Origin of the sequence: Aureimonas flava, assembly GCF_003583935.1 — a bacterium.
GTDB lineage: Bacteria > Pseudomonadota > Alphaproteobacteria > Rhizobiales > Rhizobiaceae > Aureimonas > Aureimonas flava.
In genome coordinates this window covers 1-110,582 of sequence record NZ_QYRN01000004.1, presented here as the reverse complement: position 1 = coordinate 110,582, position 110,582 = coordinate 1, and the positions used below count along the sequence as shown (strand labels likewise).

General features: G+C 69.7%; 110 protein-coding genes and 1 tRNA gene (1 of these 111 running past the window's edge). 41 read left to right on the top strand and 70 right to left on the bottom strand.

Features of this window, described 5'->3' with window-relative positions; all coding sequences use genetic code 11:
- From rnc to rpoZ, 7 genes are all read right to left on the bottom strand, one after another.
- Positions 1-463 carry the 5' portion of a ribonuclease III gene (rnc, locus tag D3218_RS08220; RefSeq protein WP_119539520.1) on the bottom strand. Its footprint begins 251 nt before the window's first position, so only the first 463 of its 714 coding nucleotides appear in the window; the start codon lies at positions 461-463; its stop codon lies off the left edge, out of view.
- Positions 451-1,185 carry a signal peptidase I gene (gene lepB, locus D3218_RS08215; RefSeq protein ID WP_119539519.1) on the bottom strand — a complete coding sequence of 245 codons (735 nt, stop codon included), beginning with the start codon at positions 1,183-1,185 and terminating at the stop codon, positions 451-453. The genes rnc and lepB overlap by 13 nt, the downstream gene beginning before the upstream one ends.
- An 89-nt stretch (positions 1,186-1,274) precedes the next feature.
- A complete protein-coding gene (acpS, locus tag D3218_RS08210) occupies positions 1,275-1,679 on the bottom strand; it encodes a holo-ACP synthase (RefSeq protein ID WP_119539518.1) in 405 nt (134 codons plus the stop codon).
- Entirely contained in the window at positions 1,676-2,239 is a 564-nt protein-coding gene (locus D3218_RS08205) for a DUF2062 domain-containing protein (protein ID WP_119539517.1), read from the bottom strand. The genes acpS and D3218_RS08205 overlap by 4 nt, the downstream gene beginning before the upstream one ends.
- A gap of 80 nt (positions 2,240-2,319) precedes the next feature.
- Entirely contained in the window at positions 2,320-2,898 is a 579-nt protein-coding gene (gene pyrE / locus D3218_RS08200) for an orotate phosphoribosyltransferase (protein ID WP_119539516.1), read from the bottom strand.
- Positions 2,899-2,935: 37 nt separating this feature from the next.
- A complete protein-coding gene (locus tag D3218_RS08195; RefSeq protein ID WP_119539515.1) occupies positions 2,936-5,131 on the bottom strand; it encodes a RelA/SpoT family protein in 2,196 nt (731 codons plus the stop codon).
- 115 nt (positions 5,132-5,246) lie between these two features.
- Positions 5,247-5,660, bottom strand: a complete 414-nt coding sequence (rpoZ, locus tag D3218_RS08190; protein ID WP_119539513.1) for a DNA-directed RNA polymerase subunit omega — start codon at positions 5,658-5,660, stop codon at positions 5,247-5,249.
- A gap of 207 nt (positions 5,661-5,867) precedes the next feature.
- On the opposite strand from rpoZ, the gene D3218_RS08185 reads away from it, so the two are divergent.
- From D3218_RS08185 to D3218_RS08175, 3 genes are read left to right on the top strand one after another with little or no spacing between them, the layout of a single operon-like run.
- Positions 5,868-6,464 (top strand): LabA-like NYN domain-containing protein, encoded by a 597-nt coding sequence (locus tag D3218_RS08185; RefSeq protein ID WP_119539511.1) that lies wholly within the window; start codon positions 5,868-5,870, stop codon positions 6,462-6,464.
- Positions 6,461-7,135, top strand: coding sequence for a uracil-DNA glycosylase (locus D3218_RS08180; RefSeq protein WP_425359300.1), 675 nt, complete (start codon positions 6,461-6,463; stop codon positions 7,133-7,135). Before D3218_RS08185 ends, D3218_RS08180 begins: the two co-directional genes overlap by 4 nt.
- A gap of 43 nt (positions 7,136-7,178) precedes the next feature.
- On the top strand, positions 7,179-8,081 hold the full coding sequence (locus D3218_RS08175) for a DMT family transporter (protein WP_119539509.1): 903 nt from the start codon (positions 7,179-7,181) through the stop codon (positions 8,079-8,081).
- A 27-nt stretch (positions 8,082-8,108) separates the two neighbouring features.
- Here D3218_RS08175 and D3218_RS08170 read toward each other — a convergent pair whose 3' ends face one another.
- The gene (locus tag D3218_RS08170) at positions 8,109-8,513 is read right to left on the bottom strand and encodes a MarR family winged helix-turn-helix transcriptional regulator (protein WP_245414974.1); all 405 of its coding nucleotides are present in this window, start codon (positions 8,511-8,513) and stop codon (positions 8,109-8,111) included.
- Positions 8,514-8,648: 135 nt separating this feature from the next.
- Here D3218_RS08170 and D3218_RS08165 point away from each other — a divergent pair, with 135 nt between their 5' ends.
- Genes D3218_RS08165 through D3218_RS08150 form a run of 4 tightly spaced genes read left to right on the top strand, consistent with a single transcriptional unit; the run spans position 8,649 to position 11,293 of the window.
- Positions 8,649-9,056, top strand: a complete 408-nt coding sequence (locus D3218_RS08165; RefSeq protein ID WP_119539507.1) for a VOC family protein — start codon at positions 8,649-8,651, stop codon at positions 9,054-9,056.
- Positions 9,053-9,745 (top strand): glutathione S-transferase family protein, encoded by a 693-nt coding sequence (locus tag D3218_RS08160; protein WP_210209657.1) that lies wholly within the window; start codon positions 9,053-9,055, stop codon positions 9,743-9,745. The genes D3218_RS08165 and D3218_RS08160 overlap by 4 nt, the downstream gene beginning before the upstream one ends.
- Before the next feature lie 43 nt (positions 9,746-9,788).
- Positions 9,789-10,505, top strand: coding sequence for a DUF1428 domain-containing protein (locus tag D3218_RS08155; RefSeq protein WP_119539505.1), 717 nt, complete (start codon positions 9,789-9,791; stop codon positions 10,503-10,505).
- Positions 10,506-10,507: 2 nt separating this feature from the next.
- Complete coding sequence (locus D3218_RS08150; RefSeq protein ID WP_119539504.1) at positions 10,508-11,293, top strand: VOC family protein; 786 nt, start codon at positions 10,508-10,510, stop codon at positions 11,291-11,293.
- 117 nt (positions 11,294-11,410) lie between these two features.
- Here the strand turns inward: D3218_RS08150 and D3218_RS08145 are convergent, their stop codons facing one another.
- The 3 genes from D3218_RS08145 to dapA form a co-directional block, all read right to left on the bottom strand.
- On the bottom strand, positions 11,411-11,995 hold the full coding sequence (locus D3218_RS08145; protein ID WP_119539502.1) for a peroxiredoxin: 585 nt from the start codon (positions 11,993-11,995) through the stop codon (positions 11,411-11,413).
- A 68-nt stretch (positions 11,996-12,063) separates the two neighbouring features.
- Positions 12,064-12,543 carry an SsrA-binding protein SmpB gene (smpB, locus tag D3218_RS08140; RefSeq protein ID WP_119539500.1) on the bottom strand — a complete coding sequence of 160 codons (480 nt, stop codon included), beginning with the start codon at positions 12,541-12,543 and terminating at the stop codon, positions 12,064-12,066.
- An 83-nt stretch (positions 12,544-12,626) separates the two neighbouring features.
- Complete coding sequence (dapA, locus tag D3218_RS08135) at positions 12,627-13,511, bottom strand: 4-hydroxy-tetrahydrodipicolinate synthase (RefSeq protein WP_119539498.1); 885 nt, start codon at positions 13,509-13,511, stop codon at positions 12,627-12,629.
- A gap of 377 nt (positions 13,512-13,888) precedes the next feature.
- On the opposite strand from dapA, the gene D3218_RS08130 reads away from it, so the two are divergent.
- The gene (locus tag D3218_RS08130) at positions 13,889-16,003 is read left to right on the top strand and encodes a lytic transglycosylase domain-containing protein (RefSeq protein WP_425359299.1); all 2,115 of its coding nucleotides are present in this window, start codon (positions 13,889-13,891) and stop codon (positions 16,001-16,003) included.
- Positions 16,004-16,594: 591 nt separating this feature from the next.
- On the opposite strand, the gene D3218_RS08125 is transcribed toward D3218_RS08130, so the two are convergent.
- The 3 genes from D3218_RS08125 to D3218_RS08115 form a co-directional block, all read right to left on the bottom strand.
- Entirely contained in the window at positions 16,595-17,839 is a 1,245-nt protein-coding gene (locus D3218_RS08125) for a porin (protein WP_119539495.1), read from the bottom strand.
- Between the two features lie 391 nt (positions 17,840-18,230).
- Positions 18,231-20,858 carry an AAA family ATPase gene (locus tag D3218_RS08120; protein ID WP_119539493.1) on the bottom strand — a complete coding sequence of 876 codons (2,628 nt, stop codon included), beginning with the start codon at positions 20,856-20,858 and terminating at the stop codon, positions 18,231-18,233.
- A gap of 4 nt (positions 20,859-20,862) precedes the next feature.
- Entirely contained in the window at positions 20,863-21,987 is a 1,125-nt protein-coding gene (locus D3218_RS08115; RefSeq protein ID WP_119539492.1) for a metallophosphoesterase family protein, read from the bottom strand.
- A gap of 179 nt (positions 21,988-22,166) precedes the next feature.
- Between D3218_RS08115 and D3218_RS08110 the strand changes: the two genes are divergently transcribed.
- A complete protein-coding gene (locus D3218_RS08110) occupies positions 22,167-23,264 on the top strand; it encodes a pyridoxal phosphate-dependent aminotransferase (protein WP_119539490.1) in 1,098 nt (365 codons plus the stop codon).
- A 9-nt stretch (positions 23,265-23,273) separates the two neighbouring features.
- Here the strand turns inward: D3218_RS08110 and D3218_RS08105 are convergent, their stop codons facing one another.
- The gene (locus D3218_RS08105) at positions 23,274-23,546 is read right to left on the bottom strand and encodes a sel1 repeat family protein (protein WP_119539488.1); all 273 of its coding nucleotides are present in this window, start codon (positions 23,544-23,546) and stop codon (positions 23,274-23,276) included.
- 332 nt (positions 23,547-23,878) lie between these two features.
- Here D3218_RS08105 and D3218_RS08100 point away from each other — a divergent pair, with 332 nt between their 5' ends.
- The 3 genes from D3218_RS08100 (at position 23,879) to D3218_RS08090 (ending at position 25,783) form a co-directional block, all read left to right on the top strand.
- The gene (locus D3218_RS08100; protein ID WP_119539486.1) at positions 23,879-24,223 is read left to right on the top strand and encodes a DUF2147 domain-containing protein; all 345 of its coding nucleotides are present in this window, start codon (positions 23,879-23,881) and stop codon (positions 24,221-24,223) included.
- Between the two features lie 76 nt (positions 24,224-24,299).
- The gene (locus tag D3218_RS08095; protein ID WP_119539485.1) at positions 24,300-24,650 is read left to right on the top strand and encodes a DUF2147 domain-containing protein; all 351 of its coding nucleotides are present in this window, start codon (positions 24,300-24,302) and stop codon (positions 24,648-24,650) included.
- Positions 24,650-25,783: an acyltransferase family protein gene (locus D3218_RS08090; RefSeq protein WP_119539483.1), complete on the top strand. Its 1,134-nt coding sequence runs from the start codon at positions 24,650-24,652 to the stop codon at positions 25,781-25,783. Before D3218_RS08095 ends, D3218_RS08090 begins: the two co-directional genes overlap by 1 nt.
- 2 nt (positions 25,784-25,785) lie before the next feature.
- Here the strand turns inward: D3218_RS08090 and D3218_RS08085 are convergent, their stop codons facing one another.
- Entirely contained in the window at positions 25,786-26,493 is a 708-nt protein-coding gene (locus D3218_RS08085; RefSeq protein WP_119539481.1) for a glutathione S-transferase family protein, read from the bottom strand.
- Between the two features lie 184 nt (positions 26,494-26,677).
- Between D3218_RS08085 and D3218_RS19685 the strand changes: the two genes are divergently transcribed.
- The 3 genes from D3218_RS19685 to D3218_RS08075 are packed head-to-tail and all read left to right on the top strand — an operon-like array spanning position 26,678 to position 29,363.
- The gene (locus tag D3218_RS19685) at positions 26,678-26,827 is read left to right on the top strand and encodes a hypothetical protein (protein WP_168990457.1); all 150 of its coding nucleotides are present in this window, start codon (positions 26,678-26,680) and stop codon (positions 26,825-26,827) included.
- A gap of 39 nt (positions 26,828-26,866) precedes the next feature.
- Complete coding sequence (locus tag D3218_RS08080) at positions 26,867-28,366, top strand: AMP nucleosidase (RefSeq protein WP_119539479.1); 1,500 nt, start codon at positions 26,867-26,869, stop codon at positions 28,364-28,366.
- A gap of 43 nt (positions 28,367-28,409) precedes the next feature.
- Positions 28,410-29,363 carry an endonuclease/exonuclease/phosphatase family protein gene (locus D3218_RS08075; RefSeq protein ID WP_168990456.1) on the top strand — a complete coding sequence of 318 codons (954 nt, stop codon included), beginning with the start codon at positions 28,410-28,412 and terminating at the stop codon, positions 29,361-29,363.
- A 13-nt stretch (positions 29,364-29,376) separates the two neighbouring features.
- Here D3218_RS08075 and D3218_RS08070 read toward each other — a convergent pair whose 3' ends face one another.
- Positions 29,377-31,005 carry an electron transfer flavoprotein-ubiquinone oxidoreductase gene (locus D3218_RS08070; protein ID WP_425359298.1) on the bottom strand — a complete coding sequence of 543 codons (1,629 nt, stop codon included), beginning with the start codon at positions 31,003-31,005 and terminating at the stop codon, positions 29,377-29,379.
- A gap of 190 nt (positions 31,006-31,195) precedes the next feature.
- On the opposite strand from D3218_RS08070, the gene D3218_RS08065 reads away from it, so the two are divergent.
- Positions 31,196-32,056, top strand: a complete 861-nt coding sequence (locus D3218_RS08065; RefSeq protein ID WP_119539474.1) for a uracil-DNA glycosylase — start codon at positions 31,196-31,198, stop codon at positions 32,054-32,056.
- Positions 32,057-32,182: 126 nt separating this feature from the next.
- On the top strand, positions 32,183-32,521 hold the full coding sequence (locus D3218_RS08060; protein WP_119539472.1) for a hypothetical protein: 339 nt from the start codon (positions 32,183-32,185) through the stop codon (positions 32,519-32,521).
- Between the two features lie 71 nt (positions 32,522-32,592).
- Here the strand turns inward: D3218_RS08060 and D3218_RS08055 are convergent, their stop codons facing one another.
- Positions 32,593-33,543, bottom strand: a complete 951-nt coding sequence (locus D3218_RS08055; protein ID WP_245414973.1) for a DMT family transporter — start codon at positions 33,541-33,543, stop codon at positions 32,593-32,595.
- A 231-nt stretch (positions 33,544-33,774) separates the two neighbouring features.
- Between D3218_RS08055 and pepN the strand changes: the two genes are divergently transcribed.
- Together pepN and D3218_RS08045 are read left to right on the top strand one after the other, a co-directional pair.
- The gene (pepN, locus tag D3218_RS08050; RefSeq protein WP_245414972.1) at positions 33,775-36,432 is read left to right on the top strand and encodes an aminopeptidase N; all 2,658 of its coding nucleotides are present in this window, start codon (positions 33,775-33,777) and stop codon (positions 36,430-36,432) included.
- Between the two features lie 302 nt (positions 36,433-36,734).
- Positions 36,735-39,005 carry a PAS domain-containing sensor histidine kinase gene (locus tag D3218_RS08045; protein ID WP_245414971.1) on the top strand — a complete coding sequence of 757 codons (2,271 nt, stop codon included), beginning with the start codon at positions 36,735-36,737 and terminating at the stop codon, positions 39,003-39,005.
- A gap of 5 nt (positions 39,006-39,010) precedes the next feature.
- Here D3218_RS08045 and D3218_RS08040 read toward each other — a convergent pair whose 3' ends face one another.
- The 32 genes from D3218_RS08040 to D3218_RS07885 form a co-directional block, all read right to left on the bottom strand.
- Entirely contained in the window at positions 39,011-41,962 is a 2,952-nt protein-coding gene (locus D3218_RS08040) for a bifunctional [glutamine synthetase] adenylyltransferase/[glutamine synthetase]-adenylyl-L-tyrosine phosphorylase (protein WP_245414970.1), read from the bottom strand.
- The gene (locus D3218_RS08035) at positions 41,940-43,361 is read right to left on the bottom strand and encodes a sensor histidine kinase (RefSeq protein ID WP_168990473.1); all 1,422 of its coding nucleotides are present in this window, start codon (positions 43,359-43,361) and stop codon (positions 41,940-41,942) included. Before D3218_RS08035 ends, D3218_RS08040 begins: the two co-directional genes overlap by 23 nt.
- A gap of 21 nt (positions 43,362-43,382) precedes the next feature.
- A complete protein-coding gene (locus D3218_RS08030; protein WP_483458052.1) occupies positions 43,383-44,093 on the bottom strand; it encodes a winged helix-turn-helix domain-containing protein in 711 nt (236 codons plus the stop codon).
- Between the two features lie 77 nt (positions 44,094-44,170).
- Positions 44,171-45,685, bottom strand: coding sequence for a Do family serine endopeptidase (locus tag D3218_RS08025; protein WP_119539467.1), 1,515 nt, complete (start codon positions 45,683-45,685; stop codon positions 44,171-44,173).
- A gap of 128 nt (positions 45,686-45,813) precedes the next feature.
- On the bottom strand, positions 45,814-46,305 hold the full coding sequence (locus D3218_RS08020) for a cytochrome c-type biogenesis protein (RefSeq protein WP_119539465.1): 492 nt from the start codon (positions 46,303-46,305) through the stop codon (positions 45,814-45,816).
- Position 46,306: 1 nt separating this feature from the next.
- Positions 46,307-48,280 carry a heme lyase CcmF/NrfE family subunit gene (locus tag D3218_RS08015; protein ID WP_119539463.1) on the bottom strand — a complete coding sequence of 658 codons (1,974 nt, stop codon included), beginning with the start codon at positions 48,278-48,280 and terminating at the stop codon, positions 46,307-46,309.
- Positions 48,277-48,756, bottom strand: a complete 480-nt coding sequence (gene ccmE, locus D3218_RS08010) for a cytochrome c maturation protein CcmE (protein WP_119539461.1) — start codon at positions 48,754-48,756, stop codon at positions 48,277-48,279. Before ccmE ends, D3218_RS08015 begins: the two co-directional genes overlap by 4 nt.
- A complete protein-coding gene (gene ccmI, locus D3218_RS08005; protein ID WP_168990455.1) occupies positions 48,753-49,901 on the bottom strand; it encodes a c-type cytochrome biogenesis protein CcmI in 1,149 nt (382 codons plus the stop codon). Before ccmI ends, ccmE begins: the two co-directional genes overlap by 4 nt.
- 182 nt (positions 49,902-50,083) lie before the next feature.
- A complete protein-coding gene (locus D3218_RS08000; RefSeq protein ID WP_119539458.1) occupies positions 50,084-50,482 on the bottom strand; it encodes a hypothetical protein in 399 nt (132 codons plus the stop codon).
- 50 nt (positions 50,483-50,532) lie between these two features.
- Positions 50,533-51,975 (bottom strand): ATP-binding protein, encoded by a 1,443-nt coding sequence (locus tag D3218_RS07995; protein ID WP_119539456.1) that lies wholly within the window; start codon positions 51,973-51,975, stop codon positions 50,533-50,535.
- Positions 51,975-52,637, bottom strand: a complete 663-nt coding sequence (locus D3218_RS07990) for a response regulator (RefSeq protein WP_119539454.1) — start codon at positions 52,635-52,637, stop codon at positions 51,975-51,977. Before D3218_RS07990 ends, D3218_RS07995 begins: the two co-directional genes overlap by 1 nt.
- Positions 52,638-52,679: 42 nt before the next feature.
- Positions 52,680-53,000 carry a hypothetical protein gene (locus tag D3218_RS19480; protein WP_136625067.1) on the bottom strand — a complete coding sequence of 107 codons (321 nt, stop codon included), beginning with the start codon at positions 52,998-53,000 and terminating at the stop codon, positions 52,680-52,682.
- A 90-nt stretch (positions 53,001-53,090) separates the two neighbouring features.
- Positions 53,091-53,306, bottom strand: coding sequence for a hypothetical protein (locus tag D3218_RS07980; RefSeq protein ID WP_119539450.1), 216 nt, complete (start codon positions 53,304-53,306; stop codon positions 53,091-53,093).
- A gap of 25 nt (positions 53,307-53,331) precedes the next feature.
- Positions 53,332-57,216: a baseplate multidomain protein megatron gene (locus D3218_RS07975; RefSeq protein WP_119539449.1), complete on the bottom strand. Its 3,885-nt coding sequence runs from the start codon at positions 57,214-57,216 to the stop codon at positions 53,332-53,334.
- A 3-nt stretch (positions 57,217-57,219) separates the two neighbouring features.
- On the bottom strand, positions 57,220-57,663 hold the full coding sequence (locus D3218_RS07970; protein ID WP_119539447.1) for an NlpC/P60 family protein: 444 nt from the start codon (positions 57,661-57,663) through the stop codon (positions 57,220-57,222).
- Complete coding sequence (locus tag D3218_RS07965; RefSeq protein ID WP_119539445.1) at positions 57,660-58,532, bottom strand: DUF2163 domain-containing protein; 873 nt, start codon at positions 58,530-58,532, stop codon at positions 57,660-57,662. Before D3218_RS07965 ends, D3218_RS07970 begins: the two co-directional genes overlap by 4 nt.
- Entirely contained in the window at positions 58,529-59,161 is a 633-nt protein-coding gene (locus D3218_RS07960) for a DUF2460 domain-containing protein (protein ID WP_119539443.1), read from the bottom strand. Before D3218_RS07960 ends, D3218_RS07965 begins: the two co-directional genes overlap by 4 nt.
- A 2-nt stretch (positions 59,162-59,163) precedes the next feature.
- Positions 59,164-59,760: a phage tail tape measure protein gene (locus D3218_RS07955; protein WP_119539442.1), complete on the bottom strand. Its 597-nt coding sequence runs from the start codon at positions 59,758-59,760 to the stop codon at positions 59,164-59,166.
- A 3-nt stretch (positions 59,761-59,763) separates the two neighbouring features.
- Positions 59,764-59,985: a rcc01693 family protein gene (locus D3218_RS07950; RefSeq protein WP_280959963.1), complete on the bottom strand. Its 222-nt coding sequence runs from the start codon at positions 59,983-59,985 to the stop codon at positions 59,764-59,766.
- Positions 59,982-60,317 (bottom strand): gene transfer agent family protein, encoded by a 336-nt coding sequence (locus D3218_RS07945; protein ID WP_119539440.1) that lies wholly within the window; start codon positions 60,315-60,317, stop codon positions 59,982-59,984. Before D3218_RS07945 ends, D3218_RS07950 begins: the two co-directional genes overlap by 4 nt.
- A 1-nt stretch (position 60,318) precedes the next feature.
- Positions 60,319-60,732: a phage major tail protein, TP901-1 family gene (locus tag D3218_RS07940; RefSeq protein WP_119539438.1), complete on the bottom strand. Its 414-nt coding sequence runs from the start codon at positions 60,730-60,732 to the stop codon at positions 60,319-60,321.
- 90 nt (positions 60,733-60,822) lie between these two features.
- On the bottom strand, positions 60,823-61,233 hold the full coding sequence (locus D3218_RS07935; RefSeq protein WP_119539436.1) for a DUF3168 domain-containing protein: 411 nt from the start codon (positions 61,231-61,233) through the stop codon (positions 60,823-60,825).
- 45 nt (positions 61,234-61,278) lie between these two features.
- Positions 61,279-61,464 (bottom strand): hypothetical protein, encoded by a 186-nt coding sequence (locus D3218_RS07930; protein WP_168990454.1) that lies wholly within the window; start codon positions 61,462-61,464, stop codon positions 61,279-61,281.
- Positions 61,461-61,793 (bottom strand): phage head closure protein, encoded by a 333-nt coding sequence (locus tag D3218_RS07925; protein ID WP_119539432.1) that lies wholly within the window; start codon positions 61,791-61,793, stop codon positions 61,461-61,463. The genes D3218_RS07930 and D3218_RS07925 overlap by 4 nt, the downstream gene beginning before the upstream one ends.
- Positions 61,793-62,344 (bottom strand): head-tail connector protein, encoded by a 552-nt coding sequence (locus tag D3218_RS07920; protein WP_168990453.1) that lies wholly within the window; start codon positions 62,342-62,344, stop codon positions 61,793-61,795. Before D3218_RS07920 ends, D3218_RS07925 begins: the two co-directional genes overlap by 1 nt.
- 58 nt (positions 62,345-62,402) lie before the next feature.
- Positions 62,403-63,653 (bottom strand): phage major capsid protein, encoded by a 1,251-nt coding sequence (locus tag D3218_RS07915; protein ID WP_119539428.1) that lies wholly within the window; start codon positions 63,651-63,653, stop codon positions 62,403-62,405.
- 92 nt (positions 63,654-63,745) lie between these two features.
- Positions 63,746-64,297 (bottom strand): HK97 family phage prohead protease, encoded by a 552-nt coding sequence (locus D3218_RS07910; protein WP_210209656.1) that lies wholly within the window; start codon positions 64,295-64,297, stop codon positions 63,746-63,748.
- On the bottom strand, positions 64,294-64,644 hold the full coding sequence (locus D3218_RS07905) for a DUF6107 family protein (protein WP_119539425.1): 351 nt from the start codon (positions 64,642-64,644) through the stop codon (positions 64,294-64,296). Before D3218_RS07905 ends, D3218_RS07910 begins: the two co-directional genes overlap by 4 nt.
- A gap of 16 nt (positions 64,645-64,660) precedes the next feature.
- Positions 64,661-65,872 carry a phage portal protein gene (locus tag D3218_RS07900; RefSeq protein WP_119539423.1) on the bottom strand — a complete coding sequence of 404 codons (1,212 nt, stop codon included), beginning with the start codon at positions 65,870-65,872 and terminating at the stop codon, positions 64,661-64,663.
- A gap of 40 nt (positions 65,873-65,912) precedes the next feature.
- Positions 65,913-67,205, bottom strand: coding sequence for a DNA-packaging protein (locus D3218_RS07895; RefSeq protein WP_119539421.1), 1,293 nt, complete (start codon positions 67,203-67,205; stop codon positions 65,913-65,915).
- Positions 67,205-67,585, bottom strand: a complete 381-nt coding sequence (locus D3218_RS07890; protein WP_119539419.1) for a hypothetical protein — start codon at positions 67,583-67,585, stop codon at positions 67,205-67,207. Before D3218_RS07890 ends, D3218_RS07895 begins: the two co-directional genes overlap by 1 nt.
- Positions 67,586-67,703: 118 nt before the next feature.
- Positions 67,704-68,204 carry a YcgN family cysteine cluster protein gene (locus D3218_RS07885; protein WP_119539417.1) on the bottom strand — a complete coding sequence of 167 codons (501 nt, stop codon included), beginning with the start codon at positions 68,202-68,204 and terminating at the stop codon, positions 67,704-67,706.
- A gap of 223 nt (positions 68,205-68,427) precedes the next feature.
- On the opposite strand from D3218_RS07885, the gene D3218_RS07880 reads away from it, so the two are divergent.
- From D3218_RS07880 to D3218_RS07870, 3 genes are read left to right on the top strand one after another with little or no spacing between them, the layout of a single operon-like run.
- The gene (locus tag D3218_RS07880) at positions 68,428-70,530 is read left to right on the top strand and encodes a transglycosylase domain-containing protein (protein WP_119539415.1); all 2,103 of its coding nucleotides are present in this window, start codon (positions 68,428-68,430) and stop codon (positions 70,528-70,530) included.
- Positions 70,531-70,575: 45 nt separating this feature from the next.
- A complete protein-coding gene (locus D3218_RS07875) occupies positions 70,576-71,163 on the top strand; it encodes a DUF1214 domain-containing protein (RefSeq protein WP_119539414.1) in 588 nt (195 codons plus the stop codon).
- Positions 71,156-71,749 carry a DUF1254 domain-containing protein gene (locus tag D3218_RS07870; RefSeq protein ID WP_119539413.1) on the top strand — a complete coding sequence of 198 codons (594 nt, stop codon included), beginning with the start codon at positions 71,156-71,158 and terminating at the stop codon, positions 71,747-71,749. Before D3218_RS07875 ends, D3218_RS07870 begins: the two co-directional genes overlap by 8 nt.
- Positions 71,750-71,803: 54 nt before the next feature.
- On the opposite strand, the gene D3218_RS07865 is transcribed toward D3218_RS07870, so the two are convergent.
- Complete coding sequence (locus tag D3218_RS07865) at positions 71,804-72,007, bottom strand: hypothetical protein (RefSeq protein ID WP_119539412.1); 204 nt, start codon at positions 72,005-72,007, stop codon at positions 71,804-71,806.
- Positions 72,008-72,292: 285 nt separating this feature from the next.
- Here D3218_RS07865 and D3218_RS07860 point away from each other — a divergent pair, with 285 nt between their 5' ends.
- Positions 72,293-73,330, top strand: coding sequence for a hypothetical protein (locus D3218_RS07860; protein WP_119539410.1), 1,038 nt, complete (start codon positions 72,293-72,295; stop codon positions 73,328-73,330).
- A 10-nt stretch (positions 73,331-73,340) separates the two neighbouring features.
- Here the strand turns inward: D3218_RS07860 and D3218_RS07855 are convergent, their stop codons facing one another.
- From D3218_RS07855 to D3218_RS07845, 3 genes are all read right to left on the bottom strand, one after another.
- Positions 73,341-73,676 carry a DUF1491 family protein gene (locus tag D3218_RS07855; protein WP_119539408.1) on the bottom strand — a complete coding sequence of 112 codons (336 nt, stop codon included), beginning with the start codon at positions 73,674-73,676 and terminating at the stop codon, positions 73,341-73,343.
- 8 nt (positions 73,677-73,684) lie between these two features.
- Positions 73,685-74,353: a peptidoglycan-binding domain-containing protein gene (locus tag D3218_RS07850; protein WP_168990452.1), complete on the bottom strand. Its 669-nt coding sequence runs from the start codon at positions 74,351-74,353 to the stop codon at positions 73,685-73,687.
- An 82-nt stretch (positions 74,354-74,435) separates the two neighbouring features.
- Positions 74,436-76,094, bottom strand: coding sequence for a sensor histidine kinase (locus tag D3218_RS07845; protein WP_119539404.1), 1,659 nt, complete (start codon positions 76,092-76,094; stop codon positions 74,436-74,438).
- A 473-nt stretch (positions 76,095-76,567) separates the two neighbouring features.
- Here D3218_RS07845 and D3218_RS19680 point away from each other — a divergent pair, with 473 nt between their 5' ends.
- Entirely contained in the window at positions 76,568-76,933 is a 366-nt protein-coding gene (locus D3218_RS19680; RefSeq protein ID WP_168990451.1) for a DUF5330 domain-containing protein, read from the top strand.
- Positions 76,934-77,007: 74 nt separating this feature from the next.
- The gene (locus tag D3218_RS07840) at positions 77,008-77,430 is read left to right on the top strand and encodes a SufE family protein (RefSeq protein WP_210209655.1); all 423 of its coding nucleotides are present in this window, start codon (positions 77,008-77,010) and stop codon (positions 77,428-77,430) included.
- A gap of 3 nt (positions 77,431-77,433) precedes the next feature.
- On the opposite strand, the gene D3218_RS07835 is transcribed toward D3218_RS07840, so the two are convergent.
- Both D3218_RS07835 and D3218_RS07830 read right to left on the bottom strand, forming a co-directional pair.
- A complete protein-coding gene (locus D3218_RS07835; RefSeq protein WP_119539402.1) occupies positions 77,434-77,889 on the bottom strand; it encodes a DUF6456 domain-containing protein in 456 nt (151 codons plus the stop codon).
- 4 nt (positions 77,890-77,893) lie between these two features.
- The gene (locus D3218_RS07830; protein ID WP_119539400.1) at positions 77,894-78,298 is read right to left on the bottom strand and encodes a helix-turn-helix domain-containing protein; all 405 of its coding nucleotides are present in this window, start codon (positions 78,296-78,298) and stop codon (positions 77,894-77,896) included.
- Positions 78,299-78,504: 206 nt separating this feature from the next.
- Here D3218_RS07830 and D3218_RS07825 point away from each other — a divergent pair, with 206 nt between their 5' ends.
- Entirely contained in the window at positions 78,505-78,786 is a 282-nt protein-coding gene (locus D3218_RS07825; RefSeq protein ID WP_136625066.1) for a hypothetical protein, read from the top strand.
- A gap of 2 nt (positions 78,787-78,788) precedes the next feature.
- Here D3218_RS07825 and D3218_RS19675 read toward each other — a convergent pair whose 3' ends face one another.
- Complete coding sequence (locus tag D3218_RS19675) at positions 78,789-79,421, bottom strand: TetR family transcriptional regulator (protein WP_168990450.1); 633 nt, start codon at positions 79,419-79,421, stop codon at positions 78,789-78,791.
- 87 nt (positions 79,422-79,508) lie between these two features.
- Between D3218_RS19675 and D3218_RS07815 the strand changes: the two genes are divergently transcribed.
- Both D3218_RS07815 and D3218_RS07810 read left to right on the top strand, forming a co-directional pair.
- The gene (locus tag D3218_RS07815) at positions 79,509-80,738 is read left to right on the top strand and encodes an efflux RND transporter periplasmic adaptor subunit (protein WP_119539398.1); all 1,230 of its coding nucleotides are present in this window, start codon (positions 79,509-79,511) and stop codon (positions 80,736-80,738) included.
- Positions 80,735-83,872, top strand: a complete 3,138-nt coding sequence (locus D3218_RS07810) for an efflux RND transporter permease subunit (RefSeq protein ID WP_119539397.1) — start codon at positions 80,735-80,737, stop codon at positions 83,870-83,872. The genes D3218_RS07815 and D3218_RS07810 overlap by 4 nt, the downstream gene beginning before the upstream one ends.
- 64 nt (positions 83,873-83,936) lie before the next feature.
- On the opposite strand, the gene D3218_RS07805 is transcribed toward D3218_RS07810, so the two are convergent.
- From D3218_RS07805 to D3218_RS07785, 5 genes are all read right to left on the bottom strand, one after another.
- Positions 83,937-84,143 (bottom strand): TOBE domain-containing protein, encoded by a 207-nt coding sequence (locus D3218_RS07805; protein WP_119539395.1) that lies wholly within the window; start codon positions 84,141-84,143, stop codon positions 83,937-83,939.
- The gene (gene modC / locus D3218_RS07800) at positions 84,116-85,276 is read right to left on the bottom strand and encodes a molybdenum ABC transporter ATP-binding protein (protein ID WP_119539393.1); all 1,161 of its coding nucleotides are present in this window, start codon (positions 85,274-85,276) and stop codon (positions 84,116-84,118) included. Before modC ends, D3218_RS07805 begins: the two co-directional genes overlap by 28 nt.
- On the bottom strand, positions 85,273-85,956 hold the full coding sequence (gene modB, locus D3218_RS07795; RefSeq protein ID WP_119539391.1) for a molybdate ABC transporter permease subunit: 684 nt from the start codon (positions 85,954-85,956) through the stop codon (positions 85,273-85,275). Before modB ends, modC begins: the two co-directional genes overlap by 4 nt.
- Before the next feature lie 3 nt (positions 85,957-85,959).
- On the bottom strand, positions 85,960-86,715 hold the full coding sequence (modA, locus tag D3218_RS07790) for a molybdate ABC transporter substrate-binding protein (protein ID WP_119539389.1): 756 nt from the start codon (positions 86,713-86,715) through the stop codon (positions 85,960-85,962).
- A 69-nt stretch (positions 86,716-86,784) separates the two neighbouring features.
- Complete coding sequence (locus D3218_RS07785) at positions 86,785-87,186, bottom strand: winged helix-turn-helix domain-containing protein (RefSeq protein WP_119539387.1); 402 nt, start codon at positions 87,184-87,186, stop codon at positions 86,785-86,787.
- A gap of 116 nt (positions 87,187-87,302) precedes the next feature.
- Between D3218_RS07785 and D3218_RS07780 the strand changes: the two genes are divergently transcribed.
- Positions 87,303-88,226, top strand: a complete 924-nt coding sequence (locus D3218_RS07780) for a PfkB family carbohydrate kinase (RefSeq protein ID WP_119539385.1) — start codon at positions 87,303-87,305, stop codon at positions 88,224-88,226.
- Positions 88,226-89,191 (top strand): sugar kinase, encoded by a 966-nt coding sequence (locus D3218_RS07775; protein ID WP_119539383.1) that lies wholly within the window; start codon positions 88,226-88,228, stop codon positions 89,189-89,191. Before D3218_RS07780 ends, D3218_RS07775 begins: the two co-directional genes overlap by 1 nt.
- Positions 89,192-89,258: 67 nt before the next feature.
- On the opposite strand, the gene D3218_RS07770 is transcribed toward D3218_RS07775, so the two are convergent.
- The 5 genes from D3218_RS07770 to D3218_RS07750 form a co-directional block, all read right to left on the bottom strand.
- On the bottom strand, positions 89,259-91,505 hold the full coding sequence (locus tag D3218_RS07770) for a xanthine dehydrogenase family protein molybdopterin-binding subunit (RefSeq protein ID WP_245414968.1): 2,247 nt from the start codon (positions 91,503-91,505) through the stop codon (positions 89,259-89,261).
- Complete coding sequence (locus D3218_RS07765; protein WP_119539379.1) at positions 91,502-92,485, bottom strand: FAD binding domain-containing protein; 984 nt, start codon at positions 92,483-92,485, stop codon at positions 91,502-91,504. The genes D3218_RS07770 and D3218_RS07765 overlap by 4 nt, the downstream gene beginning before the upstream one ends.
- Positions 92,482-92,985, bottom strand: a complete 504-nt coding sequence (locus tag D3218_RS07760; protein ID WP_119539378.1) for a 2Fe-2S iron-sulfur cluster-binding protein — start codon at positions 92,983-92,985, stop codon at positions 92,482-92,484. The genes D3218_RS07765 and D3218_RS07760 overlap by 4 nt, the downstream gene beginning before the upstream one ends.
- Before the next feature lie 93 nt (positions 92,986-93,078).
- Positions 93,079-94,212, bottom strand: coding sequence for an anhydro-N-acetylmuramic acid kinase (locus tag D3218_RS07755; protein WP_119539377.1), 1,134 nt, complete (start codon positions 94,210-94,212; stop codon positions 93,079-93,081).
- A 107-nt stretch (positions 94,213-94,319) separates the two neighbouring features.
- Positions 94,320-95,171: a DUF2793 domain-containing protein gene (locus D3218_RS07750; RefSeq protein WP_119539376.1), complete on the bottom strand. Its 852-nt coding sequence runs from the start codon at positions 95,169-95,171 to the stop codon at positions 94,320-94,322.
- Positions 95,172-95,484: 313 nt separating this feature from the next.
- On the opposite strand from D3218_RS07750, the gene D3218_RS19670 reads away from it, so the two are divergent.
- The 4 genes from D3218_RS19670 to D3218_RS07735 all read left to right on the top strand — a co-directional run bounded on the left by D3218_RS19670 (position 95,485) and on the right by D3218_RS07735 (position 99,484).
- On the top strand, positions 95,485-95,931 hold the full coding sequence (locus D3218_RS19670; RefSeq protein WP_168990449.1) for a hypothetical protein: 447 nt from the start codon (positions 95,485-95,487) through the stop codon (positions 95,929-95,931).
- Positions 95,928-97,007: a CsgG/HfaB family protein gene (locus D3218_RS07745; RefSeq protein ID WP_168990448.1), complete on the top strand. Its 1,080-nt coding sequence runs from the start codon at positions 95,928-95,930 to the stop codon at positions 97,005-97,007. The genes D3218_RS19670 and D3218_RS07745 overlap by 4 nt, the downstream gene beginning before the upstream one ends.
- A 122-nt stretch (positions 97,008-97,129) precedes the next feature.
- Positions 97,130-98,044, top strand: a complete 915-nt coding sequence (locus tag D3218_RS07740; protein WP_119539372.1) for a hypothetical protein — start codon at positions 97,130-97,132, stop codon at positions 98,042-98,044.
- 225 nt (positions 98,045-98,269) lie between these two features.
- Entirely contained in the window at positions 98,270-99,484 is a 1,215-nt protein-coding gene (locus D3218_RS07735; protein ID WP_119539370.1) for an outer membrane protein, read from the top strand.
- Positions 99,485-99,626: 142 nt separating this feature from the next.
- Here the strand turns inward: D3218_RS07735 and D3218_RS07730 are convergent, their stop codons facing one another.
- Positions 99,627-100,583, bottom strand: coding sequence for a DMT family transporter (locus tag D3218_RS07730; RefSeq protein WP_119539368.1), 957 nt, complete (start codon positions 100,581-100,583; stop codon positions 99,627-99,629).
- A 90-nt stretch (positions 100,584-100,673) separates the two neighbouring features.
- Positions 100,674-101,249: a DNA-3-methyladenine glycosylase gene (locus D3218_RS07725; protein WP_119539367.1), complete on the bottom strand. Its 576-nt coding sequence runs from the start codon at positions 101,247-101,249 to the stop codon at positions 100,674-100,676.
- A 137-nt stretch (positions 101,250-101,386) separates the two neighbouring features.
- On the opposite strand from D3218_RS07725, the gene D3218_RS07720 reads away from it, so the two are divergent.
- The 5 genes from D3218_RS07720 (at position 101,387) to D3218_RS19475 (ending at position 108,532) form a co-directional block, all read left to right on the top strand.
- Positions 101,387-101,463 (top strand) — tRNA-Met (locus tag D3218_RS07720).
- A gap of 1,139 nt (positions 101,464-102,602) precedes the next feature.
- Positions 102,603-103,334 (top strand): hypothetical protein, encoded by a 732-nt coding sequence (locus D3218_RS07715; protein WP_119539365.1) that lies wholly within the window; start codon positions 102,603-102,605, stop codon positions 103,332-103,334.
- 2 nt (positions 103,335-103,336) lie between these two features.
- A complete protein-coding gene (locus tag D3218_RS07710) occupies positions 103,337-105,517 on the top strand; it encodes a DDE-type integrase/transposase/recombinase (protein ID WP_136625065.1) in 2,181 nt (726 codons plus the stop codon).
- 44 nt (positions 105,518-105,561) lie between these two features.
- A complete protein-coding gene (locus D3218_RS07705) occupies positions 105,562-106,551 on the top strand; it encodes a TniB family NTP-binding protein (protein ID WP_119539361.1) in 990 nt (329 codons plus the stop codon).
- A 1-nt stretch (position 106,552) separates the two neighbouring features.
- Entirely contained in the window at positions 106,553-108,532 is a 1,980-nt protein-coding gene (locus D3218_RS19475) for a hypothetical protein (RefSeq protein ID WP_136625064.1), read from the top strand.
- Positions 108,533-108,617: 85 nt separating this feature from the next.
- Here the strand turns inward: D3218_RS19475 and D3218_RS07695 are convergent, their stop codons facing one another.
- A complete protein-coding gene (locus tag D3218_RS07695; protein ID WP_245414967.1) occupies positions 108,618-109,034 on the bottom strand; it encodes a helix-turn-helix domain-containing protein in 417 nt (138 codons plus the stop codon).
- A 360-nt stretch (positions 109,035-109,394) separates the two neighbouring features.
- On the opposite strand from D3218_RS07695, the gene D3218_RS07690 reads away from it, so the two are divergent.
- Positions 109,395-109,694: a hypothetical protein gene (locus D3218_RS07690; RefSeq protein WP_119539357.1), complete on the top strand. Its 300-nt coding sequence runs from the start codon at positions 109,395-109,397 to the stop codon at positions 109,692-109,694.
- A gap of 321 nt (positions 109,695-110,015) precedes the next feature.
- Positions 110,016-110,531 carry a hypothetical protein gene (locus D3218_RS07680; protein ID WP_119539355.1) on the top strand — a complete coding sequence of 172 codons (516 nt, stop codon included), beginning with the start codon at positions 110,016-110,018 and terminating at the stop codon, positions 110,529-110,531.
- Positions 110,532-110,582: the final 51 nt, after the last annotated feature.

Sequence of the window (110,582 nt, the reverse complement as noted above, 5' to 3'; positions counted from 1 at the left end):
CTTCGAGATGGGGCGCCCAACGCTCCAGCACGAAGGCGCGAGCCGCCTCCAGCCCGTGCTCCAGGTAGATCGCGGCGATCAGCGCCTCCACCACGTCGGCCCGGATCGAGCGGTTCTTGCCCGCCGCCGCGCGCTTGAGGTCCGATCCGTGGCGGATGAACTCGGCGAGGCCGATCTCGTCGGCGACCAGGGCGCAGGTCTGGGCGCTGACCGCGGAGTTGAGGCGCAGCGACAGGTCGCCCTCGTCGGACTTCGGATGGGTCTCGAACAGCCGCTGCGCGATCACCAGGCCGAGCACTCGGTCGCCGAGAAACTCCAGCCGCTCGTAACTCGCGTCCGTCGCCGACCGCTTGAGGCTGGAATGGGTGAGCGCGCGCTCCAGGCGCGCCCGGTCGGAGAAGCGGACGCCGAGCCGCCCCTCGAGCCGGATCAGGGCCTCGGCGCCGCCCTTTACCCGAGCCATGTCAGAATGCGGCTGGGCCGCAGGCTGGACGGCCATTCCCAGACCTCCAGCGGCGAGGCGTCGTTCTCCATGGAGAAGAAGATCACCTGCGCCTTGCCAACGAGGTTCTCGAACGGGACGTAGCCGACGTCGAAACGGCTATCGAGCGAGTTGTCGCGGTTGTCGCCCATCATGAAGTAGTGGTCGGCCGGCACCACGAACTCGCGCGTGTTGTCGCCCACCGAATCTGGCTCGGCATCCAGCGTGTCGTAGGTCACGCCGTTGGGCAGGGTCTCGCGGTATTGCGGGATCTGTGCGCCGGCTTCGGTGGTGAAGAAGCCGTCCGGCACCTTGGGCACGGCCTGGCCGTTGATGAAGAGCACGCCGTCGCGCATCTGGACGCGGTCGCCCGGCAGGCCGATCAGGCGCTTGATGTAGTCGGTCTGCACCTCGTTCGGCTTGCGGAACACGATGATGTCGCCGCGCTCGGGGCTCGAGCCGAGGATCCGGCCGTCGAACAGGTCGGGCGACAGCGGGAAGGAATACTTGGAGAAGCCGTAGGACCACTTCGAGACGAAGAGATAGTCTCCGATCAGCAGCGTCGGCATCATCGAGCCCGACGGGATGGAGAACGGCTGGAACAGGAAGGTGCGGATGACCAGCGCAAGCAGCAGCGCCTGGACGACGACCTTGACCGTCTCCCAGAATCCACCCTTGTCCTTGCTGACGGCACGATCGACCATGCGCATTCTTTCCCGATTGCCGTGGGCGCGTCCCGCCGCACCCGGCTCTAGTAATGTCTTGCAACGGTTTGGGCAACGGCCACGCGGCCTCAGGCTTCGCCGGGCAGCGCCTCGATGACGACGAAGGCCTGGGCGAGCGGAAAGTCGTCGGTGATGGTGAGGTGGATCGCCGCCCGATGCCCCTCGGGCATCAGGGCACGCAGCCGCTCGGCCGCCCCGCCGGTGAGCGCCAGGGTCGGCTTGCCGCCGGGCAGGTTGACGACGCCCATGTCGCGCCAGAACACGCCGCGCGACAGGCCGGTGCCCAGCGCCTTGGCGCACGCCTCCTTGGCGGCGAAACGCTTGGCGTAGGAGGCGGCGCGCTGGGCACGGCGGTCGGATTTCGCCCGCTCCACCGGCGTGTAGACGCGATCCAGGAACCGATCGCCATGCCGCTCCAGCGTCTTCTCGATGCGCCGGATGTCGATGAGGTCGCTGCCGATGCCGACGATCACGGCACCGGCTCCGCGGCCGGGGCGGCCGCCGTCTTATGCCCACGCGCCGCCTGGAAGCTGCGCACGCCCACCAGCACCAGGGCATAGGAAACCAGGGCGAACGCGAGGCCGAGCGGGATCGAGCCGATCAGCATGGGCTTGAGATAGGGGGCCCAGATCGCGGCGAGGTCGCCGTGCGACAGCGCGGCCCCCAGGCTCTCGGGCGCCCGCCCGTCGGGGATCTCGGCGGCCAGCAGGAAGCGACCGATCTCGAAGGTCGCGCCCCAGATCAGCGGATAGGTCAGCGGGTTGCCGATCAGGCAGCCGAGCGCCGCCGCCGGCAGGCTGCCCCGGATCAGGTAGGCGATCACGAAGGCCATTACGAAGTGGAAGCCGAGAAGCGGGGTGCAGGTCGCGAACACGCCGGCCGCCACGCCGGCCGCGATCGCGTGCGGCGTGGCGCGCAGGCGCAGGACCCGCTTCTTCATGTAGGTCAGCGAGCGGCGCCAGGAACGGCGCGGCCAGAGGGCCGCGCGCAGCCTCTGCGAAAGGGTCTCGGGCTGGCGGCGCCTGAACAGCATGGACGTCGGGTTCCTGGATGCGGCTGACCCGGGGCGAGCGACGCGACGGCCGCCCCATGCCCCGTCCTGCCGAGACGAAGCTAGAGCGAGCGGCTACCCGGCTTGATGGGCGCAATTGCGGCAAGCTCGGGCGGCAGTTCGTCCGGCGCGTAGCTCGGCACCTCGTAGGCGGCCAGCGAGACGAGGGGCACGCCCACGTCGACCTTGCCGGCCGACCGGTCCACCACGCAGCCGGCCGCCAGCACGTCGGCGCCGAGCGCGCGCAGGCACTCGATCGTCTCGCGGATGGAGAGGCCCGTGGTGACGATGTCCTCCACGATCACGACGCGCGCGCCGCGCGGGATCTCGAAGCGGCGCAGGCGGAAGACGCCGTTCTCGCGCTCGACGTAGATCGCCGGCGCGCCGAGGTGGCGCGAGGTCTCGTAGGACGGGATCAACCCGCCGACGGCCGGGCCGACGATGTAGTCGATCGGCCCGTCGATGGTGGCACGCAGCTTCTCGGCGAGGGCCCGGCACAGCACTTCCGTGTAGGCGGGATGCATGAAGACGCGGGCCTTCTGCAGGAACACCGGGCTGCGGCGGCCGGAGGTGAGGATGAAGTGTCCCTCGAGATAGGCGCCGGCCTTGCGAAAGATCTCGATGACGTCTTCGGTCTGCATGTCCGACGCTTCCTGCCCTGAGGGATGCCTTCGGAGATCAGCCGTTCACACGAATGGCGTCCGTGACGCAAGACTTGGCCCGCAACTGATTGAGCGTGCGGGTGAGATGCTGGAGATCCCAGACCTCCAGATCCACCGCCATCGTGGTGACGTCCGGCGCCGTGGAGGCCATGGAAAGGTTGTGGATATTGGCGTCGTTGAGCGCGATCGTCTCGGCGATCTCGGCGAGCGTGCCCGGCTCGTTCAGCGCCGACACGCGGATCTTGGCGGGAAAGCGTGCCGTGGTCTCGGCGTCGAGGTCCCAGCGCACGTCGATCCAACGGTTGGGCGAATCGTCGAAATCGGTGAGCGCCGGCGACTGGATCGGGTAGATGGTGATCCCCTGCCCCGCCTCGAAGATGCCGACGATCCGGTCGCCCGGCACCGCCCCGTCGGGCCCGAAGCGCACCGGCAGGTCGCCCACCGCGCCCCGGATCGGAAGCTGCACGAGGCTCGCGTCGCCGTCCATCTCCTCGGGCACGCGGAACACGAGGCCGATGGCCGAGCGGATGTTGAACCAGCCGTCCTTCTGGGCGTGCAGGACGCTCTTGGCGGCGCGGCTGTCCTGGAAGTCGGGATGAACGGCGCGGAACACGTCGGCCGAGGACAGCTCCCCCCGCCCCACGGCGGCCAGCGCGTCCTCGAGCTCGCGATGGCCGACCTTGCCGAGATAGGGCTTCAGACCGTCGCGCGTGAAGGTCTTGCCGGCGCGGTGGAAGGTGCGCTCGAGGATCTGCTGGCCGAGCCCGCAATACTGCTTGCGGATGGCGTTGCGCGCCGCGCGGCGGATGGCCGAGCGCGCCTTGCCGGTGACCGCGACGCTCTCCCAGGCCGGCGGGGGCGTCGCCGCCTTGGAGCGGACGATCTCCACCTCGTCGCCGTTGGTCAGCTCCGTCACCACGGGCATCACGCGCCCGTCGATCTTGCAGCCGACGCAGGTGTCGCCGACATCGGTGTGGACGGCATAGGCGAAGTCGATGGGCGTCGCGCCGCGCGGCAGGGCGATCAAGCGGCCCTTGGGCGTGAAGCAGAAGACCTGGTCCTGGAACAGCTCCAGCTTGGTGTTCTCGAGGAAATCCTCGGGCGTGTCGCCCTCCGCAAGCATCTCGATGGTGCGCCGCAGCCAGGAATAGGCCTCGGACTCGGTGGACAGGGAGACCTGCCCGTCCTTGTAGAGCTCGTGTGCGGCGATGCCGTATTCGTTGACGTGGTGCATCGCGCGCGTGCGGATCTGGAGTTCGACGCGCTGGCGCGAGGGCCCGACGATCGTGGTGTGGATCGATCGGTAGCCGTTCTGCTTGGGGATGGAGATGTAGTCCTTGAAGCGACCCGGCACCAAGGGCCACGTCCGGTGGACGATGCCCAGCGTGCGATAGCAGTCCTCCTCGTCGGCCACGATCACGCGGAAGCCGAAGATGTCGGAGAGCTGCTCCAGCGACAGCGCCTTGCGCTGCATCTTGCTGAACACCGAATAGGGCTTCTTCTGCCGGCCGGAGACGCTGGCGACGATCCCCTTCTCCTTGAGACGCGCGGTCAGCGTCTCCTCGATCTGCGCGATGGTGTCGGCATGGCGCTCGCGCAGCTCGGCGAGCCGCGCCGTCACGGTCGCGTAGGCCTCGGCGTTCAGATACTGGAACGACAACGTCTCCAGCTCCTCGCGCATGTCGTGCATGCCCATGCGCCCGGCGAGCGGCGCATAGATCTCCATCGTCTCCTCGGCGATGCGGGCGCGCTTCTCCGGCTTCATGTGATGGAGCGTGCGCATGTTGTGCAGCCGGTCGGCCAGCTTCACCAGAAGCACGCGGATGTCGTCGGCGATGGCCAGCAGGAGCTTGCGCAGGTTCTCGGCCTGCGCCGTCTTGCGCGACACGAGGTCGAGCCGGCGGATCTTGGTCAGCCCCTCCACCAGCATGCCGATCTTGTGGCCGAAGAGCTGGTCGAGCTCCTTGCGGGTGGCGTCGGTGTCCTCGATCGTGTCGTGCAGCAGCGCCGTGGCGATGGTCGCCTCGTCGAGATGCAGGCCGGTGAGGATCGCGGCGACCTCCAGCGGATGGGAGAAGTACGGATCGCCGTTCACGCGCTTCTGCGCGCCGTGCTTCTGCATCGCGTAGACATAGGCGCGGTTCAGAAGGCCCTCGTCGAGGTTCGGCTTGTAGGCCGCCACGCGCTCGACGAGTTCGTACTGCCGCATCATGCCGGAATGCCTGCTCCGCTCGCCCAAGGAAAAGGGGCGCCCGACGGATGGCCGGGCGCCCCTTCAATATAGGTTGCAATGCGGTAGGACCGAAAGGCCCCAGGCGCCCCGCCGATCAGAAATCGTCGTTCTTCTCCGGCGGGATGAGGCCCTCGATACCGGCCAGGAGGTCGTCCTCCGACATGCGGTCGAAGGCGACGTTGTCGTCGTCGTCCGCCGGGGCGGCGGCGGTGGCGACGCCTTCCTCGGCGGTCTCGGTGATCGCGCCGGCGACCGGGGCCTGCGGCTCGGGCTCGTCCACCTCGACATGCTTCTGCAGCGAGTGGATCAGGTCTTCCTTCAGGTCGTCGGGCGACAGGGTCTCGTCGGCGATCTCGCGCAGCGCCACGACGGGGTTCTTGTCGTTGTCGCGGTCCACCGTGATCGGCTGCCCCTGCGCGATCTGCCGGGCCCGGTGGCTGGCGAGCAGGACGAGCTCGAACCGGTTCTCGACCTTATCGACGCAATCTTCTACGGTGACGCGGGCCATGCCTGTCTCCTTGGGAACGGACGCAGTAAGCTGAAGCGCCCGTGTAACCCCTTGACAACTGGAGCACAAGGGGGCAGCCGCGTTTGAGGCCGCGATCCACCGCCCGCCTCGCGCCGCGGCTGGCCTTGGCGCGTGCGGCGCCCTATGCTCGCGGGGCGGCGCGCGGCTACCGACCGTTCGCCCGCCTCATGCCGCCGAAGGTTTTCCATGTTCGACACCCGCGAGACGATCGCCCTCTTCATCGACGGCGCCAATCTCTACGCAGCCTCCCGATCCCTCGCCTTCGACATCGACTACAAGAAGCTGCTCGCCGCCTTTGGTAAGCGCGGCTACCTCCTGCGCGCCTACTACTACACCGCGCTGATCGAGGATCAGGAGTATTCGTCCATCCGCCCGCTGGTGGACTGGCTCGACTACAACGGCTACCGCGTCGTGACCAAGCCCGCCAAGGAGTTCACCGACCAGCTCGGGCGGCGCCGGATCAAGGGCAACATGGACATCGAACTCGCGGTGGACGCGATGAGCCTTGCCGACACCGTGCATCATTTCGTGCTGTTCTCCGGCGACGGCGACTTCCGTTCGCTGGTGGAGGCGCTGCAGCGCAAGGGCCGCAAGGTCTCGGTGGTCTCGACGCTCGCGACCCAGCCGCCGATGATCGCCGACGAGCTGCGCCGGCAGGCGGACCACTTCATCGACCTGCGCACGCTCCAGCCCGAGATCGGCCGCAGCCAGGCCGAGCGCGAGGCCCGTCTCGCCCGCCGCGCCGAGGCCGAGGCGGACGCGCAGGACGAGGACGACGCCTGACCTTGCTGCCCGCGCACTCCCCTGCCCTGCCCGGCGCCGCCCCGCCGCGGGACTGCCCGCTGTGCCCGCGCCTCGCCGCCTTTCGCGAGGAGTGGCGGGCGCGCGAACCCGGCTGGCACAACGCGCCGGTGGAGACGTTCCTGCCGCGCGCCGGCGCGGACGAGGTCGAGCTTCTGGTGGTGGGCCTCGCGCCCGGAGTGCGCGGCGCCAACCGGACGGGGCGGCCCTTCACCGGCGACTATGCGGGCGACCTCCTCTACGCCACCCTGAAGCGGTTCGGCTTCGCCACCGGCGAGTTCGAGGCCCGGCTGGACGACAGCCTCCAGCTCGTCGGCGCGGCGATCACCAACGCGGTGCGCTGCGTGCCGCCCGAGAACAAGCCGACCGGCCCCGAGATCAACACGTGCCGCCGGTTCCTGACCCCGACGCTGGAGGCGCTGCCGCGACTTCGCGCGCTGGTCACGCTCGGCCGCATCGCCCACGATTCGACGCTGCGCGCGCTCGGCGTCCGGCTCAAGGACGCGCCGTTCAGCCATGGCGGACGCCACGACATCGGCGGCCTGCAACTCGTCTCCAGCTACCATTGCTCGCGCTACAACACGAACACCGGCGTCCTCACGCCCGCGATGTTCGAGGACGTGTTCAGGGCGGTGCGCGAGCATCTGGGATAGACGGCGGCGAAGCGGGCGCCGTCGCGGGGCGGGAGAGGACGGGATGGCGGAAGCGCATGTCGGGCGGGTCGGCTCCGCGATCGCCCTGATCCTCCTTTCGGTGCTCCTGCTTTCGGGCGCCGACGCCGCCGTCAAAGCCGTCTCGGCCGACTTTCCGCTCTGGCAGATCTACGTCGTCAGGTCGCTGTTCGCCGTCCCGATCCTCGCGGCGCTCGCGGCCTTCGCCGCGCCGGGGCGCATGGTGCGCATCGTCCGGCCGCCGGTGGTGCTGCGCTCGCTTCTCCTGACCGGCATGTGGATCGCCTACTATGCCGCGCTTCCGCACATGGACCTGTCGATCGCGGCCACGGCGCTCTACACGACGCCGCTGTTCATCGCGGCCCTGTCGTCATGGCAGGGCCGCGAGGCCATCGCCCGCCGGACCCTCGCCGGCATCGTCCTCGGCTTCCTCGGCGTCGTGGTGATCCTGCGCCCGGCCGGCACGGACTTCTCCCCCTGGGCGCTGCTGCCGATCCTCGGCGCGGTGCTCTATGCCGGGGCGGCGGTGCTGACGCGCACGCGGTGCGCGCAGGAAAGCCCGATCGTCCTCGCCCTGTCGCTCCACGCCTGCCTGCTGGCCGCAGGCCTTCTCGGCTGGCTCGTCGCCGCCGCACAGCCGCCCGGCACCGCCAACCCCTTCCTGTTGGGCTGGTGGACGCCGATGCGCGGCGCGGACTGGGGGCTGATGGTCGCGCTTGGCTGCGTCATGGTCGTGGTCGCGCTCGGCGTCGCGGCCGCCTATCAGCGCGCGCCGCCAGCCGTCGTCGGCACCTTCGACTACGCCTATCTCGTGTTCGCGGCCGCCTGGGGCTTCCTGATCTTCGGGGAACGGCTGGATGCCGTGGCGCTCCTCGGCATCGCGCTCATCGTGGCGGCCGGCATCTTCGTTGTGTCCGGAACCGAATGAGCGGGGCGGGAAGCCGCGGCGCCTTCGTCAGAGCAGCGCGGCGAGCACCTCGCGGAGCCGGTCGGCCCTGCCTTCCGCGAGCCCCGTCTCGATCGCCGCGTGCGTCGCGGTCCAGATCGGGGCGGCGCGAGCGAGAAGCGCCCTGCCCTCCTCCGTCAGCAGGAGACGTCGGATGCGCTTGTCCTTCTCGTCGGTCACCACGCGCAGCCAGCCCTCGCGCTCCAGCGGCTTCAGGTTGGCGGTCAGCGTCGTACGGTCCATCGCCAACAGGGTCGCGACGGAGCCGATCGTCGGCGGTTCCGGCCGATTGAGCGAGATCAGCAGCGAGAACTGACCGCTCTTCAGTCCGAGCGGGCGGAACGCCTCGTCGAAGCGGCGGGACATGGCCCGCGCGGCCCGCTGCGTGTGCAGGCACAGGCAGTGGTCGCGCACATGGAGCGTCGTGGAGAATGGAACGGGAGGCGGGCCGCCGACGGCGGACGGAGGCGGCTCGTTTGACACAGGCACATTGTGTTGATATCAACTTAATTGTCAAGTCATCGAAACCGGCGTCTAGGGAGGATCGCCATGCTCGCGGACAAGACGTCATCCGCCATCGTCGCCGTGGCCGACATGGAGCGCGCCCGGGCCTTCTACGGCACGAGCCTTGGGTTGCCCTGCGTCGAGCAAGGCGACGAGGTCTGCGTCTATGCGACGGGGCCGACGCATCTCGTCGTCTACCGCTCGCGCGAGGCCGGCACCAACCGCGCCAACGCGGCCGTGTTCGATGCGGCCGGCGAGATCGAGGCGATCGTCGCGGACCTTGCCGCAAAAGGCGTCGCCTTCGAGCACTACGAGATGGACGGCGTCACCTATCGTGACGGAATCCACTGGGCCGGCGACGCCAAGATGGTCTGGTTCAAGGATCCCGACGGCAACATCCTGCACATCAACGACATGCCGCGGCCGGTCGGCCACGCCGAGGCGGCCCGATGAAGCGCGAGGACTTCCTGCAAGGCCCCGTCACGGTCACGGCCTACGACTGGGTGCCGGAACTCGCGCAGGGCTTCGTCCGCGACCTTCGCCTGCGTTGGGCGCTGGAGGAGGCGGGCTTCGCCTACGAGGCGCGGCTCATTCCCCATTCGAAACGCGAAAGCGCGGAAAACCTCGCCCGCCAGCCGTTCGGCCAGGTTCCGGTGCTCGGCGTCGCCGATCGATCGATGTTCGAGAGCGGCGCCTGCGTCTGGCGCATCGCCGAGGCAAGCGACGACTTGCTGCCCAGCGCGCCCGCGGAGCGGGACGCCTGCTTCTCCTGGGTGTTCGCCGCGCTCGACACGCTGAGCCCGGCGATCGACCGTCTTGCCTTCCTGCGTCACTTCGCGGACGATCGCGAGGCGGCCGAACGGATCGAGGCGCAGGCGGCGGGCCTCCTGCGGGCGAAGCTGGCGCATCTGGCCGCCGCGCTCGGCGAGCGCCCCGTCCTCGTGGGTGATCGCTTCACCGTGGCGGATCTGCTGATGGCCTTCGTGCTGCGCAACGTCGAGGCGAACGGCGACCTCGCCCCCTTCCCGGCGCTCGGCGCCTATGTCCGACGCCACACGTCGCGGCCCGCCTTCGCACGCGCGCTGGAGGCACAGATGGCGCCGTTTCGCGAGAATGCGGCGAGATACGCCGCCGCCGACTGAGGGCTCCGCGCGGAGCGCCTTTCCAACGCAAAGGGAGAGACCGATGGCCTACGTCATGGGATGCGTGATTCCCGTCGAGGGATCGAACCGGGACCGCTTCGTGGAGCAGGCGCGCGAGCTGGCGCCCATCTTCCGCGAGTTCGGCGCCTCGAGCGTCGTCGATGCGGTCGGCGACGATGTCCCGCACGGAACGCACACCGATATCCATCGCTCGGTCGACGGTCGGGACGGCGAACTCGTCGCCTTCGGATGGATCGACTGGCTCGACCGCGCGGCCAAGGAAGCGGGCGAGGCGAAGATGATGGCCGATCCGCGCATGGACATGTCCGACATGGCCTTCGACGGAAAGCGCATGATCTTCGGCGGGTTCGAGCCCGTGGTCGACGAGGGGCCGGGCGGCGCCTTCGGCTATGTCGACGGGTTCGTCCTCGCCGTGCCCACCGCCCGGCGCGACGCCTTCGTCCGACACTGCCGGGCCGCGGCCGAGGTGGTGCTGCGCCACGGGGCGACGCGCCATGTGGAATGCTGGGGCGTCGACGTGCCCGAGGGCAAGGTGACCGACTTCCGGCGCGCCGTTCAGGCGAAGCCCGACGAGACGGTGTGCTTCTCCTGGATCGAGTGGCCGGACAAGGCGGCGCGCGACACCGGGCAGAAGGGTATCATGGCGGAGATGGAAACGGCGCTGGAGGACAACCCGATGCCGTTCGACGGCAAGCGACTGATCTATGGCGGCTTCCAGGTCGTCAGCCGGGAGGCATGACCATGGTCAACCCACACGGCACACCGATCTGGTACGAACTGGTGACCGACGACGCCGACGCGGCGGAGCGGTTCTACGGAGACGTCCTCGGCTGGCGCTTCCGGCGGCCGCCCGGCGGGCTGGGGCGCGACTACCGCGTGGCGGAGACGAACGGCACCGGCGTCGCGGGCGTGATGGCCCGGCCGGAGGGAATGGCGATGCCGCCGCGCTGGCTGGTCTATTTCGGCGTCGACGACGTCGATCGGGCGGCGGCGGACGCGGCCGAGGCCGGCGCCTCGATCCATGTCCCGCCGACCGACATTCCGGGGATCGGGCGTTTCGCCTTCGTGGCCGATCCGCAGGGCCAGATGCTCTATCTGATGCGCGGCGCCGGCGAGGCGGACTCTCAGGCCTTCCGATGCGGCGAGGCCGTTCCCGGGGGACATGCGGTCTGGAACGAGCTGTCGACCCCCGACCCGGACGCCGCCCTCGCCTTCTACGGGCGCGTCCTGCGCATGCGGACGGAGGGCGGAATGCCCATGGGAAATCTCGGCGAGTATCGCTTCCTGCATGTCGGCCCGGCCTGCATCGGCGCCGTGATGGGCGAGATGCCGAACGGCCGGCCCGGCTGGCACGTCTACTTCGCCGTGGACGATATCGACGCCGCCGCCACGCGGCTCGAGGCGGCGGGCGGACACGCGGTGCAGGGGCCGGACCCGATCCCCGGCGGCGCCTTCTCGCTGGTGGCCGAGGACGCTCGCGGCGCGCGCTTCGGCCTCGTCGGTCCACGCACCGCCTTGGCCGTCTGATCGAGGCGCGTTCGGGGCTTAGGGTAAGACGTCAGGCCGCGCGCGGCTCCGGCCCCCGGCATCCGCCAGGGGGCGCTCAGCCGAAAGGCGAGCCGCCCTGCCCCGGACGCCGGTGCCTCAGTGCCGCCGCCCTCCGGCCGGGGATCGACGCTGCCGGAGCCAGTCCACCACGTCGGCGGCGCTGCGGTCGGGCGGAAACACCGGATACAGGGCGGCGACGATCTCGCCGTCCTGCGCGATCATGGTGAGGCGCTTGAGCAGCGTGTCGCCGTCCGCCTCGAAGGTCGGAAGCTCCAGCATCTCCTGGAGTTCCAGGGCGGCGTCGGACAGGAGCGGAAACGGCAGGCGCAGCCGCTCGGCCGCCTCGCGCTGATAGGCGGTGGTCTGCGTCGAGACGCCGAACACCGCCGAGACGCCGAGCTCGCGCAACTCCTGCCAGTGGTCGCGAAAGGAGCAGGCCTGCGGGGTACAACCCCGCGCGCCGGGGATCTCGTTCCAGCCGCCGGGCAGCGGCGCGCCGGGTCGGCCCGTCATCGGATAGGCGTAGACGACGACGAGCCCGCGGGTACGGGAGAGGTCGACCTGCCCGCCCGCGGTGGAGGACAAGGCGACGGCCGGAAGCCGGCGTCCGGCGAGGTGCGACGCCGCCCCGTCGTCGACCGGCGGCTCGAGGCCCTCCGGCGGGGTGGAAAGATCGGTCATCGCACGGCCCTCCCCATCGTTTTCGGGGGAGCGTAAACCCTGCGGGAGGAAGCGCAAGGGCCTGGGCGTCAGTCGCGCCCGGCTTCCTTCATCACCCGCTGCTTCTGACGGTTCCAGTCGCGCTCCTTCATGGACTCGCGCTTGTCCGGCGCGTTCTTGCCGCGCGCGACGGCCAGTTCCAGCTTCGCCCGCCCTTGATCGTTGAAATAGATCTTGAGCGGCACGAGCGTCATGCCGTCGCGCTGCACCGCGCCGGCCAGCCGGTTGCGCTGCGTCTTGTGGACCAGGAGCTTCCGGCGGCGCTTCGGCTCGTGATTGAAGCGGTTTGCCTGGAGGTATTCGGGCACGTAGGAGTTGATCAGCCAGATCTCGCCGTCCTCCTCCGTGGCGTAGGATTCGGCGATCATCGCCTTGCCGAGGCGCAGCGACTTCACCTCCGTGCCCGTCAGCACGAGCCCGGCCTCGAGCGTGTCCACGATCTCGTAGTTGAAGCGCGCCTTACGGTTCTCGGCGGCGATGTTGGACTTGGACTTGGCGGGTTTGGCCATGGGGTGGAGCGGCTCGAAGAGGAGGACGGGGGGCGGCGGCGGGGCCGGCGCGTCCCCCTAGATGGGCCTCGCGGGCCCTCCGATCAATTCAGAAGGCCGGCGTGGCGCAGCGCGTCGTCGATCGCGACCTGCGTGGAGGCCTCGACGGGCACCAGGGGCAGGCGCACGTGGTTGCGGCCCTTGCCGATGCGCGACAGGGCGTACTTGGTGCCCGAGACGCCCGGCTCGGTGAAGATCGCCTTGTGAAGCGGCATCAGTCGGTCCTGGTATTCCAGCGCCAGGGCGAACTCGCCGGCCAGGCACGCTTCCTGGAGCGCGGCGCACAGGCGCGGCGCGACGTTCGCCGTCACCGAGATGCAGCCGCGACCGCCATGGGCGACGAAGCCGAGCGCCGTCGCGTCCTCGCCCGAAAGCTGGATGAAGTCCTTGCCGCAGGCGAGGCGCTGTTCCGGCACGCGGTCGAGCTTGGCGGTCGCGTCCTTGACGCCGACGATGTTGGGAAAGTCGCGCGCGAGGCGCCCCATGGTCTCGGGCAGCATGTCCACCACCGAGCGCGGCGGAATGTTGTAGATGACGATGGGGGTCGAGACCGCGCGCGCGATCGCCGCGAAATGCTCGTAGAGCCCGCGCTGCGTCGGCTTGTTGTAGTAGGGCGTGACCACGAGGATGCCGTCGGCGCCGGCCTTCTCGGCAAAGCGCGCCAAGTCGATCGCCTCCACGGTGTTGTTCGACCCCGCGCCCGCGATCACCGGCACGCGGCCGGCGGCCGTCTCGATGCAGATCTCCACGGCGCGCTTGTGCTCGGCATGGGTCAGCGTCGGGCTTTCGCCCGTTGTGCCGACCGGCACGAGCCCGTGCGAGCCCTCGGCGATCTGCCACTCGATCAGGGCGCGGAACCCGTCCTCGTCGAGGCTGCCGTCCTCGGCGAAGGGCGTTACCAAGGCTGGCATCGAGCCCTTGAAGGTCATGTCGTCACTCCCGTCGACGTGCGGATGATGGTGCCGAAGCGACGTCGGGCGTGCTCGGGTCGGGCGATGGGCTCGAGGGTCCCAGGCCGCTCGCCGGGCGACCGGGACCGTGGCCGATCGTCCGCGCGGACGGGCGCACCATAAAGAAGCCATCACGACGAAACAAGCGAAGGCAACCACGGGAATGGGCGAGGGTTTACGCCTTCTTCACCGCGTTGGGGCAAGCTTTGGTCAACCATGCGAGCCCTCGGTCGCGCGCGTGTGGCAGCATTGCAGCAGGAGGTCAGATGAAACGCTCGATCCGTGCCAAGGCGCTCCTCGCGCCCGCCCTCCTGTCGGTGCTCCTCACCGGAACGGCCACCGTGCATTCGTTCGAGATGCCGCGCCTCGGCCTGCCGGAGATCAAGGTCCCGCGGCTGTTCGGGCGCAAGGAGGCGCAGCCCGACCCCAACCGGTTCGGCACGCCGCCAGCGCCGCCCGCCTCGGCCAATCCGCTGGTCCGCCGGCCTCAGGCCCCACCGGCCGCCGCGCCCGGCGCCGGCTCGTCGGACGCCATGGCCTTCACCTCCTCGATCGCCGCGATGGGATCGCGCGTGTCCAGCGTCGCGCCGATCCGGGGCGACCTCCAGACCGGGCTCGACGCGACGCATCGCGACATTCCGCGCGCGCTGGCGATCCGCGAGGGGATGACGCCGGGCTCGCTCGACCGGCACATCCTCTCCTGGGCCATCGCGCTGCGCGGCACCAGCGACGTGCCCGCCGCCGAGATCGCCCACACGGCGCTGGAGCTGCGCGGCTGGCCGGGCATGGCCACGATCCGCGCCAACCTGGAGCGGGCGCTGCTGCGCGACCCGATGCCCGCGCGCGACGTCGTGGCGGCCTTCGCCGGCGACGCGCCGCGCACGCCGGAAGGCTCCATGGCGCTGGCGCAGGCCTATCTGGCGCTCGGCCAGGCGGGCAAGGCGAAGGAGCTGATCGTCCGCTCCTGGCGCAACGACCGCCTGGACAAGACGCTGGAAGCGCGCATGCTCTCCACGTTCGGCGCGTTGCTGACGCGCGCCGACCACAAGTTCCGCATGGACAAGCTCCTCTATGCCGACCGGGTGGGCGACGCCTCGCGCGTCGCGTCGCTGGCCAACGCCGAATCGCTGTTCAAGGCGCGGGCGGCCTCGATCCAGGGAGCGGGCAATGCCGAGGCGCTGCTTGCGGGCGTGCATCCGAGCCTCAAGTCCGATCCGAGCTACCTGTTCACCGCGGCCGAGAACCTGCGCAAGAAGAATCGCATCCTGGAAGCGGCCGCGGTCATGGAAAGGGCGCCGCGTGACCGCAACGCCCTGGTCGATCCCGACGCGTGGTGGAATGAGCGCCGCATCATCTCGCGCATGCTTCTGGAGAAGGGCGAGCGCCGGGCCGCCTACCGCCTCGTCGCCTCGCATTCGGCCGAAGGCGTGACCGAGGCGGTGGAAGCCGAGTTCCACTCGGGCTGGTACGCGCTGCGCTACCTGAACGATCCCGCCACCGCGGCCAAGCATTTCGCCCGGATCGGGCAGATCTCGTCGCGCCCGCTCACCCAGTCCCGCGCCTTCTACTGGATGGGACGGGCCGCCGAGGCGGGCGGCCCGGGCAGCGCGCGCGAATACTACGGACGCGCCGCGCGCTATGGCGCCACCTATTATGGCCAGCTCGCCGCCGCCAAGCTCGGCCGCGCCCCCGGCGAGATCGCCTATCCGCGCCCGTCGGACGCCGAGCGTCGCACGTTCGAGCGCCGCGAGGCGGTGCAGGCGATCAAGCGGCTGGAATCGATCGGCTCCTCCTGGCGTGCCGACAGCCTGTACCGCGCGCTGGCGGACGAGCTCGACAGTCCCGGCGAGCTCGCGATCCTGTCCTCGATGGCGGAGCGGCGGGGCGACCACAGCCTGGCGCTCGGCGTCGGCAAGGCGGCCTACGCGCGCGGCGTCGACGCGCCCGCCCTCGCCTTCCCGATCGGCGTCATCCCGGCAAGCGCCAACATCTCGGCTTCCGGCAAGGCGCTGGCCTACGCGATCGCCCGGCAGGAAAGCGCCTTCAACCCGACCGCCAAGTCGCCGGTCGGCGCGCTGGGCCTTCTCCAGGTGATGCCCGCGACCGGACGCAGCCTCGCCAAGAACGCCGGCCTCAGCTACTCGGACTCCAAGCTGCAGAACGACGTGTCGTTCAACACCCTGCTCGGCACGCAGTATCTCGGCCAGCAAATCTCGAGCTTCGACGGCTCCTACATCCTCACCTTCGCGGCCTACAACGCGGGGCCCCGGCGCGCGCGCGAATGGATCGACCGGTTCGGCGACCCGCGCCGCAAGTCGATCGACGAGGTGGTGGACTGGGTGGAGTTGATCCCCTTCACCGAAACCCGCAACTACGTGCAGCGGGTGATGGAGAACTACCAGGTCTACAAGATGCGCCTCGGCGCCGGATTCGACATCGAGCGCGACCTGACGCTCGGCCGCCGGAACTGACGGCGCTTCGCCGCTCCATCGCCGCCCCTGATGCCCCGGTGCCGCCACGGCGCCGGGGCATCTTCGTATGGAGCGGGCCGCCGGTCGGCTCGGGGCCGGGCGGCGGAACCGTGGAACGCGAGCGCCTGCCGGACGGTGACATGCCGGCCCTCGCCGGCTTCGCTATCCAGGCGATGCGAGACGAGGCGGAAGACGGACCCCCGATCGGCCATCGCGACATGTGACCATGTCTCCGGCGGCCCCTCGGCCGCGAAGGCGACGAAACGCCACCAAGCCTGCGGGTGACGGATAGCGGATCGACGGAGACAGCGCGGCGCCTCGCTAAACCGAACCGCATCTTTTCGCAAAGCTCGCGGATGGCCGCTTCAAGAGCTGTTCGCTCGCTCGATGGCGCCCTCGCCCACCGGCAGTCCGCGATCGGGTGCGCGGAACGCGAGGATGTCGGTCCCACCCGCGCGCCGACGAGGACCGGCGCGGGCCCCTTGCGCGGACGCCGCGCGGCCGGACCGCGCCGTCGCGGCTCAGCCGAAGGTCGAAACGCAAAAGGCCCGGCTTGCGCCGGGCCTTTCGTTTCCGATCCGAAGGTTCGGATTAGAAGTTGCGCTGGAAGCGCAGGAAGCCGTTGACCTGATCGGTGTCGCCGATCGGACCACCGAAGTCGACGTTCTTGTACGAGACTTCCGCCAGCGTCGCGAAGTTGTTCGTGATCTGGTAGCCGACGTTGCCGACCACGGCGTAGTAGTCACCCGACAGGTTGACCGGAACGACCGTGCCCAGCGGGCTGATCGCCAGGAACTGCGTGTCGAAGGTCTCGCCGTACTGGCCCGAGAGAGCCAGGCCGAGCTTGCCGAACGCCTGGGCGTAGCCCGCACCGGCGGCCCACTCGAGAACGATCGGCAGCGAGCCCGGGGTCGGGTTCAGGATGTTCGGGTTGTTGGCGGCGAAGGTGTTGACCGTGGCCAGACCGTCGATCGAGGCGTAGACCGTCGGGTCGAAGGCGTAGTGACCCTCGATCTTCAGCTGCGACTCAGGCGCGATCAGGTCCTTCAGGAGCACGCCGCCCTTCAGAGCGAAGGCGTCGTTGTTGCCGTCCTGGAGAAGCGTCGGGTAGGCGCCCGACAGCGTCACGAAGTCCAGGTTGTCGCCGAACAGGTTGGCGAGGTCTTCCTGGTTGAAGGTCTCGTCGTAGACGGCCGACAGGAACGCACCGCCCCAGGCACCCGAGTAGACGATCTTGCCGTGGATGTCCGGAACCACGTCGCCGGTGCCGTCGTCCTCGAGGCCGATCGTGGCCGAGAAGCCGCCGGCGGCGAAGGTGTAGGACACCTGGTTGGTGTTGAAGTCGCCGACCACGAGGTCGGTGTCGGTCAGAAGGCCGTCCTCGAGACCGCCGATGTCCGACGACCAGAGCGAGTCACGGTAGCCCATGAGCAGGCCGCCGAGCTGGATGTAGGCCTGATCGATCGCCACGCCGTTGTTGGCGCCCGAGGTGTTGGTCGCCTGGAGACGGGCGAAGGCGCGCAGGGTGCCGAGCTCGGTCTCTTCGCGGGCGTCGAAGTTCAGACGGGCGCGGACGCGGGAAGCGAGCTGGTAGTCGTCACCCTCGAGGTTGACGGCCGGGTCGCCGGCGACGTTCACCTGGAAGCGGACGTAACCGCCGACCGAAAGGCAGGTCTCGGTGCCCGGGATGTAGTAGAAGCCCTTGCCGTAGACGTCGCAGACGCGGACGTAGTCGACCGGCTCGGGCTCGACGGCGACGATGGCGTCGGCCGCACGAGCGCCGGAAACTGCAACGAGGGCCGCAGCGGAGCCAAGAAGAAGGCTCTTGATGTTCATGTCCTGACCTCCAGTCAAGTTATAGGTTAGGGTTGGGCTTTTGTTTCGAAGGACAGCCTTCCCTGCCCCATCCCCTGCAGAAGTCCGGGTCGTCCCCCGCGCTTCTGATGGTGAGAATATTCAGGCTGGCTTGGGATGCAATCACGGAAACGCCATACGACCGCCTTGGAGGCGCGTTGGTCACACCGCTGTTGCACACGCGCCACGATCACGTTCACCGGCCGTTAGGAATTGCGGCGCTTTCGCGGGAAAGCCTGCGCGAGGCTGACCAAACCCTTGCGCGGACGGGCCTTGCCAGCCTCGGGCAACCCTCGCGAGGGGCGCGACGCGACGCGGCGAACGCCCCTTGCGACGCTCGCGCCGCGTCGCACGCTGCCCGACGTCCGCCGCGTCAGAGGCGAAAGATGGGCGCTCCGATGTCGCGGAAGTCGCGTTCGCGGCACGTCAGGACGATCACCTGAAGCCCCTCGGCCGCCTTGCGCAGGACGTGGTGCATCCGCTCCAGCCGCCGCTCGTCCGTGTTCACCAGCGCGTCGTCCAGGATCACCGCGGCGGGATGGCCGCTCTTCTTGATAACGTCGGCCAGCGCGAGCCGCGTGACCACGGCGACCTGTTCGCGCGCGCCGGCCGACAGGCGATGGAACTCCTCGTCCACGCCGCCGCGACGCAGGCCGGTCAGTTCCAGCGTGCCCTCGTCAAGCGCAATGTCGGAATCGGGGTGGATGAGCCGCAGATAGGGGGCGACATGCGACTTGATCGGCGCCAGCCACGATTCGTGCGCCTCGCGCTGGGCCTGCAGCAGGGTCTGGTGCAGGAGACGCGACGCATCCGCCTCCAGCGCAAGCCGCGCCCGGGCGCGCTCCGCCTGCTCCGCCTCGCCCTCGAGCCTTGCGATCTCCTCGTCGAGCGCGTTGGCGCCCTGGACCCGCAGCTCGCCTTCAAGACTGGCGATCTCGGCGCGCAGCGCCAGAAGCGTGCGCTCGATCTCGTCGCGAGCGCGCCGCTTGGCCACGACCGTCCGCTCCACGGTCTCGGGATCGCCCTCCGCCAAGGCCCGCCGACGCGCCTCGGCCACGGCCTCTCGCGCCGCGCGCTCCAGTTCGGCCGCCGCGAGATCCTCGCGCAGCGCGGCCGCCGGGCGCGCCGCCTCGGCCTCCTCGATCTCGGCGCGCAGCCGCAGCGCCTCGGCCCCGCGATGGGCGACCCGCGCTTCCGCCGCGACCCGCTCCGATTCGCCGGCGCGCAGATCGCGGCGCGCGGCCTCCAGCTCACCCTCGGCGCGGGACGCCCCTTCGCGCGCGCCCTGCGCCTCGGCGCGCGCGGCGACCAGATCCACCACCATCTCCGGCCCGTCGCCGCGCGGCAGGCGGGCCAGCGCCTCGCGCAGCCCCCGCAGCTCGGCGTCCGACGCCTCGAGCCCCGAGGGCAGCCTTGCCGCCAGCAGCTCGCGAAGCCGCTTGCGCTCCGCGTCGCGCTCTTCGCCTTCGCGGACGGCACGCCGGACGTCCTCGACCGAGGACCGGCCGAGCGCGGACAGGCGCGCCGCCAGCCGCTCGCGGCTGCGGGCCGCCTCGTCCGCCAGGGCCGCCGAGCCGCCGCCGGGCTCGACCGTCACCGTGCCGAAGCCCGGCAACGCGAAGGTGCTGCGCCGGGAGACCACATGGGCCGCCGAGTCGGAGAGCGATTCGCCGTCGAGCAGGATCGCGGCCCCGGCCTTCTCGGGCGCGAAGCGGACCGTCGGGGAGGCCGCCGAGAGGCGGATCTCCGCCTCGCGGCACAGACGCTCGATCTCTTCCAGTTCAGCCAGCGCGCGAGGCGCGGGGGTGCCGCCGCCCGCCTCCTCGCGCAGCGCGTCGAGGCGGGCGGCGAGACGCCGGCCTTCGGCGAGCTGCGCGTCGAGCCGCTCGATCTCGCGCGACAGGCGCAGGCGCTCGTCGGCGAGGCGTGCCGTCTCGGCGCGCCGCTCGGCCGCCTCCAGCGCGGCGCGGGCGATGGCGAGCGCGTCCTCGCGTTCGCCAAGGTGGCGACGCTCGCGCTCCGACGCCGAATGGAGTTCGGCAAGACGCTGGCGCTCCGCTCCTTCGAGCGCCACGGCCTGCGCGACGGCGGCGGCGAGCGCCTCGCGCCGCCGAACGCGCTCGCCCGCGTGCTCGCGCGCCGCGAGCGCGTGCTTCAACTCGCGTTCGGCGTCGGCGCAGTCGCGGCGCAGGTCGCCGAGCGCCCGCTGCTCCGCCTCGACGCGCGCCAAGGCCGCCGCCGCCTGTCCCGCCGCGTCGTCCCCCTCGTAGGAACGGAGCACCGAGCGCCGATCGGACAGGCGCTGCAGCCTGGCGCGGTAGTCGGCGAGCGCCATGCGCCGCTGGGCCAGCTCCTCGCGCAGCCGCTCGAGGTGCTCCTCGGCCTCGCGCAGTGGCGAGCTTGTCTTGACGCGCAGCGTCTCTGTGAAGAACCGGTCCTGGCTCGCGCGCGAGGCGGCGATCAGCGCCCGGCCCCGCTCGCCGCCCAGGACCTGCGTCACCTCGCCCTCCAGCGAAGCCGTCACCGCGTCGCGCCCGGCGCCCAGGTCGATGCCTTCGGTGGACCGGCCCTGGTTGACCCAGAGCAGACCGAACGTGCCCACGAAATCGCCGTCCCGCGACTTGCGAGCGCCAGAATGGGTGAAACGGAGCAGCTCGGCCAGCCGCTCCTCCACCGCGTCGCCCTGCAGCCGGCCGCCGGACCAGGACAGCTCGGCCTCGGGCTTCTGGAGAAACGCCTTGCGCAGACGATAGTCGGTGCCGCCGAGCGAGAACGCGACCTCGACCTCGGGGCGCGCCTGTCGCCCGTAGGGCACGAGCGCGCGCGTCGCCTCGCCGCTGGAGCGATGCTTCTGGAAGAAGGCGGCGCGCAGGGCGGCCAGGACCGTCGACTTGCCGGCCTCGTTGTCGCCGACGATCACGTTGAGACCGCTCTCGAACCGATCGAGAACCAGGGAGGACACGCCCGCGAACTCGCGAAGCGTCAGCGCGCGCAGGTACAAGGCCCTACCCTTCCCGCCGGCCGAGGCGGGCGTGTTCGGCGAACATCATGCGAAGCGCGAGCGCGGCCGCGGCCCGCTCGGGATCCTCGCGACTGGCGGCCTTGGCGCGCAGGCGATCCACCGCCGTGCGCACGAAGCCCGCCGCGTCGATCCGGTCGAGATCCTCCTCGTCCGGCTCGTCGACCAGCCCGTCGTCGCGAAGGCGCAGGTCGAAGAAGCGGGGCCGCCAGCCCGCCAGCGCCTCGTCCAGGGCGATCCGCTCGCGCAGCGACAGGGTGCCCCGCAGGGTAAGGTCGACCAGCGTCTCGCCGGGCGCCGCGAGTGCCGCGAGCGCATGGGTCAGCGCCCCGGCATCACCGTGGACGTCGATCGTCAGGGCGCGCCAGTCGAACCGCGCGGTGCGCAGCCGCTCGACGCGCGGCGCGGCGCCCGGCGCGTCGATCTCCACCAGGGCCACGAAACCCGGCTCGTTGGCCGGATAGCGATCGGGCTCGGGGGTGCCGCTATAGACGGTGCGGGGCGCGATCTCGAGGAAGCCGTGCCAGTCGCCGAGCGCCAGATAGTCGAGGCGCGCCCGGTCGGCGCGATCGTCGGCGATCGGATTGCCGCTCTCGGCCGAAGCCGGCAGCCGGTTGGCCACCGCCCCGTGCGCGAGGCCCACACGCACCGCGCGGGGCGGCGTCTCGGCCCCGTCGAACCATTCGGTGAGATCGGCGCCCTCGCGGTGGCGCAGGAGCGGGGCCGGCAGAACGACCGCACGACCCTCGCACAGCTCGATCGCCTCCGCCGCGTCGGCCACCACGACGCGGGCGCGGTGGTCGAAGCGCCGAAGGCGCGACCATACCGAAACGCTGACCGCCGGATCGTGATTGCCGGGCAGCATGATCCAGGGACCGGCGAACTCGGCCATCGCGTCCAGCGTGCGCTGGATGTCCCGGTCGGACACGGTGTTGCCGTCGAAGACGTCGCCGGCCACGACCGCGAAATCCGCGCCACGCTCGCGCGCCAGCACCGCGACGCGCCGGACGGCGGCGAACCTTTCGGCCCGCAGTTCGGCACGGGTGTCCTCGGGATAGCCGCCGAACGGCTTGCCGATCTGCCAGTCGGCCGTGTGGACGAGGCGGATCATCGGGGGAAACGGGCGCGGTGGGCGAGCATGGGCCAAGCGTGGGAAGACAGCGGCCCGGTTTCAAGCGGAAAGCGTCGCAAGCCGCGCCTTATCAACGGGTTTGCGTCGGCGGCCGGCGGCCCTGGGCAAGCGTCGCGGCAGCCACTAGAACGGGCCCGTAGCCGTCGCGAGATCCCCCCATGCCGTTCAACGCCCGCACCCTGGCCCTTCCCGCCACGATCCCCTTTGTCGGCCCGGAGGCGCTGGAGCGCCGGTTCGGCCGCCCCTTCCTGGCGCGGCTCGGCGCCAACGAGAGCGTGTTCGGCCCCTCGCCGCTGGCCGTCGAGGCGATGAGCCGTGCGGCGCGCGACAGCTGGGCCTACGGCGACCCGGAGCATCATGCCCTGCGCGAGGCGATCGCGGCCCGTCTCGGCATCCGTTTCGAGGAAGTGGTGGTGGGCGAAGGCATCGACGGGCTGTTCGGCCTGCTGGCGCAGGTGGCGCTGGAGCCGGGCGACCGGGCGCTGACCTCGCTCGGCGCCTATCCGACCTTCAACTACCATGTCACCGGTCATGGCGGCACGCTCGACTTCGTGCCCTATCGCGAGGATCGCGAGGATGTCGACGCCCTGATCGAACGCATGCGGGCGACGCGGCCGAAGCTCGTCTACTTCGCGAACCCGGACAATCCGACCGGAAGCTGGCACGAGGCGGAGGCGGTCCGCCGTCTGATGGACGCCGTGCCGGAGGGGACGCTGCTGGTGCTGGACGAGGCCTATAGCGATCTCGCGCCCGCCACGGCGCTGCCGAGCGCAAGCGAGATCCGGCCCAACGTCCTGCGCTTCCGCACCTTCTCGAAGGCCTACGGGATGGCGGGCGTGCGGGTGGCGTTCGTGTTCGGCGCGGCGGACGCGGTGGCGCAGTTCCACAAGGTGCGCAATCACTTCGGCGTCTCGCGCATGGCGCAGGCCGGCGCGCTCGCCGCGCTCGGTGACGAAACCCATCTGCGCGACACGGTGCAGCGGATCGCGCGCGCCCGTGGAAGGCTCGCCGACATCGCAGCGGCCGCAGGGCTTCGCTCCCTGCCCTCCGCGACCAACTTCGTGGCCATCGACTGCGGGCGGGACGGTGCCTATGCGTGCCGGGTGCTCGAAGGCGTGCTCGGGCGGCAGGTCTTCATCCGCATGCCGGGCGTGGCGCCGCTGGATCGGATGATCCGCGTCACCGTCGGCCGGGACGACGAGCTCGACCGGTTCGCCGCGGCGCTCCGTGCGTCGCTGGCACAGGCCGACGCCTGACCGGACGGCTCAGTTGCGGGCGAGCCACTCGCGGGCGAGGCGCAGGGCGCGGCCGATCTCGGCCTTGCTCATCATCGCCGCGAGGTCCTGGCGATGGACCGCCGCATCCTCCACGCCCATCTGGTCGGCGAGGTTGAAGTACATGTGGGCCGAGACGAGATCCGCCTCGTCGTCGCGGCCGGCCGCGTGGCGCAGGCCCATCGCGAACAGCGTCTCGCCGATCGGCGCCGCAATCCCGAGTGCGGTGCCGAAGTCTCCGTCCTGAAGGTCGAAGCGTGCCATGGTTTTCGTCCTTTCTCCTCTTTGCGCCTATCGGGTGCCTCGAATGGAGCTTGGCAGCACGGCTTGAACCGGCGCTTAAAATGCTTGGCTAATTCAAGTTGAATGCAGGATTCACGCCTCGAAAAGTCTTGAGGATTGCCGGCGTGGAAGTCCTGCGTTTCCGGCTTTCGCTTGATTCGCTTTACGCCCGCTTCAGCATGCCGGCTTGCGTTCCGTTCATCATGCGAAGCGATCGGCGCCGAAGGCCGGCCTCTTGGCGGCCGTCGCATTTCCATTTACGTTCGCGTAAGCCGCGAGGCCCGCGATCAAGACGGGGCGGCCGGGAGGACGACATGAAACGTTTGGCTGCGACGATCTTCGCGCTGGCAGCGCTGACCGGTGCCGCGGCGGCGGACCCGATCGAGGGCATGTGGCGCATGCCGTCGGGCAACGACGCGCGCATCGCCCCGTGCTCCGGCGGATTCTGCCTGACCTACGTGAACGGTCCCAACAAGGGGAAGACCTTCGGTCGGATGACCCCTTCGGGCGCCGGCGCCTACCAGGGAACGGTCACCGACTACACGAAGGGCGGCAAGGAATATTCCGGCAAAGGCAAGCTGACCGGCGACACGCTGTCCGTTTCGGGCTGCGTGCTGGGTGGGCTGATCTGCCGCTCGCAATCGCTGAGCCGGCTCTGATACGCGTCGCCCGGCGGCCTTGACGCGGCGATCCCTTTCGGGGATCGCTCGGCCTGGCACAACCGGGAGCTCGTCCATGTTGAAACCGCTCGTCCTCGCGGCCGCGCTGGCCGCCGCCTGTGGCTCCGCGCGGGCGGACGAGCCGATCGTGGGCACCTGGCGCCTGTCGAACGGCGAGACGGTGGACTACGCGCCTTGCGGCGCGAAGTTCTGCTCCACCGTCAACACAGGAGCCTACAAGGGCAAGACGGTCGGTACGGTGGAAGGCAGCGGCCGGGCGTATGTCGGCACCGTGGTCGATCCCAGCAGCGACAAGAGCTACGAGGGCCGCGTCGAAATCCAAGGCGACAGGCTCGTCCTGACGGGCTGCGTCGCGAAGGTGTTCTGCCGCTCGCAGACCTGGACACGCGTCGGCGAGGCGGGCTGATGCCGGCCGACGTCCGGCCGGTGCAGGATCGCCCCGGGGGCGAGGTCGAGACGGCCCATGCGCCGGTGTTCCAGCGCCGCGCCCGCAACCGCAACCTGCAATGGCTGCGTGCCGTCGCCGCCCTGTTCGTGGTGCTCTTCCACGCCTCGCAGTATATGATCCTCGAGTTCGGCGACCATCGGTTCACCGACATCTTCGGACAGCGGTTTGGAATCCTGGGCGTCGCCATCTTCTTCGCCATCTCCGGCGCGCTGATGGCCGATATCCTGAAGACCACCCCGGCTCCGCAGTTCCTGATCCATCGCATCCTTCGCATCTATCCGATGCTGCTCATCGCCTCGCTGGTGCTGCCGGTGGCGCTGCTGGGCGATGCGGGCATCGACCTTCGGGCGCTGTCGCTCGTCGCGATCGGCCAGAACGGCAACTATCGGCTGGCCGTGGAATGGACGCTGGTCTTCGAGCTCTTCTTCTACGTGGCCCTGTTCCTGGTGGCGGTGGCGGGGCTCACGCGTCGCCTGGAGGGGATCGCCTTGGTGGCGCTCGCGCTTTCGATCGGCGGCACGCTGGCGGAGCCGGACACGCAGGCGCGCATCGCGGTCAAGTTCGTCGAGATCCCGTTCATGTCCGCGTCGGCCGCATTCGCCGGGGGGCTGTTGGTCCCCTGGCTCGTGCGGCGCAATGTTTTCCACCCGGCGCTCGCGGGCATCGCCGTCGCCGCCGCGATCGCCATTCCGGGAACCGGCGCGGTCGGCGCCGGCCGCCTCCTCGCGGCCGTGACCGCCGTGATCCTGGTGGGTCTGGCGATCTCGCTGGAAAGCGACCGGCCCGGCCGCACGCCGCTGCAGAGCGTCGCCACGCGGTTCGGCGACTGGAGCTACGCGCTGTATCTCTGCCACATGTCGGTTTTGAGATTCACCTACGACCACCTGCCGCTGACGGGCGGGGCGGCGTTCGCGGCGGCGGTCGCGGGATCGATCCTCCTGTCCATTCCGCTCGGCATGCTCGACCTCAGGCTCTACGCCTGGCTGCGCCGGCGCTCGGATCGATCCACGCCCGAAAGCTTTCGCCGCTGGGCGTGGATCTATGTCGGCACCTACGCGATCGTCGCCGTGGTGTTCCTGTTCAAGACCTGACGTCAGCGGGCGCGCTGGCCGAACAGGACGCCTTGCGCGTTCTTGTCCTGCGCGAGGTTGAGCCGCTCACGCTCCTCCTTGCCCACGGCCAGTCCGCGCTGCACCGCCGGGCGGGCGTTCATGGTGTCGAACCAGCGCTTGAGATCGGGGAAGTCGGCAAGGTCTTGCCCCTGGTTGGCGTGCGGCACGATCCAGCCGACGCAGGCCATGTCGGCGATCGAGTAGTCGTCCGCCAAGAACTCGCGGCCTTCGAGCCGCTTGTTCATGACGCCATACAACCGGTTGACCTCGTTGGTGTATCGATCGATACCGTAGGCGATCTTCTCCGGCGCGTACTGGCGGAAGTGGTGCGCCTGGCCTGCCATCGGCCCGAGGCCGCCGACCTGCCAGAACAGCCACTCGTCCACCGCCACGCGCCGGCGCTCGTCGCTCGGATAGAAGCGGGCGAACTTGCGGGCGAGATATTGCAGGATCGCGCCCGACTCGAAGACCGAGATCGGCTGACCGCCCGGCCCTTCCGGATCCACGATGGCGGGCATGCGGTTGTTGGGCGAGATCGCCAGGAACTCCGGCTTGAACTGGTCGCCGGCGCCGATGTTCACGAGCTTCAGCTCGTAGGGAAGGCCGAGTTCCTCGAGGAGGATGGAGACCTTCCAGCCGTTGGGCGTGGGCCAGTAGTGCAGTTCGATGGGCTTCGCTTGCTCGACCATGATGCCTCCGAATGGTATGTCGGACCCCAACCTAGTGCGGCACGCGGCGAGTTGCATGGGCGGGGGTGTCCCCCAGGCGATGCCGGGCCGCGAACGCTGCGTGAACGCAGGCTGAACGATGGCGCCAGCCCGAATTCAGCTCCGGTCGGCAATCATCGCGCGATTGAGAAGAGAGGAAACCGCCATGCTCGTCCGCCTGTCCGTCGTCACCTCGTTGATGGCCCTCTTCGCGCTCAGCTTCTCGACGCTCGTGGAGCAGGACCGGCACGGCCACGGGATGATGGCGACGGCGAGCCACGGCTGCTTCGACCAGGGCGCGGTCTGCGTTCGCTGACCCCTTCCCGCCCGTCATGATCCTCCGGTAAAGAGAATCATGACAGATCGCTTCGCCCCGCCCACCACCGACACCCTCACGCCGGCGCCGATCGCGACGCAGGCCTTCACCGACGCGGAGGCGGCCGTCGACGCGCTGAAGCGCGTCTACGCGGCGTCGGTCGATTTCCTTTGCGAGAGCTTCGACGCGGTGCTGGAGACCAGCGACACCTCGCGCCGCTACCGCGCCTTCTATCCGCAGGCCGCGATCCGCACCGCGGGCCACGCGCGCGTCGATTCGCGCCTGTCCTTCGGCTTCGTGCCCGGACCCGGCCACTACGCCACCACGATCACCCGACCCGAGCTCTTCGGCGACTATCTGGTCCAGCAGTTCGAGCAGCTCCTGCGCAACCACGGGCAGCCCATCGAGGTCGGCCTGTCCCACACGCCGATCCCGCTGCACTTCGCGCTTCCCGAGGGCACCTATGTCGACGGGGCGCTGGCGGAGAAGCTGGACAAGCCGCTGCGCGACATCTTCGACGTCCCGGACCTTGAGGCGACGGACGACCGGATCGTCAACGGCAACTACGTGCCCAAGCCCGGCGAGCCGCTTCCCCTCGCCCCGTTCACCGCGCAGCGCGTGGACTATTCGCTGCTGCGCCTCGCCCACTACACGGCGACGAGCCCGCAGCACTTCCAGAACTTCGTCCTCTTCACGAACTACCAGTTCTACGTGGACGAGTTCTGCGCCATGGCGCGCATGCTTATGGAGGACGGCGGGCGCGGCTACGAGAGCTTCGTGGAGCCGGGCAACCTCGTCACCCGTGCCGGCGCCAGCGAGCCCGAGAGCGGCCTCGCGCCGCCCCGTCTCCCGCAGATGCCGGCCTACCATCTGACCCGGCCGGGCTCCAGCGGCATCACCATGGTCAACATCGGCGTCGGCCCGTCCAACGCCAAGACGATCACCGACCACGTGGCCGTCCTGCGCCCGCACGCCTGGCTGATGCTCGGCCACTGCGCGGGGCTGCGCAACACGCAGGCGCTGGGCGACTACGTGCTCGCGCATGCCTATGTGCGCGAGGACCACGTGCTGGACGCCGACCTGCCGGCCTGGGTGCCGATCCCCCCGCTGGCGGAGGTGCAGGTGGCGCTGGAACAGGCGGTGGCCGACGTGACGGGGCTCGAAGGCTACGATCTCAAGCGCATCATGCGCACGGGAACCGTGGCGACGATCGACAACCGCAACTGGGAACTTCGCGACCAGACCGAACCGGTGGAGCGCCTGTCGAAGTCGCGCGCGGTGGCGCTGGACATGGAATCGGCCACCATCGCGGCCAACGGATACCGGCTGCGCGTTCCCTACGGCACCCTGCTCTGCGTATCGGACAAGCCGCTGCACGGCGAACTGAAGCTGCCGGGCATGGCGACCGAGTTCTACAAGCGGCAGGTCGCCCAGCACCTCGAGATCGGCATCCGCGCGATGCAGAGCCTCGCCGACATGCCGGTGGAGACGCTCCATTCGCGCAAGCTGCGTTCCTTCTTCGAGACCGCGTTCCAGTAGGCCGCCGCCGGTGGCCCGAATGTTTCCGAACCGGGGACGCCGCATGCTCCAGGCGCTCGTCGCCCTCCTCGTCGTCGCCCTGGCGCTCGGTTTCCTGGGCCGCTGGTCGCAGCCGCTCGACGCGCTGTCGCATTTCCGCGCGCATCTGGCGCTGCTGCTCCTGCTCCTTTCGGCCCTGTCGCTGCTCGTCGGCCAATGGGCGGGCGGCGCGATCGGTGCCGTGGCGGCATGCGCCGCGCTGGCGTCGGTGGCGCCCTACGTGATCCCCATGCGCGGCGCGGCCGAGGACGGCACGCCGACCTACACGCTCCTCCAGATGAACCTTCTCTGGAACGCCGGGGACCGGACGGAGGCCCTACGGCGCATCGCCGAACTGCGGCCCGACATCATCACCCTGCAGGAGCTCACCGCCGAATGGCGCGCGACGCTGGAGCCCCTGCGGGCGACCTATCCCTATCAGGCGGTGTGCCTGGAGGCGGACGGGTTCCACGGCGACTCGGCGATCCTCTCGCGCCGGCCCTTCGTGGAGGGATCGAAGCCGCTGTGCGACGTGGGCGATTCGCTCGCGGCCGCGCGCGTCGACCTCAACGGCGTGGTCGTCACGATCGCCTCGCACCATCAGCTCTGGCCCTGGCCGCGCGGCCAGTGGCGGCGCCTCGACAGCGCGCGCGATACGCTGGCCGCCCTTCCCGCGCCGCTGCTCCTTACGGGCGATTTCAACGCCGTGGGCTGGAGCGCGTTCCTCGGTGCCTATGCCGAGGCGACGGGGACGCGGGTCGTGCGCGGGATAGGCCCGACATGGATCCTGGAAGGCGTGCCCACCGAAATCGCGCGTGTCGCGGGGCTCGGGATCGACAACCTCCTCGCCTCGCCCGCCATCACCATCCGAAGCGTCGAGCGGCCCGCGGCCACCGCCTCGGACCACCTACCGGTGCTCGTGCGCTTCTCGGTCGCCCCGCCGCCCGCGGCGCCCGCGACGTCGGTCGCCGCGCGCTGACGCGGCGCCGGGTTCACATGGTGCCGTAGACCGGCCCTTCCGCGCCCTGCGGCGGAACCCATGTGATGTTGCCGTTGGGATCCTTGATGTCGCAGGTCTTGCAGTGGACGCAGTTCTGCGCGTTGATCTGATAGCGCGGCGCGCCCTCGCCCTCCTCGATCCACTCGTAGACGCCGGCCGGGCAGTAGCGCTGCGACAGGCCGGCATAGACATCGTGCTCGGAGGTCTTCTGGAGCTGCATGTCCTGCACCCGGAGATGGACCGGCTGGTCCTCCTCGTGGTTGGTGTTCGACAGGAACACCGATGACGTCCGGTCGAAGGTGAGGACGCCGTCGGGCTTGGGATAGGCGATCGGCTTGTGCTTGGACGCCGGCTCGGTGGACGCCGCGTCCGTCTTGCCGTGCTTCAGCGTGCCGAACAGCGAACGTCCGAAAAGCTGGTGCGCCCACATGTCGAGGCCTCCCAGCACGACGCCGAGCGCCGTGCCGTAGCGCGACCAGAGCGGCTTGACGTTGCGCACCCGGAACAGGTCGCGCCCGATCGGCGAGGAACGCCACCCGGCCTCGTAGGTCGCCAGCTCGTCCTGCGCCCGGCCGGAGGCGATGGCCTCGGCCGCCGCCTCGGCCGCCTGCATTCCGGAGGAGATCGCGTTGTGCACGCCCTTGATACGCGGCACGTTGACGAAGCCCGCCGAGCAGCCGATCAGGGCGCCGCCTGGGAACACGAGCTTGGGCACCGACTGGTAGCCGCCCTCGGAGATCGCCCGCGCGCCGTAGCTCAGGCGCTTGCCGCCCGCCAGCAGCTCGGCGATGTCCGGGTGCGTCTTGAAGCGCTGGAATTCCTCGAACGGGTTCAGATACGGGTTGGCGTAGTTCAGGTGGACGACGAAGCCGACATAGACCTGATTGTTCTCGAGATGGTAGAGGAACGAGCCGCCGCCGGTGCGCATGTCGAGCGGCCAGCCGAACGAATGCTGGATCAGGCCGGGCCGGGCCTTCTCCGGGTCGATCTGCCAGAGCTCCTTGATGCCGATGCCGAATTTCTGCGGATCGGCGTCTTGGCCGAGGCCGAAGCGGGCGACGAGCTGCTTGGCCAGCGAGCCGCGCACGCCCTCGCCGATCAGCACGTACTTGCCGATCAGCTCCATGCCCGGCTGGTAGTTGGGGCCCGGCTCGCCCGACCGCTCGATCCCCATGTCGCCGGTGGCGACGCCGCGCAGGGCGCCCGCCTCGTCGAACAGGAGCTCGCTCGCGGCAAAGCCCGGATAGATCTCGACGCCCAGCCCTTCCGCCTTCTCGGCCAGCCATTTGCAGACGAGGCCGAGAGAGACGACGAAATTGTCGTGGTTGTCCATCAGCTTGGGCAGACCGACGTTCGGCAGGCGCACCGAGCCGTGCGGGCCATAGACGTAGAAACGGTCGCCGGTCACCCGCTGGCGGATCGGCGTTTCCTCCGAGCGCCATTCGGGCAGCAGCACGTCGAGCGAGGAGGGATCGAGGACGCAGCCCGACAGGATGTGGGCGCCGACCTCGGAGCCCTTCTCCAGCACGACCACGGACAGTTCGGGGTTCACCTGCTTCAGCCGGATCGCCGCCGAGAGACCGGCCGGCCCCGCGCCAACGATCACGACGTCGAACTCCATCGATTCCCGTTGCGCTGCTGTGTCGGACACGGGCGACGTCCTCCCTCGTGACGAAATCTGGAACGAATCCAGACGAATGTTGACCGTCTTACACGAGGTTTCAAAGGGCGAACAATCAAATATCTTACGTAAACGTCAGTCAGGGGCAGAGCCGCCGTGCCTTTCCGCGACGGCGTTGCTATGGTGACGCATGCAGTCGACCGACGTGTCCCCGCCCCCGGAAGAATGGAGCGCCCTTCTCGCTTGGTACGAGCAGGCCGGCGTTTCCACGTTCGTCGGCGCGTCGCCGCGCGACCGGTTCGCCGAGACCGAGGCCGAGGCCGCCCGCCGGCGCACGACCTCTCCGCCGTCGAAGTCCGCCCAACCTCCCGCCCCCGCATCCCGCCCCGCCGTGGCGGCACCGCCCACCCCGATCGCGCCCGATGCCGACGCCGCTTCCGCCGCCGACGCCCGCGAGCGGGCCGCGAAGGCGCAGTCCCTTTCGGAGCTGCGCGAGGCGCTGGCGGGCTTCACCGGCTGCGGGCTGCGCCAGACCGCCAAGAACCTCGTCTTCGGCAGCGGCGCGGAAGACGCGGCAGTGATGTTCGTCGGCGAGGCACCGGGCCGCGACGAGGACCTTGCGGGCGAACCCTTCGTCGGAAATTCCGGCCAGCTCCTCGATCGCATGCTGTCCACGATCGGGATCGAGCGGGACGCGGTACGTGTGACCAACGCGGTTCCCTGGCGCCCTCCGGGCAACCGGGCCCCGACGCCTGCCGAAAGCGAAGCCTGCCTGCCCTTCACCCTGCGCCATATCGAGCTGGTGGCGCCCAGCATCCTCGTCTGCGTCGGATCGTCGGCCTGCCGCGCGCTCCTGCGCTCGGAGGACGGCATCACGCGGCTGCGCGGCCGCTGGTTGACGTTGACCACCCCGAACGGAACGCAGGTCGCGACGATGCCGATGCTGCATCCCGCCTTTCTGCTGCGGCAGCCGGCGCAGAAGAGGCTCGCCTGGCGAGATCTGCAGGCGCTGCGCCAGCGGCTCGGCGAGATCACGAAACCCGGCGAATAAAATAACTGATCCTTACGTTTTCGTGAAACCAGCATGGCCGCGGGGCGTTTGGCGCTCGAACGACGGGTGAAGCCGAACGCCGGACGGGGCGTCCGACGCCCGATCGAAGGATGAGGAAAACCGATCATGAAGACCATGACCATGATCGCCGCCGCCCTGATCGCCACCGCCGGCTTCGGAAACGCCGCGCTGGCGCAGCAGACCAAGCCGATGCTGACCGGGCAGGAAAAGGCCGTGCGCTACCAGCACGATCAGCAGGAGAAGATGTGGGACCAGGAGCGCCTCGCATCCGGACGAACGGCGCAGAGCGCGACCTACGGCGCGCCGAACCGCCAGAGCTTCGGTCGGACCGGCACGCAGGCGGAGCCCAAGAACGCGGCGCCCGCAAGCTTCGGCATCCCCGGCTCGGGCGCGGCGTTCTACAACCACGACGCCAACAGCAAGAGCTGGGCCTACGGCTACTGATCCACAGGCCGAACGGCAGATGGGCAGGCGGGGCGCGGACCGGAACTCGGGTCCGCGCCCTTTTTTTCGTTTCAGTTCTGGGACGGCGAGGCGCTCCGGGCGCGCTTGCGCTCGAGACCCAGCCTGTGCTCGCGCAGGATGATGAAGACGCCGGCCGACACCACGATCGCTCCCCCTAGAAGCGTCGTGGGGCTCGCCACCTCGCCGAACAGCGCCGCGCCGATCGCCACGGCCATCAGCATCGACGTGTATTCGAAGGGCGCGATGGTGGAGGCCTCGGCATAGCGGTAGCAGGCCGTCAGCAGGAGCTGGCCGACGCCGCCGAAGATGCCGGCCAGGATCAGGAGCGCGGCCTGCCGGGGATCGGGCCAGACCCAGCCGAACGGCAGGCTGCCGAGCGCGATCACGCTGCAGCAGATCGAAAAGTACACGACGATGGTCGTGGTGGGCTCCGTGCGCACCAGCCGGCGTACCTGGATCATGGCCACGGCCGCGAAGGCCGCCCCCGCCACCGACGCGATCATGCCGAGACGCTGGTCGCTGGACAGTCCGCCGACCTCCAGCGACAGGTTGGGCGCGATCACCACCACGATGCCGCAGAGCCCGATCAGCACCGCCGTCCAGCGGAAGCGACCGACCCGCTCGCGCAGGAAGATGGCGGCGAAGACCACCGTCAGCAGCGGCGCCCCGTAGGAGATGGTGATCCACTCCGGATAGGGCAGCCGGCCGATCGCGTAGAAGCCGCAGGCCATGGAGGTGACGCCGATCGCGCCGCGAAGGAAATGGCCGCCGATGTCGCGCGTGTGGAAGGCGGTGCGCAGCGTGCCGAGCCAGCAGAGATAGACCAGCGCCGGCAGCAGCGCGAAGAACGACCGGAAGAAGACGAGCTGGCCGGCGGGAATCTCGGTGCCCAGCGCCTTGAGCGACGTCTGCATGCCCACGAAGATGGTGACGGACACCACCTTGAGGCCGATGCCGAGCATGGGCTTGAGGGCGGGCACGGAATGGATCGGGGCGTTCATCGCGGCGGATCGGCTTCGGTGGGAGGGCGCGGCCACGCCTGCGAACGGGGTGCGGCGCCGCCCATGGCCGGCGGGCTCGGCAGCGCCGTGCTCTTCTTAGGACGCCGCGCCGGGGGCGTCGAGGCGCGAAACCCTAAGTCAGCCTCACCTTTCGCGACGACCGGCGCGCTTTCGTGAGCGTGGTTTGCCGTTGGCAAGCGGTGAAGCGGCGACTATCCCGGTCGGATCGAGATGGGAGACGCCTCCGCCATGCAGCGCACCGACGACGGCCAAAAGATCCGCCTTTCGGACTATCGCCCGCCCGCCTTCCTCGTGCGGCATGTCGAGATGCGGATCGCGCTGCACGACGGCCACGCCGCTGTGGAGACCACCATCCATGCCCGCCGCGCCGAGGGCGCCGATCCGGCCGAACCACTGGTGCTGGATGGAGACCACCTGTCGCTGGTCGCCCTCGCCCTGGATGGAACGGCGATCGACCCGAGGCGCTTCGACGCTGCGCCCGACCGCCTGACGATCCGCGACCTCCCCGGCTCCGACGCCTTCGCGCTGCGGATCGAGACGCGTCTCGAGCCGGAAACCAACACGGAGCTGATGGGCCTCTATCGCTCCAACGGCATCTGGTGCACCCAGTGCGAGGCGGAGGGCTTTCGCCGCATCACCTACTTCCCCGACCGGCCTGACGTGCTGGCCACCTATCGCGTGCGCCTGGAGGCGGACCACGAGGCCGCGCCGGTTCTCCTGTCCAACGGCAATCCGTCCGAAAGCGGGGACCTGGACGGCGGGCGCCATTTCGCGGTCTGGGACGATCCGCACCCCAAGCCGTCCTACCTCTTCGCCCTGGTCGCAGGCCGCCTCGACGTGCTGCGCGACGGGTTCCGCACGGCGAGCGGGCGCGCGGTAGACCTCGCCGTCTACACCGAGCCGGGCCTCGCCGACCGCGCCACGTATGCGATGGACGCGCTGAAGCGTTCCATGGCCTGGGACGAGCGGCGCTTCGGGCGCGAATACGACCTCGACGTCTTCAACGTCGTCGCCATCTCCGACTTCAACATGGGGGCGATGGAGAACAAGGGGCTCAACGTCTTCAACCACAAGTACGTGCTGCTGGCGCCCGACACGGCGACGGACGCCGACTATGCCGGCGTCGAGACCGTGATCGCCCACGAGTACTTCCACAACTGGACCGGCAACCGCATCACCTGCCGCGACTGGTTCCAGCTCTGCCTCAAGGAAGGGCTGACCGTGTATCGCGATCAGGAGTTCAGCGCCGACGAGCGGGCGCGCACGGTGAAGCGCATCGCCTCCGTGCATGGGCTGAAGGCCCAGCAGTTCCCCGAGGACCAGGGGCCGCTCCAGCACCCCGTGCGTCCCACCCAGTACCGCGAGATCAACAACTTCTACACGGCGACGGTCTACGAGAAGGGCGCCGAGCTGGTGCGCATGCTGGCGACGATCCTCGGCGAGGCCGGCTTCCGCGCCGGCATGGACCTCTACTTCGCGCGCCACGACGGCGACGCCGCGACGATCGAGGATTTCCTGCGCTGCTTCGCGGACGCGACCGGCGCCGACCTCGCCCAGTTCGCCCTCTGGTACGACCAGGCCGGCACGCCGGAACTCGAGGTGCAGGAAAGCTTCGGGGACGGGCGGCTTACCGTGTCGCTCCGCCAGAGCCTTGCCAAGGGGGCCGCCGGAACCGGCACGGAGCCGATGCATATTCCGGTGCGCTTCGGCCTGGTCGGTGCGGACGGCGCGGATATCGCGGCCGAACCGGTTGCCGGCGCCGCCGAGATCGAGGGCGACGTGATCCATCTCGTGACCGCCGAGGCCGAGGTGGTGTTCGATGGCTTGGCCGAGCGGCCGCGCCTGTCGATGCTGCGAGACTTCTCGGCGCCCGTCACGCTGCGGCACGAGCAGAGCCGCGAGGACAAGCTTGCGCTCGCCCGGCTCGACCCCAACGGGTTCGGCCGCTGGCGCGCCCTCTCCGACCTCCTGGGGGAGGCGCTGCGCGCGGCGGCCGTGGCCGCCGACGAGGCACCGCTCGACCCGCGCCTGGTCGAGGCGCTGGTGGAATGCGCGGCGGAGGAGCGGCTGGAGCCGGCCCTGCGGGCGCAGATGATCGCCATCCCCGGCGAGTCCGAGATCGCGCGGCTCGTCGGCGCGAACGTCGATCCCGAAGCCGTGCACCGCGCGCGGGAGGCCGCCATCCGCTCCGTCGCGCGGGCGGGCGCCGAGCGGTTCCGCGCCGTTCGCGACGGTCTTTCGCGCTCCGGCGAGCCGTTCAGCCCGGACGCGTCGAGCGCGGGACGGCGCGCCCTCGGCAACGCGCTCCTGATGTTCCTGAGCGCCGCCGCGGCGGAGCCCGCCGAGGCCTTCGCGGCGTTCCGGGACGCCGACAACATGACCGACCGGATGGCCGCCGCCACGATCCTCGCCCATCGCTTTCCCGGATCGTCGGAGGCCGAAGAGGCGCTGGACCGCTTCCACGACGCCTTCGAGGCGGATCCGCTGGTGCTCGACAAGTGGTTCACGCTGCGGGCCACGGTGCCCGATCCCGCGACGCTCGACGTGGTGCGCGAGTTGAGCCGCCATCCGAAGTTCACCCTCGCCAACCCGAACCGGGCCCGGGCGCTGATCGGCGGCTTCGCCACCGGCAACCAGCGCGTGTTCCATCGTGCCGACGGCGAAGGCTATCGCTGGACGGCGGACCGGCTGGGCGAGCTCGACCGGTTGAACCCGCAGACGGCGGCGCGGCTGGCGACGGCCTTCCGCTCTTGGCGATCGTACGAGGCGGGTCGCCGCGAGCAGGCCCGGGCGGCTCTGTCCACGCTCGCCGCGCGCCCCGATCTGTCGCGCGACCTTCGCGACATCCTGGACCGCACGCTGTCGTGACGGGGCGATGAAAAATCGGCACGAAATCGTTCGTTAACCACGTTGTGGGAAACCTGCGAAAAACTCCTGTTGATCCCGTGCAACAATCAGAAATTGGGATTGCGTCGCTGCCCGAGGCGCGCCTCGCGCTTCTGGACAACGGAGTCCCCGTCTGATTCATTGCCGGTGGGATTCGGGCTTGCGGCGCCCGGATCGCATGCGGCGACGAGGGATGGGAAACGATGGGTTCGGACGCGACGAGCGCTCCGGCAGGGGATGACTCATCCCTCGCTACGGAGAGATGGACAGCCCTCGTTCAGCGCGTGCGACGCCGCATTCCCCAGCCTGGCCTCGACCGGATCGCAGAGCTCGAGCCCGCGCTCCGCCGGGCGATCCCCTATTTCGTCGTCAGCTTTCTGATGCTGATCGCCGCGGTGCGGCTGGCCGCGCTGATCGATGAGCGCGCGGCCTTGGAGCAGCGTGCGAGCGAAGACCTGCGCGTGGCGTCGAGCCTTCTGCGGGCCGAGGACGCGGCGCTGGATTCCCGCGCGGACGATGCCGCCACACGCGCCCAGATCCTCGTGAACAGCGCCCTGCCCCTCTACATCAAGGCCAACGGCCTGATCGCCATGGTCACCGACAAGTCCGGGCGCGTCGTCGCCACGACGCCGGGTCACGAGGCCGCGCTCGGCCTGGAGATCGACACGCTGGTGGACGGCGGACAGCCGCTGCTCGTGTTCGGCGAGCGCGCGGGCGTGATGGACGTGAGCTGGGGCGGAGACGACGCCATGGCGTCGGCAGCTCTCCTGACGGGCCCACTCGGCAGCGTGGTGCTCTTGCGCGAGGAAAGCCGCGTCTTCGCCGAGTGGCGCCGGTCCGTGTCGCTCAGCGTCACGTTGTTCTGCGTGACGGCGCTGGTTCTCCTCGCCATCCTCGTCGCCTATTTCCGTCAGGCGACACGCGCCGTCGCGGCGGACCGCCTGCTCGGCGAGCAGCATCATCGGGTGGAGACCGCCCTCTCGCGCGGGCGCTGCGGCCTCTGGGACTGGGACCTGTCGCGCGGGCGCATGTTCTGGTCGCGCTCGATGTACGAGATGCTGGGCCTGCCGCCGCGTGACGGCGTCCTGTCCTTCGCCGAGGTCTCGAACCTCCTTCATCCGGACGACGGCTCCTTCTTCGAGTTCGCCCGCCAGATCGCCTCCGGCAGCGTCGGCAACATCGAACGCTCGTTCCGCATGCGCCACGTCGATGGCCAGTATCTCTGGCTTCGCGCTCGCGCCGAGATCGTGCGCAATCCGGACAACGACATCCACCTGATCGGCGTCGCCGTGGACATCAGCGAGAACCACCTCCTGGCCCGGATGACCGACGAGGCCAACCTGCGGCTGCAGAACGCGGTGGAGAACATCTCCGAGACCTTCGTGCTGTGGGATGCCGACCATCGGCTCGTGCTGTGCAACACCAAGTACCAGGAGGTGTTCGGCCTGACCGACCAGGACGTGCGGCCCGGAACGCATTTCGACGCGGTGCGCACGAAGGCGCGGCGTCCCATCGAGGAGCGCAAGCTCACCAGCCCGAGTTTCGTGGACGGCGAGCGCGCGACCGAGACCCTCCTGGCCGACGGGCGCTGGCTGCAGGTGTCCGAGCGGGTGACGGGCGACGGAAGCCACGTCTCGATCGGCACGGACGTGACGCAGCTGAAGGTCCACCAGGAGCGCCTGTCCGACTCCGAGCGCCGACTGATGGCGACGATCAACGACCTGTCCACCGCGCGGCGCGACGCCGAGGCCAAGGCGCGGCAGCTCGCCGACCTTAACCGCAACTACATGATCGAGAAGGAGCGCGCCGAGAGCGCCAACCAGGCGAAGACGACGTTCCTCGCCAACATGAGCCACGAGCTGCGCACGCCGCTGAACGCCATCATCGGCTTCTCGGAGATCATGCGCGAGGAAAGCTTCGGGCCGATCGGCAGCGCCAAGTACACCGAATACGCGTCCGACATCCACCAGAGCGGCCACTACCTCCTGAAGCTCATCAACGACATCCTCGACATGTCGAAGATCGAGGCGGGCCGCCTCGTCCTGGCGCACGAGGCGATCGATCTGCCGGCGATCCTCGCCGAGGCGGTGCGCATCGTCGAGGTCCCGGCGCGGTCCAAGTCGCTCGCCATCGGCGTCGAGATGCCCGATGCGCTGCCGCTCACCGGCGATCGTCGCGCCACCAAGCAGATCCTGCTCAACCTCCTGGCCAACGCCGTGAAGTTCACCGCGCCCGGCGGGGACGTGCGCGTGCGCACGCGGCTGCGCGGCACGCACGCGGTCATCACCATCGTCGACAATGGCATCGGCATTCCACGCGAGGCGCTGAAAAGTCTCGGCAAGCCCTTCGAGCAGGTGGAGAACGAACTGACCCGCACCCATAAGGGCACCGGGCTCGGCCTTGCCATCGCGCGGTCGCTGATCGAACTCCAGGGCGGCACGATGTCGATCACCTCGCGGCCGGGCCGCGGAACGGCCGTCAGCTTCCGCCTGCCCTGCCCGGGCTGCGCCGACGCGGCGAGCGAGACCGCCGCCGTCCTGTCGCACGCCGCCTGATCCAATCAGTCGGAGGCGCCCCCGCGATAGGGGATCGTCTCGGCGAACACGGCCCGCACCTCGGCCGCCCTATGGGCGACCTGGGGCTCGATGCCGGACCGGTCGGCGATGTCGAGCGAGGCCGCGATGCGGTCGGCCAGCGGCCCCGGCAGATCCGCGACGCGGAACGTGCTGTCGCCGCCGAGGCGCAGGATCTGCATGATCCGCGTCATCTCCCGCATCGCCGCCGGAAGCTCCTCGGCGCGGCGATCGCTTTCGCGCAGCGAGGCCAGCGCCTCGCCGGTCGGCGCCCCGACGAAGTCCAGGGGGACGATGCCGGTCAGGATGCCCCACTGCGCGATGAACTCGAGGTCGGTCAGCCCGCCGGGAACGCGCTTGAGGTCGAGCGCCCCGCGCGGCGGCTTCTGCACGTCGAGCCGGGCCCGCATGTCGGCCACGTCGTCGGACAGGAGCGGATCGGCACGGTGGGAGCGGATCGCCTCGCGCACGGCCTCGCCGATCTCCTCGCACAAGCGCGCCTCGCCGGCCACGGGGCGGGACCGGGTCAGCGCCATGCGCTCCCAGGTCCAGGCTTCGGCCTGATACTTGCGGAAGGCGCCGATCTGGGTGGCGAGCGGTCCCTTGTTGCCGGACGGACGCAGGCGGAAATCGACCTCGTAGAGGACGCCCTCGGCGGTGGGCGAGGTCAGCGCCGAGATCAGCCGCTGCGTCATCCGGGCGTAGTAGGTCGACACTGGTAGCGGCCTCGATCCGTCCGAGACCTCCGCCTCCGCGTCGTGGTCGTAGAGCAGCATGAGGTCGATATCGGAATTCGCCGTCAGCTCGCGCGAGCCGAGGCGGCCGAGACCGAGCACAGCGATCCGCCCGCCCGGAACGCGCCCGTGCGCGCGCGCGAACTCGCCCTCCACCGCCTCAAGCACCTGGTGGAGCACGGCTTCCGCGAGGTCGGAAAAGGCCCGGCCGGCCGCCTCGCCCTCCAGGGCGCCCGACAGGAGGCGCACCCCCACGAGGAACCGCTGCTCGGAGGCGAAGATGCGCAGACGGTCCAGCCGCTCCTCGAAGAACCGCGCGTCCGCCAGAAACGCGTCGAGCCGTTCCCGGATGAGGTCGCGGGTCGGCAGTTCGGAGAAGAAGGCCGGGTCCAGCAGCGCGTCGAACACGTGCGGCCGGCGCGCGATCGTCTCGGCGAGGCGCGGAGAGCTGGTGATGATGCGCGCCAGAAGGTCGAGAAGGCGGGGATTGGAGGCGATCAGCGAGAAGAACTGAAGGCCGGACGGCAAGCCCTCCAGGAAGCGGTCGAAGGCGAGCAGCGCGCCATCGGGGTCTGCCCCGCCGGCGAACGCCCCGAGCAGCGACGGCAGGACGGCCACGAACTGCTCGCGCGCGGCGTCCGAGCGCATGGCGCGGTAGCGCCCGGAGCCCCAGCGATGCACGATCCGTCCGATGTCTGCGGGGCGGGTGTAGCCCTGCTGCTCCAGCCAACGCAGCGCCGCCGGATCGGCCTCGTCTTCCAGGAGAGCGTCGACGCCGGTCTCGTCCTCGCGCGCCGTGCGCCCTTCCGAGAACAAGGCCGAGAACCTCGCCTGCACGCGCCGCAGCCTCTGCAGCAGTGCCGCCTCGAAATCCTCAGTCTCGGCGTAGTTGCAGAGCCGGGCGATGCGCAGAAGGTCCTCGCGCCCCTGGGGAAGCGTATGGCTCTGCTCGTCGGCCACCATCTGGATCGCGTGCTCGACGCGCCGCAAGAACCAGTAGGCCTCGGTCAGTTCCGCCGCGACGTCCGACGCCACCCAGCCGCCGGCCGCGAGCCGTTGCAGCGCCTCGTCGGTGCGGCGGGTGCGCAAAGCCGGCAAGCGCCCCCCGGCGATGAGCTGCTGCGCCTGGGCGAAGAACTCGACCTCGCGGATGCCGCCCTGCCCGAGCTTCACGTTGTGCCCGGCGGTGGCGATGCCCTCGAACCCGCGATGCCGGTCGATCTTGGACTTCATCGCCTGGATGTCGCCGATCGCCACGAAATCGAGGTAGCGGCGCCAGACGAAGGGCGCGATGTCGCGCAGGAAGCCCGCGCCAACCGCTCGATCGCCGGCCACGGTACGGGCCTTGATCATCGCCGCGCGCTCCCAGTCGCGCCCGGCGCCCTCGTAGTAGATCAGGGCAGCGGGGATCGGGATCGCGAGCGGCATGGCGGACGGGTCCGGGCGCAGGCGCAGGTCGGTGCGGAAAACATAGCCGTCGCGCGTGCGCTCCCCGATCATCCGCACCAGCCGCCGCCCGAGCCGGGAGAACATCTCGACGCTCTCGCCCGGATCCCGGATGGCAGGCGCCTCCGGCTCGAAGAACAGGATCAGGTCGATATCGCTGGAATAGTTGAGTTCGCGCCCGCCGAGCTTGCCCATCCCAAGCACGGTCAGCCCGCACCCCGCCTCGGGATCGGCCGGGTCCGGCAGCGCCAGTTGGCCGCGCGCGTGCAGATCGCCGAGACAGAAACGGAGCGCGCGGCCGATGGCGGCGTCCGCAAGGTCCGAGAGGTCGGCCGTGGTTCGCTCGGGGTCGGCGGCGCCGAACAGGTCGCGCAGGGCGATCAGCAGCGAGGCCTCCGCCTTCGCCTCGCGCAGCCGGCACATCTCCGCGCTCTCCGACGCGTCGCTCGGAACCGGAGCGGCAAGGTCAGCGACGATCCGGCGGATCCGCTCGCCGGCATCCAGGTCGAACAGGCGGTCGATCCAGCCGGGCCGGCGTTCCGCCACGGCCGCGAGATGGGGCGACAGCGACAGGGCGGCGACGAGGCGACGCGCCTCGGCATCTTCGTCCGCCTCCATCCAAGCCGCGAGCCGCTCCAGCCCCTCGCCCCGGGCGCGGCCGGCCAACTCGTCGCGGCGGCGCGAGGCCTCGTCGGTGTCGAAGGCTTGCAGCGCGGCCTCGCCGCCGATCCACAACTCAACTCGCGCGGGCACCATCATTCGGCTGGACCACCCTTTCCAATGGAATCTCCAGCGTGACTTTGAGGCCGGGATCGGCATCGTCAAGCGCAAGGGTGCCACCGTGGATGGCGGCGATGGCCTGCACCAGCGAGAGACCGAGGCCGGATCCCGGCTTGGATCGGCTCTCGTCCAGGCGGTAGAACCGCTCCAGCACTCGATCGCGCTTATCGGGCGGCACGCCGAGCCCGTTGTCGGCGACGGACACGAGGCAATGCTCGCCCTGCCTGCGTACCACGACGCGCAGTTCCAGCGGCCTGTCCGACAGGCCGTATTTCAGGGCGTTGTCGAGGAGGTTGGAAACCGCCTGCGAGATCAGCTCGCGGCTGACGGGGGCGACCACCGGCTCCGCGGCGTCCAGAACGAGGCGGCCGCCGGCGTCCTCGGCCAAGGGCTCGTACAGCTCGACGACGTCGGCGACCACCGACGACAGATCGACCTCGCTCTTCAGGGCGGGGTGGGACCCTGCCTCCACGCGGCTGATCATCAGCAGCGCATCGAAGGTGCGGATCATCCCGTCCGCCTCGGCGAGCACCAGTTCCAGTGCCTGCCGACCGCCCTGCTCGGCGTCGTCGGCACCGAGCGCCGCCTCCACCCGGTTGCGCAGCCGTGTCAGCGGCGTCTTCAGGTCGTGGGCGATATTGTCCGACACCTGCCGGAGCCCGACCTGCAGAAGCGCGATGCGCGCCAGGAGGACGTTGAGCTTCTCGGAGAGACGGTCGAACTCGTCGCCCGTGCCGGTCACCGGAAGGCGCTCGGACAGGTCGCCGCCCATGATCCGGGCGGTCGCGGCGGACATGCGATCGAGGCGATGGAGAGCCGAGCGTCCGACCAGGAACCAGGCGAGCAGCGCGCCGAAGCTCATCAGAAGCAGCGCCAGGATCAGTGCGTTGCGCACGATGAGGCGGATGCGCTCCTGATCCGTCTGGTCGCGCCCCACCAGGAGGCGCATGCCGTTGGGAAGCTGGATCACCTCCGCCACCGCCATGTGGTAGCGATCCTGATCGGACTCGGTGAAGCGCGCGTAGCGGAAGGGCGTATCCTTGAAGCCCGGATCGTCCAGCACGCCGGCCTCCAGGCTCTGGACGTTGCCGGCGAGGATCCGCCCGGTCCCGTCGGTCACCAGGTACAGCGGAGCTCCGGGCTGGCGGGCGCGCCGGTCGATGGCCCGCACGATGCCCGAGATGCCCGTGGTCTGGTAGATGCGGTCGAGGACCTCAATCTCGTCGGCGATCGCATCCTGGCTCTGGGTCTGCAGGATGGAGGAGGCGGTTTCCGTGACGTAGACGAGTAGGATCGTCGCGAACAGGGCGAACAGCGCGAGGTATACGGCCGACAGCCGCACGGCTGTCACGCGCATCAGCTCGCGGATGCGGAGGATGGTCGGCCTGCGCAAGCGCCCTCAGTCCCCGGCGCGGATGATGTATCCGGAGCCGCGAACCGTGTGCAGAAGCGGTTCGCCGAAGTCGCGCTCGATCTTGGACCGCAGGCGCGAGATGTGGACGTCGATCACGTTGGTCTGCGGGTCGAAGTGATAGTCCCAGACGTTCTCCAGCAGCATGGTCCGTGTCACCACCTGCCCCGCATGCTTCATGAGATATTCCAGAAGACGGAACTCGCGCGGCTGGAGCGTGATCGGCCGGCCCGCCCGGCGCACCTCGTGAGACAGCCGGTCGAGCTCGAGGTCGCCGACGCGATACACCGTCTCGACATCCTTCGACCCGCGGCGCCGGCCGAGGATCTCGATCCGGGCCAGGAGTTCGGAAAAGGCATAGGGCTTGGGCAGGTAGTCGTCGCCGCCCGCGCGAAGGCCGGTCACGCGATCGTCCACCTGACCGAGCGCGGACAGGATCAGGATCGGCGTCGCATTGCCCTTCTCACGTAGGCTGGAGACGACGGAGAGCCCATCGCGCTCGGGCAGCATACGGTCGACCACCAGCACGTCGTAGGCCTGGGTCAGGGCCATGTGGAGCCCGGTCTCGCCGTCCGCCGCATGGTCGGACACGTGGCCCGATTCCCGCAGAGCCTTGGTCAGGTAGGAGGCGGCCTCCCGATCGTCTTCGATGATGAGGATGCGCATGTGATCCTGTTCGGGGGACGGCGCGGACATCATCGTCATTATCCTTCGATGGGGCGGGCGAAAAGGGGGCGACGAGCGCCCCCTTCCGATGCGTTGGCCTTGCGGTTGGGTCAGCTCCCGCTGATCGGCAGCGCCACGAAGCGGTTCTGGTCGCCGCTGCGGAGCTGGAACAGCGCGGCCTTGCGGCCCGACGACGACGCCTTCTTGATCGCGTCCTCGACCTCGCGCTGCGACTTCACCGAACTGCCGTTGACGGCCACGATCGTGTCGCCGGCCGAAACGCCGCGATTGGCGGCCTCGGAGTCGGGATCGACCTCGGTGATGACCACGCCGTCGCCCTGGTCGGAGGGAGTCAGCGTCAGGCCGTAGCCGCGCAGGGAGGACGGGTTGACCGGCACGTTGCTGTTGCCGCTGCTGTTCGACGCCTCGTCGAGGCTCGACAGGTTGCCGAGCTCGACCTTGATGTCGCGCGCCTCGTTGTTGCGCCACACCTTCACGTCGATGGTGGTGCCGGGACGATACTCGGCGACCTTGCGGGCCAGCTCGCGCGGACCCTTCACCGCCTGTCCGTTCACCGCCGTGATGACATCGCCCGTCTGGATGCCCGCCTTCACCGCCGGCGTGTCCGTATCGGGCAGCGTCACGATCGCGCCTTCCTCGGCGTCGAGACCGAGCGCCTCCGCGATGTCCTTGGTCACCGGCGCGATCTGGACGCCGAGCCAGCCGCGCTGGACGTTGCCGTTTTCGCGGAGCGACTGGATGACCGTCTTCGCGGTCGAGGCGGGGATCGCGAAGGCGATGCCGACATTGCCGCCCGAGGGCGAGAAGATGGCGGTGTTGACGCCGATCACCTGCCCTTCGAGATTGAAGGCCGGACCGCCCGAGTTGCCCCGGTTCACGGCAGCGTCGATCTGGATGAAGTCGTCGTAGGGGCCGGCGCCGATGTCGCGGCCCCGCGCCGAGACGATGCCCGCCGTCACCGAACCACCGAGGCCGAACGGGTTGCCGACGGCCACGACCCACTCGCCGACCCGGACCTTGGAGTCGTCCGCGAAGTCGACATAGGTGAACTTGCGGTTCCCGCCGTCGACCTTGAGAAGGGCGAGGTCGGTGCGCGAATCGGCGCCGATGAGCTCGGCCTTCAACTCGGTGCCGTCGTCGAGCACCACGGTATAGTCGCTGCCGCCTTCGACCACGTGGTTGTTGGTGACCAGGTAGCCGTCGTCCGAGATGAAGAAGCCGGAGCCCTGCGCCATGCCCTGACGGGGGCTGCGGCGCGGCGCCTGCCGGCCCTCCGGCCCACCCGGCATGCCGGGGTTGCCGAACTCGAAGAAGCGGCGCAGCGGATGGTTCTCGGGAAGGTTGTCGAAGGGCGACTCGGCGTTGCCGTCGTCGCTCGCCGGCCGGATCTGCTCCTTGACGCGCACCGACACGACGGCCGGCGACACCTTCTCCACCACATCGGCGAAGCCGGGATTCTGTCCGGTCGGCTGAACCGTCACCGGGTCCGCGAAGCTCGGCACCACGTTTGCGACGACGCCGCCCGCGAACACCATGCCTGCCACGCCTGCCGCCAGGATGGCCGTGGAGGCGCGACGCTTGGTCTTGTTGAGATTCATGTTCATACGAAGGACCCTCGCTGAAATCCCGATCCGCCGACAAGGGCCATGTGGCCCGTCCGATGGTGGGAAGGTAGGGATCCGAACGTTACGGCAAGTTTTCGCCGGCATGAAAGCTTCGTAAGGTCGACGGGTCAGCGCCCTTCGTCGTCCCGCGCGCCGTGGCCGACGAGCCGCGCCAGCGCCGCCTCCTCGGCCGCGGATAGCCCTGCGGCCGTCGGGCGCTCCGCGGACCGGCGGCCGGACCGCCGCAGCATGGCGATGCCGATCAGCAAAAGCAGCACCGGCGTGCCCCACAACAGCACGGTGTCCCAGCGCAGGCGCGGCCTCAGCAGCACGAAGTCGCCGTAGCGCGAGACGAGATAGTCGATCACGTCCTCGTCGCTGTCGCCCGCCGTGATCCGCTCGCGCACCAGAAGGCGAAGGTCTCGGGCGAGCGGCGCGTCGGAATCGTCGATCGACTGGTTCTGGCACACCATGCAGCGCAGCCCGGCCGAGAGGTCGCGCGCGCGCTGCTCCATCGCCGCGTTCGGCAGCACCTCGTCCGGCTGCACGGCCGCGGCTGTGCCGCCCCAGCTCAGGACGCCCGCCACGAGCGCAGCGCCGAGGATGCGGGACAGCGCCATCTCAGGCCGTCCTTGCCGCCCGGCGCCTCGCCGGCGCGCCGACCCGAAGGCGGCGGTCGCTGAGCGACACGGCGCCGCCGAGAGCCATGGCGACGGCGCCCAGCCAGATCAGCGTCACCATCGGCTTCCACCAGACGCGCACCACGACTGCCCCGCCGTTCGCCGCCGCATCGCCGAGCGAGACGTAGATCTGGCTGAATAGCAGCGTATGGATGCCTGCTTCCGTGGTCGGCATCTGCCGTGCCGGATAGAACCGCTTGGCGCTGTCGATCGTGGCCGCTTCCCGGTCGCCGTCCAGAAGGGTGAAATGGCCGACATCCTCTTGGTAGTTCGGGCCCTGGCGGAAGGTCTGTCCCTCGTAGCGCAGGTCGAAGCCCCCCGCCGAGACGGTCTGGCCGGGCCGCATGGCGGTCACGGTCTCGGTATCGAACGCGCTGACGCAGACGACGCCCAGAAGCGTCACGCCGACGCCGAAATGGGCGAGCGCCGTGCCGAAGGCCGACCGAGGCAAGCCTCGGAGACGCGAGAAGGCGGTGCGCGGGCCGACCCTCGGCAGGCCGGCGCGACCGGCCAGATCGACCAGCGCGCCGACCATTACCCACACCGCAAGCCCGATCCCGAGGGAGGCGAGGATCCTCGTTCCCTGGTTCACGGCGATCACCACCACGGCCACCACCAGCGCGGCGCCCACGGCCGCGTAGAGCCGTTGCGCCGCACCCAGGAGATCGGCGCGCTTCCAGGCCAGCAGGGGTCCGAAGGGCAGCGCGAAGAGAAGCGGCACCATGAGGGGCCCGAACGTGAGATCGAAGAAGGGCGCCCCGACCGAGATCTTGGTGCCGGTCAACACCTCCAGGAACAGCGGATACAGCGTTCCCACCAGCACCGTCGCCGTTGCCGTGGTCAGGAACAGGTTGTTAAAGACCAGCGCCCCCTCGCGGGAGATCGGCGCGAACAGGCCGCCGCTTTCCAGCTCGCCCGCCCGGAACGCGAACAGCGCGAGCGAGCCGCCGATGAACACGCAGAGGATCGCGAGGATGAAGACGCCCCGCTCCGGATCGACCGCAAAGGCATGGACCGAGGTAAGGACGCCCGATCGGACCAGGAAGGTTCCCAGCAGCGACAGCGAGAACGTCAGGATGGCCAGAAGCACCGTCCAGACCTTGAGGGCCGAGCGCTTCTCCATCACGGCCGCCGAGTGGAGCAGCGCCGTCCCGGAGAGCCACGGCATGAAGGAGGCGTTCTCTACGGGATCCCAGAACCACCAGCCGCCCCAGCCGAGCTCGTAGTAGGCCCAATAGGAGCCCATCGCGATTCCCCCGGTCAGGAACAGCCACGCGAGCAGCGTCCACGGCCGCACCCATCGCGCCCAGGCGGCGTCTAGGCGCCCCTCGATGAGAGCGGCCACAGCGAAGGAGAAGGCGATCGAGAAACCGACATAGCCGAGGTAGAGCAGCGGCGGGTGGATCGCGAGGCCGATGTCCTGGAGGATCGGGTTCAGGTCGTTCCCCTCGAACGGCGCCGGCACCACGCGGGTGAACGGGTTCGAGGTCAGCAGGATGAAGAGCAGGAAGGCGGTGAGGATCCAGGCCTGCACGGAGAGCACCGTCGCCTTCAGGCTCGGCGGCAGATCGCGCCCGAACAGGGCGACCAGCGCGCCGAACAGCGACAGGATCAGCACCCAGAGCAGCATCGAGCCCTCGTGGTTCCCCCAGACGCCGGTGATCTTGTAGATCATCGGCTTGGCGGAATGCGAGTTCTCCACGACGTTCAGGACCGAGAAGTCCGATGTGGCATAGGCCGCCGTCAACGCGCCGAAAGCCAGGGCCAGGAGCGCGAGCCCGGTGACGGAGGTCGCCGATCCGGCTTCCATCAGCCGCGCGTCGCCCGTGCGCGCGCCGACCAGCGGCAGCACGGACTGGACCAGCGCCGTGCCGAGCGCCAGCACCAGCGCGAAATGCCCCAGCTCGACGATCACAGGCCGGCCCCCTTCGCGGCCGGTTCGGCGGCCGAGACGATCGCCCCGTCCTTCCAGAGCCCGCGCGCCTTCAGGTCGTCCACGACCTCCTTGGGCATGTAAGTTTCGTCGTGCTTGGCGAGAACCGTGTCGGCGACGAACACCCGGTCGCTTCCCAGGTGCCCCTCCGCCACGACGCCCTGCCCCTCGCGGAAGAGGTCCGGCAGCAGTCCGGCATAGACCACGGGAACGCTTTCCACGGTGTCCGTGACGCGGAAGGAGACGCGCTGTCCGGCGTCGCGGTGCACCGTGCCCGCCTCGACGATCCCGCCCAGACGGATGCGCTGCGTCTCGCCGGGCGCGTGCGCGACGATATCCGTCGGCGAGTTGAAGAAGGCGACGCTGTCCGAGAGCGCGGTCAGCACCAGCCCCGCGGCGGTCGCGACCACGGCCAGGATGCCGAAGAGGCCAGCAAGGCGCTTCTGCTTTCGCGTCATGGTGTGGTCGTGTCCGCCTTCAGTCCGAGCCCGCGTGCGAAGCCCAGAATATCCTCAAGCTCCGGCGAAGTCGCCGGGAATACGGTGCGCACTCGTCGCAGGGCCGCGAGCGCCTCGTCCGGGCGGTCGAGAACGACGTAGGAGCGCACGAGCCGCTTCCAGCCGTCCGCGTCCCCAGGCTCGGCGTCTAGCCGCTGCGCGAGGCGCGACACCATGCCCTCCACCATCGCACGTCGGTCGCCGTCCGAGAGGCCCTCGGCCGCCTCGACGTCCTCGGCGCTCGGCCCCGGCGCCGGGGTCGCGGGCGGTGCGGCCGCGCCCGAGCGCGCGTCCGCGAGCGCGGCTTCCGCGACCGGCCGCCAAGGCCCGTCCGGCGGCCCCGTCCTCAGGAGGTCGCTCCAGGCTTCGGCCGCTTCCGCCGCTCTGCCCTGCTGCGACAGTCCGAGCGCCAGGAAGAAGCGGGCGGGCACCCATTCGGCGTCGAGCGCGAGCGCCTTATGGAACTCCGTCTCGGCTTCCGGGGTCACTTTCCCGCCTGCCGCCTGCACCAGCGCCTCCCCGAGGCCGGCCACCGTCTGCGCCGTGGGCGGGCGCAGGCGCAGGACGTTGCGGAACGCCGCCGACGCCTTCTCCCCCTCGCCGAGCCGGAGATAGACCGGTGCGACCACGCTCCAGCCCTCGGCATCGTCGGGTTCGGCGGCCAGGCGACGCTCGATCTCCGCCACGGCTGCGGCGATGTCGGGCGTTTGCGTCGGCGCGGCGCGAAGAGCCAACGGCTGGTCCGGCACTTCCGGCGAACCCCAACGGTCGTAGAACAGGAAGGTGCCGACCGGAAGCAGCAGCGCGACGGCGAGCCCGGCCGCCACCGCGGGCCTGCCGCGCGGGCGCCCGGCGGGTGCCGCCTCCGCCGCCTGATGGGCGCGCAGAAGCCGGCGCCCGATCTCCGCGCGTGAGGCGGCGGCCTCGTCGGCGCCGATGCCGCCGCGCGCCTCGTCCTCGCCCAGTTCGGTCAACTGCGCGCGATAGACCTCCTCGTCGTAGCTCTCGCGCGCCGGCGCCTCGCGCGCGGGACGCAGCAGAAGCGGCAGGACGATCACGAGCGTCGAAACGGCGGCGAGCAAGAAGGCGATGAGCCAGAACAGCATCGAGGCTCCCAAGGACCGGAGGCTCCCGCCTCCGACCGAAGACATTGCGGACCGGCGGGCGTCGCGCGGCTTCGCGCGTGCCTCGCTGGCGGGCATCGCGTCGCCCACCCCCGGTCTGGAACCGCTCTAACAATCCTCGGCGGAAAATCCCATTCAATTCGGCACGAGGCCGGCCGGCGGGATCAGGCCACCGGCGTCCAGAGATCGCCGCTCGTCCGGCAGGCGCTGCCGACCTGCCGCACCTTGGACGTCCCGCGCGTGATCACGTGCGTATAGCCACGGCAGTCCTGGGACCCGATGCGGTAGAGCTGCGTCGGCGTGATCTCGCCCTTGAAGCCGTCCGCTTCCCAGCCCACCGGCTGCCCGACGGTTCCGAACTGAAGCGCCTGGTACTGTGCCTGAAGCGCCCGCTGCTCGGCACCGGCGCTCAGCTTGATGCTGCCGGTCGGGGCGATGCTGCCGCGAAGCGCGGCCACCCGGTCCGACAGCGGCTCGGGCGCGTTGCGTGCGCCGCTCGTCAGGCAACCCGACAGGAAAGGCAGGGCCGAGGCGACGAGGCAGGTGGTCCAGAATTTCTGCATTCGTCCGTCCGCCGCGCGAGCGGCCCATGCTGCCACAACAAAACATCGTGTCAGGACATCGGCCCGTCGGGCGCGCGAGGCAAGATCACCTCCGCGCGCAATCCTCCGATTTCCGATCGCGCGAGGCGAAAAGATCCCCGGTATTGCAAAACGGTATCAGCGACGATCGACAGCCCCAGGCCACTGCCGGCTTGGCGCTCGTCGAAACGGCGGCCCCGCTTCATGGCCTGCACCATCTCCTCCTCCGAAAGGCCGGGCCCGTCGTCCTCAACGACGATGCGCAAACTCTCGTTGGCCGCACGCTCCAAGTGGAGAACGACCCGTCCCCGGCCGTACTTCGCCGCGTTCTCCAGGAGATTGCCGACCGTCTCCTCCAAGTCCTGCTGCTCGCCCGCGAACATGAAACCGGCGGACCCGGCCGCGACGCGCCGCTCGAACGAGATGTCCGGCTCGAGCCGGCGCATCACCTTCAGGAGACGCTCCAGAACGGGCTCCACGGGAGTGCGCACGATCGCGCCGTCGATCGCCGCCACCCGCGCCCGATCCAGGTAGTGCTGCACCTGCCGGCGCATGATGCCGCCCTGCTCGGCGACGATCCGCCCCTTCTCGCCGCCGATGGCGGAGGCCTCGTTGAGCAGCACGGCGACCGGTGTCTTGAGAGAATGGGCGAGGTTCCCGACCTGCGTGCGCGCCCGCTCCACGATGCGGCGGTTGCTGTCGATCAGGGCGTTCATTTCCAGCGCCAGAGGCCGGATCTCGGCCGGGAACCCTCCCCTCAGGCGCTCGGCCCGCCCGGCGCGCACGTCCGCCAGCGCGCGGCGCACGCTGGTCAGCGGCCGCAGGCCGTACAGGATCGCCAGGGCGTTGATGACGATCGAACCGAGGCCGAAGAAGCCGAGATAGAGCGCCATCTTGCGATCGAAGGCGGCGATGTCGGACTGCACCACGCTGGCGTTGCCCATGACGCGAAAGCGCGCGGTGTGGTTCTCCTGGTCCAGCACCACCTCGGCCTCCTCGACATAGAGCGTCTCCCCGTCAAGCCCCTCCGTCCGGTAGTCGCGGCGATACTGCATGTCGAAGGGCGCCAGCTCGGTCGGCTGTGCGGCGATCGTGCGCGGGCCGAGGGAGAAGGAAGCGAGCCGCCCCTCCGTGTTGGCGCTCGCCGGGATCACCTCCCAGTACCAGCCCGACAGGGGTTGCGAGTAGCGCAGGTCCCCGAGGTTCGGCACGCCCGACAGCGCGCCGCCGTCGTCCACCGTCACCGAGTTGATGAGGTTGTAGAGCTGCGCGCGCACCACGGCCTCGAAGCCCGACTGCGCCGTTCGCTCGTAGAGGTTGGAGATCAGGCCAGCGACCACCAGGAAAGCGGCCACCACCCAGACGCTCGACAACGACACGACGCGGAAGGTCAGGCTTCCGGTGAAGCGGGTCCGCTCCCGCGTCGGCGCCGGCCTTTCGTCGCCGGGCTCGGCGGCTTCAGGTTCCGCCGCCATCAGCCGCCGTGTTGCATGCGGTAGCCGAGGCCGCGCACCGTCTCGATCAGGTCCACGCCGATCTTGCGTCGAAGCCTGCCGATGAACACCTCGATCGTGTTGGAGTCGCGGTCGAAGTCCTGATCGTACATGTGTTCGATCAGCTCGGTGCGCGACACCAGTTCTCCCTGGTGGTGCATCAGGTAGGACAGGAGGCGGTATTCGTGCGAGGTCAGTTTCAGCGGCGTGCCGTCGAGGCTCGCTTTGGACGACTTCGTGTCCAAACGCAGGGGCCCGCAGTGGATCTCGGACGACGCGTGCCCCGCCGCGCGGCGGATTAGAGCTCGCACCCGCGCCAGCACCTCCTCCATGTGGAAGGGCTTGGCGACGTAGTCGTCCGCCCCCGCGTCGATGCCCGCAACCTTGTCGCTCCATCGGTCGCGTGCCGTCAGGAGCAGCACCGGCATGTCCCGCCCTTCGCGCCGCCACCGTTCCAGCACGCTGATGCCGTCCATCTTCGGGAGGCCGACGTCCAGGACCACCGCGTCGTAGCTTTCGGTATCCCCAAGGAAGTGTCCGTCCTCGCCGTCCGCAGCCTGATCCACCACGTAGCCGGAGCCGGTCAGCGCCTCGATCAATTGGCGTCGGAGGTTCTCGTCGTCCTCCACGATCAGGATGCGCATGGTGGTTCCGTCCCGAATTCTCGTGCCATCATGCCACAGGGCTTACTGTTCGATCGTGATCGTCTGACGGCGGGGCCGGTTCCCGTCGCTGGCCGGGACCAGCACCGTCACGATGCAGACCACGCGGTCGCCCTGCTGCGAGGTACGCACGGAAAGGACCTGCCCCCCGGACTGTGCGGCGGCCTGCGCGGCAGCGGCCGAGCAGCCGCCTCCCTGCGCGAGGCGAACCTGCGTGGACATGTCCTTTGCATTCGCCGCGCCGTCGTCGATCTGGCGCATCGGCATCGCCGTCGCGGCAGAGGTCGCGAGGGCGAGGCCGAGAAACACGGATGCGGCGATGCGGCGGGGGGCAGGTCGGATCATGACTCATCCAGGCTCGGTTGTCCGCAACACTAGGGATCGCGTGCTGAATGTCGAATGAACGGGGCGCCGCGTGCACGGCGCCCCTCCGGCTCAGCGGATCCGGTGGCGCGCGTCGAAGCGTCCGAAGATCGCGATCGCCGCACCCACCGCGCTGGCCGCCGCCGTCAGCGCGGTCACCGCCTCGTCGCCCGCCAGGCCCACGATCTCGATGCCGAACAGCCCCGCGAGCGAAGCCGCCAGCGCCAGCGCCCCACCCCAGACCGTACGGGACTCGTACCAGTTCTTGATGTCGTCCGGATTGTCCATCTTCCGCTCCTTTCGTTGGAAATCGTCAGCGCCGGATCAGCGTGAGCCCTGCGGCCGCTCCTGCGCCGTATGTCTGGCCGAGTTGCGCGACCTCGACGAAGAGGACGGCCGGCAACCCGCTCAGCCGCTCGGCGAGCTCCCCGGCCGAGAGGCTGAGGCCGGTGGTCCCGACCTCCTTGCTCGTCGGTCCCTGCGCCTCGCCGCGCAGCGTGACGCGATAGGCCTCGCGGTCCTCGCCGAGGCTCACGTCGACGCCTTCCCAGGCCGCATCGGTGGACCGCGTCCGTCGGCTCCAGGTCAGCTCGACGCCCTCCGCCCCGTAGCGGCCGCGCAGATGCACGGGCGAGAGGGGGCGCAGCGCGCGCCGCCCCAGCGCCACCGTGCGCCTCACCGCCACCGCGTCGTCCAGCGGTCGCCCGGCAGGCAGGATGCGCCACTCGGTCGCGACGCCCGCTTCGCTCTCGTCCAGCGGCACGCCGATGGCGGCGCGGTCCAGAAGCACGAAGAGTGCGCCCGCCATCGCGCCCGCGCCCGCCTCCTCGCCGGTGCCGCCCACCCCGCGCGACAGGCCGCGGAGCCGGAAGCGAGACGGGGCGACCTCCTCCGCCTCGCGGAAGCGCACCACCTCCCAGGAGCCGTTCGCGGCGAGGACCGCCGCCGTGTTCTGCCCGGCATCCACGAGCGCGGGGTCCAGCGACGCGAGGTTGCCGGCCGCGAGATCCACCAGGATCGAATGCGTCCGATCCAGGATCTCCTCACGACCCGGCCCAAGCGGCACCGCAAGATGCCCCATCGTTGCGCGGGCCGTGGCCGTCACCCGCGCCGCCGGTCCGGAAGCCGAGGCCGGGGCCGTGAGGACGTAGGGCAGCCACGGCCTCGCTGAGATGGCCACCGTCGCGCCACCCTGCCCGCCATCGAGTTTCGGCAGATCGAGGAAGGCCACCAGCGGACGCGAGGCGAACACGGGGCCCGGCGCCTCCGTCGTCGCCGCCGGCGGGCCGACGTCCGGCGCCGTGCTCCGGCCGCCCACCCGCAGCGCCTCCACGCGGCGCGACAGCCCGTCCTCGATCCGCGACACCTGCCACAGGCCGGGCCGCCCCTCGATCGCCAGCCGGTCGCCCGCGCACACGTCGATCTCCGTCGGCGAAAGCGCGAAGCGCGCCACCTCGCGCTCGCCGACCTGGCGGTCGAGAAGCCCGCGCGCCAATCGCCGCGCCTCGCCTTCGGTCAGCACGACGGGCAGTTCCACCGTGGCCTGCCGCGGTCGGGATCGGCCCGGCAGAACGGCCTCCGCCGCGCCCGGGCGATAGGTCCGCTCCGCGTCCGCAAACCCGACCACGACCTCGCCCGGCGCCTCTCCGTCCTCCGCCCGGCGCACCTCGAACGGTGCGTCGTCCGGCGGGTCCACCAGAGCCGTCGCCTCGGCCTGCGCGCCGCGGCGGGCGATCGACCGGAACCGCAGCACGCCGCCGCGCGCGAAGGCCTCGATCCCGGTCAGCCGCAGAAACCCCTCCAGCTCGTCCCTCGCCGTTCCGGGGCCGGACACCACGAAGCCGCCGACCATGCCGTCCACGCCCGCGACGTCGAAGGCCTCGAACCCGTGGTCGCGGAGGATCGCGGCGATCAGGCCGTCCATCGGCGCCCGGCCGAGGCGGCCGTTGAGCCAGTGGCCCCGTTGCCAGTTGTCGCCGTCGCGCCAGAGCGCGCCGCGTTCGGGAAAGGCGGGAAAGGGCCGCGCGTCCCAGGTCCACGCATGCACGGCATCCGCCGGCACCATGCGCCCGCCATACAGGGGCGACACCGGGTTGCGCTCGGGATCGAAGCCCGGCACCGCGTTGTCCCAGTGGCGTTGGTGTGCCTCGAGAAACCGCCTCTGCTGGAGGTCGTCCCGCCCGCCGTTCGAGAAATGCGGAAAGGCGCTCTCGGCCGATTTCGGGTCCAGGAACACGTTGGGCTGGTTCGCGCCCTTGTCGATCGCCGGGCAGCCGAGCTCCGTGAACCAGACCGGCTTCGATCTCGGCTCCCAGGCGGTCGGCCCCGCGACCTCCACGCCGCCGCGCCGCTCCACGTGCGGCTCGCTCCACCAGGAGCGGATGTCCTTGGCGCGGAACACCCACGGTTTGCCCAGCCCGTCGGTGATGGCGCGTCTCTCGCCCGCCCGGCGCTCCGCGTCGCCCGCGTAGAACCAGTCCGCATACTCGCCGCCGGCGATCCCCGCGACCAGGCCGTCGAGATCGTACGGCGAAGCCATGCCGTCGCGCGGACGGTCCCCGCCGTCGTCCCGCCAGTCCGACAGCGGCAGGTAGTTGTCGATCCCCACCGCCCCGACGGCCGGGTCCGCCCAGAGCGGGTCGAGGTTGAAGAAGAGGTCGCCGCTGCCGTCCGCCGGCCGATAGCCGAAATATTCGCTCCAGTCGGCCGCGTAGGTTACGAGCGCGTCCGGCAGCACCGCCTTCACGTCGCGCGCCAGCGCCACCAGCGCCTCCACGAAGGGGAAACGGCCGGCCTCGTCGCGCAGCCGCGTCAGCCCGCGCATCTCCGAGCCGATCACGAAGGCGTCCACCCCGCCCGCCGCCCTCGCCAGATGGGCCTGATGGAGGATCATCCGCCGGTAGGACCATTCCGCCGGTCCCGAGTACCGCACGCCGCCCGCGACGAGGGAGAAGTCCGCCACGCGCGCCGTTCCGACGAAGCGGTCGATCTCGGAGCGTGCCGCCGACGTGCGGTCGCCCGTGCCGGGCCGCGTCTCGGCCACCTCCAGCGTTATCCGTCCCCGCCAGGGGAACGGCGCCTGCGTCGTCCAGCCATGCGGATCGGCCAGGCCGTTTCCGGGCGGAATGTCCATCAGAAGAAAGGGATAGAAGGTCACCTTCAAGCCCTTTGCGCGGAGTGCATGCAGCGCGCGGCGAACGCCCGCGTCCGATGGCGTGCCGCCATAGGCCGGCCCGCCGTCCACCCGCGAGACGACACGTGCGCCGGTCCGGCCGACGCCGCCGGCGCTCCACGTCTCGGCCTCGTCGCGCCAGGCGGTCTCGACTCCCGGGCGGCACGTGGCCCGCCCCGCCCGAAGGTCGTCGGCGAACCAGGCGACCACGAGCGCAGCGCGCTCGAGGCTCGGGCAGATCGCCGTCAGTTCGTCCAGCGAGGCCGCGAAGTCGCTCGCGCCATGCAGCATGTTGCGGTTCAGGAGCCGATCCTCGCCCGCGCCGATCCGCTCGCGCACCACGGCCGGATCGAGGCCGTGCTCCGTCGCTCCGGGAATGATGGTGATCGCGCGAACGCGGTTCTCGAGGTTTCCGACCGGGCGCACCACCTCGCAGGAGATCTGCGGAATGCGGTTGCCCCAGCGCTCCAGCGGCAGCCGCTCGAACACGAGATAGGCCAGCCCGCGATAGGCCGGCGCCCGGCCGAAGCCCTGCTTCGCCTCGATCAGCGGATCGGGCGCCTGGGTCTCGTCACCCGGATGCAGGCGCCACTGGATCGTCTCGAGGTCCAGTTCCTCGCCGTCCGCCCAGATCCGGCGAACGCAGGCGATCGGTCCCTCGCAGAGCGCCACGGCCACGTTGCCGAAATAGCTATAGGTGGTCGTGGTCGTGGTGCCGCCGGACGCCCCGCCCTTTCCGCCCTGCCGCTCCGTCCGGCTCGCCTCCTCGAAGCGGGTCGTCCAGATCACCTGCCCTGCCACGCGCGCCGTGCCGTAGACGCGCGCGACGCCTGCGCCTTCGTCCGCCTCCATCACGCGGCTCGTCGCCAGTCGGCCGACCTCGCGCCGCGAACTGCCGGCCATCAGCCGGGTGTCGAGCGCGGACCCGCCCAGCGCGCCGACCGCGCGGCCCGCGACGGCCCCGAACGGGCCGCCGATCAGGCCGCCGAGCGCCCCGCCCGCCGCTTGCAGAAGAATGGTCGCCATGGGTCAGGCCTCGTCGGGAAAGCGAAAGGTGCCGGCGATCCGGCCGGCCCAGCCCGGTGTCAGGGGAGAGGACACGACCGAAGCGCCCTCGTAGGCGTGGATCAGCCGCGGCCCCGCCGTGTCCGGCTCGTCCAGGATGCCGCAGTGGCGGGCGGGACCGGTGTCCCGCCAGCGAAACAGCACAAGGTCGCCGGGCCGGCCATCGCCAACCGGGATCGCCTGGAAATGATGCCGCGCCGCCGCCATCAGCGGATCGCCGGCGCCGCTCTCCGCCCAATCCGGCGTATAGGGGACCGGCGCTTCCGGCTCCCGGCCGAAGAGCTCCCGCCAGACCCCGCGAACGAGGCCGAGGCAGTCGCACCCGACGCCGCGCCGGCTGCCCTGGTGGCGATATGGCGTGCCGAGAAAGCTGCGCGCCGCCGCCAGCGCCTGCTCGCGCGCGCTCACGGCACCACCGCCGAGCCGTCGTGCAGCCCGTCGCTCTTAGCCACCGCCAGCGCCGCGTCCGCGCCGGGAATGTGCGGGAATCCCCGGAAGTTGAGACCGTTGGCGAACCGTTCGCGACAGGTGGCGAAGCTTCGGTCGCAGCCCGCCGTCACACGCGCCTCGTCACCGACCGCCCAGCTCGGCGCCAGCGCCTCGACGATGTCCGCCACCACCGTCCCGTCGTCCGCGGCGCGAAGGCCGGCCACGGTCCGTTCGGGCACCGTGCCGACGGCGAGCCGCCCGTCGCGGTATGGGTCGAGGTCGAAGGTGCCGAGCCCCTCCAGTACCAGTCGCCGCTCCGCGAGCGATGCGATCCGCCCGACGCGCGTCCAGGGCGCGAGGTCGACGCGGCAGCGCGCGTCGCCCAGCGCCGCGTCGCAGCGTCGGCGATAGAAGCGCCCGTGCCGCCGGTCGAGCCGGGCCGCCAGCCCGCGAAGCTCGACCGTCATCCCCACGTCGTTGCGCGTGATCTCGCCGAAATCCGCCACGTCGATCAGAAGGTGGTCGTCCGGCTTCCGCCAGTCGACGCGGAAGATCTCGACCCGCGCCCCGTCGAACAGACCGGCCGCGATGTCCTCCTCGCGGATCGCCTCCGACGACAGCGCCCCGTCCACCGCGTGCGTGCCGGCGGCCAGCCCGAGCCCCGCCTCGGCCTCGCCCGCGGTCCAGCCCGTCCGTGCGCAAAAGACGGTGCCGGCGAAAGCGAGGTCCTCGTCGTGGTCGGTGAATCCGAAGACCTCGCCGTCCGTGCGCGTCACGCGCCAGGCATGCGCCAGCGTCGTCGCCGGCTGCCGCAACCGCGCGCGAAAGTCGTCCGAAACACCGGTCACGGTCGAACCTCCACCAGTGGGATCGTGGGAATGTCGCCCGCCTCGAAAGCCGCGACGTTGACGGAGAGGTGGTCCATGTCGAAGCGCACCGGCACGTCGAACTCGAAGCCGGCGGTGAGCACCGTTCCGGCCGCCGGCGGCGTCGCGAAGGTCACCGTTCCCGTGGTGGCGTCCACGGCGAAGCCGTCGCCTTGCGCGGCGCCCGCGACGCCGATCCGGACGCTGCCCGGCACCGGCTTGCGGATCGGCCGCCGATAGGCGTCCGCGCCCTGCCCATACTGCTTCTGCAGCGTGAACGTCGTGGTTTCCCCGTCCCCGGTGCCGAGCGGCTGGTCGAAGGCGGTGGGGGCGGCGCCACCGGCAGCGGACGAGAAGTCGAACGGGTCGCGGAAGCGGAACCCCGTCATCCGCCCCCGCCGCGCCTCGAAGAAATGGAGCACGGCCGCGAGGTCCTCCACGCTGCGCACGCCCGACCCGGCGTCGTAGCGGCGCCAGGAATGTCGGGTGCGCTGGTTGCGGTTCTCGTAGCCGGTCGACAGCCGCACGATGTCGGTCCGCCGCTCCGGCCCGCCCGTCGTGCCGAAGGCGACGCGCAGCGGGAACCGCTCTTCGCTGAACGAGGCGATCATGGTCACAGCCCCCTTTGTCCGCGCATCGCCGCGCGGGCGATCATCGCCTGGATCTGCACCTCGGCGCGCCGGAAGCTCGGCGCGTCCGGCGTGGAGACGTTGAAGACGATCGAAGGGCCCGCCCGGCCCGCCCCGGCCGGGGCGGCGACGCCGAGCGAGCCGTCCGGCCCGCGCCGCAGCGGCAGGATCGCCTCCGCGCCCGCCTCGCCCATCAGGCCGATCCGCCCGCCGTGCGGAAAGAAGCTCGGCGCGCGCACCACGCCGCCCTTGGCGAAGGGCACGATGCCGCCCGGCGTCGCACCGCCGCCCGCGCCCGCGACGACGCCACCGCCGACGCCGGACAGCACCTGCCCCAGGAGCCCGCCGGCGATCTGCGTCAGGGGTCTCAGCGCGGCGTCCAGCGCGATCGTCGAGATCCGGCCGCCGAGCTGGCGCAGCACGCTGTCCAGCGAGCGCCCGCCGCCGACCGCCCCGCGAAACGCGCTGGTCAGCGCGGCGCCGAAGGCGTTGGCGCGGGTCGAGAGGTCGCCCAGCGCGCGATCGAAGCCGCTGGTGTCGGCCTCCACCGCGATGCGCAGCGCATCCACCGTTTCCACCATGTGTCACCTCGTGTCGGGAAAGCGTTGCATCAGGTCGTCGAGCCGTGCCCGGCTGGGCGGCGCGGCGAGCCCGGCGAAGGGCCCGAGCGCCAGCGCCAGCTCGCGCGGCGTGGCACGCCACACGGCGTCCGGCGTCAGGCGCAGGACGCACACCGCCGCCGCGAACATCTCGTTCCAGGGAAAGGCCGCCGCGTCCGACCGGTGGTCCGGCGCGGCGGCGCTCAAGGGCGGTCGGTCGTCTCCTCCGGCCCGCCGAAGGCCGCCGTCAGGAGTTCGGAGGCGATGCGCGCCGCCCCTGCCGCACCGCCGTCGATGGCCATGGCGGCGACCGCCTCGTCCGTGGCGGGCGTGCCGCCGCCCCGCAGCCCGGCCGCGATGATGCGCGTCAGGTCGCGCGCGGATAGCCGACCACTGCCGAAGCGTTGGGCCAGGCTCGCGATGTCCTCGAGCGCGAACGCGTCCTCCAGCTCCGCCAGCGCGCCCAGCGTCAGGCAGAGCCGGTGCGCCTGCCCGTCCAGCACCGCCTCGACCTCGCCGCGCCTTCGGTTCGCGGCCATCTCAGAGCGCCGCGAACTGGAGCGCGCCAGCCGACTCCAGCGAGATCTCGAAGGATACCTCGCCGTTGTGCTCGCCGCCGTACTCGAGGGCCGTGACCTGGAACGGCCCCGTCACCGTGCCGAAATCGGGGATCACCGTCTGGAACGAGGCGATCCGGCCCTCGAAGAAGAGCCGGCGCAGCGAGGCGTCCGACGCCGCGTCCTTGAAGATGCCCGAGCCGGACAGCGAGGCGCGCTGCACCCCCGCCCCGCCCAGCAGCTCGCGCCAGCGCCCGGCGCTCTCGCTGTCGGTCACGTCCACCGTCTCCGCGTTGAACGAGATGCGACGCGAGCGCAGCCCCGCCAGCGTCGAGAACGTGCCGATCCCGTCCGGGTCGGCCTTCAGCAGCAGGTCCTTACCCTTCTGTGCGCCCATGACGACCTATCCTCCTTCGTGAGGCCAAACGAAGAAGGGCGGCCCTTTCGGACCGCCCTTCGCGATACTCGTCTCGGATGCGTCGGCGCGTCAGGCCAACGGTTCGGTCACCGCGCGAAAGCGCAGGATGCCGTGATAGGCCGGGCCGTCCGGCTCCTGGCGCGCCTCGGCGAACTGGAGCTGGAGGTTCACCAGGCGATGGCTGGTCAGCGGCAGCGTCTGGTCGTGAAGGCGGTTCGAGACCATGTCCATGATCTCGTAGGTCTCCTGCTTCGAGCCCCCCCTGGCCCAGACATGCAGCGTCAGGATGTGCTCGGCGCCGTCCTCCGTACCGGTGGACCAGTCCACCACGGCGGTGCGGCCGAGCGTGAGATAGGGAAAGGCGGCCCGTTCGGGCACGCGGTCGAACACCTTCGGCCCGCCCAGCCGGGCGAGCAGGGCCGGGTCGTGCGTCAGGGCCGAGACGATGGTGGTCTGGAGTTCAGCGCTGGGATGCGCCATGGCATTCAGTCCTCTTCGCTCCTCGGATCACGGAGAAACACCGCGTCACACATCGCGTGATAAACCATCCGCACGCGTCCTCGTAGTTAACTTTTCGTCAGGCGGCCCGGTGGCCGCGTCGGCCTCCGCCAGCGCCCGCATCGCCCGGTCCGTCGCCGCGCGTCGGACCGTCTCGCGCACGCGCGCCGCGAGCGCGTCGCGCCGCAGCCGCACCTCGACGCGCGCGATCATGCCTCGGCCTCGCAGCGGCATACGAGGTAGCGTCCGGTCTCGTCCGGGTCCTGCAGCGCACGGATCACGAAGCGCCGCGAGCCGATGCGGAACGCCATGCCCCGGTCGAGCCCGTCGCGCGCCCGCAGGGTGACGCGATGCGTCGCCGCGCCCATGCGCTGCCCCCATCGCTCCTCCACCTCCACCGTGAGGGGCTCCAGACGCACCGACGTCTCGCCCACCTCCACCCAGGCGTCCCGGCCCCCGCCCATGTCGTCGGGCACGATCTCGTTGCGCTCGATCGCCGCCCGGTGGCGCAGGAGACCGGCGTCGATGAACAGCGGCGCCATCAGAGGCCGACCCGCCGGTACGGCGCCAGCAGCCCGCGCACCAGCGGCGGCATCAGCGCGGGCTGCATGGCGGCCGACGCCGCGCCGCGCATGTCGAAGGAGATCGACACGAGATGGAGGATCGCGAGCCGGAGCATGTCGGGAACCGCCCCGGCGTCGAGGCCCATGTCGAGCTCGAGCTCGACGTCGCATCCGGTCCGGCCGGTCAGATCGCGGGGCAGCCGGAGCGCACCGCCGTCGCGCACGATGCGCACGGCGGCCGGGTCCGCGTGTTGCGGCGTCCCGGCCCCGTCGAACCACCGGGCGGCGAGCACCGCGCGCGCCGGCCGGCGCGACAGCGCCAGGTCCGCGGCAGCCGGGCTGTCCAGGCAGAGCCGGAAGCCACACCGCGCCAGGACCAATCCCGTTCGCGCCTCGATCGTCTCGCGCGCGGCGCGCAGGAAACCCTCGATCGTGCCATCCTCGTCGGCGCGGTCGATGCGCAGATGCGCCTTAGCCTCGGCCAGCGTCACAGGCTCGGCGGCCGGTGGCCCGTTGTCGATCCAGATCATGTCAGTCCCGATCCGCATGAGGGGGAGAGCGGCCGGGCGTCCCCGCCCGGCCGTGTCGTCAGGCCACGAAGTTCAGGAGCTTGGCGGCGTCGAAGTCCTGGATGCCGCCGCCCACGCGCTTGGTCGTGTAGAACAGGACGTAGGGCTTGGCGCTGTAGGGGTCGCGCAGGACGCGCACGCCCTGGCGGTCCACCACGAGGTAGAAGCGGCCGAAATCGCCGAAGGCGATGGCCTTGGCGGCCGCGCCGATGTCCGGCATGGCTTCGGCCTCCACCACCGGGAAGCCCATCAGCGTCGCCCGCGCGCCGGCCGCCGAGGGCGGCGCCCAGAGGTAGTTCCCGTCGGCGTCCTTGAGCTTGCGCACGGCGCTCTGGGTCCGCCGGTTCATCACGAAGCTGGCGTTCTGGCGATAGCCCGCCTTGAGCGCGTAGATCAGATCGATCAGCGCGTCCCCCGCAGCACCCGCCATGAAGCCGCCGTTCGCTCCGGTCGAGACGGTCCCGACGCTCCCCCAGGCGAAGGCGCTTTCGGTCACCGTCGGATAGGACATGAAGCCCTTGGGCTTCGACACGCCGTCGCCGTTCACGAAGGCCGCGCCCTCCTGCGCCGCGAAGGCCTGCTCCACTTCCTCGCCGATCCAAGCGTCGATATCGACCGCCGCGTCGTCCAGCAGCGCGTTGGTGGCGGCCGGCATCGCGTAGAGCTCCATGGTCGGGAAGCTCAGCTCCGCGAGCTGCGGCGCGTTGGTCTGCGGCCGGGCATCCGCCTGGCCCACCCAGCCCGTCTGCGCCCCGTTCAGCGCGAAGGGCTTGCGCAGCACCGCCGACGACACGGTGCGCACGCTGGCGATGCCCCGGATGGGCGAGACGGCGGCCAGCCGGCGGCCGATCTCGGTTTCCGTCTCCGAGGGCACCAGGAAGCCGCCGTCCGCGCCCGCGAGGCCGGACATCGCCTTCTCCTCCAACCGGCGCAGGCGGGTCTCGTCGCCGCCGCGCACATAGGCCTCGAAGGCGGAGCGGTGCTCGGTCGGCTCGGCGCCCGCCGTCTCGCCGCCGCCGGCCGGCGGCCGCATGCCCTTGAGCACGAGGCGCTCCATGCGCTTCTCCTGCTCGTCCATCGCCTTGGAGATGCGCTCCACCTTCTCGCCCGTCAGGGCGTCGGCGCTCATGCGCTTCTCGATCTGCGACAGCCGCTCGTCGTTGGCCTCGCGGAAGGCCTCGAAGGCCCCCATGAACTCGTTCAGCGCCTCGGCGCCCTCGCGTCCGCCGCTGGCCTTGGTCTCGGGCGCACCCTGGTGGAAGGTCTGCATGTCGTCTCCTTGGCTCGGTGGAAAAAGCGAACCCCGCGCCGGATGTCCGGGCGCGGGGCGCGAAGAAGGGAAAATGGCGGAAGGGGCGCCGGTCAGGTGCCGACCGGCAGCCCGCGCGGCGCGATCCGCCGAGCCGCCTCGCGCAGCGCCCGCGCCCAGCCGAGCGCCAGCCCGCGCACCTCGCGCACGCGCGCCGCCTCCTGCATGGGAAACGTCACGAGCGAGATTTCCCAGAGGTCGATGTCGGTGAGAAGCCGGCGCGCGGCGTCGCGGAGCGGCTTGGATCGCCGGGTGCGGAAGCCGATCGACAGCCCGTCGATCGCCCCGCCCCTCAGGAGCGCCAGGGCCTCCCGCCCACGCCGGCTGCCGAGCTCGAGCCGCCCTTCGGCGTAGAGGCCTCGCGCGTCCTCGCGCAGCACGGTCCAGCGACCGATCGGCTCGGCCGGGTCGTGCTGCCACAGCATCCGCACCCCGGAGGCCGTGCGCTCCTCCAGCGACCGGGCGAAGGCCCCGCGCAGGATCCGGTCGCCAGCCCGGTCGGTCCGGTCGAACAGGCTTGCGTAGCCCCGGATCAGGCCGGGCTCGTCGTCCTCGGCCACCGCGGCGAGCGGCATGGTCCGTTTGATGGAAGGCACTCGCGTCATCGCGCCGTCCCTCCCGAACGCACCGGCCGGACCCAGAGGCCTTCTACGAAGCGGTGCAGCGCACCGAGCGCCCACCAGGCCGAGAGGCTGGCGGCCGCCGAACCGATCAGCATCAGCTCCGCAGGGCCGATCCGGTCGCCGAGCGACAGATGGTCGCCGAGTGCGATCCCCGCCGGCCCTCCGAACACCACGCCGGTCACCGCGCCGGTCAGGAAGCGTGCCAACGCCTCGCGCCGGCCGTTCGGCAGGAGATAGGCGATCGAGATCACCGACCCTCCCACGGCACCCGCCAGCTTGGCGCCGAAGAGCGCCAGCGGGGACGCGACGTCCCCCGTCATCGTATCCATGGTTCTTCCACCCCCGTCACTTCGAGGCGCGCGGGCCATAGCCCACGGCCTCGCGCTTCTCGTCGTCGTCGAGGAAGCTCGCGCCCTGCAGCCGCGTCCACAGAGCCTCGCGCTCGAGCGAAAGTCCCTCGATGCGGTCCGCGTCGAAGCCGAGCCGCAGGCCGTTCCCGTCGTCGAAGAACGCGCCGAGCCAATGCCCGAGCGCGGCAGCAAGCCGCGCCACCAGCGGCAGCACCGTCAGGCGGATCAGAGCCCGGTTCGCCTCGGCGTAGTTGGCATAGGTCGCGTCCCCCGGAATGCCGAGCAGCATGGGCGGCACGCCGAAGGCGACCGCCACGTCCCGCGCCGCGCCGTTGCGCGCTTCCAGGAAGTCCATGTCGCGCGGACTGAGCGCCATCGCCTTCCAGTCGAGCCCGCCTTCCAGCAGCATCGGCCGGCCGGCGCGTGCCGCGCCCGCATAGCCGCTTTCCAGCTCCGCCTTCAGCCGCTCGAACTGGTCGCTCGACAGGTTGCCGCCGTCGCCCGGCTGGTAGACCAGGGCGCCGGAGGGCCGCGCCGAATTGTCGAGCAGCGCCTTGTTCCAGCGCGTCGCCGCGTTGTGCAGGTCCAGCGCCGTCTGCGCCGCGCCGACCGGCGCGAAACCGTCCGCCTCGCTGAGCGGGTGGAACAGCCGGATCGCCAGGATGCGGGCCGGCCGACCGCCGTCGCCCTCCAGCGCGATCCGCCGCACCCGCCCGCCGACCCGATGCTCCACCGCCTCCGGCCAGCCGTCGGCCGACGAGACGGTGCGGATCTGGTCCGGCCGCAGCGCATGGAGCTGGCGCGGGACGCCGTCCAGCACGCTCGCTTCCACATGCGCCGCGCCGGACAGGAGGAGATGGCCGACCAGGGTCTCGATCAGCGCCGCCCCGTCCTGCAGGCCGTTGGGCTGCGCGAGGAGGTCGAGGATCGCGTGCGCCTCCACTTCGCGCCGCCCCTCGTAGAGCAGGAACGGCACCGCCGCCGCATTCTCTGCGATCAGCCGCACGCATCGATACACCATCGGATTGCGCATGAAGCCCGCGCGGGCCAGCGACCCGTAGGATCGTTCGCTCCAGTCGGCCTCGTCCGCCGCCCCGGCGAACACCAGCGCCCCGCCGGGGCTTCCCGAGCGCGTTTCCGGCGCGCCCGTCCGTGCGGGCGCGGGCACGAGCCCCGCCAGGGCCCGCAGCCTCGTCGTCAAACCCATCTCACGTCTCCGTTGAACGGAAGGCCACAAACAGTTGAAATCAAAGCCGACGGATGCGCGGCTCCGCGCGCGGCTGCGACAGCGCCGTCACCGCCCAGACCATGGCGTCGAGCCGATCGGGCGACCGGCCGTTCGACAGGCCGTTGGGGCCGAAGTCGCACAGCTCGTCCTCCAGCTCGGCGAAGCCCCCGGCATGGCGCACCCGTCCCTGCTCGTAGAGCGCGGCCACGGGCTCGGCCCGCACCCACTTGCCGCGCGTGGCGCGAACGGCCGAGACGGGCACCTCCGGCGCCACGGTCCGCAGCACGGCCTCCACCATCTCGCCGCCCTGGTTCACCTCGGCGACGATCCGGTCCGCCTCCAGCTCGCGGTAGAGCGACACGGCGGCGGCCGCCCATTCCGGCGGCTTCAGCCCGCGCCGGCTGCGATCGGCGAGCACGTAGATGGTCCCGTCCGGCGCCAGCCCGGCGGCCACGATGCCGCAGGCGTCGGAGGTCCGGCCGGACGAGGCCGGCGGGTCGACCGCCACCACGATGCGCGACAGGTCCGGTGCGGCGCGCACCCGAAGCCGGTCGATCGACGCCCGGTCGAACAGTGCGTCCTCGCGCGCCTCGATCATCTCGCCGTCAAGTTCCTGCCGCGCCAGCCGCGAGCCGCCGTAGCGCGCTTCCATCGCCGTCACGAAGCCGGCCGCGAGGTTGCCCGCGTTCTCGGCGGTTCGCATCCGCGTCACGGCCGTCGCCTCCTCGGCGGTGAGCCGCTTCAAGATCGGCACCGCGCGCGGCGTCGTGGTCAGCAGCATCCGGGGATGCTCGCCCAGCCGCAGCGCCAGCTGCAGGTTGTCGAAACAGTCCTGCGCATGGGTCCACTTGGCCAGCTCGTCGCCCCAGGCCGCGTCGAACTGGTAGCCCCGCAGGGCGTCGGGGTCCTCCGAGGAGAACACCTGCGCCACCGCCCCGTTGGCGAAGACCAGCCGCCGCCGCGAGGCCTCGAACACCGGGCGCGTCGCGTAGTCCAGCGCCCGGAGCCCGCTCTCGCCCTCCACCATCACCTCGCGCGCGTCGCCCAGCGTCTCCGCCACCAAGGCGATCCGCCCGTGCACGCGCCCCGCCAACGGCGCCTCGCCCAGCGCCATGGCCCGCACCCATTCGGCGCCGGCCCGCGTCTTGCCCGAGCCGCGCCCGCCGATCAGCAGCCATTGCCGCCAATCGCCCGGCGGCGGCAGTTGCGCCGGCCGCGCGCACAGCGCCCAGGGCGGCAGCGCGCGCCGCAGGACGTACGCCGGCTGCCGGTCCAGCTCGCGCTCGACCTCGCTCCAGAAGCCGCCGTCCATTAGATCGTCGTCCCGTCGGCCGGCGCGATGGCCTCGAACAGGCCCGGCGCCCCGCCGCGCCGGGCGTCGATCGCCCGCAGGCGCCTCAGCATCTCGGTGCGCAGGCCTTCGGCCTCCGCCTCGTCCTCGCGGCGTCCGGTCTCGCGCGCCAGCGCCTCGAGCTGGCGCAGGTCCAGAAGCTTCTCCAGCGTCCGGGTGAGCTGCGAGATCGCCTCGACGCGAGCCTTAGCCTCCGCGCTCCGTTCGGCCGCCGTCTTCTTCGGCACCGGCTCGCCGGGCTTGTCGGCCACGCGCCGCGGCCGCCGCTCCAGCGCCGAGACCTCGGCGGTGAGCGCCGCGAACAGGCGCTCGGACAAAAGCGTCTCGCCCGGCTTGCCCATCCGCATCCCTCCCCCGAAACGCCGAAGGCGGCCGTCCCTTCCGGGAAGCGACCGCCTTTGAAGCGCACCAATTCGACTATGCCTGAACCCTACATCGGCACCGTCACGGTGTCAATGACTATTTTCCTAATTTTGATGATTTTCCTATTTGTGGCATCTCGCCCTCGCCCGGATCCTCGCCGGGCCACGCGGCAAGGTGATCCTCGTAGTCCTCGGGCTCCATGCCCTCCTCGCTCACCGTGCGCCCGCGCACCGAGATGCGTGCCTCGTGCACCGTGTCCGGATCGCCCGACACGAGATGGTGCCACCAGTAGAGCGGCCGCCCCTCCGCCACGAGCCGGTAGCCGCAGGTCGGCGGCAGCCACGCGATGGAGCGCACGAGGTCGGGCGTCAGCGTCACGCAGTCCGGCACGGTGGCGTGGCGGTTCGCGTAGTCGGCGCAGCGGCAGCTCTCCCCGTCCAGCATGTGGCAGGCGACGTTGGTCCACACGATCTCGCCGGTGTCCCAGTCCTCCAGCTTGTTCAGGCAGCAGCGGCCGCAGCCGTCGCACAGCGATTCCCATTCCTCGCCGCTCATCTCGTCCAGCGATTTTCGCATCCAGAAGGGGGTTTCGTTCATCTTGCTCTGCGATCTCTGGAGCCCTGTCGGCGGTGCCACCGAACCGCCCGCTTCGCGTCCCGTCCGTCCCTCGCCGAGGGCGGCGGAGCGGCGGGCAGATTGTCTCGCCGACAGGTTCTTGTAAGATGGTCCGACGCGTCGCCCCGGCGCGCCGGGGGATGGGCTGACCGTGCCGAAACTGTTCTCGTCCAAGCCAGGGGGCCGGCGCGCCCCGTCTCGACTGATGGAGGTCGACGCCTGGCTGGATACCACGCTCTGGCGGATTTTCCATGGCTTTTCCGCCGCTTGGGAAAGCGTCACGATCGCCTCGCGCCGCTTCCGCGTGCGCGGCTTCAACCGGGTGGTGGTGGAGCTCTGCTGCGAGACGCTGACGATCGGCCTCGCCGGTTTCGTGGTGCTCCTGGTGCTCGCCCAGCCTGCCATGAAGAAGACCGTCGCGGGCCTTCCCCAGCAGGCCGACTACTCCGTCCTGTTCCTCGACCGGCACGGCAACGAGATCGGCCGGCGCGGCATCCTCAAGGCCGACGCGGTTCCGATCGACGAGCTGCCCGACCACTTCGTCAAGGCGGTGCTCGCGACGGAGGATCGCCGCTTCTTCGAGCATTGGGGCATCGACTTCATCGGCCTCGGCCGCGCGCTCGGCCAGAACGCGCGGGCCGGCGGCGTGGTGCAGGGCGGCTCGACCCTCACCCAGCAGCTCGCCAAGAACGTCTTCCTCTCCAACGAGCGTTCGCTGGAGCGCAAGGTCAACGAGGCCTTCCTGGCGCTCTGGCTCGAGGCCAACCTCACCAAGCGTGAGATCCTCGGCATGTATCTCGACCGCGCCTACATGGGCGGCGGCGCCAACGGCGCGGCGGCGGCGGCCGAGTTCTACTTCGGCAAGAACATCCGAGACGTGAACCTCGCCGAGGCCGCCATGCTCGCAGGCCTGTTCAAGGCGCCGACGCAGTACGCCCCGCACAACAACCTGCCCGCCGCCCGCGCCCGCGCCAATGTCGTGTTGAGCGCCATGGTCGACTCCGGCTTCATGACCGAGGGCCAGGTCGTCGCCGCCCGACGCCATCCGGCCACGGCGGTGGATCGCTCGGTGATCCGCTCGCCCGACTATTTCCTCGACTTCGCGTTCGACGAGATCCAGCGCATCGCGGCCGACCTGCCCCAGCGCACCTTCGTCGCCCGCACCACGATCGACATGGGCCTCCAGCAGCTCGCCGACGAATCGATCGACTTCCACCTCCGCCAGTACGGCAAGACCTTCAACGTCGAGGAAGGCGCCATGGCGGTGATCGCCGACGACGGCGGCGTGGTCGCCATGGTGGGCGGCCGCGACTACGGCCTGTCGCAGTTCAACCGCGCCACTCGCGCCACCCGCCAGCCGGGCTCCTCGTTCAAGGCCTATGTCTACGCGTTGGCCATGGAGAACGGTCACAAGCCGACCGACATGATCGTCGACGGGCCGGTGAGCGTCGGCAACTGGTCGCCGCAGAACTACGGGCTGAAATACGCGGGCCGCCTCCAGATCCAGGACGCGATGGCCCGCTCGCTCAACACGGTGGCGGTCAAGCTCAGCCAGGAATCCGGCCCTGGCAAGGTCGCCGAGCTCGCCCGCAGCATGGGCGTCGAGACACCCCTGCGCGGCGACAAGACCATCGCGCTCGGCACCAACGAGGTCACCGTCCTCGACCAGGCGACCGGCTATTCGGTGTTCCCCGCGGGCGGGCTCACGTCCAACCGCCACGCCATCCAGCAGATCACCGACGCCGAGGGCCGCGTCTTGTGGGACGCCGAGCGCGACCTGCCGCCCCGCCGCCGCGTGCTCTCGGAACAGGCCACCAAGAGCATGAACCAGATGTTCGTGCGCATTCCGGAAATCGGCACCGCCCGCCGCGCCCGGCTGTCCATGACCCGCGCGGGCGGCAAGACGGGCACGACCCAGAGCTATCGCGACGCGTGGTTCGTCGGCTTCACCGGCAACTTCACCGCCGCGGTCTGGTATGGCAACGACAGTTTCAAGCCGACCAACAAGCTGACCGGCGGCGGACTGCCGGCCATGACCTGGCAGCGTTTCATGGAAGCCGCGCACCAGGGCATCGAGCTGCGTCCGATCCCCTTCATCGACAATCCGATCCCGGCCCCCGGCTCCATAGACGTGCCCAAGCCGGAGGGCGATCAGGCGCCCCAGATCGCCCGGCCGAGCCTCATCAACAGCAACACGCGCCGGATCCTGTCCGATCTCGAACTGCTGCTGTCGACGCTGGAGCCGGCGGGGCCGGAGAAGTTCGCCGCCACCCGGCCCGAAGGTCCCGCGCCCAGCGTCAGCCGCTGACGCTTGGGTCTGGCGCGTCCGCCGGATCGGGGTCATACACCGCCCATGCGCTTCCTTCTCCTCACCCTTCTGGCCATCGGCGTCGCGTTGGGTCTCGGCACCTGGTCGGCCGCCCGCATGCTGGAAAGCTACGAGGGCGCCGATATCCAGATCGTCGGGCCGTGGCACGCCGACCGCACGGCGGGCTCGCCGACGGCCGATCCCTACTCCAAGGCGCGGCTCGCGCGCTCGGGCGACCTGACCCTCGGGCTCGGCGAGGGCGTCGCCTTCCAGGCGCGGGTGGACACGCAGGGTCGCGAGCTGCGCCGCGAATGCGACTACCGGCTGGAGGGTGCCTACCCCCCCGCGCGCATCGCCACGCTCTCGGCCTTCGACCTCGCCGGGCAGCCCGTGCCGGTGGCCGAGGGTCGCCCGTCCCATCTCGTCTCGCTCCACTGGATGCGCTCGGACGACAATCGCGCGGTGATCTCGGTCGGCCCCCGCGCCAAGGCGGGCAACTGGCTGGCCGTGGAAGGCACCGGAGGCTACGTCCTGGCCCTGACGTTCTACGACACGCCGATCAGCACCGACATCGGCGCCGCGCCCATCGCCATGCCCTTCATCGTGCGCACCGGGTGCCTCGTCGATGGGTAAGCTGTTTCTGGCTCTTCTGATCGGCCTCGTCGGCGCGGCGATCGTCCATATCGCCATCGTCTTCTCGATCCCGCTCCAGGCCGAGAACGACGCCTGGGGCCGCCTGTCTCGGCTCGGCGCGCTCTTCGCCGTGGTGCGGATCGAGGACCGGCCGAACACGGCTGGCGGCGACGCGCAGGAGCCGGGCTTCGCCTTCGTCGATCCCGCCTTCATCGACTCCGCCTGCCGCTTCTCGCTGGAGGACGGCCCGGTGCGCCTCACCGCGGACGAGCGCACCGGCTTCTGGACGGCGTCCGTCTACGCGCGCAACGGCGACAATCTCTACAGCATCAGCGAGCGCGTGGCCCTGGAAGGCGCGCTCGACCTCCTGATCGGCACGCGCGAGCAGTTGGACCTCGCCCGCGTGGAAGGAACGGAACTGCCGGACCAGACGGTCACGGTGGAGTTGGCGACGGATGAAGGCTACGTGATGGTCCGCTCGCTGGTGGACAGCCGGAGCGAGCGCCCGTTCGTGGACCGCTTCGTGCGCTCGATCACCTGCCGCCCGGCCACCGACGAGGAGGCGGGCCGACCGGCCTCCGGCTGACGCAGGCCCTGCCGTCCGTCGACGCGATCGACGCCGGCGTCCCCTCGCCCGCCCTCAGGCGGTCAGGTCTTGCCGAAACGGGTCGAGCGCCTGCGAGGCCGACGCGGTCCTGCGGCTCGCCGCCGAGTCCCGTCCGTCCATGCGCTCGTAGCGGATGCAGGGCAGGATCAGCACCTCTCCCATGTGTCGCGCGCCCCCGGCCGAAGCCTGGGCGCCCCCGTCCCGCACAGGGACGACGAGCCGATGCACGTTGTTCATTTGTCGCCTCCGTCCCGCCTCAACGCGTCCAGTCGCTGGGAAGCACGACACATGTCCGGTTCCTTCACGCCACGCGCGGACACGTGCGGTCTTTCCCTCGACGCATCCTCGCCCGCGCGCCTTGTCCGGCGCTGACCCGCCGGTTGGCGCCGTCGATGCGGGCCGGGGCGATGCGACGTCGAGTTCAGGCGTGGGCAGGGTTCGCAGGGTTAACAGGTTGCTAAGGGATTCCCTCTAATTCTCTTCGACGGCCGGACCCCACCCCGCACACAAGCCTGGAGCCCCATGAAGGACGCCGCACCGCGGATCTTCCGATCCCTTGAACGTCAGTCGGTCCAGCAGCAGTTCGACACGGTGGTGACGGCCGCCATCACGGCCTATGGCGCCCTGCGCCACCCCGCCCAGCGGCAGGCCGACGACATGGCGCGGCTCGTGGTTCCGCTGTGGCACAAGATCGGCCCCGACACCCGTCGCAACGTCGCCGCCGCCCTGTCGCATTCCGGCCGCGTGCCCCGCTCGCTCGTGGATCTCCTGCTGGCCGAGCCGATCGAGGTGTCCGCGCCCTTCCTGATCTCCAGCCCCGTCCTCGAGGCGTGCGACATCGCGCGCCTGCGCGGCTCCGGCGACGAGCGCACCGCGCGCCTCCTCGACAACCGCACGCGCCGCGCCGAAGGTCCGGCGCCGCAGGCGGCGGAGCCGGAGGCGACCGCAGGCGAACCTTCGGGCGCCCTACCCGCCGAAGCGTCTCCGGCAGAACCCGACAGCCCGTCGCTCGCGCCCGAGTTTCTGGCCGAGACCCCGCTTCTGGAGGCCGCGCCGCCCAAGCGTCGCCCCGGCCCCTCGGTGGACGGGGTGCGCGAGGCGTTGCGCCGGCTGGCGCTCACGGGCCGATCCGCGCCCTCGCCGCAGCCGGTGGACGCCGAGGCGCTCCTGCTTCTGGCGATGGAGCGGCAGGAGGCCGCCTTCTACGACATGCTGGCCCAGGCCCTGCCGATCGAGGGCCGAACGGTGCTGGAGATCGCGGCGGATCCGACCGGCGAACGGCTGGCCGTCGCGCTGAAGGCGCTGAAGACCCCCTCGGCCGACGCGATGAGCATCGTCATGATGCTGAAGCCGGCGGTCGGCCTCGACGTCCTGACCTTCGACCGTCTGGCGCTCTTCTACCGCACCCTTCGGGCGGAGGACTGCCGCTCCATGGTCAACGCCGCGCGCCTCCAGCCGGCCGCGCGCGGGACGGGCGAAGGCATCCGGTCCTTCGAGCCGGCCCGGCGCGAGTTCGGGCGGCGCACCGAGCGCCCCACCCCGCGCGAGGCGCAGGGCTGAAGGCACGCGATCAGTCGGCTTCGACGATCGTCAGGTAGCGGTCGGGGCCTTCGGTCTCGAGTTCCAGCACCCAGAAATCCGGGTCGAAGCGCGCCTCGCGCGCGAAGCGCCGCTCCAGCGCCTCCTCGTCCGCGACGTCCTCCGCGACGAAGCGGCGCTCGCCCCCGTCGTCGGCCATCGTCTGTGGCGCCGGTCCGAGCAGGCGGATCGCGCCCTGCCGGTCGCGCAGCACCACGAACACGGCGCCCGCCGCGTCCGCCCCGCGCCGGACCACGGCCGCAAATCCCCCGTCGGAGAACACGCGGCGCACCACGGCCGCCGCGAACATCTCGCTGGTCAGGCGCATGACGGCGATCAGTCGTCCGCCGCCAGGGCGCGCAGGCGGTCGAGCACCTCCTGCGAGGGCTCGCCCGTGACGTCGAGGCTCTCCAGCGCCTGGAAGGTGCGGATCGCGGCCTTGGTCCGCTCGCCGAGGATCCCGTCTGCCTGCAGGTCCGCCACCTTGGCGTCCGCGAGGCCGGCCTGGATCTGGCGTACCATGTCGCTGCCCGAACCGCTGGAAGCGTCGGAGGCGACGCCCGCCGTCTCCAGGCTAGCGACCTGCGTCGGGTCGATGTCCTCGACCTGCCCCGCGGCCCGGATCTGCGCCAGCAGCAGCGGCGTCGCCATGCCGTCGACGCGCAGGCCGCGCTCCCGCTGGAAGGCGCGGATGGCGAGGTCGGTCGCCTGGCCGGCGCGTCCGTCCACTTCCGCCTCGTAGTAGCCCTGCTCGGCCAGCAGCGTCTGCACGTCGCGCACCAGGGCGAAGGCGATGATCCGCGGATCGTTGCCGATCGGCGCCGGCTCGGCCGCGGCCTGCGCGGTGCGCGTCGCGGCCAGGGCCGGCGGCGTCTCGACGTCGCGCGTCACCAGCATCGGGTGGCGATGCGGGCCGGCCTGCCGGTTCAGCGCGTTGTCGGCCACCAAACCGGCCGAGATCGAGAACACGGCGATGCCGCCGAACAGCGCGGGGCGCGCGGCCACGATCCGCGCGCCGGCGGCCAGGCCTGTCAGCGACGCGCGCGCCAGCGCCAGCGCGGCCCGGCCGGCCAGACCGCTGGACCGGTTACGCCGTGAGGCGGGCTTGCGCGTCTTGGCGGAGGGAGCTGGTTTTCTTGCGGGCATCGGTCAACGCTACGATGTTTTCGGAATGGGTTCGGGCGGCCTGGATCCGGTCGGCGCAGTCGGTGGGAATACGGACGGTGACGGTGGTGCCGCGCTCGGGCTGGCTGCGGATATGCAGGGCGCCATGGTGCAGCTCGGCCAGCCCCTTCACCAGCGACAGGCCGAGCCCGGTCCCCTGATAGCGCCGCGACGGCCCTTGGGAAACCTGCACGAAGGGCTGGGCGAGCCGCGCGATGTCGTCGGCCGCGATGCCGATGCCGGTATCGCTCACCGTGAAGGTCAGCCAGTCGGCGTCGCGGGCGACCGTCAGGCACACGGTGCCGCGATCGGTGAACTTCACCGCGTTGCACAGGAGGTTGACGAGGATCTGCCGGCACGCGTGGCTGTCGGCCACCAGGGGCTCGGCCGTTTCGGGTCCGCGCACGATCAGGCGCAGGCCCTTCCGGTCCGCCTCGCCCTGCACCATCTCGGCCGCGGCCGAGACGATGTCGGCCGGCTCGAACGTGTCGAGCTGCAGCTCGTAGCGCCCCGCCTCGATCTTGGACATGTCGAGCAGCCCGTTGACGACCGCCAGCAGGTGCTCGCTGGAACGGCGGATCAGCCCGACATACTCCTTCTGGCGCGGGTCCGAGAACCGGCCGCACAGTTCCTGGTCCAGCATGTCGGCGAAGCCGACGATGGCGTTCAGCGGGGTGCGCAGCTCGTGCGACACGGTGGCCACGAAGGCGGAATGGCGTCCGTCGTCGGCCGCGACCGGTTCCGGCGACGCCGGGGCGGCGCCGAGATCGAGCACGCGGATCGCGTCCAGCGCCCCGCCTTCGCCGCGCACCGGGTCGAGCCAAAGGCTCGCCGGACGGAACGTCTCGCCCTGCACGCGCAGGCGAAGGATGGCAGAGCGCGCCGGGCCGCCACCGCGCATCTCGTCCAGCGCCCGCAGGAAGACCACGCGGTCGAGGAGATGCAGATGCTGCGTGAAGGGCTCCGCGGTGCCGCCGGCCCGCGCGGCCACCATGCCGTCCGCGTCCACCAGCGCCAGCACCGCCTCGTCGGCACGCGAGGCGCCAGACGCGCGCCGGCCGTAGAAGGCGCGGCACCCGACGAAGACGGCATAGGCGGCGCAGAGCGGCAGCGCGACGGCGTGGCCGGCCAGCCCCTGCCCCGCAGGCCCCATCCCGTGCAGCGACAGGAAGCCGGTGAGGCCGAAGGCGGCCAGCATCGCCGGGATCATCAGCCGGGCGCGCAGACTTGCCCCCGCGCACCATGCCTCCACCGGCCCCACGGCGACCAGCATCAGCGGCCAGAGGCTGTCGAGAGACAGGGCCAGAAGCCCGGTCAGCACGGACAGGGCGAAATGGAGGCCGGCCAGCACGAGGTCGAACTCCATGCCCGCCGTCAGCCCGGCGGCCAGCGCCAGCAGCACCACCGCGACACCCAGCAGGACCGGCAGCGCCACCGCGCCGACAGGCAGAACCAGCACCAGGGGAGACAGCGCCGCGGCCAGGAGGCCGGCGCCGACGAGGCCCGCGGCCAGGCGCTTCTGCCGACGCGGCAGCGCCGCCGCGCCGATGGAGGCGCCGACCGTCTCGGAAAACCGGTCCAACCCTCGGGCTAGACCGCTTCTGAAGTCGGCCGATCGTCCGGCATCCCGGCTGTTTCGCGACTGCGCCATCATTCATCCACACACGGCGGTCCGATCAACGGACCCGTCATGGGCCCTGCGAACCGTCAATCACCATGGGCCGAGATTGGGCCTTAACCTTTTAAGGAAGCCATAAGCGGGCCTCCCGATCGCCGTTGCGAAGCCGCCGCAGTCCCAGCGCAACCCGCAATGAAACACGCGACCTCGACTTATGGCTAACGAAGCGTTGACAGAGGATCCCTATTGGAATCAATGGTTTGTTGGGAATCTCGACACCATCGCACTCGCGCCGTCGGGAAACGCGATACGTCGAACGCTCGAATTTGCGTTAAGTGCGAAATGGTTGCGCCAGACCCGGGTCGTATGATGAACCATGCCGGACCGACGCAGTGGTTCCGACCGCGATCGGCCACCAGGGAGACACCGGAGACGACATGCGCCTCCTCTTGAAACTCGCCTTTCTGATCGGCCTCGTGCTGTTCGTGCTCGCGCCCGCGCGCGACGGCGAGGACGGCGTGCCAGCCGGCCTTTCGGTGGGCGCGCTGGTGTTCGCGGTGCAGCAGGCGGCGACCGATCTCGGCGGCTTCTGCGAGCGAGCGCCGATGGCCTGCGAGAGCGGGCGGGACGCGATCCGCTTCGTGGGCGCTCGGATCGGCGAAGGCCTGACCTTCGCCTATGGGCTGGCCACGGGCGCCGCCGCTCCCGCCGACGCCGCGGCGCCCCACGCACAGCCGGCCGCCCATCCACAACGGGTTCCCGCCGCGCCGCCGCCCCGGCCCTATCTCGCGCCGGCGGGCTGAGCCCGCCTGACAAGCGCGGCCCGGCCGCCTATATCAGGGCCGGCCCGCGACCGGGGTCCGGCAACGAGGACATCATGCGCGACATCGACGAGATCGCCTCCGACTTCGAGCTTCTCGACGACTGGGAAGACCGCTACCGCTACCTGATCGAGCTCGGCCGCGAACTGCCCGCCATGGACGAGGCGGATATGAACGATCGCACCAAGGTGCCGGGCTGCGTCAGCCAGGTCTGGCTCGTCAGCCGGACGGACGACGCCTCGCCGCCGCGCGTCAGCTTCATGGGCCAGTCCGACGCCCATATCGTCAAGGGGCTCGTCGCCGTCGCCCTGTCGCTCTATTCCGGCCGCACCGCGCCCGAGATCCTGTCGCTCGACGCCGAGGCGCTCTTCGGCCGGATCGGCCTGCAGGAACACCTGACGCCGCAGCGGTCCAACGGGCTGCGCTCCATGGTGCGCCGGATCCAGGCCGACGCGCGCACCGCCATGGAAGCCGCCTGAGCGTCAACCGCCGGTCCAGGCGCGAACGCCCCGCCCGTGCCCGCCGGCCTCGTGGATCAGGCCGTAATGGCGCGCCAGCGCGGCGAGCCCGGTCTTCAGGACGATCTTGGCCGAGCGGGCCGGCCATTGCCGCTCCGCCTCCACCCGCTCCGTGCCCTTCAGGAAACAGCACACGTCGAGCAGCACGCCCGACAGTTCGGGGCCGACGGCCCGCATCGCGAGTTCCACCCGCCGGCGGCAGTCGAGCACCGCGTCCGACAGGTCGGCGGGTCCGGCACGCCCGCGGGTGCGGGGCGTGTCGTCCCAGCGTTGCGTCACGCTCGGCGACAGGCCGCCGCGCGTGAAGTCGGCACGCAGGCGCTCGCCCGCCGCCACCTCGTGCGCGGCGAGGAACGGCAGCCCGTTCGCGCCGCGCCGGGTGGCGAGCCGAGCCAGCGGCGATTCCGTGTCGAGGGCCATCGCGTCAGAAGTCCCCTTCGCCCGCCCCCGGCACGGAAAGCCGGCGGCATGACTGGGCCAGCGCCTCCATGCGGGTCAGCATCGCGTCGAAGGCCCGCTCGTCCCGCTCGTCCTCGATGCGGGCGACCGCGTAGGAGACGCTGGTCCGGTCACGGCCGAAGCCGAGCGCGACGGCGTTGAGCGAGAGCTGGAAGGCGACATGGGCGAGGTACATCGCGACGTGGCGCGCCCGTGCCACCGGCGCCTGGGCACGCCGCTCGGACAGGATGTCGGCGGCCGGTACACCCAGAAACGCCGCCACAATGTCGACGGCCACGCGGCACTGCAGCCGGCCGCGCCCGCCGGGATCCGCTCCCCCCACCCGGGATGCGAGGATGCGGCTCGAGGCTTGGTCGAAACACTGGGACATCGGCTGGCTCCGTTGCTTGGGATGAGCGAAGGCTAGCAAGCCTGGACGAGATGTAGGAATATTTTCTTTGTCGCGATCCGCGGATCGTGGCTTGCCTGACACTAAGGGCTGAGTATTTCCCCGCAATCCACAACCGAAACTAGGAAATCAATCCGCCTCGCCCGCGATCGGTCGACCCTTCGGGCTCTGCCCCGGAGAGGTTGCCGATGTCCCGTCCCGACCAAGCGATCCGCCGATTCGAAGAGTGCCTTCAACGCGCGATGGGCGAGTTCGCGGACGGGCTCCGCCGCCATCTCGGCGCCGCGCCTTCGGTCGACGCTTCGGGTGTCGAAGCCCGGGAGCGGCCCGAGCGGCTCGCGGCCCTCCTGGCGGAGGACGGCCGACTGCGCCGGGCGGCGCGGCGCAACGCGCCCTCCTACGATCTCAACCGGCACATCGCGGTCCGGCGGTTGATCGCGCTCGGCGGCGTCGCGGCGCGCCCCGCCTGACCTCAGGCCGCTTCCACGCGGCCCGCCGTCCGGAAGCCGTGAAACAGCGAGCCCAGGGTCAATTCCGCGGCACCCACCAGATCGAACCCCTCGGCGAGGCGGAGCCACTCGGTCAGCAGTCCGATGACCGTGCCGACGCAGACGTTGGTGGCCAGGGCCGGTTCGAGCCCGGTCCGAAGCGTTCCGAGATCGCGCGCCTTCTGGAAGGCCGCGAAGATCACCGCCTTCATGTGATCCTCGCCCTCGCGGTGGATGCACATCGCGCTCTCCATCTCCCCCACGTATTCGCAACGCAGGACGAGGATCGAGTAGACGCGCTTGGCTCTCTCGTCCCTCACGAACCGACGCATGCTCTCCAGCATGGTGCGCTCCAGCGCCTCGAGCGGACGCTCGTCCGACAGGAGGTTCTGGCTCTCCAGAAACACGCGCTGCGGCAGATAGGCGCGCTCGTGCATGGCCAGGAACAGGTCGCTCTTGCCCGTGAAGTGCCAGTAGATGGCGCCTCTCGTCAGTCCCGCGTGAGACGCTATGTGGGTGAGGCTGGTCTGGCTGACGCCGCGCTCGAAGAAAACCTGCTCCGCCGCGTCGAGAATGACGCTGCGCGTTTCGAGCGCCTCTGCCTTGGTCCGCCGCACTGCCGCCTCCTTGAATACATCCATATATGAATGTATGTACCCGATCGATCAAGCTGGATTCTGCGGTCCGGCCTCGCGGAGTTTCCGATGTCCCGTATCTTCCCGTTCGCGTCGGCCCTGTCGGCGATCCTGGTGGCGTCGCCCGTGCTGGCCCAGCAGCCGGGGGGCGGCGCCGCGCCGCCGCCGCCGGCCGTCACCGTGATGACCGTGAAGGCGGAGAACGTGCCGGTCACCTTCGAGTATCCGGCGCGGGTCTCGTCCTCGCGCGAGGTCGAGGTGCGCGCCCAGGTCGGCGGCATCCTGCTGCATCGCACCTTCAACGAGGGATCGCGCGTCAACGAGGGCGACCTTCTGTTCGAGATCGACCGGCGGCCCTTCGAGGCGCAGGTGGCCCTGGCGGAGGCGCAGTTGCAGCAGGCGCAGGCGACGCAGGCCAATGCCCGCCGCACGCAGGAACGCACTCAGTCGCTCGTGCGCTCGGGCGCCACCTCCACCGCCACCCTCGATGACGCGACCTCGCAGCGGCTGCTGGCCGACGCTGCCGTGGCGGCCGCCGAGGCGCAGCTCCAGACCGCCACCCTGTCGCTCGACTACGCCTCCGTCGAGGCGCCGGCGGGCGGCATCACCAGCCTCGAGCAGGTTCCCGAGGGCTCGCTCCTCAGCACCGGCGATCTCCTGACGCGAATCACCCAGCTCGACCCGGCCTACGTGAACTTCTCGGCCGCCGATTCGGAGGCGTTCTCTATCCGGAACATGATCGAGGAGGGCCGCGCGGAGGGCTCGCTCGATCAATTGACGGTGACCGTGCGCTTCGGCAACGGCACGAACTATGCCCAGAAGGGCAAGATCGACTTCACCTCCTCCTCCATCGATCAGTCCACCGGCACCATCCTGTCGCGCGCCGTGCTGCCCAACCCGGACAGCCAGCTGCTGCCCGGCCAGTTCGTGCGCGTCGAGATCGAGGGCATCGTCGTGCCCGACGCCGTCACCATCCCGACCGAGGCCCTGATGCAGGGTCCGCAGGGCACGTTCGTCTACGTCCTGGACGACAAGAACGTCGCGGCGGTGCGTCCGGTCACCGTCGGTCGCGAGCTGGAAGGGCGGCTCCTGATCGCGGAAGGGCTGAAGCCTGACGACCGCGTGGTGACCGTCGGCGTGATCAAGGTGCGTCCGGGCTCGCCGGTCACGCCGACGGACGGCCAGCCGGCCGCCGACGGCCAGCCGCAGGCCGGCGGCGCGCAGGAGGGCGAAGCGGCCCCGCAGCAGGCCGCCGCCGGAGCGCAGCCCGGCGCGGCCCGGTCGGAGGCCTCGCAGTGAACCGCTTCTTCGTAGACCGCCCGGTCTTCGCCGCCGTCATCTCCATCATCATCGTGCTGGCCGGCCTCGCCGGCATGCGCGCCCTGCCGATCGAGCAGTATCCCGAGCTCGTGCCGCCGCAGGTCCAGATCTCGGCGACCTATCCCGGCGCCTCGGCCGAGACCGTGGCCCAGACGGTCGCCGCGCCGATCGAGCAGGTCGTCAACGGCGTCGAGGACATGATCTACATGAGCTCGTCGAACTCCTCGGCGGGCACCTCGACCATCAACGTCTCCTTCCAGTCGGGCACGGACCCGGACCAGGCGACGATCAACGTCAACAATCGCGTCCAGCAGGCGATCTCCTCGCTTCCGTCCGAGGTGCAGCGCCTCGGCGTGACGGTGACCAAGCAGTCGTCGTCCATCCTGGCGGTGGCGACCATGTCGTCCTCAGACCCGCGCTACGACGCGACCTACGTGTCGAACTACGCGCTTCTCTACGTGCTGGACGAGCTGAAGCGCGTGCCGGGCGTCGGCAACGCCCAGCTCTTCGGCCAGCGCAACTACTCCATGCGCATCTGGCTGCGGCCCGACCAGCTCGCGCAGTACCAGCTCACCCCCGGCGACGTCGCCACCGCGATCCGCGAGCAGAACGCCCAGTTCGCCGCCGGCCAGTTCGGCGCCCAGCCCTCCGACACGCCCCTCGCCTTCACCTATTCGGTGACCACGGCCGGGCGGCTGCCCGACGCGCAGGCGTTCGAGAACATCATCATCCGCTCCGACGCCAACGGCGCCTCGCTGCTTCTGAAGGACGTGGCGCGCGTCGAGCTCGGCGCCCAGGACTACGCCTTCAACGCCACCTACAACGGCTCGGAGACGATCCCCATCGGTCTCTATCTCCAGCCCGGCGCCAACGCGCTGAACGTGCTCGCCTCCGTCAACGCGCGGATGGAGGAGTTGTCCAAGTCGTTCCCGGACGGCATCACCTACGCCATCCCCTACGACACGACCAAGTTCATCAACGCCTCCATCGAATCGGTGATCCACACCTTCATCGAGGCGATGATCCTGGTGCTGATCGTGGTCTACCTGTTCCTCCAGAGCTTCCGCGCCACGCTGATCCCGATGATCGCCGTGCCGGTGTCGATCATCGGCACGTTCGGCGTGCTCCTGGCGCTCGGCTTCTCGATCAACCTTCTGACCCTGTTCGGCCTCGTGCTCGCCATCGGCATCGTGGTGGACGACGCGATCGTGGTGCTGGAGAACGTCGAGCGCATCATGCGCGACGAGCATCTGTCGCCCAAGGACGCGACCGCCAAGGCGATGGGCGAGGTCACCTCGCCGGTGATCGCGATCGTTCTCGTCCTGTGCGCCGTGTTCATCCCCGTCGCTTTCCTGGGCGGGCTGACCGGCACCATGTACCGCCAGTTCGCGGTGACGATCGCGACCTCCGTGACCATCTCGGGCATCGTCGCGCTGACCCTGACCCCGGCCCTGTGCGGCCTGATCCTGCGCGAGGAGCACAAGGAGCCGATGGCTCCGTTCCGCTGGTTCAACCGGATGTTCGACCGGCTCACCGACGGCTACGGCCACGGCGTCGCCTTCGTGATGCGGCGCGCCTTCCTGTCGCTCGTCCTGTTCGCCGCGCTGATCGGGGGAACGGTCTACTTCTTCCAGACCATCCCCTCCTCGCTGGTGCCGGATGAGGACCAGGGCACCAATCTCGCCGTCGCGATCCTGCCGCCGGCGGCCTCGCTGTCGCGCTCGACCGACGTGATGAACCAGGTCTCGGCCAACATCCGCAAGCATCCGGCGGTGGAGGACGTCGTGGCCTTCGCCGGCTTCGACCTCCTGTCGGGCTCGCAGAAGTCGAGCGCCGGCGCGGCCTTCGTGACGCTCAAGGACTGGTCCGAGCGCAACGACCCGTCGCTGGACGCGCGCAACCTGCCCGGCACGTTCATCGGCATGAACGCCGGCATCCAGGACGGCATGGTGCTGGCCTTCTCGCCGCCGCCGATCCAGGGCCTGTCGACCACCGGCGGCTTCGACCTCTTCGTCCAGGACCGGACCGGCCAGGGCAGCCAGGGGCTGATCGAGGCGACCAGCGCGCTCGTCGCCGCCGCGGCGAAGCGACCCGAGCTCGCGGGCGTGCGCACCACGTTCGAAGCCAACGTGCCGCAGTACCAGATCGACGTCGACCGCGAGAAGGCCAAGGCGCTCGGCGTGCCGATCTCCTCGATCTTCGAGACCATGCAGTCGACCTTCGGCTCGCTCTACGTCAACGACTTCACCCTGCTCGGGCGCAACTACCGCGTCTCGCTGCAGTCGGAAGCGGACTTCCGTGAGAAGCCGGAGGACCTGCGCTTCGTCTACGTGCAGGCGTCCAACGGCTCCATGGTGCCGCTGGATTCGCTGCTGATCACCAAGCGCATCGTCGGGCCGGACCTGATCGAGCGGTTCAACGCCTTCAACGCCGCCAAGGTATCCGGCGGTCCGGCGCCGGGCTACTCGTCCGGCCAGTCGCTCCAGGCCATGCAGGATGCGGCGGCCGAGGCGCTGCCCGAGGGCTACGAGATCGCCTGGACGGGCTCGGCCTATCAGGAGATCCAGGCCGGCGGCACCGGGGCTATCGCCATCGGCTTCGGCATGGTGATGGTGTTCCTGATTCTGTCGGCGCAGTACGAACGCTGGTCGCTGCCGATCGCGGTGATCCTCGCCGTGCCCTTCGCCATGTTCGGCGCCCTGCTGGCCATCTGGCTGCGGGGGCTTGAGATCGACACCTACTTCCAGATCGGCCTCGTCACCCTGGTCGGACTGGCGGCGAAGAACGCCATCCTGATCGTGGAATTCGCGGTCTTGAAACGCGAGGAAGGCCTGTCGGCCTTCGACGCGGCACTGGAAGGGGCCAAGCTGCGCTTCCGCCCGATCGTGATGACGTCCCTCGCCTTCATCCTCGGCGTCGTGCCGCTGGCGCTGGCCACGGGCGCGAGCTCGGCCAGCCGTCATTCCATCGGCACCGGCGTGATCGGCGGCATGCTGATGGCGACCTTCGTGGCCATCTTCTTCGTGCCGCTGTTCTACAAGCTGCTCGCGCGCGACAAGAAGCCGAAGAAGACCGGCGCCGCCACGCCGCCGGCGGCCGAGCCGGCGCATTGACCGGAAACGACGAAGGGGCGCCGCAAGGCGCCCCTTTCGCGTTGTGCCGGACGGGTCGTGCGCGTCAGTCGACGCCGATCATTACGTCCGACGCCTTGACCACGGCATAGGCCTCCTGGCCCTCGGCCAGCCCCAGATCGTCCACCGCCGCGTTGGTGATGGCGGAGGTGACCACGGCGCCGCCGATGTCGATCCGTACATGGGCGGTGGTGGCGCCCTTCTCGATCGAGACGATGCGTCCCTTCAGGGTGTTTCGGGCCGATATGCGCATGACGGGTGTCCTTCGTTGCATTCGAGGTTCGGGGCGCCGGGCGCGGCAGCGAGCGAGGCGCCCTTGATCTGAGCGAAGACGTCCATCCCCGCCGCAAGTTCCAGGGCGGCGAGCGAGCGGCGGGTGATGCGGGCCTGTAGGCGCTGCCCCCCGCCTCCCCCGAGCCCGAGGCCGACCACGACCTCCGTCTCGCCGGCCTCGGCGATGGCGAGGATGCGGGCATGGAGAACGTTGAGGATGGTGGAGCGGCTGGGACGGTCCAGCGCGAGGCTGACATCGGCGGCGGCGATCCGAAGGCGCACCGGGGCGCCGGGCGCCACCGCGCCGGCCGCCACCAGCACCGTCTGCCCGTCGAGATCGAGCCGCAGCAACCCGTCGCCCGCCTCGCGTCCGAGCACCCGCGCCGACAGGACGGCGGCCGTGCCGCGCGTGCCCGCGAACGGAAGGCGCGGGTCGGTCAGGAGATCGTTGATCCAGCCCTCCGCCTCCACGCGCCCGCCGCGCACCAGCACCAGGCGGTCGGCCAGGCGCTCGACCTCCGCGATGTCGTGGCTGACCAGCAGGATCGGCAGCGCGAGCCGGGCGTGGAGGCGCTCGAAATAGGGAAGGATCTCCTGCTTGGCCATCGCGTCGAGCGCCGACAACGGCTCGTCCATCAGGAGAAGGCGGGGCTGCGACAGCAGCGCGCGGCCGAGCGAGACGCGCTGGCGCTCGCCGCCCGACAGGTGGCGGGGCGAACGGTCGATCAGCCGTTCCAGGCCGAGAAGGTCGCACACCTCGTCGAAGCCGATCGCCGGCGGCCCGTCGCGCCCGCGCATCGCCCGGTCGAAGCCGTAGAGCAGGTTGCCGCGCACCGAGCGGTGGGCGAACAGGCTCGCCTCCTGGAACACGTAGCCGATCGGGCGCCGATGCGGCGGAAGGAACGTCCCCCCGTCCTGCCAGATCTCGCCACCGACGCTGAGGCGGCCCTCCAGCCGCTGAAGCCCCGCGATGCAGCGCAGGAGGGTCGTCTTGCCGCAGCCCGAGGGGCCGAACAGCGCCGTGACGCCCCGCATCGGTGCCTGGAAGGCGGCGTCGAGCGAGAACGTGCCGAGCTTGCCCCGGAACGCGGCCTCGATCCGGTCGCCGCTCATCGCGCCCGCTCCGCGCGGCCGCGTTCCAGGAGCGAAACCGAGAAGATGACCAGGAACGCGAAGACCAGCATGCCGAGCGCCAGCACGTGCGCCTTCTGCCACTGCAGCGTCTCGACATAGTCGTAGATCGCCACCGACAGGACCTTGGTCGTGCCGGGGATGTTACCGCCGATCATGAGGATCACGCCGAACTCGCCGACCGTGTGCGAGAAGCCGAGCACCGCGCCGGTGAGGAAGCCGGGCCGCGCGAGCGGCACGGCGACCGTCCAGAACCGGTCCCACGGCGAGGCGCGCAGCGTGGCCGCCACCTCCCAGGACCGCTCGCCCGCCGCCTCGAACGCGTTGCGGATGGGCTGCACCACGAAGGGCATCGAATACACGACCGAGCCCAGAACCAGGCCCGGGAAGGAGAAGGCGAAGGTGCGCAGGCCGAACGCGGGCCCGAACCAGCCGCCGAGCCCGTCCGGCCCGAGCGCGATCAGGAGGTAGAAGCCGAGCACGGTGGGCGGCAGCACCAGCGGCAGGGCCACCACGGCGGCCACCGCCTCCTTCCACCAGCGGCGCGAGCGCGACAGCCACCAGGCGATCGGCGTGCCGACCACCAGCAGCAGGAGCGTCGTCAGACTCGCCAGCTCCAGCGTCAGCCGGATCGGCGACCAGAGCTCGCCCCAGTCGGTCACCCCTTATTCGCCCGCGCGATAGCCGTACTTCTCGATGATCGCGACCGCCTCCGGCGAGCGCAGGAACTCCACGAAGGCCTTGGCCGCCGCGCTGTCCTCGCCCGTCTTCAGGAGCACCGCGTCCTGACGGATCGGCGTGTAGAGCGACTGCGGAACGTCCCAGCGCGAGCCGCCCGTCTCGTTGACCACCTGGCCCAGAGCCACGAAGCCGATCTCCGCGTTGCCGGTCTGGACGAACTGGTAGGCCTGCGCGATCGAGGTGCCCTGCACGATCTTGGGCGCGAGGATGTCGTAGACGCCGAGTTCCTTCATCGTCTCCACGGCGGCGGCGCCATAGGGGGCCGCCTCGGGGTTGGCGATGGCGATCTTGGCGAAATCGCCCGAGCGCAGCGTGTCCTCGCCCGTCACCTTGCCGGCCTGCGTGGAATAGAGCACGAGCTGGCCGATCGCGTAGGTGAAGGCGCTGCCGGCGACGCCGTAGCCGTCGTCGATCGCCCGCTTCGGACGCACGTCGTCGGCCGCCAGGAAGACCTCGTAGGGCGCGCCTTGCGTGATCTGCGTGTAGATCTGGCCCGTGGAGCCGAAGGACAGGACGGCCTCGTCGCCGGTCCTGGTCTGGAACGCCTGGGCGATCTCCTTGGCGGCGTCGGTGAAGTTGGCGGCGACGGCGACCTGCGTCGAGGCCGCGAAGGCGCCCGCGGGCAGGAGCGCGATGCCCAGGACGGAGAGCGAAAGGACGCGGGCAAGGCTGCGAATCATGGACGGTCCCCGATATGGCCGAAGCGACATATCGGGAGGCTAGCCAAGGGGGCGTCCGGCAGGCAAGCGTTATTTCCGTTCGGACATATCGCCATCGGCCGCATCGGCGCCGAGCCGTCGCGCCAGCGCCTCCAGGTCGGCCGCGATGGCCGCGTCGCTCAGCCGCTGCATGCGGCGATAGCGGTCCAGCACCTCGCTGCCGAGATCGGTCAGCGCCGCGCCGCCATGCCCGCTGCCGCCCCGGCTCATCGCCACGAGCGGCGCGTCGAAGGTCGCGTTCAGCTCCTCGATCAGGCTCCAGGCGCGCTTGTAGCTCATGCCCATGCGCCGACCGGCCCCGGCGATGGAGCCGGTCTCGGCAATGCCCTCCAGAAGGTCGGCGCGCCCTGGCCCGACGATCCGCCGTTCGCCGAACACGAGGCGCAGGCGTGGAACGCGATCGAGGTCGAACGGAGGGCGGTCGGCGGTCATGCCCCCTTGTCGAGGGCGGGCGCGCGCTTGTCCAGCCGCGAGGCGCCGAGAGCGAGCTTGTTCGCCCCTCCTCTCTTCGCTACGGAGCGTGGCATCAGCCGGTGGGGGGAAACGCCATGATCGTCGTGTTCGGGTCGGTGAACGTCGACCTGGTCTGCAGGGTGGCGGCCATCGCGCGGCCGGGCGAAACGGTGCTGGCGCCGGGCTACGAGCAGCTTTCGGGCGGCAAGGGCGCGAACCAGGCCGTGGCGGCCGCGCGCGCGGGCGGCCGGGTGCGATTCGTCGGGGCCGTCGGGCGCGACGCCTTCGGCACGGGCGAGGCCGACGCGCTGGCGCGCGAGGGCATCGACGTCGCGGGCCTCGCCCGGCTGGACGAGCCGACAGGCTGCGCCTTCATCTCCGTGGCCGCCGACGGCGAGAACGCGATCACCGTGGCCAGCGGCGCCAACCGCGCCGTGACGGCCGCGCAGCTCGCCGGCGGATGGGGCTCCGGGTCCGGCATCCTGGCGCTCCAGATGGAACTGCCCTTCGAGGAAACCGTGGCGGCCGCGCGCGCGGGGCGAGACGCGGGAGCACGCGTTCTTCTGAACCTCGCGCCGGTGCCCCAGGGCATCACCCGGGATCGGGTGGCGGATCTCCTGCGGTCCACGGACCTCCTGATCGTCAACGAGCACGAACTCGACGAGGCGGCGGGCATTCTCGGCCTGCCGTCCGGCGCGCCGGAGGAGACGGCGCGCGCCGTGGCCGCCGAGACGGATCTCGCGGTGCTGGCGACGCTGGGCGGCGCCGGGGCGATCCTGGTCGGCCGCGAGGGCGACGTGGAGCGGTTCGCCGCGCCGCGCATCGAGCCCGTGGACACCACGGGCGCGGGTGACACCTTGTGCGGCGTGCTGGCCGCCGGCCTCGACGCCGGACTGGACATGACCACCGCCGTCCGCCGCGCGGTGGCGGCCGCCTCGCTCGCCTGCCTGTCGTTCGGCGCGCGCGGCGCCATGCCGGACGCGCGGCGCATCGATGCCTTCCTGGACGGAGCGAACTGATGGCCGATGCGCTGCGCGTCGCCTTCCTCGGCGAATGCATGATCGAACTCTACGAGAAGCCCGGCGAGGCGCCCGGCACGATGCACCGGACGGTGGGCGGCGACACGCTGAACGCCGCCGTGTACTGCCGCCGCGCGCTGGGCGACGACGCCGCGCTCGCCGTGCACTACGTGACGCGCCTCGGCGACGATCCGTTCGGGCGCGAGATCCCCGCCTTCATCGAGGCCGAGGGCGTGGCGACCGACCATGTGCGGCTCGCGCCCGGCGAGACCACTGGCCTCTACGCCATCAGCCGCGATCCCCAGGGCGAGCGGTCCTTCGCCTACTGGCGCTCGGCAGCCGCCGCGCGCCGCCTGTTCACCGACGGCGAGGAAGATGCGCTCGCCCGGACGCTGGCGGGCTTCGACGCCCTCTACTTCACCGGCATTTCTCTGGCCGTGCTGCCGCCCGAGGGCCGCGCGCGCCTCCTCGCGCTGGCGCGTGAGATGAAGGTGGCGGGGCGCATCGTCGGCTTCGACGGCAACTACCGCCCGCGGCTGTGGGAAAGCGTGGAGGCCGCGCGCGACACGATCGCCGCCGCGCACGGGGCCGCCACGCTCACCATGCCGGGCCTCGACGACGAACAGGCGCTGTACGGCGACCGCGACGCCCACGCCGCCGCCGAACGCCTCCTCGGCTTCGGCGCCTCGGCGGCGATCGTGAAGTCGGGCGGCGATCCGGCCGTGGTGGCCGAGCCCGGTCATGTGCGCGAGGTCGCCGGCCGCAAGGCGCCACGCATCGTGGACACGACCTCGGCCGGCGACAGCTTCAACGGCGCGGCCATGGCCGTGCGCCTCAAGGGCGGCACCCTGGACCGCGCGGCCGAGGCGGGGCACCGCATGGCCTCGGCCGTGATCGGCGAATACGGCGCGATCGTCGGCCGCGAAAGCACGGTCTGGCCGGGCGGCCCGCTCGCGCGGGACTGACACGGAGAACGGACCGGGCGCGCAACCCGACCCGGCCGCGCGGCCGCCCCCGTCCCGATCGGCGGCCTTATTCGGCCGCCTGCGCCACGCTCTGGCGCGGCATGCCGCGCAGCACCTTGTCCAGCGTCATCGGATAGTCGCGCACCCGCACGCCGCAGGCGTTGTAGATGGCGTTGGTCACCGCCGCCCCGACGCCGCTGATCGCCAGCTCGCCGATGCCCTTGCCCGCAAGCGGGCTGGCGGCATGGTCGCGCTCCTCCAGGAACACCACCTCGAGCTGCGGCACGTCGGCGTTCACGGGCACGTGGTACTCGGCAAGGTCGTGGTTGACCATCAGGCCGGAACGCTTGTCGACCACCAGCTCCTCGGTTAGCGCCGTGCCGATGCCGAAGATCTGCCCGCCGAAGCACTGCGAGCGCGCCGTCTTCTCGTTCAGGATGCGCCCGGCGGCGCCCACCGTGAGCAGGCGACGGATCCGGGTCTCGCCGGTATAGGCGTTCACGGCCACTTCGCAGAAATGCGCCCCGTAGCTCGCCTGATGGGTGTTCTGGAACGCCTTGCCCGGCTTGAACGTGCCGGTGACGGCGATCGGCTCGCCGGCCAGGAGCTCGACGTAGCTCGTCTGCCGATTGCCGGCGATCGCCGTGCCGTCCTTGAGCGTCAGCTCGTCCGGCTTCACCTTCAGCTTCTTGGCGATCGCCTCCACGATGCCCTCGCAGGCGACGAACACCGACGAGCCCGCGGAGTTGGCACCCCACGAGCCGCCCGAGCCCGGCGCGTCCGGGTCGCCCGAATGGCCGAGGCGCACCGTGACCCGATCGAGCGGAAGGCCCAGCATCTCGGCCGCGATCTGCTGGAGGATCGTGTAGGTGCCGGTGCCGATGTCGGTCATGTTGGTCTCGACCTGCGCCTCGCCGTCCGCCGACAGCGTCACCTTCGCCGAGGACTGCTGGAGCAGGTTCTTGCGCGAGGCGGTGGACATGCCGATGCCGATCAGCCACTCGCCCTCGCGGCGGGTGCCGGGCCGCTCGTTGCGCCGGTCCCAGCCGAAGCGTCTCGCACCTTCGTCCATGCACTCCACGAGCTTGCGCGAGGAAAACGGCAGGCCCTCCTGCGGATCGGCATCCGGCTCGTTGCGCCGGCGGAACTCGATCGGGTCGAGGCCGAGCTTCTCGGCCATCTCGTCCATCGCGTTCTCCAGCGCCAGCATGCCCACCGCCTCGCCCGGCGCGCGCATGGACGAGGACAGGAGGATGTTCACGTCGGTCTTCCGATGGGTGATGCGCCGGTTCTCGCCGGCATAGAGGAACACCGTGGAGATCCCGGCCGGCTCGAAGAACTCGTCGCCCGGCGTGTTGCTGGTGGTGGTGTCGTGGCCGATCGCGGTGATGACGCCGTCGGTGGTGGCGCCGAGGCGGACGCGCTGGATCGTGTCGGACCGGCGCGAGGTGGTCTGGAACACCTGTTGGCGCGTCAGCGCGATCTTCACCGGACGGCCGGTCTCCTGGGCCGCGATCGCCGCGAACACCGCCTCCGGCCCGATGCCCAGCTTGCCGCCGAAGCCGCCGCCGATGAAGGGCGCGACGATCTCGATGTCCGACTTGGAGATGCCGAGCGCCTTCGCGAGCTGGCCGACATTGGTGGAGACGAGCTGGTAGCAGCCGTAGAGCTTGAGCTTCTTGCCCTCCCAGCGCGCCACCGCCGCATGCGGCTCCATCGCCGAATGGCTTTGGCTGGGCGTGGTGTAGGTCACGTCGAGCGTCACGGCCGCCTGTGCGAAGGCAGCCTCGAAATCGCCCTTCTTCGTCTCGGCCGGCATGGCGCCGGGCGGCGGCACATATGCCTCGCCCTGCAGCGCGAGCGGGTCGTACCGCCCCTCCTCCGTGTCGTATTCGACCACCACGAGCTTCGCAGCGTCGCGTGCCACCTCGAAGCTTTCGGCGACCACGAGGCAGAGCGGCTGGCCGTAGTGCGTCACCGCGCCGTCGGCGGTCTTGGGCGCCGGGTCGTTGGGGTCGGCGGCGGCGCGCGGGCTGCGCTTGTCCAGGACGACGGTAAGGACGCCCGCCGTCGAACGGGCCTGCATCGTGTCGATCGACAACACCTTGCCCGAGCCGACGGTGCTCAGCACCATGAAGCCGTAGGCCACCTTCTCGCCCGGAAGGTTCTCGTAGGCATAGGGCGCGCGGCCGGAGACCTTGAGCGGTCCCTCGAAGCGGTCGACGCCCTTGCCGATCACATCCTGGACGCCGCGATCGAGGCGGGTCTCGCCCACCGGCTCGTCCATCTTGAAGCTGTTGGTCGTATCCATCATGCCCCTCCGCGCGCGGCGTCCGCCAGCACCGCCGGAAGCGTCCGGCGCACCAGGTCGATCTTGAAGTCGTTGTCGCCGAAGCCCTGCGCGTCCGAGAGCAGGAGGTCCGCGGCGCGCGCGAACACCACCTCGCCCGGCTCCTCGCCGAGGAGGATCTCCTCCACGCCCCGGTTGCGCCAAGGCACGGTGCCGATGCCGCCGAAGGCGAGCCGCACGTCGGCCATGCGCCCTTCCGCCATCCGCACCACGGCGGCGACGGAGAACAGAGCGAAGGCGTAGGACGCCCGGTCGCGCACCTTGCGATAGAGGTGGCGCCCCGCAAGCGGGGCCGGCAGGCGGATCGCCGTGATCAGCTCGCCCGCCTCCAGCACCGTCTCGACATGCGGCGTCTTGCCGGGCAGCCGGTGTAGCTCGGCGATCGGGATGGCGCGCTCGGTGCCGTCGGCCTTGAGGGTGAGCACCTCGGCGTCCAGAAGGCGCATGGCCACCGCCATGTCGGACGGGTGCGTCGCGATGCAATGGTCCGACGTGCCGAGGATCGCGAGGATGCGGTTGAAGCCGTCGCGCCCGTCGCAACCCGAGCCCGGCTCGCGCTTGTTGCAGCGGGCGCTGGTCTCGTAGAAGTAGCCGCAGCGCGTGCGCTGGAGGAGATTGCCGCCGGTGGTCGCCTTGTTGCGGAGCTGGCCCGAGGCGCCGGACAGCAGCGCGCGGGCGAGCACGGCGTAGTCGCGCCGGATCCGCTCGTCGGCAGCAAGGTCGCTGTTGCTGACCAGCGCCCCGATCCGCAGGCCTTCCCCGTCCGCCTCGATCGTCTTCAGCGGCAGGCGGGTGATGTCCACCAGCCGGCTCGGCGTCTCGACCTGGAGCTTCATCAGGTCCAGGAGGTTGGTGCCGCCGGCGATGAACTTCGTCGCCGCGTCGGCCGCAACGGCCGCCGCCTCGCCGGCGCTCGTGGCGCGCTGATAGTCGAAGGTCTTCATGCCGCGCCCTTTCCGCTGGCGTCGCGGATGGCGTCCACGATGTTGGGATAGGCCGAGCAGCGGCACAGGTTTCCGCTCATGCGCTCGGAGATCTCGGCGTCGGTGAGCTCGACCTGCCCGTCCAGCGACTCCGAAGCGTGGCTCGGCCAATTGTCGCGCGCCTCGCCCAGCATGCCGACGGCCGAGACGATCTGTCCCGGCGTGCAGTAGCCGCACTGGTAGCCGTCGTGATGGAGGAAGCTTTCCTGCATCGGGTGGAGGTGGCCGGGGGCGCCGAGCCCCTCGATCGTAGTGATCTCGTCGCCCTCGTGCATCACGGCCAACGTCAGGCACGCGTTCACGCGGCGCCCGTTGACGAGCACGGTACAGGCGCCGCACTGGCCGTGGTCGCAGCCCTTCTTGGATCCGGTCAGCGCGAGGTGATCGCGCAGGGCGTCGAGCAGCGACGTGCGGATATCCGCATCGAGATCGTGCTCCGATCCGTTGACCTTGAGTCGCATGGGCGTCCACTCTCTGTAACGTTTCCAATTCTGGAACGCAGTTGGAGCGGCTTGGATGCGCGGAAAGGAAGGCGGCTTTGCTTTTCCGGCGCGTCAGGCCGTCGCGGGTCGGTTCGCGCGGGCGATGCGGCCGCCCGTGAGCGGTTCCGGCGCGCCGGTGGTCGAGGGGAAGCTGATCGGCAGTCCGCGCAGCACCCGCACCGCCAGGAAGGCGAAGCATTCCGCCTCGATCGCGTCGCCGCGCAGGCCGAGCGCGTCGGCATCCACCGCCTCGACGCCCGCGCGCTCGGCGATGGCGCGCATCAGAACCGGGTTGCGCCGGCCGCCGCCGCCGACCACCAGACGCCGGGGCCGGCGCGGCAGGAGATCCAGGGCCCGGCCCACCGCCGCGGCGGTGAAGGCGGTCAGCAGCGCCGCGCCGTCCTCCAGCGACAGGCCCTCGGCCATGCGCGCCGTGAAGTCGTTGCGGTCGAGCGACTTCGGATAGGGCGCCGCGAGATAGGGATGCTCCAGGAGCTTCGCCAGCCGCGCCTCGTCCACCCGACCGGCGGCGGCCAGGAGCCCGTCGCGGTCCATGTCGCGCTTGGCGTGGACGTGGACCCAGTCGTTGAGCGGCGCGTTGGCCGGGCCGGTGTCGAAGGCGTGCATCTCGCCGTCCGCCGAGACCCAGGTGATGTTGGCGACGCCGCCAAGGTTCAGGAACGCCGTGTCCTCGCCCGCCCCGATCCGCGCCAGAAGCGCCTTGTGGTAGATCGGCGCCAGCGGCGCGCCCTGGCCGCCCGCCGCGACGTCGCGGCTGCGGAAATCGTAGACCACGGTGATGCCGAGCCGGCGCGCCATCTCCTCGCCGTCGCCGAGCTGGCGGGTGGCGCCGGGGCGGGTCGGCGTCGGCGCGCGGTGCAGAACCGTCTGCCCGTGGAAGCCGACCACGCCGCAGTCGATGCTGGGCAGTCCCTCGTCCTCCAGGAAGGCGGCGACGGCGTCGGACTGCGCCACCGTCAGCGCCTCCTCGGCGGTCTCGAACACGGCGGGCTCCGGGCCCTCGAAGTTCCATCGGGCGGCGGCGGCCAGGGTTTCCTTGAGCAACGGCCGGATGTCCTTGGGATAGGGCGCCAGCAGCGTCGGCCCGAACTCGTGGATCGTCTCGCCGTCCGTGCAGAGCATGGCGATGTCGACGTTTCCGTCGAGCACCGTTCCGGTCATCAACCCGATCGCCCAAATCGACATCGTACGCGTCTCCAAAGCCTACCGGCGGCGACTCGCGTGCCGCCATGCAAAGGCTGTGGCATGCCTTGCCCGGCGCCAAGCTGGCGGGCGAGCCCCGATCGCTCGCTTCAGGTCACGATGGCGCGATCCGTCACCCGGCGCCAGGCCGCCCCGTCGCTGAAGGCGAGCACCGCGCCGCCCGCCTCGTCCGCCACGAGGACGATCTGCCCGGAGCCGTTGCCGGCGGGCGGCAGCGCCGCCTTGGGATAGGCCGTGACGCGCACCGCGCCACCGACGTCGAGCGCGCAGGCGGGCGACGCCTCCCGCGCCACGGACAGGTGGCCGCTGGCGGGGTCCGCCTTGAGCGCGGTGCGGAAGGTCTCCCCGTCCGCCGAGACGCGGACGGCGAAGCGGTCTTCGCCGAGAAGGCCGATCTCGGCGCGACCCGAGAAAGCGGTCTGGAACAGGACGGAGGCGACGCGCGCGGTCGCCTGCTTGTTGACGATCTTGCGCGCGTCGCCGGAGCCGGGCGTGCGTGCGTCGTGGGTCAGCAGCTCGGCGTCGGCGGCGACCGTCAGCCGGTTGCCCGTCGAAGGCGCGGCATTGACGCCGATCGCCGGCCACTCGTCGCGCGCGAACGGCCCCTCGCCCCACGCCGCGCCGTCGAAGAGCAGGAGCGACCGGCGGTCCGTCACATAGGCGAGCTGCCCCGCCACGGGCCTGATCTCCACGAAGCCGCCGTTATCGAACAGCGCGAGCGACCCCGTCTCCATTTCGCTCCAGCGCGCACCGGTGGCACCGGGCGGCAGGATGAAGAGCTGTCCCTCCTCGCCGGCGTCCGGCTCGTCGGACCGCTCGGCCGACACGACGGCGGTCTGAACCAGCACGTCCAGAAGGCGGAACGCGTCGTTCAGGGTCAGGTGGCGCTGGGCCTGCTGGGGCATCAGCAGCGGCAGGGACAGGCGGGGCGATCGCGACATGGGGAAGCTCCGGATGGCGGTCGGCCATCCTGGGCGCCGGGCCCGATCGCGGTGACGAAACGGTGAAAGATTCCCGTCCGCTGGCCTCCGCGCACGCCGACGCTCGTCAAAGTTGTGCCACCATCGCAACACTGGTTGCGTCTCCGCCGCCACATTGCACTTTTAGGTTGCAGTCGTTCGGTTGCACGTGGCTATCTCGGCGCGGGGGCAATTGGTTTCGGGGCAGATCCGGCACCACCGACCAAGACGACGCGCGACCGTGACAACGCCGCACGTCCTGGTTGCGCCTATGCGTGAGACAGGGGGTATCGGCATGGTTCATCTGGTTCGTGGGGCGGTCATCTGGACCGCACTGCTTGTGCCCTGGATGCCCGGCATCGCCGCGGCGCAGGCCACGTTCAACCCGCAGGCGGACTGGAACGGTACCTATGGCTTCGCCTCCACCGCCGACCGCAACCTCCGCCTCCTCCAGTCCGACCTCATCCGCAAGAACGAGGAGGGCTACTACGAATCGCTCGGCAAGGTGACGGTCAACAACAACGTCATCAACTCGAACAACAACTCGGGCAACAGCTCCACCGTCAACGACATCGGCCAGCAGCAGACCACCATCGGCGTGGTCTCCACCGCCACCAACAACATCGACCTGACGAACAGCGGTGGCGCCATCGTCGACACGCGGAACCTCGCCACAACCGCGGGCTGCGTCGATTCGAACATCTCGATCGACGTCGGCCCGACGGCCAGCGGCTGCAAGTGACCGACGTGCGCAAGCTGGTCCTGTCCCTCCTGGTCGGCGCGGCGACCGCGCTGCAGGGTTGTGCCGCCGCGCCGGGCGTCGCCGGATCCACCAGCGACGCCAAGCTGGTTCAGGGACCGCCGATCTCGGACATCGTGACGCCGTTCGACAAGGCGCTGACCTGCCTCAAGGGCAAGATCTCGCCGCGCCTGATCTTCTCGGTGGGCGCGGTGCTCGACCAGACGGGCAAGGAAAGCTTCACCGACGGCGGCGTCGGCAAGTTCATCACGCAGGGCGCGGGCGACATGATGCAGTCCGCCCTGTTCAAGGCGGGCGCGACCGTGGTGAACCGGCGCGATCCGCGCGTCGCCACCACGGAGGCGGAGTGGAAGGTCCGCGACATCACCCGGCAGATCCCGTCGAACTTCTTCATCACGGGGTCGATCAACTCGCTGGACTTCATCCCCGGCTCGGGCGCCGAGGTCGAGGTCGGCGGAGTGGGCGCGCGCTACCGGCAGAACCGCATCCTGGTGGGCATGGACCTCGCCATGACCGAGGCGACCACGGGGCGCATCGTCGCCAACGTGCCGCTGCAGAAGCAGATCTTCTCCTCGGAGGCGGGCATCGGCATCGGCCGCTTCATCGGCTCCGAGCTGACCTCGGTGGACTTCGGCGGGCGCGAGCGCGAGGCGATCCACTTCGCCCTGCGGCAGATGCTGAACCTCGCGACCTTCGAGCTGCTGACGCAGGTCATGAAGCCCGAGAACTACGCCGATTGCCGCACCTATATCGACCGGGCGCACGGCCGGATCGACAACACCAAGACCGCCGAGGCGATCGAGGCCTACAACGAGCGCCCGAAGGGGCCGCCGCCGGGCGTCGACGTGACGGTTCCCTCCAGCGTTCCGGCCGCCGGAACGGCGCGCGCGGCGCCCGTGGCGCCCGCGTCCGAAGCCGAGCCGGTGCCCGCCGCGACCGTGGAGCCGCCGGGCAACCAGCGGCAGTCGCAGGACACCAGCCAGCCCTATTCGGGCAGCGATGGGGGAACCACGGGCATCACCAAGGACGCGAAGGCGCAAGCCATTCTCGCGCAATGAGATTCGGCGGGACGCTGCAACGTCCCGCCGGAAAGGACAGGGCTCTCAAGGAAAACGACCTGTCCACACAACCACGCCGCCAACAGGGAGTGGGCGGCTCCATTTAAAACTGGAGTATGGCAATGAAAAGACTTCTTCTGGGCAGCGCCTCCGTCGTCGCCGTGGTGTTCGGTCTCTCCGGCGCGGCCAACGCGCAGGTCGTCGGCGGCATCGATCTCGGCGATCTCGGCGTGGCCATCGGCGACATTCTGACCGGCGTCGATGTGGCGGCTCTGAACGGCCTCGATATCGGCGTGCTGAACGGCATCGGCGCTCAGCTTCCTGACAATGCCGGCGTGGGCGGCATCTACCTGAACACCGCCGTCAACGTCGCGCCGCAGCTCGCCACCAACGTCAACGTCGCGCTGCCGCTCGACGTGGGCGCGGATGCGGCCCTGGGCGGCCTCGTCACCGCGCTCGGCCTCGCGCTGAGCCCCAACACGGGCTCCGCGGCCGTGGTGATCGACACGAGCGGCATCGCCGATCTGGTCGCGGCCATCGCGGGCGGCATCGATGTCGGCGACCAGACGGTCACGGCAGTCGGCGTGCTCGCCAACCAGGGCATCCAGAACGCCACCACGACCGTTGCCGCTCTGGCCGACACGAGCACGCTGGATGTCGTCGGCGGTACCTTCGACGCCACCGACGAAGCCACGCAGGCGGCCGCGTCGGCCGGCACCGCTGCCTCGAGCGCGGCGGCACGATACGCCTCCGTGTCGATCGTCAACCCGAACGTCACGATCAACAACAACATCGTCGACGGTTCCACGGACGGTGCTCTGGCCGGTGTCTACGCGGCCAACACCGCGCTGAACGTCGCCCCGCAGATCGCCGCCAACCTCAACGTGGCGTCGAACATCGCGGCCGGCGTCCAGACGGCGACGGCGGTCGGCGTGCTCGCCAACCAGTCGATCTCGGTCGGCCTGGACGGCGGGGCGCTCACCGGCGCGCTGACCGGCAACATCGCCGGCGCCGTGACCGGCGGTGGCGACAACTAAGCCTCGCACGAAAGGGGGGCGGCTTCGGTCGCCTCCCACCCCTCCCCGCGCACACGCAAGACGACGCATCCCAAGCCGGTGCGCCGAATGCCGACACGCGCCCTTCGCTCGAGACCGTGGCCCCGCGGGGCGCGGCCGGGCGGCAGGTTGGGCCCGAGCAAGACATTCCGAAGGCGACCGTCCGCGATCGCCCAACGCAAAGAGACCGGCTGGAGATTCAAGGCCATGACACGCATCCTCCTCGCGCTTCTCGGCTCCACCGCCGTCGCGCTTCCCGCGTTCGCCGCCGACATCGTCGACTATCCGCCGCCCGAGCCCCCCATGGTGATGGCGCCGGCCTTCTCGTGGACCGGCCTCTACATCGGCGGCCAGGCCGGCGGCTCGTTCAACGGCGGCTCGCCCAACGCGCCCTCGTCCTTCGTGTTCGTTCCCGGCATCCCGGCGACGCCCGGCCGCGACGCGATCCCCGCGACGCCCGAAATTCCCGGCACGCCCGCCAGCCCTGGCACCCCGGGCACGCCCTTCATTCCCGGCACCCCGGGCACGCCCGGCACTCCGGCGGTCGTGGCGACCTACGAATACGCGTGCGGCGTCGCCGGCAGCCCGAACACCGGCTCGGCCGCCTGTGCGGTCTCGATCAACGGTCAGGGAACGTTTCTGACGCAGGCGGAGCTCGCCGCGGCGTATGCACTGAGCGGAAACACCGGCTCGCTCGCCGCAGCCGGCACGTTCGACGTGGTGGTATCGCCCGGAACCCCCGGCACCCCCGGCACGCCGGACCAGCCCTCCACCCCCGGCACCCCGGCGACCGACGGGACGCCCACCATTCCGGCAACGCCCGGCTCGCCGGCCGTGCCGGCCACGGCCGGCACCCCGGACCAGACCTACGCCTACGACTTCGGCGCCAACCACCGCGCCTACTCGGAGGACGACGACAGCTTCGCGGGCGGCGGCCACATCGGCTACAACTACGCGCTCGGCACCGGCGGCTTCGTGGTCGGCGTGGTGGGCGATCTGTCCTATGTCGACATCACCAAGAGCGCCGGCATCACCAACGGCGTCGACACGATCGGCGTGTCGCGCGAACTCGACTACCTCGCCACGGTGCGCCTCAAGGCCGGCGTCGGCCTCGACCGGTTCATGGTCTACGGCACGGGCGGCGTCGCCTTCGGCAACATCGAGACGACGATCGTCAACACGCCCTTCGGCCTTGCCGCCAGCGACGACGACACGCGCGTCGGCTACGCGGTGGGCGCGGGCACCGACTACGCGGTGACCGACAACCTGATCCTCGGCCTGGAATATCTCTACACCAACCTCGGCTCCACGGACGCCGAGCTGGTGGTGCCGCTCGGAAACGGTTCGACCCTCACCACGAAGTCCGACGACGACTTCGATTTCCACACGATCTGGGCCAAGGCCTCGTTCCGCTTCAACTGATCCGCCTGTCCGTCCTCCGGCATCGAGTCCTGCCGCCGGAGGATGGATGCGGATGCGGATGCGGGGCCGACTGCCCGGCCTCGTCTCCGCTTCCTTGCCGCCGGTCCGCGCGATGCGGGCCGGCGGTTTTCGTTCGGCCCGGTCAGTCCCGCGACGGCGGGATCTGGATGTCGTCCGGTGCGCCGCCCGTGCCCGCCGCGCCCGTCGCCGTCACCGCCGCCTTGAGGCGCTGCTCGCGCAGGAAGATGAAGACGCCCGACGCGGTGATGACCACCGCCCCGACCAGCGTCGCCGCGCGCGGCGTCTCGTCGAAGAACACGAAGCCGAACAGGAGCGCCCAGACGATCAGCGTATATTGGTAGGGCACCACGGTGGACGCCGGCGCCAGAAGCAGCGAGCGGTTGACCGCGGCGTGGGCCGCCATCGCGACGATGCCGAGCAGGAACAGGAACCCGAGGTCGAAGGCCGACGGCGTCACCCATTGCGCCGGCGCGAGCACGAGGCCGAGCAGGAGCGCCATCACCGTCTGCCAGGTGATCAGCGTCGTCTCGCCCGCCCCCGCCAGGATGCGCGTCGAGATCATCAGCAGCGCGTAGCAGAAGCTGCCGGCCACCGCGATCAGGACGGGCCATCCCGCGCTGGCGAGATTGGGCCCGAGCGCGACGAGGACGCCGCCGAAGCCGACCAGCACCGCGCTCCAGCGCACCCAGCCGACCCGCTCCTTCAGGATCAGCGCCGACAGCGCGGTGACGTAGATCGGCCCCGCGAGATAGAAGGTCATCACGGCGGCGAGCGGCAGGTAGCTCAGCGCCCAGTAGAAGAAGCCCGTCTCCATCGCCGATCCGGCCGCGCGCGCGAAATGGAGCCCCGGACGCGACGGACGCAGGACGCTCCGCAGCTCCACGCGTCGCAGGAAGAAGAAGAGGATCGCGAGCGCCGAGATGCTGCGCAGGAGCAGGACCTGCCCCACCGAGTAGGTCCCCACCAGCCACTTTCCCATGGCGTCGTTGACCGAGAACATGAAGCAGCCGAGCAGCATGAACCCGACGCCCCAAAGGGCCGCCGAGCGGGGATGGGAAGCGCTGGGTCGCGTCGACATGGGGACTCGCTGGACGGCTGGCGTCGAATGGAACACCGATGGGTTACAGGGCCCCGGCCGCAGCGTCCATGCCGGAAATCCGCCCTTCGCCTATCCGTGAGCGGTGCGCGCCGGGCGGCTGAGGAAGCGCGAGCCGACGAGGCAAAACCGCCACGGCGCGTCCACCGCCTTGGTGATCCCGATGCGCGGTCCCGCCGACACGGCGGTCGGCGCCGCCGCCGGCCGCAGCTCGAACGGCGGCGTGTCCACCGGCAGGCCGTCCTGTTCGCCGTCGATGCCGAGAGCCTGCGTCAGCCGGCCCGGCCCGGCGCACAGGAGCCGCGGATCGCGCGTCCCGCGCCTCGCGGCCATGGCGTCGAAGCCGTCCAGCGGCTCCAGCGCGCGCACCAGCACGGCGCTCCCGGCCTCGGCCGCGTCGCAAACCACGTTGAAACACCAGTGCATTCCGTAGGAGCGGTAGACATAGGCCCGCCCCACCGGTCCGAACATCGCGCGGTTGCGCGGCGTCGGCCCCCGGAACGAATGCGAAGCCGCGTCGTCGGCGCGGTAGGCTTCCGTCTCCACGATCCGCCCCCCGACACCTCGGAACAGCAGCTCCGTTCCGATCAGCGCCCGGGCGAGCGACAGGGCATCCTGTTCGAAGAATCCATACGGCAGTCCCGGCATGTGCCCCCGTTCCGCAAACGCTCGGGCGCGCCGCCGTCCCGTCTTGACAGGCGCGCCGATGCGTCCGTATATCGCCCCCGACCCGCCGTTTCGCAACGGCGGGCGCTTCGGATGTGGCGAACGCGACCATCCGTCCTGGCAGTGTAGCTCAGTTGGTGAGAGCGCCGGATTCATAACCCGGAGGTCGGCAGTTCAAATCTGCCCACTGCTACCAAACGCTTCCGAACCCCGCACGTGTCCGCAGTACTTGGATCTGCGTCAAATGTCCGCAGTACTTGGATCTGCGTCAAATCTGGCTTGGATCTGCGGCAACGCGGAATATCCGCTTTCTTGAGATGCATTTGCCGCAGTTCCAATTTGGATCTGCGGCAAACTGCGCCGAGAACTATCAGACTAAGCGTATGTAAAGGCTTATATTTTTACCGACATCGTCCAACGGAAACGCGATCGACCTGATTGATCGGCAGAGCAGCGATTTGCCGCAGATCCAAATTGGACGGTGCGCTATCAACAAGACCTCTCCTCGATCGGAGATGACCGGACGTCCAACCAGCCGCAACTCCGTCGCAACGACGGGGCCCCCCCCCCAGTGCGCTGCAAATTCTGCCACCTTCGACCGGCCCCTGGTCTACTTCGGTCTGCCCGAAGCAGGTCGTTGAGAGGCAGTCACCTGTGGATCCGCTTCATGAGGATAGGTGCAACGGAGCGCCTGTTTTTGTCGTCTTACACAGCCGTAGCAAGCCTAAAAAAATACATCATGCATCTTTTTCCGCGCGAGTGCGTTATCGCTGGGTTGGCGAGGGCTCAACTCCGCTGCGGACGCATATGGCATCCGGGGATGCTCGCCGAGCTAGTCAGTCGAAGGCTCCATAGTCCTTAGCGCACAACTTCTCCCAAGGGGACGGAGCATACGAAAAATAATTTTTCGTTAGGCTAATCTAATCTCGACTCAAAAGCGAAACGGAGTCCTCCGCAGGCAATTCCAACTCCAGCGCCAGTCAGAGGTACTGTCAAGTCGAATCACTTGACTCACTGAGAAATTCGATCCTTGCGAATCTGCGTCGTCGGACGAGCCCAAGAGACTGAAATACTTGATCAGCGCGTTTGACGAGCGCCGGTGATTCGCTACCATCTAGGCAGAAAGCGCGCCGGAAGAGGCATTTGGAGGATACGACGACGATGGAACGCTAGGAAATGAGGAGGGCGTGCGGACCTAGGAAATCCGCACGCCCAGTTCGATCCGGGTAACCCCCCGGAACCGTCTTGTCATCGTCTGACGCATTACGATCGCGTACCTCGGCGTCGAGGTCAAGGCCGTCTGCGTGGCGGTGTCTTTTGCCCAAGGAGTGGCAAATGGCGATCGTCGATCAAGAAGTTCTTTCAATCATATGCGCGAGGTCCAGGGCTGCGATCATTCGCCGAGCCGACGGCAAGCCCATCCGGCGCATCATACCCGGACATAGAACCGTTCCGGTCGGCATCGTGTCCAGCTTGAAGGTCGGTCTGCCCATAGCATACGAGTCGCCGGCGGAGTTTCTGGCGATCAAGGTGCTCGAATCCGATGTTTCGGTCATTGGATACATGGCTCAACCCCATCTCCTCCGGATGGACGACGGAGCGAGACACCTCGACTTTTACCCGGACATCGAGTGCGTACACGTGGACAACTCGATCCGCGTGATCGAGGTCAAGGGTTCGAGTGACAAACGTTGGCTCGACCCTGCATACCGCCGCAAGCTTGCGATGGCCGGCGAGGTGTACCGCTCGATCGGATATGCGTTCGACATCGTCCACGAGGCGGACTTACGCGCCTCGAGGGTCTATCGCGCCGCGACCATCATGTGGCCGTCGCGTCGCGTCGTCATTCCCGATCGAATGGTCTTCGGCGCCGTGCAGGCCGCTGAAAGCGGCCGATCCAATCGCCGCACGATCATCGACCTGCTCGGTGGCGGCCCTCTCGGCGCGGCCCGCCTCGATGCACTGGCGATCCGCCGTCTCGTCACCTGGTCGGACGTGTGGGGCCGCTCGCCGGCGGCCGTTTGCAGGCGGGTCACCACCCTGGAGTCCTGGAATGGGTGGGCCTGATCATGGATTTCACGCAGTACCGGACCTGGCGGATAGACGGCTCGATCAAGATCGTCGACTCACAGCATCACGACGGTACCGTAGTGCTGGTCGCGAAAGTCGGCGGTGCCATATCGACCATTGCAGCGGATGATCTGGAGCAGCTTTATCACGATCGGCGAGCGGTAGCTGTAGAAGCACCGGAGAAGGCCGAAGCCAACCTTCCACCGCTCGAGGCGACCGACAAGCGGCTGATCGCTGCCAGGGGCCTTTTGTGGTGGTGCAACCACTTTGACGTGTCGGGTTGCTCGCGGAGCCGAAACGCGATTGCGCGTTTCATCAAATCGTCCACGGGAACTGCAGAACGCAAAGGCCACTCGCCCGTCACCGCAACCCAACTCGAGAGAGCGGTATGCCAGAGGGGAGTTCCAGGTTCGCGCAAACTCAAGGACATGATCGACGGACGATCGGTGGCGGAGCATCCCACGCGCATGGACGAGGTCGTCGAGGAGGCGATTACCTTTGCAGTCGCCTACTACTACGATAGGCGCGCCACGAAGAGGCGCGACGCCTACGTGAAACTTCGGAGCAGACTGGACGAGGTCGGCTACCAGGGTGCCCCTCCTTCGGAGGAGACGCTTGGATTGAGGATCGGCGCAGCCGCGACCTACGAGAATATCCTCAGAAAATTCGGCGCTCTGACCGCCAAGGCTCGGTTCAAGGGCGTCGGCAAGGGCCCGCACGCCGATCGCCCTTTGGAATGCGTCGTCATCGACGCAACGCCCAGCGACGTCCTGATCGTAGACGACCGGACTGGAGCCATCCTCGGCACTGCGATCGTTTATGTCGCCGTCGATGTGGCGACGCGATCCGTGCTCGCCTGGTACATCGGCTTCGGAGGCGAGACTTTAGCGTCGGTCTTCCGCCTCGTCATGCGGATCCTGATGCCGAAGACGGGTCTGAAAGCACTTCACGGCCTCCTGAACGACCATGCCGTGTTCGGACTTCCCACGCAGATCGTCCTCGACAACGCCACGGCGCAGGTGGGCAGGAGCTTCGTCGACGCGATGACTGCAATCGGCATCGACGCCGAGTGGGCTCCGGTCGGGTCCCCCACGTACAAGTCGGTCTGCGAGAGGTTGCATTGGACGATCAAATCAAAGGGTCTCCATTCGATCGGGGGTGCGAAACCCCTGCCGAGACAGCAGATGGCGGCGTTGGGAATAGACCCGGAGGTGACGGCGGTAGCGACACTGGGCGATGCCGACCGCGTTCTCGCCTCGATCATCGTCGACGACTACCAGCGTGCCCCACACGACGGCATCGGTGAAGTCGCTCCCGCCGCGGCCTGGGATCGATTGACCAAGATTCATGGTCAGCCCTACGTCGCCGACCCGTCTCGTGTGGCGGAGGAACTGGGAACCTACGGTGAAGCGCTCCTAACGCGTCAGGGAGTGCGCTTCCGCAATCTCCGCTTTCACGATCAGAACACCACAACCGATCTCCTCCTCGATCTCGTTCCGAAGAAGCGTGGTGGACCCGGCCGCAAAGGGAAGTTGTCGTCCGGCACGGCCAAGGTCAAGATGAAATGGGATCCCGAGGATGCATCTCGGATATTGGTATGGAACGGCATACGAAAAGAATACGCAATCCTTCCCAACGTCGATCCCCGTTTTTCTGAAGGTCTATCCTTTGAATCCTGCGAAATCATCCGACGTTACGTGATTGCGCAGGGGGAGGAGTTCGAAAGCGAGGCCGATCGGATCCGTGGCCGCGCCCGTGTGCTCGACCTGATCGACTCCCTCTCACCTGGCCTCAAGGGCAAGCGGTTGACTGCCGCGAGGCGGATCACCTCCGCGCCGGATCCTCTGGGAAGACACGTCATGGAGATGGTCGTGGATGAGACGAACGGCAGTTTCATTCCGGTCGGCCTGGCGTCGGCGGAGCGCCTCGATGACGGAACCACAGAGCCTGGACGCCGCCGCGGTGCGCAGAAGGCCAGTCGTACCGCGAAGGCGACGAGGGCACGGAAGGCTGCGGGTCAACCTACGCCCGAGCATGCTTTCGACGCGGTCCTGAAACCGACTCCCACCCCCGTCCCACTCCCCTTGACCACCACGCCGGCGCCACCGGCCCTCGAGGTGGAGTGGCGCCAGAACACCAAGTCCGGGGCCGTCAGCTTCTCTCGATATTTCGAGGAATGATCAGGTTCGACTGCAGTGGCTCGTTACAGAAGAAGTAGGACAAGATGCATACAGATATCGATGACCATCTGATTTTTTCGCCTGCCATGCGCCAGTTGAATGCGATCATCGCGGAGATAGAAGGTGCGAACCTCGGAGTAATCGCCCGGAGGAAGGCCCTGTTCTCGTCTATCAAGCTGCCGTCGACAGACGGCCTCCGGATCAGTAAGGCGATGCTTGCAATGTACAAGCAGGAGGCTGCTAGGAAGCTGACAAACAAGGCTTTGCTCGAAAGTGGTAGTTCCATGCCGCCCATCGACGGGTCGATCATGGCGATCGTCGGCGAGTCTCACGTCGGAAAAAGCGAGTCCGTCAAGATTTTCGGATCCTATGTACTTCCCAACGCCGGGCTAAAACTTGGTTCGCGACCGATGGTCTACGCGTCGCTGCGGGGCGGTGCCAATGTCAAATCGATGTGGGAGTCGGTCCTCAACGGCTTTGGAGATCCCGAACCCGCCGGTTCCCGCACCGCACTCGAAATGCGGGTCTTGAAGTTGGCGGAAGCTCACTCAACCCATCTGCTCGTCATCGACGAGGCGTCGAATCTGACCTCGCGGACCCGTGAGTCTCCAGCGTTGATCGACAGTCTCAAAAGAACTGTCCAGGGCAATGGCGTCTCCCTCGTCCTGATCGGGCTCAAGGATGAGATGAATACGATCCTACGGGACGCTCAGGTCGTGAACCGGATGTTCGACCGGATCGAGGTCGAGAAGTGCAATTTCGAAGATGCAGAATCGCGGGCTCAGTTTCAAACCTTCGTCAGCGGCCTCGACAGCGCAATGGTCCGCTGGGCGATCTTCGAAGAGTATTCCGGGTTGTCGGAGCAGGAAACGCTGATGACGCTGTTCTCGGCAAGCGAAGGCCGAATCGGCCTCGCATACCGGATCGTGGAGCACGCGATCAGTGCAGCGAGAAGCGACGCAAGGCGCCTCGTGCACTCAGACATACAGGATGCCGCACAGAAGTATCTGAGGCTTCGGAGCCTCGTACCTTAGGATGTCTGACGACACCTCGCCGCCTGGCGCCACCCGTACCTTCAGTCATCCACTTCACGGGATCGTTCGTCCATTCTCCTGGACCGACGTTCCGGCGAGGGACGAAAGTCTCATGGGCTTCTGGACAAGGGTGAGCGCTCGAAACTGGTACACGAAAACGGCGAATGCTCTACGCTTGACCGGTCGGCACTGGGTCTATCCCGAAGCGCTGGCCTTCGCCGACGACGATCTCCTGGGCCGGATCGCCGTGGTGACGCGGAGCGATCCGCAGATGCTGTCCAGGATGGTGTGGGGGAGGCGCACCACCGGCCTCGTCTACGATGGGTTCCAGTTTCCGTCTGAGTCGGTGTCCCCGCGAACGCGACGTGTCTCCCCGGCGACCTTGAGACTCGAGCCATGGCATCACGCGTCTTGGGACATCGCCGCCATATCCGTATGCCCGATCAGTGGCGAGCGTCTTCTGGAAGAGTGCCCGGCCTGCCAGCGACCTTTCGGATGGAAAAGGGCGCTGGGGCCGGTTCATTGCGAGAGGTGCGTCGATGAACGTGGCCTCCCGACGGTTGACCTGCGTGACTGCCCGCCCCGCCCGTTCGAGTGCGACGATATGAAAGCGCTGAAGTTCGCCGTGGCTTTGGTCTCGACATCACCTGCGATCCGAGAAAGCGCCCACGACGACATCCCGAATTCACTTTCAGGATTGTCCGGTGAGCAACTCACGGAGATGGTGCTCCGTCTCAGCAACTACGCTCAGCATCGCTCGATCGGATTTTCGAGGCTCGTAAGAATGGGGGGCGGGAATGCTCGAGCGAAGGCGAGTATACATCCGCAGGCAATCGCTTGTGCCGGACGTGCGCTTCTGGAATGGCCGCATGGTCTACGGCTCGTTCTCGATGGCATCGATGCGTCCGTGAAAGGCGTAGTTCGTGTCGCAAAGAAATACCACGAAATCTCCATCGACCGCGAAGTGCGCTTGCTGGCCGCCACGTCGTCGGTCGCTTCAGTGCTCAGGGCGGGGCTCGATTGCCATCGGCTGGGAAGCTCGAAAAGGGCACGGACCAAGGTCGGGCCGGTCACCGGCTTCGTCACCCAGAAGTCCGCCGTCGAGGTGTTTTCGTTCAGCATCCTCAAGTTGCGACAGTTGGCCGTTGCCGGCGTGATCGAGATGACTTCGCCCGCGCAAACTCATGGGTTGAGGATGTACGATCTGAAAGCCCTGGAAGCGCTGCGGAAGGAGGTTGACGACGCAGCTTCGACGTACGCCCTTACCCGTCGTCTGGGCTTCCCTTCGATTGCGGTGGGCGCTCTGCACGAGGCAGGGCTCATAGATCGCGTCAGTGAAGCCGCGACGGCTTCGATCGGCGCGATCGCCTACTCCATCCGTAGCGTGGATCTGCTCGAGGCCACACTCCGCGCGAAGGCTTCGCTACGAACGGGTGGCCCTTCCATTCCGCTCTGGGAAAGCCTCGCTGCATTACCGATGCGGCATCGTCCATGGCCGTCCATTCTCCAGCTTCTGTTGTCGGGTCGGTTTGCCTTCGGCATCGATCCTGACGGAAGGAAGCTCGCAGACATGATTCTAGTCCCGACCGGGATGCCCTTGGCCCGTCTGGTCATCGATGGATCGATCAGAGCGATGCCGCCTCCAGCGCCTTGCACGATCGCCACCTTCGAAGAGATCTGGACGACCATCCGTGCGCGGGCAGAGAACGTCGCAGGCCTCCGTGAGCTTGGCCTTCTGCCCGAGGGGACCGTGTCCTGGGGCAATCTTAGAGGTTTTCTCCAGCGATACGTCACACTCAAGGAGGCGAATGAGAGAACGTCGTGGCGCCACATGGAGGGACGGAATGTCCTCGCACGTCACGGCATCCACCCCTTGCATACCGTCGAAGAAAAAGGACGACGCCCGGCTTTGATCTACGATCGCACGGAAGTCGGTCCGTTCATGGCCGAGTGGATCGATCCCGACATCCAAGATGTGTAGCGACGGGAGGCGTGGATGCCGATTTGGTGGATCGGCGCCCTGAACCGAAACTTCGGGGCGGGGTGAGCGATCAAAGCATTCGCCGTCAACCTTCGCGGTCGTCCTCGGGCGTCTCGGTCGAGTTCCCTGGCCTTTCCTCGAACACGCGCGCCCGAGCCGAACGGGGAGCTCCCTGCCCTGGTCGGACGCCGATCATGAGCATGTCGTCGATCCTGACGAACACGGCGCCAGCTTCCTCGAGCGCCTCACGCATCGCTGCGACTTTGGTCGCCTTGGGCACAACGCCCCCGTTCTCGAAGTCGTTGACCAGCTTCCTCCCGCAACCCGCTGCGGTCGCAAGTTCGGTCTGCGAGATTCCGAGCAAGGCCCTGGCCCCCCGGCATGAGGCTCCATCAAAACGCGGCCCCACGGTCTCCTGAATAGTCATCAGTTGGTCCTCCATTGATGCGTTTTCAATACATGATGCATCATTGTCGTCGACGGTAATTTGCCTGTTGTCCACAGTCCGGAGCCTGGATACTCGGTTGGCGACGGCTCAGGCGCGCTCCTGCCGACTGCAGCTCAGCGGAAATCATCCACCAGACCCGATCCCGCATCGGATTGCGTGAGTGTTATCGGGCCAAATCTCAACGATCCGACAGCCTGCTCAGGAGGCTCCATAGGCTCCTGGCATGATCGAGCCTCAGAGATGAACACCATTCATTGAACGTTAACCGTGACAACGACGAAAGATGCTTCATGTATCATTTTTTGAAACCAGTCTACGGTCTTCCCGTTCTCCGTCCCGGAATGCGCAGGCATCAAGAGGCCGCTCGGAACCGAGCCGCCAATCCCTTTCACCGGACCGACGGAGAGGCAGCCCATGTACATGCGTTTCGAGGAAACCGCTTCCGCCCGCACTGACACCGATAAGCTCATGGACGCCGCGGTGATCGCGGATCGCCCGCCCTACCGGACGACGTTCAGCCGTGCCCAGAGGGACCTCCTCGACCTGATTCCCGTTCCAGGCTCGACCATCTCCCTGGACGAGGCACTGCAGATCGTCGGGCACGATCATACGCACCCCTACGGCCAGATCATCGTGCTGATGAATCGTGGCGTCATCGACGCGGAGTATGATCGTCACGTGATCGATCCGGAAATCGTCCTTCGTCGACTCTAGCCTCGGGCTGGCCAGGTCCACGCGCCGACACGCGCCTCCGCACTCGAAGCCCGGAAATTCCCAGATGTCATCCATACCTGAACGGGTTGGGGTCGATCCCCTTTCCGAAGGCCAACGCTCGTCCGGGGCCCAAATCCTCCAGGTCGGCCCGGCGACCGTCATCGGCGCGGCCCTTCGCCTGGGTCGGCATCCCGATGCCGACCCTATCGTGCTCCGCCGGATCCACTCCCGTCTGAGGACGCACGCCATGTCGGGAAACGCGGCCACGCCGGCTGTCATCGCTTGGCTGGAAAGGCAGATCGACCGCCGGGAGGATCGCCGATGATCGTGCTCGACCGTCCCTCGGACTGGATGCCCGACCATACCGTAGAGAGAATCCGTCGGGCGTTGGAGCGCCCTGCGACGGCGGTCGACACGACCTTCGAAGAGATGCAGGTGCCAGGCCTGGAGGGCTTCGGGGAGACGGGGCGCTGGGCTCGATGCAGTCTCTTCGACCTGGAGGCGTTCCAGGCCGGACGGATCGCATGGCGCGATGTCGAGAGCCGAATGGTCATAGACGATCGCGACGATCTCGGCGCCATGACCGCAGTCCGCCGTTTCGCGGATGCGGCTGGCCTGCCTCTGCATCGCCTGGGTCCATCGACCTTCGCTTCTGGCACGGGGAGCGGCGTCCAGATGGTGGCAGGCATCCAAGGCGCGCTGTCGGCTATCCTTAAAGGACCGCCCTTGGTGATCGTGGTCGAACTTCCCGAAACTAGCTCTGAACCGCCCCGGGTTTGTCGGAGGCTCCAACTCTTGAGAGGATGGAGCCATGACGAAGAGAACACCGCCGTTTAGTCCCGAGGTCCGCGCCCGTGCGGTTCGGATGGTGATGGATCACCGTGATGA

What these genes read in the sequence shown, in the direction of transcription:
- D3218_RS08150 (WP_119539504.1), top strand. Translation starts at nt 10,508, where the DNA reads ATGGTCAACCCACACGGCACACCGATCTGGTACGAACTGGTGACCGAC.
- D3218_RS07865 (WP_119539412.1), bottom strand. Translation starts at nt 72,007, where the DNA reads ATGAACAACGTGCATCGGCTCGTCGTCCCTGTGCGGGACGGGGGCGCC.
- D3218_RS19670 (WP_168990449.1), top strand. Translation starts at nt 95,485, where the DNA reads ATGGTTCATCTGGTTCGTGGGGCGGTCATCTGGACCGCACTGCTTGTG.
- D3218_RS08065 (WP_119539474.1), top strand. Translation starts at nt 31,196, where the DNA reads ATGCAGTCGACCGACGTGTCCCCGCCCCCGGAAGAATGGAGCGCCCTT.
- D3218_RS07875 (WP_119539414.1), top strand. Translation starts at nt 70,576, where the DNA reads ATGCGCTTCCTTCTCCTCACCCTTCTGGCCATCGGCGTCGCGTTGGGT.
- D3218_RS08110 (WP_119539490.1), top strand. Translation starts at nt 22,167, where the DNA reads ATGCCGTTCAACGCCCGCACCCTGGCCCTTCCCGCCACGATCCCCTTT.
- D3218_RS08085 (WP_119539481.1), bottom strand. Translation starts at nt 26,493, where the DNA reads ATGGTCGAGCAAGCGAAGCCCATCGAACTGCACTACTGGCCCACGCCC.
- D3218_RS08125 (WP_119539495.1), bottom strand. Translation starts at nt 17,839, where the DNA reads ATGAACATCAAGAGCCTTCTTCTTGGCTCCGCTGCGGCCCTCGTTGCA.
- D3218_RS07760 (WP_119539378.1), bottom strand. Translation starts at nt 92,985, where the DNA reads ATGCGACTCAAGGTCAACGGATCGGAGCACGATCTCGATGCGGATATC.
- D3218_RS19475 (WP_136625064.1), top strand. Translation starts at nt 106,553, where the DNA reads ATGTCTGACGACACCTCGCCGCCTGGCGCCACCCGTACCTTCAGTCAT.
- D3218_RS07730 (WP_119539368.1), bottom strand. Translation starts at nt 100,583, where the DNA reads ATGTCGACGCGACCCAGCGCTTCCCATCCCCGCTCGGCGGCCCTTTGG.
- D3218_RS08165 (WP_119539507.1), top strand. Translation starts at nt 8,649, where the DNA reads ATGCTCGCGGACAAGACGTCATCCGCCATCGTCGCCGTGGCCGACATG.
- D3218_RS07690 (WP_119539357.1), top strand. Translation starts at nt 109,395, where the DNA reads ATGTACATGCGTTTCGAGGAAACCGCTTCCGCCCGCACTGACACCGAT.
- D3218_RS07885 (WP_119539417.1), bottom strand. Translation starts at nt 68,204, where the DNA reads ATGAACGAAACCCCCTTCTGGATGCGAAAATCGCTGGACGAGATGAGC.
- D3218_RS07940 (WP_119539438.1), bottom strand. Translation starts at nt 60,732, where the DNA reads ATGGGCGCACAGAAGGGTAAGGACCTGCTGCTGAAGGCCGACCCGGAC.
- pyrE (WP_119539516.1), bottom strand. Translation starts at nt 2,898, where the DNA reads ATGCAGACCGAAGACGTCATCGAGATCTTTCGCAAGGCCGGCGCCTAT.
- D3218_RS07935 (WP_119539436.1), bottom strand. Translation starts at nt 61,233, where the DNA reads ATGGCGCATCCCAGCGCTGAACTCCAGACCACCATCGTCTCGGCCCTG.
- D3218_RS08040 (WP_245414970.1), bottom strand. Translation starts at nt 41,962, where the DNA reads ATGATGGTGCCCGCGCGAGTTGAGTTGTGGATCGGCGGCGAGGCCGCG.
- D3218_RS07770 (WP_245414968.1), bottom strand. Translation starts at nt 91,505, where the DNA reads ATGATGGATACGACCAACAGCTTCAAGATGGACGAGCCGGTGGGCGAG.
- D3218_RS08155 (WP_119539505.1), top strand. Translation starts at nt 9,789, where the DNA reads ATGGCCTACGTCATGGGATGCGTGATTCCCGTCGAGGGATCGAACCGG.
- D3218_RS07805 (WP_119539395.1), bottom strand. Translation starts at nt 84,143, where the DNA reads ATGCGCATATCGGCCCGAAACACCCTGAAGGGACGCATCGTCTCGATC.
- D3218_RS07990 (WP_119539454.1), bottom strand. Translation starts at nt 52,637, where the DNA reads ATGCGCATCCTGATCGTGGAGGACGACGAGAACCTCCGACGCCAATTG.
- D3218_RS07830 (WP_119539400.1), bottom strand. Translation starts at nt 78,298, where the DNA reads ATGTCCCAGTGTTTCGACCAAGCCTCGAGCCGCATCCTCGCATCCCGG.
- dapA (WP_119539498.1), bottom strand. Translation starts at nt 13,511, where the DNA reads ATGACCTTCAAGGGCTCGATGCCAGCCTTGGTAACGCCCTTCGCCGAG.
- D3218_RS07815 (WP_119539398.1), top strand. Translation starts at nt 79,509, where the DNA reads ATGTCCCGTATCTTCCCGTTCGCGTCGGCCCTGTCGGCGATCCTGGTG.
- D3218_RS07895 (WP_119539421.1), bottom strand. Translation starts at nt 67,205, where the DNA reads ATGGACGGCGGCTTCTGGAGCGAGGTCGAGCGCGAGCTGGACCGGCAG.
- D3218_RS07920 (WP_168990453.1), bottom strand. Translation starts at nt 62,344, where the DNA reads ATGATCTGGATCGACAACGGGCCACCGGCCGCCGAGCCTGTGACGCTG.
- modC (WP_119539393.1), bottom strand. Translation starts at nt 85,276, where the DNA reads ATGAGCGGCGACCGGATCGAGGCCGCGTTCCGGGGCAAGCTCGGCACG.
- D3218_RS07840 (WP_210209655.1), top strand. Translation starts at nt 77,008, where the DNA reads ATGCGCGACATCGACGAGATCGCCTCCGACTTCGAGCTTCTCGACGAC.
- D3218_RS07870 (WP_119539413.1), top strand. Translation starts at nt 71,156, where the DNA reads ATGGGTAAGCTGTTTCTGGCTCTTCTGATCGGCCTCGTCGGCGCGGCG.
- D3218_RS07955 (WP_119539442.1), bottom strand. Translation starts at nt 59,760, where the DNA reads ATGGTGGAAACGGTGGATGCGCTGCGCATCGCGGTGGAGGCCGACACC.
- lepB (WP_119539519.1), bottom strand. Translation starts at nt 1,185, where the DNA reads ATGGTCGATCGTGCCGTCAGCAAGGACAAGGGTGGATTCTGGGAGACG.
- D3218_RS07855 (WP_119539408.1), bottom strand. Translation starts at nt 73,676, where the DNA reads ATGCGCCTGACCAGCGAGATGTTCGCGGCGGCCGTGGTGCGCCGCGTG.
- D3218_RS08055 (WP_245414973.1), bottom strand. Translation starts at nt 33,543, where the DNA reads ATGAACGCCCCGATCCATTCCGTGCCCGCCCTCAAGCCCATGCTCGGC.
- D3218_RS07740 (WP_119539372.1), top strand. Translation starts at nt 97,130, where the DNA reads ATGAAAAGACTTCTTCTGGGCAGCGCCTCCGTCGTCGCCGTGGTGTTC.
- D3218_RS08195 (WP_119539515.1), bottom strand. Translation starts at nt 5,131, where the DNA reads ATGATGCGGCAGTACGAACTCGTCGAGCGCGTGGCGGCCTACAAGCCG.
- D3218_RS07890 (WP_119539419.1), bottom strand. Translation starts at nt 67,585, where the DNA reads ATGGGCAAGCCGGGCGAGACGCTTTTGTCCGAGCGCCTGTTCGCGGCG.
- D3218_RS07915 (WP_119539428.1), bottom strand. Translation starts at nt 63,653, where the DNA reads ATGCAGACCTTCCACCAGGGTGCGCCCGAGACCAAGGCCAGCGGCGGA.
- ccmI (WP_168990455.1), bottom strand. Translation starts at nt 49,901, where the DNA reads ATGCTGTTCTGGCTCATCGCCTTCTTGCTCGCCGCCGTTTCGACGCTC.
- D3218_RS08145 (WP_119539502.1), bottom strand. Translation starts at nt 11,995, where the DNA reads ATGACCGATCTTTCCACCCCGCCGGAGGGCCTCGAGCCGCCGGTCGAC.
- D3218_RS08025 (WP_119539467.1), bottom strand. Translation starts at nt 45,685, where the DNA reads ATGAACATGAATCTCAACAAGACCAAGCGTCGCGCCTCCACGGCCATC.
- D3218_RS07900 (WP_119539423.1), bottom strand. Translation starts at nt 65,872, where the DNA reads ATGGGTTTGACGACGAGGCTGCGGGCCCTGGCGGGGCTCGTGCCCGCG.
- D3218_RS08160 (WP_210209657.1), top strand. Translation starts at nt 9,053, where the DNA reads ATGAAGCGCGAGGACTTCCTGCAAGGCCCCGTCACGGTCACGGCCTAC.
- D3218_RS07945 (WP_119539440.1), bottom strand. Translation starts at nt 60,317, where the DNA reads ATGGCCGCGAACCGAAGGCGCGGCGAGGTCGAGGCGGTGCTGGACGGG.
- D3218_RS08205 (WP_119539517.1), bottom strand. Translation starts at nt 2,239, where the DNA reads ATGCTGTTCAGGCGCCGCCAGCCCGAGACCCTTTCGCAGAGGCTGCGC.
- D3218_RS08130 (WP_425359299.1), top strand. Translation starts at nt 13,889, where the DNA reads ATGCCGCGCCTCGGCCTGCCGGAGATCAAGGTCCCGCGGCTGTTCGGG.
- D3218_RS08030 (WP_483458052.1), bottom strand. Translation starts at nt 44,093, where the DNA reads ATGATGTCCGCGCCGTCCCCCGAACAGGATCACATGCGCATCCTCATC.
- D3218_RS07785 (WP_119539387.1), bottom strand. Translation starts at nt 87,186, where the DNA reads ATGACCGCCGACCGCCCTCCGTTCGACCTCGATCGCGTTCCACGCCTG.
- D3218_RS07750 (WP_119539376.1), bottom strand. Translation starts at nt 95,171, where the DNA reads ATGTCGCGATCGCCCCGCCTGTCCCTGCCGCTGCTGATGCCCCAGCAG.
- D3218_RS08020 (WP_119539465.1), bottom strand. Translation starts at nt 46,305, where the DNA reads ATGGCGCTGTCCCGCATCCTCGGCGCTGCGCTCGTGGCGGGCGTCCTG.
- D3218_RS08080 (WP_119539479.1), top strand. Translation starts at nt 26,867, where the DNA reads ATGACAGATCGCTTCGCCCCGCCCACCACCGACACCCTCACGCCGGCG.
- D3218_RS07980 (WP_119539450.1), bottom strand. Translation starts at nt 53,306, where the DNA reads ATGGACAATCCGGACGACATCAAGAACTGGTACGAGTCCCGTACGGTC.
- rpoZ (WP_119539513.1), bottom strand. Translation starts at nt 5,660, where the DNA reads ATGGCCCGCGTCACCGTAGAAGATTGCGTCGATAAGGTCGAGAACCGG.
- smpB (WP_119539500.1), bottom strand. Translation starts at nt 12,543, where the DNA reads ATGGCCAAACCCGCCAAGTCCAAGTCCAACATCGCCGCCGAGAACCGT.
- D3218_RS07775 (WP_119539383.1), top strand. Translation starts at nt 88,226, where the DNA reads ATGGCCGATGCGCTGCGCGTCGCCTTCCTCGGCGAATGCATGATCGAA.
- D3218_RS08075 (WP_168990456.1), top strand. Translation starts at nt 28,410, where the DNA reads ATGCTCCAGGCGCTCGTCGCCCTCCTCGTCGTCGCCCTGGCGCTCGGT.
- D3218_RS07825 (WP_136625066.1), top strand. Translation starts at nt 78,505, where the DNA reads ATGTCCCGTCCCGACCAAGCGATCCGCCGATTCGAAGAGTGCCTTCAA.
- D3218_RS07905 (WP_119539425.1), bottom strand. Translation starts at nt 64,644, where the DNA reads ATGGATACGATGACGGGGGACGTCGCGTCCCCGCTGGCGCTCTTCGGC.
- D3218_RS08070 (WP_425359298.1), bottom strand. Translation starts at nt 31,005, where the DNA reads ATGGAGTTCGACGTCGTGATCGTTGGCGCGGGGCCGGCCGGTCTCTCG.
- D3218_RS08100 (WP_119539486.1), top strand. Translation starts at nt 23,879, where the DNA reads ATGAAACGTTTGGCTGCGACGATCTTCGCGCTGGCAGCGCTGACCGGT.
- D3218_RS07735 (WP_119539370.1), top strand. Translation starts at nt 98,270, where the DNA reads ATGACACGCATCCTCCTCGCGCTTCTCGGCTCCACCGCCGTCGCGCTT.
- D3218_RS08060 (WP_119539472.1), top strand. Translation starts at nt 32,183, where the DNA reads ATGAAGACCATGACCATGATCGCCGCCGCCCTGATCGCCACCGCCGGC.
- D3218_RS19480 (WP_136625067.1), bottom strand. Translation starts at nt 53,000, where the DNA reads ATGATCCGACCTGCCCCCCGCCGCATCGCCGCATCCGTGTTTCTCGGC.
- D3218_RS19685 (WP_168990457.1), top strand. Translation starts at nt 26,678, where the DNA reads ATGCTCGTCCGCCTGTCCGTCGTCACCTCGTTGATGGCCCTCTTCGCG.
- D3218_RS07975 (WP_119539449.1), bottom strand. Translation starts at nt 57,216, where the DNA reads ATGGCGACCATTCTTCTGCAAGCGGCGGGCGGGGCGCTCGGCGGCCTG.
- D3218_RS08185 (WP_119539511.1), top strand. Translation starts at nt 5,868, where the DNA reads ATGTTCGACACCCGCGAGACGATCGCCCTCTTCATCGACGGCGCCAAT.
- D3218_RS08105 (WP_119539488.1), bottom strand. Translation starts at nt 23,546, where the DNA reads ATGGCACGCTTCGACCTTCAGGACGGAGACTTCGGCACCGCACTCGGG.
- pepN (WP_245414972.1), top strand. Translation starts at nt 33,775, where the DNA reads ATGGGAGACGCCTCCGCCATGCAGCGCACCGACGACGGCCAAAAGATC.
- D3218_RS08115 (WP_119539492.1), bottom strand. Translation starts at nt 21,987, where the DNA reads ATGATCCGCCTCGTCCACACGGCCGACTGGCAGATCGGCAAGCCGTTC.
- D3218_RS07725 (WP_119539367.1), bottom strand. Translation starts at nt 101,249, where the DNA reads ATGCCGGGACTGCCGTATGGATTCTTCGAACAGGATGCCCTGTCGCTC.
- D3218_RS07925 (WP_119539432.1), bottom strand. Translation starts at nt 61,793, where the DNA reads ATGGCGCCGCTGTTCATCGACGCCGGTCTCCTGCGCCACCGGGCGGCG.
- D3218_RS07995 (WP_119539456.1), bottom strand. Translation starts at nt 51,975, where the DNA reads ATGGCGGCGGAACCTGAAGCCGCCGAGCCCGGCGACGAAAGGCCGGCG.
- D3218_RS07710 (WP_136625065.1), top strand. Translation starts at nt 103,337, where the DNA reads ATGGATTTCACGCAGTACCGGACCTGGCGGATAGACGGCTCGATCAAG.
- D3218_RS07680 (WP_119539355.1), top strand. Translation starts at nt 110,016, where the DNA reads ATGATCGTGCTCGACCGTCCCTCGGACTGGATGCCCGACCATACCGTA.
- D3218_RS07860 (WP_119539410.1), top strand. Translation starts at nt 72,293, where the DNA reads ATGAAGGACGCCGCACCGCGGATCTTCCGATCCCTTGAACGTCAGTCG.
- modA (WP_119539389.1), bottom strand. Translation starts at nt 86,715, where the DNA reads ATGATTCGCAGCCTTGCCCGCGTCCTTTCGCTCTCCGTCCTGGGCATC.
- D3218_RS19680 (WP_168990451.1), top strand. Translation starts at nt 76,568, where the DNA reads ATGCGCCTCCTCTTGAAACTCGCCTTTCTGATCGGCCTCGTGCTGTTC.
- D3218_RS07835 (WP_119539402.1), bottom strand. Translation starts at nt 77,889, where the DNA reads ATGGCCCTCGACACGGAATCGCCGCTGGCTCGGCTCGCCACCCGGCGC.
- D3218_RS07780 (WP_119539385.1), top strand. Translation starts at nt 87,303, where the DNA reads ATGATCGTCGTGTTCGGGTCGGTGAACGTCGACCTGGTCTGCAGGGTG.
- D3218_RS07930 (WP_168990454.1), bottom strand. Translation starts at nt 61,464, where the DNA reads ATGATCGCGCGCGTCGAGGTGCGGCTGCGGCGCGACGCGCTCGCGGCG.
- D3218_RS07960 (WP_119539443.1), bottom strand. Translation starts at nt 59,161, where the DNA reads ATGATCGCCTCGTTCAGCGAAGAGCGGTTCCCGCTGCGCGTCGCCTTC.
- D3218_RS08095 (WP_119539485.1), top strand. Translation starts at nt 24,300, where the DNA reads ATGTTGAAACCGCTCGTCCTCGCGGCCGCGCTGGCCGCCGCCTGTGGC.
- D3218_RS08090 (WP_119539483.1), top strand. Translation starts at nt 24,650, where the DNA reads ATGCCGGCCGACGTCCGGCCGGTGCAGGATCGCCCCGGGGGCGAGGTC.
- D3218_RS07765 (WP_119539379.1), bottom strand. Translation starts at nt 92,485, where the DNA reads ATGAAGACCTTCGACTATCAGCGCGCCACGAGCGCCGGCGAGGCGGCG.
- D3218_RS07910 (WP_210209656.1), bottom strand. Translation starts at nt 64,297, where the DNA reads ATGACGCGAGTGCCTTCCATCAAACGGACCATGCCGCTCGCCGCGGTG.
- ccmE (WP_119539461.1), bottom strand. Translation starts at nt 48,756, where the DNA reads ATGACGCGAAAGCAGAAGCGCCTTGCTGGCCTCTTCGGCATCCTGGCC.
- D3218_RS08175 (WP_119539509.1), top strand. Translation starts at nt 7,179, where the DNA reads ATGGCGGAAGCGCATGTCGGGCGGGTCGGCTCCGCGATCGCCCTGATC.
- D3218_RS07755 (WP_119539377.1), bottom strand. Translation starts at nt 94,212, where the DNA reads ATGTCGATTTGGGCGATCGGGTTGATGACCGGAACGGTGCTCGACGGA.
- D3218_RS07715 (WP_119539365.1), top strand. Translation starts at nt 102,603, where the DNA reads ATGGCGATCGTCGATCAAGAAGTTCTTTCAATCATATGCGCGAGGTCC.
- D3218_RS08000 (WP_119539458.1), bottom strand. Translation starts at nt 50,482, where the DNA reads ATGCAGAAATTCTGGACCACCTGCCTCGTCGCCTCGGCCCTGCCTTTC.
- D3218_RS07880 (WP_119539415.1), top strand. Translation starts at nt 68,428, where the DNA reads ATGGAGGTCGACGCCTGGCTGGATACCACGCTCTGGCGGATTTTCCAT.
- D3218_RS07705 (WP_119539361.1), top strand. Translation starts at nt 105,562, where the DNA reads ATGCATACAGATATCGATGACCATCTGATTTTTTCGCCTGCCATGCGC.